At 72.3% G+C, this 115,343-nt stretch carries 88 protein-coding genes and 3 pseudogenes; 47 read left to right on the top strand and 44 right to left on the bottom strand.

Going from position 1 to position 115,343, the window contains the following annotated elements; all coding sequences use genetic code 11:
* Positions 1-113: 113 nt before the first annotated feature.
* Entirely contained in the window at positions 114-587 is a 474-nt protein-coding gene (locus ACIBSV_RS18125; RefSeq protein ID WP_395864048.1) for an SRPBCC family protein, read from the bottom strand.
* A gap of 143 nt (positions 588-730) precedes the next feature.
* On the opposite strand from ACIBSV_RS18125, the gene ACIBSV_RS18120 reads away from it, so the two are divergent.
* The gene (locus ACIBSV_RS18120) at positions 731-1,336 is read left to right on the top strand and encodes a TetR/AcrR family transcriptional regulator (RefSeq protein WP_395864046.1); all 606 of its coding nucleotides are present in this window, start codon (positions 731-733) and stop codon (positions 1,334-1,336) included.
* A gap of 219 nt (positions 1,337-1,555) precedes the next feature.
* Positions 1,556-2,380 carry a helix-turn-helix domain-containing protein gene (locus tag ACIBSV_RS18115; RefSeq protein WP_395864044.1) on the top strand — a complete coding sequence of 275 codons (825 nt, stop codon included), beginning with the start codon at positions 1,556-1,558 and terminating at the stop codon, positions 2,378-2,380.
* A gap of 189 nt (positions 2,381-2,569) precedes the next feature.
* On the opposite strand, the gene ACIBSV_RS18110 is transcribed toward ACIBSV_RS18115, so the two are convergent.
* Entirely contained in the window at positions 2,570-3,706 is a 1,137-nt protein-coding gene (locus ACIBSV_RS18110; RefSeq protein WP_395864042.1) for an FAD-dependent oxidoreductase, read from the bottom strand.
* 28 nt (positions 3,707-3,734) lie between these two features.
* Between ACIBSV_RS18110 and ACIBSV_RS18105 the strand changes: the two genes are divergently transcribed.
* Both ACIBSV_RS18105 and ACIBSV_RS18100 read left to right on the top strand, forming a co-directional pair.
* Positions 3,735-4,460 carry a TetR/AcrR family transcriptional regulator gene (locus tag ACIBSV_RS18105; RefSeq protein WP_395864040.1) on the top strand — a complete coding sequence of 242 codons (726 nt, stop codon included), beginning with the start codon at positions 3,735-3,737 and terminating at the stop codon, positions 4,458-4,460.
* A 340-nt stretch (positions 4,461-4,800) separates the two neighbouring features.
* Positions 4,801-5,493 (top strand): HNH endonuclease family protein, encoded by a 693-nt coding sequence (locus ACIBSV_RS18100; protein ID WP_395864039.1) that lies wholly within the window; start codon positions 4,801-4,803, stop codon positions 5,491-5,493.
* A 72-nt stretch (positions 5,494-5,565) separates the two neighbouring features.
* On the opposite strand, the gene ACIBSV_RS18095 is transcribed toward ACIBSV_RS18100, so the two are convergent.
* A complete protein-coding gene (locus ACIBSV_RS18095) occupies positions 5,566-5,958 on the bottom strand; it encodes a GbsR/MarR family transcriptional regulator (RefSeq protein WP_395864078.1) in 393 nt (130 codons plus the stop codon).
* Positions 5,959-6,095: 137 nt separating this feature from the next.
* On the opposite strand from ACIBSV_RS18095, the gene ACIBSV_RS18090 reads away from it, so the two are divergent.
* Entirely contained in the window at positions 6,096-6,890 is a 795-nt protein-coding gene (locus ACIBSV_RS18090; RefSeq protein ID WP_395864037.1) for a hypothetical protein, read from the top strand.
* Positions 6,891-6,970: 80 nt separating this feature from the next.
* Here ACIBSV_RS18090 and ACIBSV_RS18085 read toward each other — a convergent pair whose 3' ends face one another.
* On the bottom strand, positions 6,971-8,404 hold the full coding sequence (locus ACIBSV_RS18085; RefSeq protein ID WP_395864035.1) for a sugar porter family MFS transporter: 1,434 nt from the start codon (positions 8,402-8,404) through the stop codon (positions 6,971-6,973).
* 338 nt (positions 8,405-8,742) lie between these two features.
* Here ACIBSV_RS18085 and ACIBSV_RS18080 point away from each other — a divergent pair, with 338 nt between their 5' ends.
* From ACIBSV_RS18080 to ACIBSV_RS18050, 7 genes are all read left to right on the top strand, one after another.
* Positions 8,743-9,954 carry an ROK family protein gene (locus tag ACIBSV_RS18080; RefSeq protein ID WP_395864033.1) on the top strand — a complete coding sequence of 404 codons (1,212 nt, stop codon included), beginning with the start codon at positions 8,743-8,745 and terminating at the stop codon, positions 9,952-9,954.
* A 393-nt stretch (positions 9,955-10,347) separates the two neighbouring features.
* Entirely contained in the window at positions 10,348-11,631 is a 1,284-nt protein-coding gene (locus ACIBSV_RS18075; RefSeq protein WP_395864076.1) for an ABC transporter substrate-binding protein, read from the top strand.
* A 4-nt stretch (positions 11,632-11,635) separates the two neighbouring features.
* A complete protein-coding gene (locus tag ACIBSV_RS18070; RefSeq protein ID WP_395864031.1) occupies positions 11,636-12,601 on the top strand; it encodes a carbohydrate ABC transporter permease in 966 nt (321 codons plus the stop codon).
* 122 nt (positions 12,602-12,723) lie between these two features.
* Positions 12,724-13,629: a carbohydrate ABC transporter permease gene (locus tag ACIBSV_RS18065; protein WP_395864029.1), complete on the top strand. Its 906-nt coding sequence runs from the start codon at positions 12,724-12,726 to the stop codon at positions 13,627-13,629.
* A complete protein-coding gene (locus ACIBSV_RS18060) occupies positions 13,626-14,912 on the top strand; it encodes a 6-phospho-beta-glucosidase (RefSeq protein WP_395864027.1) in 1,287 nt (428 codons plus the stop codon). The genes ACIBSV_RS18065 and ACIBSV_RS18060 overlap by 4 nt, the downstream gene beginning before the upstream one ends.
* The gene (locus tag ACIBSV_RS18055) at positions 14,900-15,940 is read left to right on the top strand and encodes an N-acetylglucosamine kinase (protein WP_395864025.1); all 1,041 of its coding nucleotides are present in this window, start codon (positions 14,900-14,902) and stop codon (positions 15,938-15,940) included. Before ACIBSV_RS18060 ends, ACIBSV_RS18055 begins: the two co-directional genes overlap by 13 nt.
* A 215-nt stretch (positions 15,941-16,155) precedes the next feature.
* Positions 16,156-17,466, top strand: a complete 1,311-nt coding sequence (locus ACIBSV_RS18050) for an MFS transporter (protein WP_395864023.1) — start codon at positions 16,156-16,158, stop codon at positions 17,464-17,466.
* 848 nt (positions 17,467-18,314) lie between these two features.
* Here ACIBSV_RS18050 and ACIBSV_RS18045 read toward each other — a convergent pair.
* Complete coding sequence (locus ACIBSV_RS18045) at positions 18,315-19,220, bottom strand: Gfo/Idh/MocA family protein (RefSeq protein ID WP_395864021.1); 906 nt, start codon at positions 19,218-19,220, stop codon at positions 18,315-18,317.
* Positions 19,221-19,680: 460 nt separating this feature from the next.
* On the opposite strand from ACIBSV_RS18045, the gene ACIBSV_RS18040 reads away from it, so the two are divergent.
* The gene (locus tag ACIBSV_RS18040; protein WP_395864019.1) at positions 19,681-20,151 is read left to right on the top strand and encodes a hypothetical protein; all 471 of its coding nucleotides are present in this window, start codon (positions 19,681-19,683) and stop codon (positions 20,149-20,151) included.
* 69 nt (positions 20,152-20,220) lie between these two features.
* Here ACIBSV_RS18040 and ACIBSV_RS18035 read toward each other — a convergent pair whose 3' ends face one another.
* The 4 genes from ACIBSV_RS18035 to ACIBSV_RS18020 form a co-directional block, all read right to left on the bottom strand.
* Complete coding sequence (locus ACIBSV_RS18035) at positions 20,221-20,577, bottom strand: hypothetical protein (protein WP_395864018.1); 357 nt, start codon at positions 20,575-20,577, stop codon at positions 20,221-20,223.
* Between the two features lie 69 nt (positions 20,578-20,646).
* Positions 20,647-21,831 (bottom strand): N(5)-(carboxyethyl)ornithine synthase, encoded by a 1,185-nt coding sequence (locus tag ACIBSV_RS18030; protein ID WP_395864016.1) that lies wholly within the window; start codon positions 21,829-21,831, stop codon positions 20,647-20,649.
* A gap of 137 nt (positions 21,832-21,968) precedes the next feature.
* Entirely contained in the window at positions 21,969-22,490 is a 522-nt protein-coding gene (locus tag ACIBSV_RS18025) for a DUF4232 domain-containing protein (RefSeq protein ID WP_395864014.1), read from the bottom strand.
* A gap of 29 nt (positions 22,491-22,519) precedes the next feature.
* Positions 22,520-24,295: an alpha-glucosidase gene (locus ACIBSV_RS18020; protein ID WP_395864012.1), complete on the bottom strand. Its 1,776-nt coding sequence runs from the start codon at positions 24,293-24,295 to the stop codon at positions 22,520-22,522.
* A gap of 600 nt (positions 24,296-24,895) precedes the next feature.
* Here ACIBSV_RS18020 and ACIBSV_RS18015 point away from each other — a divergent pair.
* A pseudogene (locus tag ACIBSV_RS18015) lies at positions 24,896-25,345 on the top strand (C-terminal helicase domain-containing protein); the annotation flags it as partial.
* 214 nt (positions 25,346-25,559) lie between these two features.
* Positions 25,560-27,284, top strand: a complete 1,725-nt coding sequence (locus tag ACIBSV_RS18010; protein ID WP_395864011.1) for an ATP-binding protein — start codon at positions 25,560-25,562, stop codon at positions 27,282-27,284.
* A 33-nt stretch (positions 27,285-27,317) separates the two neighbouring features.
* On the opposite strand, the gene ACIBSV_RS18005 is transcribed toward ACIBSV_RS18010, so the two are convergent.
* The 11 genes and pseudogenes from ACIBSV_RS18005 to ACIBSV_RS17955 all read right to left on the bottom strand — a co-directional run.
* Positions 27,318-29,507, bottom strand: a complete 2,190-nt coding sequence (locus tag ACIBSV_RS18005) for a xanthine dehydrogenase family protein molybdopterin-binding subunit (protein ID WP_395864009.1) — start codon at positions 29,505-29,507, stop codon at positions 27,318-27,320.
* Positions 29,504-30,544 carry an FAD binding domain-containing protein gene (locus tag ACIBSV_RS18000; protein WP_395864008.1) on the bottom strand — a complete coding sequence of 347 codons (1,041 nt, stop codon included), beginning with the start codon at positions 30,542-30,544 and terminating at the stop codon, positions 29,504-29,506. Before ACIBSV_RS18000 ends, ACIBSV_RS18005 begins: the two co-directional genes overlap by 4 nt.
* 6 nt (positions 30,545-30,550) lie before the next feature.
* Complete coding sequence (locus tag ACIBSV_RS17995) at positions 30,551-31,033, bottom strand: (2Fe-2S)-binding protein (protein WP_395864006.1); 483 nt, start codon at positions 31,031-31,033, stop codon at positions 30,551-30,553.
* A gap of 244 nt (positions 31,034-31,277) precedes the next feature.
* On the bottom strand, positions 31,278-32,357 hold the full coding sequence (locus tag ACIBSV_RS17990) for an ABC transporter ATP-binding protein (protein ID WP_395864004.1): 1,080 nt from the start codon (positions 32,355-32,357) through the stop codon (positions 31,278-31,280).
* Positions 32,354-33,163 (bottom strand): ATP-binding cassette domain-containing protein, encoded by an 810-nt coding sequence (locus tag ACIBSV_RS17985; RefSeq protein WP_395864002.1) that lies wholly within the window; start codon positions 33,161-33,163, stop codon positions 32,354-32,356. The genes ACIBSV_RS17990 and ACIBSV_RS17985 overlap by 4 nt, the downstream gene beginning before the upstream one ends.
* The gene (locus ACIBSV_RS17980; protein WP_395864000.1) at positions 33,145-34,224 is read right to left on the bottom strand and encodes an ABC transporter permease; all 1,080 of its coding nucleotides are present in this window, start codon (positions 34,222-34,224) and stop codon (positions 33,145-33,147) included. Before ACIBSV_RS17980 ends, ACIBSV_RS17985 begins: the two co-directional genes overlap by 19 nt.
* Positions 34,221-35,189, bottom strand: a complete 969-nt coding sequence (locus ACIBSV_RS17975; RefSeq protein ID WP_395863998.1) for an ABC transporter permease — start codon at positions 35,187-35,189, stop codon at positions 34,221-34,223. Before ACIBSV_RS17975 ends, ACIBSV_RS17980 begins: the two co-directional genes overlap by 4 nt.
* 79 nt (positions 35,190-35,268) lie before the next feature.
* A complete protein-coding gene (locus tag ACIBSV_RS17970; protein WP_395863996.1) occupies positions 35,269-36,822 on the bottom strand; it encodes an ABC transporter substrate-binding protein in 1,554 nt (517 codons plus the stop codon).
* 155 nt (positions 36,823-36,977) lie between these two features.
* Positions 36,978-37,820 (bottom strand): alpha/beta fold hydrolase, encoded by an 843-nt coding sequence (locus tag ACIBSV_RS17965; RefSeq protein WP_395863994.1) that lies wholly within the window; start codon positions 37,818-37,820, stop codon positions 36,978-36,980.
* Entirely contained in the window at positions 37,817-39,361 is a 1,545-nt protein-coding gene (locus tag ACIBSV_RS17960) for an O-acetylhomoserine aminocarboxypropyltransferase/cysteine synthase family protein (RefSeq protein WP_395864074.1), read from the bottom strand. Before ACIBSV_RS17960 ends, ACIBSV_RS17965 begins: the two co-directional genes overlap by 4 nt.
* 156 nt (positions 39,362-39,517) lie before the next feature.
* Positions 39,518-40,342: pseudogene (locus ACIBSV_RS17955) on the bottom strand (isopenicillin N synthase family dioxygenase); the annotation flags it as partial.
* A 508-nt stretch (positions 40,343-40,850) separates the two neighbouring features.
* Between ACIBSV_RS17955 and ACIBSV_RS17950 the strand changes: the two are divergent.
* The 5 genes from ACIBSV_RS17950 to ACIBSV_RS17930 all read left to right on the top strand — a co-directional run bounded on the left by ACIBSV_RS17950 (position 40,851) and on the right by ACIBSV_RS17930 (position 45,626).
* Positions 40,851-40,931 carry a putative leader peptide gene (locus tag ACIBSV_RS17950; RefSeq protein ID WP_395864073.1) on the top strand — a complete coding sequence of 27 codons (81 nt, stop codon included), beginning with the start codon at positions 40,851-40,853 and terminating at the stop codon, positions 40,929-40,931.
* Positions 40,932-41,229: 298 nt separating this feature from the next.
* On the top strand, positions 41,230-42,615 hold the full coding sequence (locus tag ACIBSV_RS17945; protein WP_395863992.1) for a bifunctional o-acetylhomoserine/o-acetylserine sulfhydrylase: 1,386 nt from the start codon (positions 41,230-41,232) through the stop codon (positions 42,613-42,615).
* Positions 42,616-42,641: 26 nt separating this feature from the next.
* Positions 42,642-43,841, top strand: a complete 1,200-nt coding sequence (locus tag ACIBSV_RS17940) for a homoserine O-acetyltransferase (RefSeq protein ID WP_395863990.1) — start codon at positions 42,642-42,644, stop codon at positions 43,839-43,841.
* A gap of 117 nt (positions 43,842-43,958) precedes the next feature.
* A complete protein-coding gene (locus ACIBSV_RS17935) occupies positions 43,959-44,522 on the top strand; it encodes a rhodanese-like domain-containing protein (RefSeq protein ID WP_395863988.1) in 564 nt (187 codons plus the stop codon).
* 291 nt (positions 44,523-44,813) lie between these two features.
* Positions 44,814-45,626: a polysaccharide deacetylase family protein gene (locus ACIBSV_RS17930; RefSeq protein WP_395863986.1), complete on the top strand. Its 813-nt coding sequence runs from the start codon at positions 44,814-44,816 to the stop codon at positions 45,624-45,626.
* On the opposite strand, the gene ACIBSV_RS17925 is transcribed toward ACIBSV_RS17930, so the two are convergent.
* On the bottom strand, positions 45,602-46,171 hold the full coding sequence (locus ACIBSV_RS17925) for a pyridoxamine 5'-phosphate oxidase family protein (RefSeq protein ID WP_395863984.1): 570 nt from the start codon (positions 46,169-46,171) through the stop codon (positions 45,602-45,604). The genes ACIBSV_RS17930 and ACIBSV_RS17925 overlap by 25 nt on opposite strands.
* A gap of 129 nt (positions 46,172-46,300) precedes the next feature.
* Between ACIBSV_RS17925 and ACIBSV_RS17920 the strand changes: the two genes are divergently transcribed.
* Positions 46,301-46,885 (top strand): TetR family transcriptional regulator, encoded by a 585-nt coding sequence (locus ACIBSV_RS17920; RefSeq protein WP_395863982.1) that lies wholly within the window; start codon positions 46,301-46,303, stop codon positions 46,883-46,885.
* A 116-nt stretch (positions 46,886-47,001) separates the two neighbouring features.
* On the opposite strand, the gene ACIBSV_RS17915 is transcribed toward ACIBSV_RS17920, so the two are convergent.
* Complete coding sequence (locus ACIBSV_RS17915) at positions 47,002-47,913, bottom strand: acyl-CoA thioesterase domain-containing protein (protein WP_395863980.1); 912 nt, start codon at positions 47,911-47,913, stop codon at positions 47,002-47,004.
* A gap of 309 nt (positions 47,914-48,222) precedes the next feature.
* On the opposite strand from ACIBSV_RS17915, the gene ACIBSV_RS17910 reads away from it, so the two are divergent.
* A complete protein-coding gene (locus ACIBSV_RS17910) occupies positions 48,223-48,957 on the top strand; it encodes a hypothetical protein (protein ID WP_395863978.1) in 735 nt (244 codons plus the stop codon).
* A gap of 45 nt (positions 48,958-49,002) precedes the next feature.
* Here the strand turns inward: ACIBSV_RS17910 and ACIBSV_RS17905 are convergent, their stop codons facing one another.
* A complete protein-coding gene (locus ACIBSV_RS17905) occupies positions 49,003-49,872 on the bottom strand; it encodes an alpha/beta fold hydrolase (protein WP_395863976.1) in 870 nt (289 codons plus the stop codon).
* A gap of 8 nt (positions 49,873-49,880) precedes the next feature.
* Complete coding sequence (locus ACIBSV_RS17900; protein WP_395863974.1) at positions 49,881-50,513, bottom strand: TIGR03086 family metal-binding protein; 633 nt, start codon at positions 50,511-50,513, stop codon at positions 49,881-49,883.
* Between the two features lie 224 nt (positions 50,514-50,737).
* Here ACIBSV_RS17900 and ACIBSV_RS17895 point away from each other — a divergent pair, with 224 nt between their 5' ends.
* From ACIBSV_RS17895 to ACIBSV_RS17880, 4 genes are all read left to right on the top strand, one after another.
* Positions 50,738-51,388, top strand: coding sequence for a TetR/AcrR family transcriptional regulator (locus ACIBSV_RS17895; RefSeq protein WP_395863972.1), 651 nt, complete (start codon positions 50,738-50,740; stop codon positions 51,386-51,388).
* Positions 51,389-51,646: 258 nt separating this feature from the next.
* Entirely contained in the window at positions 51,647-52,228 is a 582-nt protein-coding gene (locus ACIBSV_RS17890) for a TetR/AcrR family transcriptional regulator (protein ID WP_395863970.1), read from the top strand.
* Between the two features lie 196 nt (positions 52,229-52,424).
* Positions 52,425-53,636, top strand: a complete 1,212-nt coding sequence (locus ACIBSV_RS17885; protein ID WP_395863968.1) for a Cmx/CmrA family chloramphenicol efflux MFS transporter — start codon at positions 52,425-52,427, stop codon at positions 53,634-53,636.
* Between the two features lie 350 nt (positions 53,637-53,986).
* Positions 53,987-55,615 carry an APC family permease gene (locus tag ACIBSV_RS17880; protein WP_395863966.1) on the top strand — a complete coding sequence of 543 codons (1,629 nt, stop codon included), beginning with the start codon at positions 53,987-53,989 and terminating at the stop codon, positions 55,613-55,615.
* A 43-nt stretch (positions 55,616-55,658) separates the two neighbouring features.
* On the opposite strand, the gene ACIBSV_RS17875 is transcribed toward ACIBSV_RS17880, so the two are convergent.
* The gene (locus ACIBSV_RS17875; protein ID WP_395863964.1) at positions 55,659-56,036 is read right to left on the bottom strand and encodes an RNA-binding S4 domain-containing protein; all 378 of its coding nucleotides are present in this window, start codon (positions 56,034-56,036) and stop codon (positions 55,659-55,661) included.
* Positions 56,037-56,307: 271 nt separating this feature from the next.
* Here ACIBSV_RS17875 and ACIBSV_RS17870 point away from each other — a divergent pair, with 271 nt between their 5' ends.
* Complete coding sequence (locus tag ACIBSV_RS17870) at positions 56,308-58,998, top strand: DUF6493 family protein (RefSeq protein WP_395863962.1); 2,691 nt, start codon at positions 56,308-56,310, stop codon at positions 58,996-58,998.
* 135 nt (positions 58,999-59,133) lie between these two features.
* Here ACIBSV_RS17870 and secA2 read toward each other — a convergent pair whose 3' ends face one another.
* Positions 59,134-61,473 carry an accessory Sec system translocase SecA2 gene (gene secA2 / locus ACIBSV_RS17865; RefSeq protein WP_395863961.1) on the bottom strand — a complete coding sequence of 780 codons (2,340 nt, stop codon included), beginning with the start codon at positions 61,471-61,473 and terminating at the stop codon, positions 59,134-59,136.
* Between the two features lie 316 nt (positions 61,474-61,789).
* On the opposite strand from secA2, the gene ACIBSV_RS17860 reads away from it, so the two are divergent.
* Entirely contained in the window at positions 61,790-62,206 is a 417-nt protein-coding gene (locus tag ACIBSV_RS17860; protein WP_395863959.1) for an SRPBCC family protein, read from the top strand.
* A 101-nt stretch (positions 62,207-62,307) separates the two neighbouring features.
* On the opposite strand, the gene ACIBSV_RS17855 is transcribed toward ACIBSV_RS17860, so the two are convergent.
* Both ACIBSV_RS17855 and fhuB read right to left on the bottom strand, forming a co-directional pair.
* A complete protein-coding gene (locus ACIBSV_RS17855) occupies positions 62,308-63,198 on the bottom strand; it encodes a SigB/SigF/SigG family RNA polymerase sigma factor (protein ID WP_395863957.1) in 891 nt (296 codons plus the stop codon).
* Between the two features lie 203 nt (positions 63,199-63,401).
* Complete coding sequence (fhuB, locus tag ACIBSV_RS17850; protein ID WP_395863956.1) at positions 63,402-65,657, bottom strand: Fe(3+)-hydroxamate ABC transporter permease FhuB; 2,256 nt, start codon at positions 65,655-65,657, stop codon at positions 63,402-63,404.
* Between the two features lie 284 nt (positions 65,658-65,941).
* Between fhuB and ACIBSV_RS17845 the strand changes: the two genes are divergently transcribed.
* The 5 genes from ACIBSV_RS17845 (at position 65,942) to ACIBSV_RS17825 (ending at position 70,617) form a co-directional block, all read left to right on the top strand.
* Entirely contained in the window at positions 65,942-66,721 is a 780-nt protein-coding gene (locus tag ACIBSV_RS17845) for a 2,3-dihydro-2,3-dihydroxybenzoate dehydrogenase (RefSeq protein WP_395863954.1), read from the top strand.
* A 150-nt stretch (positions 66,722-66,871) separates the two neighbouring features.
* Positions 66,872-68,059, top strand: a complete 1,188-nt coding sequence (gene dhbC / locus ACIBSV_RS17840; RefSeq protein ID WP_395863953.1) for an isochorismate synthase DhbC — start codon at positions 66,872-66,874, stop codon at positions 68,057-68,059.
* Positions 68,056-69,693, top strand: a complete 1,638-nt coding sequence (locus ACIBSV_RS17835; protein ID WP_395863951.1) for a (2,3-dihydroxybenzoyl)adenylate synthase — start codon at positions 68,056-68,058, stop codon at positions 69,691-69,693. The genes dhbC and ACIBSV_RS17835 overlap by 4 nt, the downstream gene beginning before the upstream one ends.
* A gap of 54 nt (positions 69,694-69,747) precedes the next feature.
* A complete protein-coding gene (locus ACIBSV_RS17830) occupies positions 69,748-70,380 on the top strand; it encodes an isochorismatase family protein (RefSeq protein WP_395863949.1) in 633 nt (210 codons plus the stop codon).
* 6 nt (positions 70,381-70,386) lie between these two features.
* On the top strand, positions 70,387-70,617 hold the full coding sequence (locus ACIBSV_RS17825; protein WP_395863947.1) for a phosphopantetheine-binding protein: 231 nt from the start codon (positions 70,387-70,389) through the stop codon (positions 70,615-70,617).
* Position 70,618: 1 nt separating this feature from the next.
* On the opposite strand, the gene ACIBSV_RS17820 is transcribed toward ACIBSV_RS17825, so the two are convergent.
* The 3 genes from ACIBSV_RS17820 to ACIBSV_RS17810 form a co-directional block, all read right to left on the bottom strand.
* Positions 70,619-71,836, bottom strand: a complete 1,218-nt coding sequence (locus ACIBSV_RS17820; RefSeq protein ID WP_395863945.1) for a serine hydrolase domain-containing protein — start codon at positions 71,834-71,836, stop codon at positions 70,619-70,621.
* Between the two features lie 71 nt (positions 71,837-71,907).
* Positions 71,908-73,137, bottom strand: coding sequence for a serine hydrolase domain-containing protein (locus tag ACIBSV_RS17815; protein ID WP_395863943.1), 1,230 nt, complete (start codon positions 73,135-73,137; stop codon positions 71,908-71,910).
* 276 nt (positions 73,138-73,413) lie between these two features.
* A complete protein-coding gene (locus ACIBSV_RS17810) occupies positions 73,414-74,595 on the bottom strand; it encodes an amidohydrolase (protein WP_395863941.1) in 1,182 nt (393 codons plus the stop codon).
* 143 nt (positions 74,596-74,738) lie between these two features.
* Here ACIBSV_RS17810 and ACIBSV_RS17805 point away from each other — a divergent pair, with 143 nt between their 5' ends.
* The 3 genes and pseudogenes from ACIBSV_RS17805 to ACIBSV_RS17795 form a co-directional block, all read left to right on the top strand.
* Positions 74,739-82,100, top strand: a complete 7,362-nt coding sequence (locus ACIBSV_RS17805) for an amino acid adenylation domain-containing protein (RefSeq protein ID WP_395863939.1) — start codon at positions 74,739-74,741, stop codon at positions 82,098-82,100.
* Positions 82,087-82,302, top strand: coding sequence for an MbtH family protein (locus ACIBSV_RS17800; RefSeq protein ID WP_395863937.1), 216 nt, complete (start codon positions 82,087-82,089; stop codon positions 82,300-82,302). Before ACIBSV_RS17805 ends, ACIBSV_RS17800 begins: the two co-directional genes overlap by 14 nt.
* 174 nt (positions 82,303-82,476) lie before the next feature.
* Positions 82,477-83,888 (top strand): annotated as a pseudogene (locus ACIBSV_RS17795) (DHA2 family efflux MFS transporter permease subunit); the annotation flags it as partial.
* A gap of 90 nt (positions 83,889-83,978) precedes the next feature.
* Here ACIBSV_RS17795 and fes read toward each other — a convergent pair.
* Together fes and ACIBSV_RS17785 are read right to left on the bottom strand one after the other, a co-directional pair.
* The gene (fes, locus tag ACIBSV_RS17790) at positions 83,979-85,202 is read right to left on the bottom strand and encodes an enterochelin esterase (protein WP_395863935.1); all 1,224 of its coding nucleotides are present in this window, start codon (positions 85,200-85,202) and stop codon (positions 83,979-83,981) included.
* Between the two features lie 200 nt (positions 85,203-85,402).
* Entirely contained in the window at positions 85,403-86,431 is a 1,029-nt protein-coding gene (locus ACIBSV_RS17785) for an ABC transporter substrate-binding protein (RefSeq protein WP_395863933.1), read from the bottom strand.
* A gap of 246 nt (positions 86,432-86,677) precedes the next feature.
* Here ACIBSV_RS17785 and ACIBSV_RS17780 point away from each other — a divergent pair, with 246 nt between their 5' ends.
* Positions 86,678-87,598, top strand: a complete 921-nt coding sequence (locus ACIBSV_RS17780; RefSeq protein ID WP_395863931.1) for a S1 family peptidase — start codon at positions 86,678-86,680, stop codon at positions 87,596-87,598.
* A 105-nt stretch (positions 87,599-87,703) separates the two neighbouring features.
* On the opposite strand, the gene ACIBSV_RS17775 is transcribed toward ACIBSV_RS17780, so the two are convergent.
* The 5 genes from ACIBSV_RS17775 to ACIBSV_RS17755 all read right to left on the bottom strand — a co-directional run bounded on the left by ACIBSV_RS17775 (position 87,704) and on the right by ACIBSV_RS17755 (position 91,385).
* Positions 87,704-88,186 (bottom strand): peroxiredoxin, encoded by a 483-nt coding sequence (locus ACIBSV_RS17775; protein ID WP_395863929.1) that lies wholly within the window; start codon positions 88,184-88,186, stop codon positions 87,704-87,706.
* 77 nt (positions 88,187-88,263) lie between these two features.
* Positions 88,264-88,704, bottom strand: coding sequence for a DUF5360 family protein (locus ACIBSV_RS17770; RefSeq protein WP_395863927.1), 441 nt, complete (start codon positions 88,702-88,704; stop codon positions 88,264-88,266).
* Positions 88,697-89,029, bottom strand: coding sequence for a DMT family transporter (locus tag ACIBSV_RS17765; RefSeq protein WP_395863926.1), 333 nt, complete (start codon positions 89,027-89,029; stop codon positions 88,697-88,699). The genes ACIBSV_RS17770 and ACIBSV_RS17765 overlap by 8 nt, the downstream gene beginning before the upstream one ends.
* Complete coding sequence (locus tag ACIBSV_RS17760) at positions 89,026-89,565, bottom strand: TetR/AcrR family transcriptional regulator (protein WP_395863924.1); 540 nt, start codon at positions 89,563-89,565, stop codon at positions 89,026-89,028. The genes ACIBSV_RS17765 and ACIBSV_RS17760 overlap by 4 nt, the downstream gene beginning before the upstream one ends.
* Before the next feature lie 323 nt (positions 89,566-89,888).
* Entirely contained in the window at positions 89,889-91,385 is a 1,497-nt protein-coding gene (locus ACIBSV_RS17755) for a serine/threonine-protein kinase (RefSeq protein ID WP_395863922.1), read from the bottom strand.
* A 186-nt stretch (positions 91,386-91,571) separates the two neighbouring features.
* Here ACIBSV_RS17755 and ACIBSV_RS17750 point away from each other — a divergent pair, with 186 nt between their 5' ends.
* Together ACIBSV_RS17750 and ACIBSV_RS17745 are read left to right on the top strand one after the other, a co-directional pair.
* Entirely contained in the window at positions 91,572-93,104 is a 1,533-nt protein-coding gene (locus ACIBSV_RS17750) for a glycosyltransferase family 39 protein (protein ID WP_395863920.1), read from the top strand.
* A 207-nt stretch (positions 93,105-93,311) separates the two neighbouring features.
* The gene (locus ACIBSV_RS17745; RefSeq protein WP_395863918.1) at positions 93,312-94,043 is read left to right on the top strand and encodes a GntR family transcriptional regulator; all 732 of its coding nucleotides are present in this window, start codon (positions 93,312-93,314) and stop codon (positions 94,041-94,043) included.
* 219 nt (positions 94,044-94,262) lie between these two features.
* On the opposite strand, the gene ACIBSV_RS17740 is transcribed toward ACIBSV_RS17745, so the two are convergent.
* Positions 94,263-95,075 carry a GntR family transcriptional regulator gene (locus tag ACIBSV_RS17740; protein WP_395863916.1) on the bottom strand — a complete coding sequence of 271 codons (813 nt, stop codon included), beginning with the start codon at positions 95,073-95,075 and terminating at the stop codon, positions 94,263-94,265.
* A 471-nt stretch (positions 95,076-95,546) separates the two neighbouring features.
* Here ACIBSV_RS17740 and ACIBSV_RS17735 point away from each other — a divergent pair, with 471 nt between their 5' ends.
* Both ACIBSV_RS17735 and ACIBSV_RS17730 read left to right on the top strand, forming a co-directional pair.
* The gene (locus ACIBSV_RS17735) at positions 95,547-97,568 is read left to right on the top strand and encodes a hypothetical protein (protein ID WP_395863914.1); all 2,022 of its coding nucleotides are present in this window, start codon (positions 95,547-95,549) and stop codon (positions 97,566-97,568) included.
* A 145-nt stretch (positions 97,569-97,713) separates the two neighbouring features.
* Positions 97,714-98,367 (top strand): TetR/AcrR family transcriptional regulator, encoded by a 654-nt coding sequence (locus ACIBSV_RS17730; RefSeq protein ID WP_395863912.1) that lies wholly within the window; start codon positions 97,714-97,716, stop codon positions 98,365-98,367.
* A 339-nt stretch (positions 98,368-98,706) separates the two neighbouring features.
* Here the strand turns inward: ACIBSV_RS17730 and ACIBSV_RS17725 are convergent, their stop codons facing one another.
* Together ACIBSV_RS17725 and ACIBSV_RS17720 are read right to left on the bottom strand one after the other, a co-directional pair.
* Positions 98,707-99,468, bottom strand: a complete 762-nt coding sequence (locus ACIBSV_RS17725) for a 3-hydroxyacyl-CoA dehydrogenase (protein WP_395863910.1) — start codon at positions 99,466-99,468, stop codon at positions 98,707-98,709.
* Between the two features lie 110 nt (positions 99,469-99,578).
* Entirely contained in the window at positions 99,579-100,757 is a 1,179-nt protein-coding gene (locus ACIBSV_RS17720) for a thiolase family protein (protein ID WP_395863908.1), read from the bottom strand.
* A 291-nt stretch (positions 100,758-101,048) separates the two neighbouring features.
* On the opposite strand from ACIBSV_RS17720, the gene ACIBSV_RS17715 reads away from it, so the two are divergent.
* Positions 101,049-101,669, top strand: a complete 621-nt coding sequence (locus ACIBSV_RS17715) for a TetR/AcrR family transcriptional regulator (RefSeq protein WP_395863906.1) — start codon at positions 101,049-101,051, stop codon at positions 101,667-101,669.
* 129 nt (positions 101,670-101,798) lie between these two features.
* Here the strand turns inward: ACIBSV_RS17715 and ACIBSV_RS17710 are convergent, their stop codons facing one another.
* Complete coding sequence (locus ACIBSV_RS17710; protein ID WP_395863904.1) at positions 101,799-102,728, bottom strand: NADP-dependent oxidoreductase; 930 nt, start codon at positions 102,726-102,728, stop codon at positions 101,799-101,801.
* Between the two features lie 128 nt (positions 102,729-102,856).
* Between ACIBSV_RS17710 and ACIBSV_RS17705 the strand changes: the two genes are divergently transcribed.
* From ACIBSV_RS17705 to ACIBSV_RS17690, 4 genes are all read left to right on the top strand, one after another.
* The gene (locus ACIBSV_RS17705; RefSeq protein ID WP_395863902.1) at positions 102,857-103,285 is read left to right on the top strand and encodes a winged helix-turn-helix transcriptional regulator; all 429 of its coding nucleotides are present in this window, start codon (positions 102,857-102,859) and stop codon (positions 103,283-103,285) included.
* A 312-nt stretch (positions 103,286-103,597) separates the two neighbouring features.
* On the top strand, positions 103,598-104,125 hold the full coding sequence (locus ACIBSV_RS17700) for a sigma-70 family RNA polymerase sigma factor (RefSeq protein WP_395863900.1): 528 nt from the start codon (positions 103,598-103,600) through the stop codon (positions 104,123-104,125).
* Positions 104,122-105,330, top strand: coding sequence for a hypothetical protein (locus tag ACIBSV_RS17695; protein WP_395863898.1), 1,209 nt, complete (start codon positions 104,122-104,124; stop codon positions 105,328-105,330). Before ACIBSV_RS17700 ends, ACIBSV_RS17695 begins: the two co-directional genes overlap by 4 nt.
* Before the next feature lie 218 nt (positions 105,331-105,548).
* Complete coding sequence (locus ACIBSV_RS17690) at positions 105,549-110,219, top strand: FtsK/SpoIIIE domain-containing protein (RefSeq protein ID WP_395863896.1); 4,671 nt, start codon at positions 105,549-105,551, stop codon at positions 110,217-110,219.
* Positions 110,220-110,304: 85 nt separating this feature from the next.
* On the opposite strand, the gene ACIBSV_RS17685 is transcribed toward ACIBSV_RS17690, so the two are convergent.
* Together ACIBSV_RS17685 and ACIBSV_RS17680 are read right to left on the bottom strand one after the other, a co-directional pair.
* Complete coding sequence (locus tag ACIBSV_RS17685; RefSeq protein ID WP_395863894.1) at positions 110,305-110,607, bottom strand: hypothetical protein; 303 nt, start codon at positions 110,605-110,607, stop codon at positions 110,305-110,307.
* Between the two features lie 116 nt (positions 110,608-110,723).
* Positions 110,724-111,563 carry a hypothetical protein gene (locus tag ACIBSV_RS17680; protein ID WP_395863892.1) on the bottom strand — a complete coding sequence of 280 codons (840 nt, stop codon included), beginning with the start codon at positions 111,561-111,563 and terminating at the stop codon, positions 110,724-110,726.
* Between the two features lie 237 nt (positions 111,564-111,800).
* Between ACIBSV_RS17680 and ACIBSV_RS17675 the strand changes: the two genes are divergently transcribed.
* Positions 111,801-115,343, top strand: a 3,543-nt coding sequence (locus tag ACIBSV_RS17675; protein WP_395863890.1) for a hypothetical protein, incomplete at its 3' end; no start/stop codon positions are given.

Raw genomic sequence — 115,343 nt, 5'->3', positions numbered from 1 at the left:
ACCGATCCCCGGGTGGCATCCGGCGGCCACAGCCTCGTCGCCACCCGCGCCCCTGCGCCTGCCGAACCGCACGGGGGCCGGGGACGCCCCGCGCGGGGCCGCGGGGTGCGGGGTCAGGGGGCTCCTCCACACGCGGCGCGGAGCCGTACCAGGGTCGTGCGCATGCCCGCGCGGTTGCGGGCGGCGCGTTGTGCGGGCGGCGTACCGGTGAAGACCAATCCGAGCAACTCGGCGACCCTGCGGCGCCATCCGGTGCGGCGATGGTCGCTCCAGTACTCGGTGATCAGCGTCCCGCCCTCCACCGCCGCGAACCGATAGCCCCAGCGCGCGATCGGCAGCCCGAACGAGGTGACGTCGAACGCGAATTCCCGGCCGGGATCGGCGATCACGACCCGACACGTGGTGAACCAGACCCACGGCCCCCTGCGGTTGACGCCGACGAAGCGGCGCCCCCTCGTCCAGACCCGGATCACCTCCGGGCTCCAGTCCTTCATCCGCCGGACGTCCGCGACGACGGCGTACGCGGCGTCCGGTGCGAGGGCGACGGCCAGGGCTTCCTCGACGTCCCAGGTGCGTTCCTCCGTCATCGGTTCACCCGCCCCGCGGCGGGTCCGTCGGGGTGGACGTCCGGGACGACAGCGGGCGGTGTGCGCTCGTGAGGCTTCATGTGGGCCACGCTAACACCAAGTGCAACGCACCGTCGCGTTGCATTCGCTGCTAGTCTCGTGCCATGAACGGCAACGAGCAGCGCACGACGGCGACCCGCGCCGCAGGTCCGCGCAGGTCCCCGGAGATCTTCGACGCCACACTGGACCTGCTCGCCACCAAGGGCTACGAGGGCTTGACCATCGAAGGCGTCGCCGACCGCTCCGGCGTCAACAAGACCACGATCTACCGCTGGTGGCCGTCCAAGGGCGCCCTCCTCGGCGCCGCACTCACCGGCGCGGGTCGGCTCGACTTCCCCCTACCCGACACCGGCAGCCTCCGAGGCGACCTGATCGGCCTGATGAACGGCATCGTCGCGCTGCTCACCACTCCACCGACGTCCGACATCGCCGTCGCAACCCTGGGCGCGGTGACCCAGAGCCCCGAACTGGCCGACCACACCCGCGAGTTCTTCGCCGACCGCCTGACCCGCGAACAACCCCTCTTCGAACGTGCCGTCGCCCGAGGCGAACTCGCCCCCGACACCGACCCGATACTCCTCATGGACCTCATCGCCGGCGCCGCCTGGCTACACCTCGTCTTCCGCCGCCTCCCCCTCGACGACCACTTCGTAACCACCACGATCGACGTCATCCTCAACGGCACCACGCCCCACGCGACCCCTCGATAGCCCCGCCGCCGCAAGGCTCCCGCGCTCCCGCCCAGCCACGGGACGGCCTCCTCTACCCGCTCGTGGGCGCGGTCGGGGCCTGCCGGCGGACCGCGGGAATGTTCCGCCTCCGGCTCTGCGTAGCATGTGACGATGCGGTCCTCCTCGGGTGTGCGTGCGGCGCCGGCCGCGTGGGACGTGGCACGTCCACGGCGGCCCAGCCGGATGGCTGGTGTCGACATGGCCGGGTTCAGCGTCCCCGGCCCGCTCGCGGGTGGACTGCGGGTGGTCCCGCACCCGGCCGTGATGCTGGTACTGGAGTTCGGAGCGGCACCGTCCGTCGTGGACGACGGCGCCGGGCGGCGGCATCTGGGAAGTGTCGTCGCCGGACCCGGGTTCGGTTGCGGAGGGATGGTCCGGGCCTGGGGCGCACACGTCGCGTGCGTGCAGGTCCGCCTGTCTCCGCTGATGGCCCGCACGGTTCTGGACGTCGGCCCCGCCGACCTGGACGGCACGCTGGTGACCTTGGCGGACCTGTGGGGCCGGGAAGCCTCACGGGTTCGCGAACAGTTGGCCGAAGTCCCCTCGTGGGAAGGCCGCTTCGCGTTGACGGAGGCGCTGATCGCCCGCCGATACGAGGCGCGGTCGCGGGTGGATCCGGAAGTGGCCCGGGCCTGGCACCGGATCGTGGCCTCCCGTGGCCGGGTGCGGATCGACGGACTGGCGGCTGAACTGGGCTGGAGCCGCAAGCGCCTGTGGACCCGATTCCGGTCGCAGGTCGGAATGCCGCCCAAGCGTGCCGCAACGCTGGTCCGCTTCGACCATGCCGTCCACCGCCTGGTGGCGGGCGACACCGCGGCCCGGGTCGCCGCCGACGGCGGCTACACCGATCAGTCCCACCTGCATCGCGATGTCGCGGCGTTCACCGGCCTGACCCCGACGACCGTGACCGCCGAGCCGTTTCTGACCGTCGACGACGTCGCCTGGCCGACCTCGCGCCCCGGGGCGCCATCCCCGGACACCGCATCGGGCGCCGACCGAAACGCCGACACCTCCACCGGGTGATGCGGGTCGAGACGACCACTGCCTGGTTCCCGCAACGCCGTTTCGCGTTCGAGCGGTTCGGGCCGTTGTCGATCCGCCCGCACCACGGCAGCGGATGGGCGGCACGGAACCATCCGACCGGCGGCCCGCCACATACCCGCGCACGCACGGGATCCGCTGCGTTCACGGCGGTTGGGGCTGCCCCGACGATCAGCCTCGGGGCGTGTGCGCGGGTGCCGGTTCGGCCGGCCGGGCCGTGAAGAAGCGGACGATGTCCTCCGCCGCGGTGGGGGACAACATCATCGCCTGGACTCGTGCGGACATTTCGGCGATCGGGTGAATCCGGGCGAACATCACCTCCTCGTACGTCCGGATCGCCGAGTCCGGGTCGGCGGGGTCGGCGGCGAGTCGGCCGGCGAGTTCGGCGCCGTCGAGCATGGCCTGATTGGCGCCCTCGCCGACCGGCGGCATGAGATGCGCGGCGTCGCCGATGAGGGTGACACCCTGCCGGCCGGCCCAGCGCGTACCGATGGGCATCGTTTCGATCAGGCGCGGCGTCGGCGCGCCGTCGCCGGCCTCGATGAGTGCGGTAAGGCGTGGGTCCCAATCACCGAAGATGTCCAGCAGAGCGCGCTTACTGCGGAATGTGTCGATGGGGAGATCGTCTGCGCGCAGCGAGATCCCGACCCGTATGCCGCCGTCACCGAGGCGTTGCGCTGCCAGGATCCGGTTCACGCCGACGCACCACAGGTTGCCGGGGCCGACCAGCTCGGCGAGATCGGGGTGACGCCGGTCGACGTCTTCGATGCTCAGCTCGACGAGGGTGGCCACGGAGGACAGTTGCGTGTCGGTCAGCAACGACCGGACGACCGAGCGCGCGCCGTCCGCGCCGATGAGGATGTCGCAGTCGGTGCGGTGGCCGTCTTGGAATGTCAGTTCCCAGCCTCCCTCGGGTCGGGGGGCGGCCGCGACCAGCCGACGCCGCCAGACAACCGTCTCGCCGGGAAGGGAGTCGAGCAGAAGATCACGCAGTGCCCTCCGGTCGATCTCGGGACGTCCGGAGAACGAGCCGGGTTGCGGCACATGGTGGATCAGGATCCGTCCACTCGGATCGAGGATGCGATGTTCCTCGCCCTCCGGCCGCGCCTGCGACCGGAACCGGCCGGCGAGACCCGCCTCGGCCAGGGCCTGTTGCCCGGATTCCGGGTGCAGGTCGAGCGAGCCGCCCTGCGGCCGCGCGGATCGGCTCGCCTCGCGCTCGTACACCACCGCGTCGATGCCGTGCCGATGCAGGATCCGCGCCAGCGTCAGGCCGCCAAGGCCGCCACCGGTGACAGCGATTCGCATTCCCATCCCCTTACCGTACACTGTATTCATGGATACACCGTACGGTAGTGAAGTGTTGTCCGTTTGGGAACGGCCCGAACCTCAGCCGCGAGCGGCGCCGGTGCCGTTGAGCCGCGAGAGGATCGCCACTACGGCGATCCGGCTTGCCGACGCGCAGGGGCTCGACGGCCTGTCGGTCCGCAAGATCGCCAAAGAGCTCGGTGTCGGTCCGATGCGGCTCTACGACTATGTGATCAACAGATCCGAACTACTCGATCTGATGGTCGACGTCGTCTATGCCCGGATCGCCGAGGTCGGCCCGCACTCCGCGTGGCGCGCCACGGTACTGGCCATCGCCCACGCGACCCGCGATGCCGCCCTTGACCATGAGTGGTTTTCCGACCTGCTCGGCGGAAGGCCACACTTGGGACCGCACGCGCTCGCCGTGGGCGAAGCGACCGCGGCGGCACTGAGCCAGGCCCCCGCCGTGCGCGACATCGACGATCTTCAGCGGGCTTTGGGCGCGCTCAACGGCTTCATCATCGGAGCGATCCGCAGAGAGGTCACCGAGCGACGCACCGCCCGTTCCACCGGCACCGACGAAGCCGCCTTTCAGGCCGGCCTCGGCCCCTACCTCACGCGCATGTTGAAAACGGGCCGGTACCCCACCGTCGCCCGACTCGTCATCGACGGCGCCCACCTCAGCCCCGAGGAAACCTTCAAACACAACCTGACCACCGTCTTGGACGGCATCACAGGCGGACCCCACCCGTGACCACTGCGGCCGGCGGCCGAGCCGCCGAGCGACGGCGCACACACTGCCACCGGCCAAGGCGTAGTCCACGTCCCCCGATTCGACCACGACGATCGAGCCGGGACTCCGACCGCCGGCCGCCCGCCCGCCCGCTCCGACGACGGCGAGGCCACCGAAGCCATTCCCCACCCATCACGATCAGCCACCGGCGAATGCCCCGCCCGGGACCACTCTTTCGAGTGGTGCAACCGCGCCGTTGCCGGCCGCGGGCCGCCCGATCGCTACAACAGGAATCGCTACAACACGAGCGGACCTGTCACGGCGACTCTGGGACGACGCGATGATGCACACGGGAATCACAATGGGACGACGGACGGCCGCACTCCTGGTGACGGCGACGAGCGTGGGCGCGCTGCTGTTCGCCCCCACGACGAGCGCGGCGGCATCGGTCGGGCCCGCGGAGAGCACCGGCACGAGCGAGGCCGCCGCGGGCATCCCGCTCCGGGACGCGATCGCGGACCTGCGGGTGGCCGACGAGGACCGTTCCGGCTACGACCGAGCCGCGTTCCGGCACTGGGTCGACGCGGACAAGGACGGATGTACGACACGCGCCGAAGTACTGCTCGAGGAAGCCGTCTCCCCGCCCGAGATCGGCGCCAAGTGTGCGCTCACGGGCGGCCGTTGGTACTCCTACTACGAGGACGCCTACGTCGACGGCGGGTCCGGCCTGGACATCGACCACATGGTGCCGCTCGCGGAGGCGTGGGACTCGGGCGCGTCCGCGTGGACGCCGCAGCTGCGCGAGCAATACGCGAACGACCTCGACCAGCCTCGGGCGTTGGTCGCGGTGACGGCCAAGTACAACCGTTCGAAGGCCGATCAGGACCCGGGTACGTGGCTGCCGCCGTACGAGGGCGCGCGGTGTACGTACCTGACCGACTGGGTGACCGTGAAGACCAAGTACGACCTGGCCGTCGACACCACCGAACTCGCGATGCTCCAGAAGCTGGGCGCGCAGTGTCCCAACGTGCCGATCACCCCCGGGACGCGGTGAGACGACCGGGCGGGCCGGCCCGCCGTCCGCTCGGCCTCGACCGCCGGCCGGGCCGGATTCGCTCCGCCCCGCCTACCGCTCCCGGTTGCGCCACCGTTCCATGACCCCCACGAACTCCGCTTGCAGGAAGGCGAAGAAGTCCGCTGATTCCTGGGCTCGAACGCCCGCAGGCGTATCCGGGCCCAGGGACTGCGCGCCCTCGCGCAGGACGATCTCGAAGCGGGACAACATCTTGTCCCGCTCGCCGTAGGTCTCGTACCAGAGTTCGTCGTGCAGCCGGTAGCGGTCCCGCCGGAAACCGGGCTCGCGCTCGCGGTGCACCATCCGGACCTGGGACAGGTAGGCGATCGCCGACGACACGGCGGCCGGACTGATCCGCAGCGCTTCGGCCAGCTCGGCCGACGTCATGCTCGCCGAGTCGGCCGCGAGCAGCGCGGCGAACACGCGCGCGGCCATCCGCTGCATGCCGGCGTCGGCCAATTCGCTCGCGAAGCGTTCGATGTACCGCGTCACCTCGGCTGGCCCTCCCGCTCGCCCTCACGCTCGGCTGCGTCGCGCTCGCCTACACCCTCGCCGGCCGACGCGACCTGGGCGCGGGCTTCGTGCCGCCGCGACCGGGCCCGGCGCACGCGCCCGCGTCGTTGTCCGGGGCGTACGGCCTGGCCTGGCGGCTGCAACGCGGCACCCTGCTCGCCTGGACGGTCGGCTTCGCCGTCGCCGGCGCGGTGTTCGGCGGCATCGCCGACGGCGCGCAGGACCTGGTCGGCGACAACGACGGGACCCGGGACCTGATCCAACGCATGGGCGGTCGCGTCGCGCTGACCGACGCGTTCCTGTCCACGCTGGTCGACATGCTCGGCCTGGTCTGCGTGGTGTTCACCGCCGGCGCGGTGCTGCGCCTGCGCGACGAGGAGACGAGCGGTCGGGCCGAACCACTGCCGGCGAGCGCGGTCGGCCGCGCGCGCTGGGCGGGCGGGCACCTGGCGATCGCGTACCTCGGCCCGGTTCTGGTACTGGCCGCGGGCGGTGTCGCGATGGGTCTGTCGTACGGGATCACCATCGGCGACGTATCCGGCCAGGTGCCCCGCCTCCTGCTCGCCGTGCTGGCTCAGGCGCCCGCCGTGTGGGCGCTGACCGGGCTCGCCGTACTGGTCGTCGGCGCACTGCCCAGGCTCGCCCCGGCGGTGTGGGGCGTGGTCGGCCTGGTGATCGCGCTCGGCTGGCTCGGCCCCGCGCTGAAACTGCCCCAGGCGGTGTTGGACGTGTCGCCTTTCGGCCACCTGCCCAAGCTGCCCGGCGCCGACGTCGCGGCCACGCCGTACCTGTGGCTGCTCGCCCTCGCGCTCGCGCTGCCGGCCGCGGGCCTGACCGCGCTGCGCCGCCGCGACCTGGGCTGAGACCCGCTCCGCCGGCCGGGACTCGACTCGCGGGTCCCGGCCGCCGGCGCGCTGTGCGGTCCCGGCCGCCGACGCCGGGCTCAGCCCATCTCCTCCAGCGTCTTGCCCTTCGTCTCCGGGACGAACTTGAGCACGAACGGGATGGACAGGACCGCGAAGCACGCGTACATCACGTAGGTCGCCGACAGGTTCCAGTCCGACAGCGTCGGGAACGACACGGTGATCACCCAGTTGGCGATCCACTGCGCGGAGGCGGCCACGCCCAGCGCCGCGGCGCGGATCCGGTTCGGGAACATCTCGCCCAGGAAGACCCACACCACCACGCCCCACGACAGCGCGAAGAACAGCACGAACGAGTGGGCCGCGATCAGCGCGACGGTGCCTTCGGTGTCCGGGAGCTTGATGTTCTTGCCTTCGCCGGTCCGCGCCGAGAACGCCCACGCGACCAGGCCGAGCGAGATCGCCATGCCGGTCGAGCCGACCAGCGCGAGCGGTTTGCGGCCCACCCGGTCGACCAGGGACATCGCGATCACAGTGCCGATGATGTTGATGATCGACGTGGTGAACGAGTACAGGAACGAGCTGTTCGGGTCGATCCCCACCGACTGCCACAACGACGCCGAGTAGTAGAAGATCACGTTGATGCCGACCAGTTGCTGGAACACCGAGAGCCCGATGCCGACCCACACGATCGGCAGGAACAGGAACCCGCCGCCGCCCAGCAGGTCCTTGAAGGTGGACTTGTGCTCGCGGCGCATCGCCTCGGTGATCTCCGCGACGCGCGCGTCCAGGTCGACGTCGTCGCTCTCCACCTCGGCCAGTACCTTCCTGGCCTGATCCACGCGTCCCACCGAGAGCAGGAAGCGCGGCGACTCGGGGATGGCGAAGGTGAACACGCCGTACAGCACGGCGGGCAGCACCATCACGCCCAGCATCACCTGCCACGCCTCCAGACCGAAGATCAACTCGCCGCGCTGATCGCCGTCGGCGAGGTTGAGGATGCCCCAGTTGACCAGTTGCGAGACCGCGATCCCGGTGACGATCGCGGCCTGCTGGAACGAACCCAGCCGACCGCGATAGGCGGGTGGCGCGACCTCGGCGATGTACGCCGGACCGATCACCGACGCCATCCCGATCGCCATCCCGCCGAGCACGCGCCACATCGCCAGGTCCCACAGCGCGAACGGCAGCGCGGAGCCCACCGCGCTGACCGCGAACAGCACGGCGGCGATCTGCATCACCCTGATCCGGCCGATCCGGTCGGCGATCCGCCCGGCGACCGCGGCCCCGATCGCACAGCCCACCAGCGCGGCGGCGACCACCTGGGCGAGCAGGCTGGATCCGGGCTCGAACTTGCCGCGGATGCCCTCGACCGCGCCGTTGATCACCGAGCTGTCGTAGCCGAAGAGGAACCCGCCCATCGCGGCGGCGGCGGTGATGAAGATGACGTGGCCGAGGTGCTCCGAGTAGGAGTCCCCGCTCGACTGCCCGGTCGTCGCTGTACTGCCGGCCAACGCCGCCTCCCGCGGTCTGTGCACCTCGTCCCGAACCCGGCGCGGTGTGTGCGGTGCGCTGCTTCGGAGAAGTCGCCGGACTCTGAGAGTTGCCCGAGATCACCCGACTAACCATGCGGTGCGCCCGGATGGCGTGCGCACGCGTGCCGGTGACGCGCCAATGGCGTCCACCCGCGCGCCCGCGCCTCCCGCCGTCCGCCCGCACGGTCCGCCGAACGGGTGGACGCGGTCCGGTAACGACCTTGTCGGACACCCTTGACAGTGCCGAGAGGGCGGGCCTAATTTCCTCTACAACTCTTAGGAAGGTTTCCTAACAGTGACGAGAGGGAGAACCGCTCATGGCCGGAAGCACCGAGCGCGGCGCGGGAGCGTCCGGGCGGGAGCAGGCCGGGCGGCCGAGCCTCTTGCGGGCCATCAACGACCGGGCCGCGCTCGAACTCCTCTTGCGGCACGGGCGGCTCTCCCGAGGCCAGATCGGCTCGATGACCGGCTTGTCGAAGCCGACCGCCTCACAGCTGCTCTCCCGCCTGGAGGCGGCCGGCCTGGTCGTCGGGGTCGGCACCACCGAGGGTGGCCGCGGACCGGGCGCCCAGTTGTACGAGATCAACCCCGCGGCGGGACACGTCGCGGGCCTGGATGTCACGCCCGCCCGGATCCGGGTGGCCATCGCCGACCTGGCCGGACGTGTGGTCGGTGAGCACGAAATGCCCACGCCGCGCCGCGAGGCGGCGGACACTCCCGGCCGGATTCGGGACGCGGTGCGCGCCGCGGCCAGGCCCGCCGGCCTGGACCTCGCCGATCTCGCCCACGTGGTGATCGGAATCCCCGGCGCGTTCGACCCGACCACCGAACAGTTCCGCTACGGCCGGCACCTCGCGGGCTGGCACACCCCGGGCGTACTGGACGCCATCCGCGAGGAACTCGGCCTGACGGTGGACGTGGAGAACGACGTCAACCTGGCCGCGCTCGCCGAGCAGCGGGACGGATCCGCGCGCGACGGCGGCGACTTCGTCCTGCTGTGGGTCGACGAGGGCATCGGGTGCGCGATCGTGCTCGGCGGTCGACTGCACCGGGGTTCCACCGGTGGCGCGGGCGAAGTCGGCTACATGCCGATGCCCGGCGCCCCGCTGCCGCACGACGTCAGCCGCCGCAATACCGGCGGCTTCCAGCAACTCGCGGGCGCGCCTGCCGTGTTGTCCCTGGCCCGCGCCTACGGGGTGGGCAGTCGTACCGCGCCGCAGGCGGTCGCCCGAGCGGTGCGCGCCACCGACTCGCGCGGTGAAGCCTTCCTCGACGAGCTGGCCAACCGGCTCGCGGTCGGCCTCGCGGTGATCGTCTCGGTGCTCGATCCCGGCCTCGTCGTGTTGTCGGGGGCCATCCCGATGGCCGGCGGCGAGGCGTTGCGCTCACGCGTGGTGGGCGAGTTGCACCGCCTCGCGATCCCGCGTCCGCGCGTCGTGCTCGGCGACGTACCCGCCAACCCCGTCCTCACCGGCGCCGTACACGCGGCGCTCGACGTCGCGCGTGACGTCGTCTTCACCACGACCTGACACACGCGCAGCACGCACAGCACACACACGCACACACCACCGGACCACCGCACGGCGCCACAAGACCGGACCCTCGCGGCCGCACCCGCGTGTGTACCGACCGATGCCCCGGCCCCGCCTCGGCTCTCGGTCCCCCACCCGTACCACCGGCACCGTCGGCACCTTCGACGTCGCCGACACCGCCGGCACCACCGGCATCCCGGCTCGACCGCAACACCCCTGCACCACAAGGCACTTCGCCAGCAGACCAGGCTCCGCCGTACCACCGCAAGGCCCCCGGCGCCGCTCGTCCCGGCCGCGCCGCAGCCATCTCCGGAGGAGGACCCAGTGCACAGACTCCCACGGCTCCGTCGTTCCATCACGACCCTCGCGTGTGCCGCCACGCTCGCCCTGATGGCCTCCGCGTGCGCCGGCGACGACGGCGGCTCGGGAACCGGTGCGAACGAGGCGCCCGACAAGAAGGTCACCATCACCTTCTGGCACGGCTGGAGCGCCGAGAGCGAGACCAAGGCGGTCGAGGACCTGGTCGCCAAGTTCAACGTGAAGCACCCCAACATCAAGGTCAAGATCGTCTCCAACGTCACCGACGACAAGATCACCCAGGGCATCCGCTCCGGCAAGGGCCCGGACGTGGTCTCCTCGTTCACCACCGACAACGTCGGCCAGTTCTGTACGTCGGGCTCGTGGACCGATCTGGCGCCGTGGCTGGCCAAGTCCGGCATCGATGTGGCCTCGACCTTCCCCAAGCCGGTGCTGGACTACACCCAATTCCAGGGCAAGCGCTGCGCGTTGCCGCTACTCGCCGACGCCTACGGCCTGTACTACAACAAGGACATGTTCGCCGCCGCGGGCATCACCCAGCCGCCGAAGACGTTCACCGAGCTGACCGAAACCGCCAAGAAGCTCAACCAGTTCAACGGAGACGGAACGTTCAAGGTGGCCGGCTTCGTGCCGACCTTCCACGCCTACGAGTTCTCCGCCGCGCACACGCTGGCCCAGTTCGGCCCGACGTACCAGACGCCCGACGGCAAGTCGAACCTGTCCAAGGACCCGGTCGTCCCGCAGTTCTTCAACTGGCAGAAGCAATTCGTGGAAAGCCAGGGCGGATTCGACAAGCTGGAGAAGTTCCGCACCACGTTCGGCGAGGAGTTCTCCGCGGAGAACCCGTTCATGAGCGGCAAGCTCGCGATGACCATGGACGGCGAGTGGCGCACCGCGATGATCGCCCAGGACGCGCCGAAGCTGAACTACGGCACCGCGCCGTTCCCCGTCCCGGACGACCAGGCCGACAAGTACGGCCGCAGCTACCTCACCGGGACCACCGTCGGCATCGCCAAGTCCAGCCACCACCAGGCCGCCGCCTGGGAGTTCGTCAAGTTCGTGACCACCGACACCGACGCGCTGAACGCCTTCTCGCAGGCGATCCACAACGTGCCCAGCACCAACGCCGCGCTGGCCGCGTCGCCGCTGGCCAACGACGAGCACTTCAAGCCGTTCATCGACGCCTTCAAGCACCCCGCCAGCAACACCACGCCGGCCAGCCCCAACGGCGGCAAGTACCAGGTCACCCTGTCCGAGTACGCCTACAAGTGGGAGGCCGGCCAGGGTGGTGACCTGACCAAGAGCCTGGCCGATCTGGACAAGCAGATCGACACCGACGTGGCCCAGGTCAAGTGATCCGATGACCACGACCGCCCCCGCGGCGGCGAAGGTCCCGGCGGCGCTGCGCAGGCAGCGCCGCCGGCGGAACCTGCGCACGCTCGCGTTCCTGTCCCCGTGGCTGATCGGCTTCTCGGTCTTCTTCGCGTATCCGCTCGGCGCGACCGTGTACTACTCGTTCACCCGCTACGACCTGATCAACGCGCCGGTCTGGGTGGGCATGCGCAACTGGAACTACGTGCTCAACGACTACCCGCCGCTGTGGCAGGCGTTGCGCAACACGCTGTGGCTGGTTGCGGTGATGGTCACCCTGCGGGTGATCTTCGGCCTGGGCCTGGGCATGTTGGCGATCCGGCTCAAGCGCGGCGGCGGGCTCTTCCGCACGTTGTCCTACCTGCCCTATCTGGCCCCGCCGGTGGCCGCCACTATCGGCTTCGCGTTCCTGCTCAACCCGGGCACCGGACCGGTCAACCACCTGCTCGGCAACATCGGTATGCCACAACCGGGTTGGTTCAACGACCCGGACTGGTCCAAGCCGGCGTTGACCCTGCTCGCCCTGTGGGGCATCGGCGACCTGCTGGTGATCTTCACCGCGTCGCTGCTGGACGTGCCGCGCGAGCAGTACGAGGCGGCCGAGTTGGACGGCGTCGGGCCGTGGCAGCGCTTCCGCTACGTGACCTGGCCGGCGATCACCCCGGTGGTGCTGTTCGCCGTGGTCACCGGCGTGATCCAGACGATGCAGTACTACACGCAGGCGATGGTGGCCGGGAAGGTCGCGAGCGGCATCATCGGCAACTCCGGCCAGTCCTTCGAACCGGGCTACCCGCAGGGCACCACCCTGACCCTGCCGCAACTGGTCTACGAGGAAGGGTTCTCCACCTTCAACACGGGCGCCGCGTGTGTGATCTCGCTGCTCCTGTTCGTGATCGCGATGGCGTTCACCTTCCTGCTGCTGCGCCGCCGCTCGGGCCTGCTCGACGACGACTGACGGGCTGTTCGACGACGACCGAGCGTGTGTGCGCACCGCGCCCACGCCCCTCGCCGGTCACGGAACCCCCGGGCCGGAAAACCGAGTTCGACGATCCACCGTGCCCAGAAGGGATCGGATCCATGGCCCAGACCGTCACGGCCGAGGCCGCCGGCATCAAGCCCGCGCTCGCGCCCGCCCGGACGCCGCCACGCCCACGACGGCGCAAGCGCGTACTGACCTGGATCGGCGTGCACACGCTCGCCGTCACCGCCGTACTGTTCTTCATCCTGCCGTTCGTGTTCCTGTTCCTGACCTCGGTGATGAGCAACAAGCAGGCGCTGACCAGCGACCTGTGGCCCACCTCGTGGGAGTGGGGCAACTACAAGAAGGTGATGGAGACCCCGGGCTTCGGCACGTGGTGGCGCAACACGCTGATGTACGCCGGACTCGGCACTCTGTTCACCGTGGTCTCCAGCCTGCCGGTGGCCTACGCGCTGGCCAAGTTCCGGTTCCGCTTCCGGGGCGTGGCGCTGATGCTGGTGATCTCCTCGATGATGTTGCCGCCGCAGGTGATCGTCATCCCGATGTACATCTTCTGGGCCAAGCAGATGCACCTGAGCGGGACCTTGTGGCCGCTGATCATCCCGATGGCCTTCGGCGACGCGTTCACCATCTTCCTGCTGCGCCAGTTCCTGCTCACCATCCCGTCCGAATACCTGGACGCGGCCCGGGTGGACGGGTGCGGCGAGCTGCGCATCCTGATCTCGATCGTGGTGCCGATGATCCGGCCGGCGATCGCGGCGGTCGCGTTGTTCCAGTTCTTCTACTGCTGGAACGACTACTTCGGTCCACAGGTGTACGCGTCCGAGAATCCGGGCGCGTGGACCCTGTCCTACGGCCTGGAGTCGTTCAAGGGCGCACATCAGGTCAATTGGAATCTCATGATGGCCGCCACACTCCTCGTGATGGCGCCGGTGATCCTCGTGTTCTTCTTCGCCCAGAAGGCGTTCATCGAGGGCGTGACTTTGACGGGAGTAAAGGGTTGAAGCTCGCGGTGGTGGGCGGTGGGTCCACTTACACGCCCGAACTGGCCGACGGATTGGGCCGGTTGCGCGAAACCTTGCCGGTCGACGAACTCGTGCTCGTGGACCCGGTGATCGAACGACTCGAGCCGGTCGGCGCGGTGGTGCGCCGCATTCTGGCCCGGTACGGCCACCCGGCCCGGGTGGTGCTGACCGACGACCTGGACGCGGGGGTCGAGGACTCCGACGCGGTGCTCTTCCAGCTCCGGGTGGGTGGTCAGGAGGCCCGCGGGCAGGACGAGGAGTGGCCGCTGGACTGCGGTTGCGTGGGACAGGAGACCACCGGCGCGGGCGGCCTGGCCAAGGCGCTGCGTACGGTCCCGGTGGTGCTGGACGCGGCCGAACGGGTGCGCCGCGCCGCGCCGAACGCGTGGATCGTGGACTTCACCAACCCGGTGGGCATCGTCACCCGTGCCCTGCTGGACGCGGGTCACCGCGCGGTGGGGTTGTGCAACGTCGCGATCGGCTTCCAGCGTCGCTTCGCCGCGATGCTCGACGTGACGCCGAACCGGGTGCGGCTGGACCACGTCGGGCTCAACCACCTGACCTGGGAACGCGGGCTGCACGTCCTGGACGAGTCGGGCGAGCCGGGCCCGGACCTGCTCCCGACGCTGCTCGCCGAGCACGGACCGGCGATCGCCGCGGACATCGAACTGCCGGTGGAGCTGCTGCGCGCGCAGAGCACCGTGCCGTCGTACTACCTGCGCTACTTCTACGCGCACGACGCGGTGGTCTCCCAGCAGCGGCACACCGAGTCGAGGGCGCGGCAAGTGGCGGCGATCGAGCGGGAGTTGCTGGAGCTGTACCAGGACCCAACGCTGGACACCAAGCCCGCGCTGCTGGAGAACCGGGGCGGGGCCTACTACTCGGAGGCGGCGGTGGCGCTGGTCGGCGCGCTGCTGGGCACGACCACCGACGAGGGCGACCGGATCCAGGTCGCCGACGTGCGCAACAACGGCACCTTGCCGTTCCTGCCGGATGACGCGGTGATCGAGGTACCGTCCCTGATCGACGCGAGCGGCGCGACGCCGCTCGCGGTGGCACCGCTGGGGCCGCTGCACTCCGGGCTGGTGGCACACGTGGCCGCGTACGAGGAGCTCGCGCTGGACGCGGCGCTGCGCGGTGGACGCGATCGGGTGGTCACCGCGCTGCTCGCCCACCCGCTGGTCGGGCAGTACGACATCGCCGAGGCGCTCACCGACCGGTTGTTGGCGGCGGGCAAGGAGCACCTGCCGTGGGCCCGGTGACGGAGGGCGGGGCCGATTCCTCCGAATCGGTGCCGGCCGTGCTCGCGATCGACGCGGGCAACTCCAAGACCGATGTCGCGGTCGTCGACGCGGACGGTCGGGTGTGGGGGCGCGGCCGGGGCGCGGGGTACGCGCCATACCAACTCGGCCAGGACGTGGCGGTCGAGCGCATCGCCGCGTTGGTCGAGGACGTGTTGGCGACGGCCGCGGGGGTCGGGCCGGTGGAGCACATCGCGGCGTATCTGGCCAACATCGACCTGCCGGTGGAGGAGCAGCGGCTGCGCAAGGAGTTCGAGGATCGCGGCTGGGCCCGTACGGTCACCGTCGGCAACGACACGTTCGCGGTGCTGCGTTCCGGTACCGACACCCCGCGCGGAGTCGCGGTGGTGTGCGGGGCCGGGATCAACTGCGTCGGTCTGTTGCCGGACGGCCGGACCGCGCGCTTCCCGTCGCTGGGGCGGATGACCGGCGACTGGGGTGGCGGGCTGGGCCTGATGGAGGAGGTGATGTGGTCGTCGGTGCGGGCCGAGGACGGGCGGGGTCCGGCGACCGCGTTGGCGGGCGCGACGGCCGACCACTTCGGTCTGGCGTCGGCGACCGCGGTGGCCGAGGCGGTGCACCTGGGTGAGCTGTCCGGCGAGCGGTTGCACGAACTGGTCCCGATGTTGTTCCGGATCGCCGAGGCCGGGGACGCGGTGGCGGGCGAGGTGGTGGAGCGCCAGGCCGGCGAGATCGCGATGATGGCGGTGATCGCGCTGCGGCGGCTGGATCTGCTCGCGGAGGAGACCGACGTCGTGCTGGGCGGCGGGGTCCTCGCGGCCCGGCCGCCGCTGCTGATGGCGGCGGTCGAGCGGCTGATCCTGGGTTCCGCGCCGCGGGCGGTGTTGCGGGTCGCGGTCGATCCGCCGGTGGTGGGGGCGGCGCTGTTGGGCCTGGATCGACTGCGCTCGGACGGCCGGGCGCCGGCCGATCCGGGGGGCGAGGCGGAGCGCCTGTTGCGCACGCGCTGGACGCGGACGTCGGCCTGAGCGGGGGCTGAGCCGGGGTCGGTTCCGGGTGGGCGGGGGGGCGGGTGCTCGTGCCCGGTCGCGCGGGCGGTCGCGGGCGGTCGACCCCCGCTCGACCGGGGGTAGCGGGCCGAATACCCCGCGTGTGCCCGTCGGTCGCATACGATCCCGGCGGGGCGGGATGATCCGCGACGGGGCCACATGAGGCGGACGAGGACGACAGTGGGCGATTTCGCGTGATCGACGGCTCGATATCGGGCTTCACCCGCGACCGCGCGACGTGGCTGCTGTACCTGCACATGGCCGCGTTCGGCTACTTCCTGTACTGCTTCGGCCCCTCGGTCACGCTGCTCGGCGACGACCTGGGCGTGAGCAACGCGGTGGCGGCGCTGCACAGTACGGCGTACGCGGCGGCGGGCGTGTTGATCGCACTGCTGGGCGATCGGCCGATGCGTCGGTTCGGGCGTGGGCGCACGTTGTGGGCGGGCTGTGTGCTGCTGAGCGCGGGTGTGCTGGCGTACTGCGCGGCGGGGACGCCGGCGGTGTCGCTGAGCGCGGCCCTGCTGTGCGGCTTCGGCGCGTTCCTGGTGGTCAACGTGGCCGGCACGGCACTCGCCGACCACCACGGTCCGATCGCCGGACCAAGCGCCCTGAGCGAGGCAAACGGCCTCGCGGCCGGCGTCGGAATGGCCGCGCCGCTCCTGATCGGCGTGCTGGACTCCTCCGGCGCCGGCTGGCGCTGGGCGATGATCCTGGTCCCGGCCCTCTTCGGCACCCTGGCCCTGGCCTTCGCCCGCACCCCGATCCCGGACCTGCCGCGAACGACGCCGGCCCCTCCGCCGGTCACCGGGGCGTCGGGGGGACCGTCCGGGTCGGGCGGGTCGCCTGGGCCGGGCTGGTCTCCTGGGTCGCCTGGGCCGGGCGAGTCGCTCGAATCCGGAGAGCCGCGCGGGTCCGGCGAGTCACCCGAGTCGGGCAAGTCGCGTGGGCCGCTGCCCACGGCCTACTGGTGGGCGTGGCTGTTGACGGTCTGCTCCGTGGCGGTCGAATTCTCCCTCTCCCTCTGGGCCTCCACGCTGCTGCGCGATCGCACCGGGATGTCCGAGAGCGCCGCCGCCACCGCGATGACCGCCGTGGTGGCCGGCCTGTTCCTGGGCCGCATGGCCGGCGGCCGGCTCGCGCTGCGGATCGCGCTGGATCGGCTGTACGGCGGCGCCGTCGCGGTGAACCTGGTCGGCTTCGCGCTGTTCTGGTCGGCCACGGTCCCCTGGCTCGCCTACGTCGGCCTGTTCGTCTCCGGCCTGGGCATGTCCGTGCAATTCCCGCTGGCCACCGCCGCCGCCATCCGCGCCGCCGCCGGCCGAACCGACCTCGCCGTCTCCCGCCTGGCCGTAGCCACCACCCTCGCCGCCGGCGGCGCCCCCTTCCTCCTCGGCCTCGCCACCGACCTCATGGCGGTCCGCACCGCCTTCCTCCTGCTCCCGATCCTCCTCATCGCCTCAATCCCCCTCCTCCACAAAACCACCCACCCCAAGCCCCAACCCTGACCACGCGATAAGCCCGCCCCCGACAACGGACACGGGCCGCGTCGTCCCGGGCGGCAGCAGCCACGGTGCCACGGAAGGCACAACCAGCACGCGGGGAAGCCGGGCGGGTGACCCGCGCGAACGCGGGCGGGTACCGGGCCCGGACGCGGGCCGGCGCCGGCGACAGGCGAGGACGCCGGGCACGAAGCGGATCGACCCGGGTGACCCGCGCGGGCCGGGCCGGCGCAGGTGGCCGGCGCGAATGGGCCCGGCCCCGGCGAACCGAAACCAGCGAGACCGGCGCGAGCCACGCGATAAGCCCGCCCCCGACAACAGACACGGGACGCGGCGTCCCGGGCGGCAGCAGCCACGGTGCCACGGAAGGCACAACCAGCACGCGGGGAAGCCGGGCGGGTGACCCGCGCGAACGCGGGCGGGTACCGGGCCCGGACGCGGGCCGGCGCCGGCGACAGGCGAGGACGCCGGGCACGAAGCGGATCGACCCGGGTGACCCGCGCGGGCCGGGCCGGCGTAGGTGGCCGGCGTGAATGGGCCCGGCCCCGGCGAACCGACACAAGCGGGACCGGCGCGAGCAAGCCGACATGGGCGGACTGTGCGTGAGCCGGCGCGAATGGGCCCGGCCCCGGCGAACCGGCCCCGGGCGAGGCCGGCGCGGGCGAACCGGCCCGGACGGGCCGCATCGGCGGGGCCGGCCCTGGCGAACGGCCTGCGCGACGCCGGCGCGGCGGGCTCCCGTGGGCGGGGGCGGCGTGGGCGAGGCCCGGTGGTGTCCTGCGGGTTTCGGGTTGGGCCCGCAGCGTGCCGACGGTGGGGCCGGCGGTCTCGGCCTCGTAGCCGGCGGGGGTGGGTCAGGGGCGGGCGAGGGTGGCGGCGGTTGTGGCGCAGGTGAGGACTGCTCGGGTGCGGTGCCAGGGGATGGGGGACGGGGCACCGGCGGCCATCGCGAGTACGGTGCGCATCGTGGCTCGGTAGCCGAGGGCTTCCTGCCAGTCGGTGCCGCCGAGGCGCGCGATTTCGACGCCGTCCTCGGTTTGTACGGCCACCTCGTACACCTCGTCGCCGCCCACACCGGCGACCTCGATCGTGCCCACGCGGCCGTCGGGCCAGCCGAGCAGGATCGCGCCGACGTCCTCCGAGCGGGTGGTCGAGTGTACCAGGACCGAGCGGGTCGCGGCGAGCACGCGCGCTCCCGGGCCGGCCGCGGCGTCCAGGAGTTCGGCGCCGTGCAGGCCGAGGGAGATGAGAGTGCCGCCGCCCTCGGCCGGGTCGTCCTGCCAGGCGCGCTCGGGCGTCAGGAAGCCCGCGATGTCGTGCCGGACCAGCGCGCGGGCGCTCAGGATCCGGCGGCCCGCCGTACGCTCGGCCAACTCGACCACAGCCGGCGCGAAGCGCAGCACGGACGTGGTCAGGAAGCGCTCCTCGTGGCCCGCCACGGCCCGATCCAACTCGACGAGCGCGGCGGCCGAGGACGCGGCCGGCTTGTTCACGAAGCACGGCACGCCGGCCCGCAGAATCCGGGCCACGGTGTCCGCGATCAACGCCGGCCGTACGGTCACCACGACGGCGTCCGGCCGGCGCGCGAGCAGTTCCGCGAGCGACCCGGCCGACTCGCACTCGTGCCGCTCCCGAAAGGCCGCGAACCGCTCCGGCTCGCCGGCGTCCCACCCGTCGATCAGCCGAACGCCCAACTCCCGGGCCACGCCCGCGTCCGTGAACGGATGGCTGTGCGCGAATCCGGCAAAGGCGAGGCGCATGACGCGGACATTCCCTTCAGGCAACAACCAGACCAACCGACCCTAGCCCCGCCCCCGAACACCCCCACCACCTCCCACCACCCACCCCTCCGCCCTCGCGCCTCACCCCGACGCCCTCACCCCAGCCCCCAGCCCACAACCCGCATCCCGCGCCCCGCGCCCCGCGCCCCGCGCCCCGCGCCAACTGAGTGTCCGGGCTCGGGACCGTCAGGGCACCGACCGCTCGCGCAAACCCTGGGGGCATCCACGCACCCCCGGTCCACCGCGCCACCGCTCGGCCGCGCCCCCACGCCACCACGCACCGCACGGCCATGTCCCCATCTCGCCGCTCCCCACACCCCGCGCCCCCGCGGCATCGCGCCCGCCCCCGTCCCCGTCCCCGTATTCGTGTGAGGTGGGGTCGAGCGGGTAGGCGTTTTCTGCGGGGGACGATCATCCGCCTCTGGACAAGGATGAAGCCATGTTCCTTCTGGGACTGCTGCTCGCCGCGTGCGCCGGAGCGTTCGCGGCTCTGCTGATCGCCTACAACACGTCGGGTGGGCCCGAGTACACGGTGAGTATCTTCGACACCGACATGGTCACGCTCAACTCGTTGGCGATCTTCTGCGCCGGCTTGGCGCTCGGCCTGATCTTTTGCGTCGGCCTGCTCATGATGGGCGGCAAGGCGCGAATGAGCCGGGCTCGCCGCAACCGCGAGCGGCGCGCCCTCGATCGCGCCACCCTCGAACGCCAATCCGCCGCCGCCCGCGAGGAAGCCGCCCAGGCCCGTGAGCGCGCCGCGCAGGCCGAAGCCCATGCCGAGCACACCGGCCACGAACCCCGGGCAGCCGACCAAACCACAGCCACCTGGTCCGCCGATCCCGCCGACCACCCCCGTAGCCGCACCGGCCCCGGCGGCTCCCACGGCCCCAACTGGAACGACAACAAGTAGACGAGCAGCAGCACGGCCCGGCGAAGGCCCTCGTACCCGAGCGGGTACGAGGGCCTTCGCCGAGTGTGCTCACAACACGTACGGCCAAAGTTCGAGCCAGGGCGTCTCGAAGCGGATCACGTCGCCCACCGACAGGTCCTCGACCCCTCGGGCCACGTCGATCGTGATGATCCCGAGGCCCAGCCGCATCACGACCTCGCGCGGATCAGACCCACCGACCCGCTCCAGCGCGCCGGAGACCGCCATCCCGTCCCGCACGGGCGAGAACCCGGTGGGCACCCCCACCGGCACGCGCGTCCAGTCCACGACGTCCTCCGGCGCATCGACCTCGACGTCGTACCACTCCCCCTGTATCGGGAGTTGCTGCGGAAAGCACGGCCCGACGTTCCAATAACCGATCCCGTCGCCGATCTCGGACGTGAACACGACCCGTCTCGGCTCGGCATCCGCACATCGCAGCACTCGAACCCGCATCCGCGCCCCTTACCCTCCCGACTACCCGTTCGCCGCCGCAGTCGCGCCCGTCCCCGTCCCCGCGAGGTGCGGGTACGAGGCGGAACGGCCCTGGAAGCTGAGGATCTTCGGGTTCCGGATCACGCCGTCGCGGATCTCGATCGCCTTCGCGATCGTCGGGTCCGCGTCCCACGCGGCCGGGCCGTCCATCACCGTGCCGAGATAGGGGACGAGTGCCTCACTGATCTCCCACGTCGCGGAGTCCCACAGGTAGGACGGGCTGTGGTCGACCGCGTAGTAGTGGCAGTTGTCCCCGACCGTGAACATCGGTTCCTCGAAGGTGGTCGGGCGGGCCCATTCGAAGCCCATCCCGTCGTCACACGAGACATCGATGAAGAACGAACCCGGCCGATACGCCGGCAGATCCCGGTTCAGTACGAACGTCAAGGGCGCGTCGGTGTCCTGCCGGATGCAGTTGACCACGATGTCGTAGCCGGCGAGGTGGGCACCCAGCGGCACCGGCCCGTCCTCGGTGAGCGCGTCCAACCGCGACGGGTCGTCCTCACCCGACTGGAAGTGGCCCATCACGACCGAGGGCATCGGCGACGCGACCGCCACCGCGTCCCGCGCCGTCAACACCGTCACGTCCGAAACACCCATCGCCTCCAGGGCTATCACCGCGCCACGCGCGGTCGCGCCGAAGCTGAGCACCGCCGCACGCATCCGGCGACCATAGCTGCCGGTCGCGCCACCAAGCGCAAGCGCATGCAACACCGAGCAGTAGCCCGCCAGTTCGTTGTTCTTATGAAACACATGAACGCTGAACGCGCCTGCCGCGGTCCAGTGATTCATCTCCTCCCACGCGATCATCGTCAGCCGGCGATCGATCCCCAACTGGGTGATCGTCGGATCCTGCACACAGTGCGGCCAACCCCACAGCACCTGGCCGTCGCGCAACGCGGCGACATCCTCGTGGGTCGGCTTCGGCAACAACACCACGTCGCTCTCCGCGAGCAGCCGCTTACGCGGCAGCAGACCGGCCACGTGCCGAACCAGTTCGCCGTCCGCGACGCCGAAGCGCTCGCCGTACCCCTCCTCCAGGAACAGGTTCTCGCGCACGTCCGGCGCGATCCGCTCGACGTGCAGCGGGTGAACCGGGAGCCGGTGCTCGTTCTCCTTGAGCGAGGAGCCGAGAATGCCGATGGTCATGCGGGTCCTGCGAATCATGAGATTCCTTAGGTAGACCCCAAGTATCCGCCCTGAAGCCGGCCCCCGGGCCCCAGCCGGGCCGCGCGCCCCGCCCCGCGCGGCCCGCCCCGCACCCCACGCCCGGGGCCCGGGACCCCGCACCCCGCTCCCCGCGTTCAGTTGGGCAGCGCGTTCACCGCCTCGTCCGCGCTGTCCTGCCACAGCGTGGTGATCGGGTCGGAGACCGCGATCCCGGGTGCGGGAGCGCCGATCTCGCTCGCGGTGAAGGTGCTGCCGACGTACGCAGGATCGGCCGAGACGGTCAGGCTCGGCACGTAGCGCGCCGAGCCGCCGCGGTCGTCGGTGCGCAGGGCCGCGTACAACCGCCCGTCGGCGTCGAGCCGCCGCTCCCCGCTCGACACCGGCGGAACCGGCCGCGCCGAGCCGTCCAGGCCGGCGAAGGTCACCGTCGGGAAGCGGTCGATCGTGCAGGCCGAGCCGCCGACGTTGGTGACCGTGACGAGTACGACACTGCTCGCGATCGGCGGCAGGGCACGCGCGTCGTAGACGAGCGAGTCCTCGGCGCACGCGCGCGCACGAGCGGCGGCGCTCCCCCCGGCGCCTGCGGTCGAGGCCGCGCCGGCGACCAGGACGGACGACGCCAGGGCAAGTGTGGTAACCGATGCAATAGTCTTCATGCACTCTCTGTATCCACCGCTGCGGTTGGCTACACGCGCCGATGTACGCGCGCCTCCCACGGTCGAAGCACCGTCGCGTCGATCGGCCCCGCGTTCCCGAGCACGAGCGGCACGTCCGCCCATTCCGCCGCCAGGTCGGCCGGCACCGGAACCGCCTCGCCGGTGAAATTGGCGAGCACCAGGAGCGTGGTGTCGCGATACCGGCGGGTGAACGCGTACAGCCGCTCGTCGTCGGCAAGCAGCATCGTGAAGTCGCCGTGTACGACCGCCGGTTCGCTGTGCCTGAGGGCGATCAACCGGCGGTAGTGGTGGTACACCGACTCCGGATCGGCGACCGCCGCCGCCGCGTTGATCGTGGTGTGGTTGGGGTTGACCGGCAACCACGGTATGCCGGTGGTGAATCCGGCGTGCTCGGACGCGTCCCACTGCATCGGCGTACGCGCGTTGTCCCGGCCCCGCGCGCGCAGCCCGTCCAGAACCCGCGCCGGGTCCTCGCCCGCCCGGACGGCCTGCGCGTAGTGGCCCCGCGCCTCGATGTCGTGCACGTCCTCGATCGAGGCGAACGGCGCGTTGGTCATGCCCAGTTCCTCGCCCTGGTAGACGTAGGGCGTGCCCCGGTGCAGGTGCAGCACGGTGCCCAGCATGGTCGCCGAGCGCACCCGATGCTCGGGCCCGTCGTCGCCGAATCGCGAGACGATCCGCGGCTGGTCGTGGTTGTTCCAGTACAGGCTGTTCCAGCCGACCTCGGCGAGGCCGCTCTGCCAGCGGCCGAGCGAGGCCTTGAGGTCGGTCAGTCGCAGCGGCCGCACGTCGAACTTGCTGCGGCCGAAGTCCAGCCCCACGTGTTCGAACTGGAAGACCATGTCCACCTCGCCGCGCGCCGGATCCGTGAACAGGCGGGCGTGCTCCAGCGTGACGCCGGGCATCTCGCCCACGGTGAGCAGCCGTTCGGGCCGCCCGGCGAAGACCTCGCGGTGCATCTCCTGGAGGTACTCGTGTACCCGAGGACCGCAGATGTAGTACGGCGAGCCGTCGCCGTAGAGGCCGTCGCCGTGCAGCGCGCCGTCCGGGAGGTCGGGGTCCTTCGAGATCAGGTTGATCACGTCCATCCGGAAACCGTCGACGCCGCGGTCCAACCACCACCGCATCAGCGCGTACACGGCCTGCCGGACCTGCGGGTTCTCCCAGTTGAGGTCGGGCTGCTTGGGGGAGAACAGGTGCAGGTAGTACTCGCCGCTCGCGACGTCGTGTTGCCAGGCCGACCCGGAGAAGAACGACCCCCAGTTGTTCGGCGCCGCCGACTCCGAACCCGCCGACTCCGAACCCGCCGACACCAAGCCCGCCGACTCCGAACCCGCCCCCTCCCCCGTCGCGTCCCCGCCTTTTCGCGCCGGCCGCCACCAATACCAGTCCCGCTTGGCGCTGTTCGGCCCCTCGCGCGACTCGCGGAACCACGGGTGCTCGTCGGAGGTGTGGTTGACCACGAGGTCCATCACCAACCGCATCCCGCGCTCGTGCACCGACGCGAGCAACCGGTCGAAGTCGGCCAGAGTGCCGAACAACGGTTCGATATCCCGGTAGTCGCTGATGTCGTAGCCGTTGTCGTCCTGCGGCGACGGGTAGACCGGCGACAACCACAACACGTCGACGCCCAGTTCCTTCAGATAGTCGAGCCGCGCGGTGATCCCGGCCAGGTCCCCGATGCCGTCGCCGTTGGAGTCGGCGAAGCTGCGCGGATAGATCTGGTACACCACCGCGGACTTCCACCAGGCGTCGTGCGCATCCCGCAAACCGTCGAGTGCCATCCCTCGAACCCGTCCCCTCCGCGTCGACCACACCCCGGCGGATCCCGCCGAAGCCACCGTGTCTGTCCTGCCCCACCGGGCCCCACTTCACCGGTCGGGCACGCGGCCACCGCCCGTCCCGCATACGCCCCGAACCCGTCCCTCACCCGACATTCCGCATGGGAGGATTCCCCGCATCGCACACAACGGCACGAGCGGGGGACGCGATGGCGGCGATCGGACCCGAGCCCGTCGATCCGGCCGTCGGCGGACGGGCGCTGCCCGTCCTCGCGGCGGCCGAGCAACTGCACACGGCCGCACGCGCGGTCGCCGCGGATCACGCCGGCGCGCTCGACGCGGTACGTGCCGCGCTGTGGCCGCTCCAGGCCGGACTGGTGGCCGAGGCCCTGCGCGAGATCCCGATCGCCCAGTTGCGCGAGGCGACCGGCGGGCGGTTGCGGCTCGGTGCGTTGGAGGAGGCCGGGTACACGTCGGTGGGCAGTGTGCACGACGCGCAGCCGTACGCCCTGCGCCGGGTGCCGGGGGTGGGCGAGCAGACCGTGGCGCAGGCGGTGGCCGCCGCGCGGCAGATCGCCCGCGCGGTCGAGGAGACTGCGTCGGTTCGGCCCGATCGACGGCGCGGTGCCGGCCGCCCGGCGGCAGGAGATGGTCGACGCCTTCTCGGCGGTGTCCGGGCACGCGGTGTTGCTCGCGCAGATCCAGGCCGGGCGGGACCGGGTTGACATGCAGGCGGCCTCGGTCGTGGTGATCTGCGAACCGCAGATCAAGCCCACCATGGAGCATCAGGCCGAGGCGCGGGTGAACCGAATGGGCCAGGTGCGCACCGTGCAGGTGCATCGCCTGCTGTCTCCGGACAGCGTCGATCAGCGGATGCTGAACATCCCGGCCGACAAGTCGCGGTTGTTCGACGCCTTCGCCCGGCGCAGCGACGTGGCAGAGTCCACCCCGGACGCGGTGGACGTGTCCGACGTGTCGATGGCCCGGCGGATCGTCGAGGACGAGCAGCGCCGCTGGGCCGCGTCGGCGGGGGCGGCCGGCTCCGCGGGCTGAGCGCGCGGTCGGGTCGGCCCGCCCCGGAAAACGATGGTGCCCGCCTCGGCCAGGACCTCCAGCCCCGCGGCGTGCGCAGCGTGAACGCGCGATCCACCGTTCCGATCGGGTGCAAAGATCATCGTTCCGGGCAGATACCGGTCCTCGTACCCGGTCCGGCCGCTCGCCGGCACCGGCGGCGGGTTCACGACGATCGAACAATGGGGACGGTGCGGTGGAGCGACACGACGAGGCCGGCCCACGATCGCGGCTGTCGACGACCCGCGCACGGCGGCACGACTGGGACACCCGGCGCTGGCTGCTCGTGGGCGTCTCCGCGACGCTGGTGGTGCTGACCCTGCTCGCGCTGCTCGGCGCCTGGGTGTTCGCACGTTCGACCTCGGTCAACGGGCATCTGGTCGACCACAGCTCACCGGCACTGATCGCGGCGGTGCGGCTGGAGACCGCCTACGCCGACCAGGACGCCTCGGTCCGGGACTACGTCCTGACCGGGAACGCGCCGCTCCTGGAGGTGTACTCGGCGAGCCACGAGGTCGAGCGCGAACAAGTGGCGGTACTACACGAGTTGTTGCGCGGCGACCCGGCCGCGACGAATCGCCTGCGACTGGTGCTGGAGCGCGCCCGGGCGTGGGAGGACCGGGTGATCCGCCCGGCCCTGAGCGTCGCCCCCGGGACCGCGCCGCCGGCGGAGGTACGCGCGGCCGTCGCCGACCCGGCGCCCTACCCGGCGCTGCGCGCGGCCACGCGCGAGCAGCGGGAGCGCCTCCAGCGGCAGCGCGACCTGGCCCGGGCCGACCTCCAGGACGTCCGCGACCTGCGTACGTGGGTGTTCAGCGCGATCGCGCTGGTGATCGCGGCGGGCGCGGTCATGGTGTTCGCGGGGCTGCGTCGCGGTGTCACGCTCCCGGTGGGCCGACTGGTGGCGGACGCGGACGCGGTGGCCCGGGGCGAGTTCGGGCACGAGATCACCCCCACCGGACCGGCCGATCTGCGTACCCTGGCCGACGCGATGGAGGCGATGCGCCGCCGGCTCGCCGACGAACTGGCCTTCTCCGACCACGCCCGCCGTCGCCTGGCCGAGCAGGCCACCGAGTTGCGCCGTTCGAACTCGGACCTGGAACAGTTCGCCTACGCCGCCTCGCACGACCTCCAGGAACCGCTGCGCAAGGTGGCGAGCTTCTGCCGACTCCTGGAAAAGCGGTACCAGGGTCGACTGGACGAGCGCGCCGACCGGTACATCGCCTTCGCGGTGGACGGCGCGGTCCGGATGCAGGCTCTGATCGACGACCTGCTCGCCTTCTCCCGGATCGGCCGCAGGCCCGCGAACGAGTCTTCGGTGGACCTGAACGCGGTGTTCGAGACGGTGGTCGGCGACCTCGACATCGCGATCCGCGAGGCGGACGCCGAGGTCGACCACGACCCGCTGCCCACCGTGCGTGGTGATCGCACCCAACTGTCCGTGGTGTTCCAGAACCTGATCGCCAACGCGGTGAAGTTCCGCGAACCGGACCGGCCGGTGCACGTCGCGGTACGCGCGGAGCCGATGGACGGAATGTGGCGGATCTCGGTGACCGACGACGGCATCGGCATCGATCCGGCCCAGGCCGACCGGATCTTCGTGATCTTCCAGCGCCTGAACACCCGTGAGGCGTATCCGGGCAACGGCATGGGCCTGGCCATGTGCAAGCGCATCGTCGAGTTCCACGGCGGCACGATCGCGCTGGACCCCGAACACACCACCGGAACCCGGATCACCTTCACCCTCCCCATGACGGAACCACCCGCAGCGACACCGCCCACGGGGTCGCCGACCGAAAAGACCCCGACTGCCAAGACCCCGACCGAGGAGACTCCGACCAAGGAGACTCCGGCCAAGGAGACTCCGGCCGAGAAGAATCCGGATGGGCAGGGTCCGAACGGGAGGGCGCGGAACGCATAGGCGGCGCCCGGCACGTCGCCGCCGGCTTGCCCGCTACCACCCGGCGCCCGAGCCCGCCACCACCCGATCCGGCGTGATCGGCAGCGTACGCACCCGCACGCCGGTCGCGTGGAACACCGCGTTCGCGATCGCCGCCGCTGCGCCGATCACGCCGATCTCGCCCGCGCCCCGCGCGCCGAGGTCGCTGAGGTGCGGGTCCGCGTCGCCGACGAAGAGCACGTCCAGCGTGCCGACATCGGCGTTGACCGGCAGGTGGTAGCCGGCCAGGTGCGGTTCGACCACCTGCCCCCGGCGCGGGTCGATCGTGGTCGCCTCCATCAGGGCCTGCGCCAGCCCGAAGGTCATCCCGCCCAGCAGTTGACTGCGCGCGGTACGCGGATTGACCACCCGGCCGATGTCGAACGCGCCGACCATCCGCCGGACCCGGACCGTACCGGTCAGCGAGTCCACCGCGACCTCGGCGAAGTGCGCGCCGAACGACTGCACCGCGTACGGCGAGTTCGCGTCGGGATGGTGGTGGCCGACCGCCGACAACGAGGGCACCCCGATCCGTGCCAACTCGCTCGCGAACACATCGGCACCGAACTCGATCGCGCCGATCTCCTTTTGGTACAGCGGCGATTCCGAATCGGCGACGGCCGCCGCGAGCAGATCGTCGCGGACCGCCTCGCACGCCCGCCGGATCGCCGGGCCCACGTAGGCGACGGTCTGCGAGCCGATCGACGGCGGCGCCTGAGGCAGGTCGGTGTCGCCGAGGCGGACGATGATCCGGTCCGGCGCGAGGCCGAGCACGTCTGCGGCGATCTGCCCGAACACCGTGTACGTCCCGGTGCCGATGTCGTGCGACGCGACACCGATCACCGCCGAACCGTCGACCCGCAGTTCGGCATGGGCGGCGGCCGCTCCCGGGTCCATCTCGTGGGCCGCGGTCGCCATCCCGGTGCCGATCAGCACGTCGCCCTCGCGGCGGGTGCCGGGTGTACGGTCGTCCGGATCCCAGCCGAACCGCTCGGCGCCCACGCGGTAGCACTCCCGAAGGTGCTTGCTCGACCACGGCCGACCCGACGACGGATCGATGTCGGCATGATTGCGCAACCGCAACTCCAGCGGGTCCATGCCCAGTTCGTGGGCCAACTCGTCGAGCGCGGATTCCAGCGCGAAGGATCCGGGGGCCCGCCCGGGACCACGTTGGAAGGTGGGCGGCTGCATGTCCAGCCGTACGATCCGCTGCCGGATGGCGACGTTCGGGCACGCGTACAGGGTCGAGGTGATCCCGCCGGTCGACTCGACCACGTTCTCGCCGGGCGAGGTGGCGGTGGTGCCGTCGTGTGCGATCGCGGTCAGTCGGCCGTCCCGGTGCGCGCCCAGCACGATCCGCTGCCGGGTCGCCGGCCGGGTGCCGCACGAGGTGAACATCTGCGGGCGGGTCAGCACGAGCCGGACCGGCCGGCCCACCCGGCGCGCCGCCGCCGCGGCCAGCAGCACGTGCGGCCAGACCGTGCCCTTGCTGCCGAAGCCGCCGCCGACGAAGCCGGACAACACCCGGACCTTGTCCACCGGCAGCCCGAACGCGGCAGCCAGCGCGACCCGCACCCCGCCCACATACTGCGTCGAGTCGTACACGGTGAGCCGATCGCCCGACCAGCGCGCGGTGGTCGCGCACGGCTCCATCGGGTTCATGTGCTGCGGCGGTGTCTCGTAGTACGCCTCCACCGTCACATCGGCCACCGCGAGACCGGTTGCCAGGTCGCCCCGGACGATGTCCTCGCGGCCCGGCGGGGTCTGCGCGATGGCATCCTCGATCCGCACCAGCGGCGATTCGTGGCGGTACCGCGTGCGGATCGACTCCGCGCCGGCCACCGCCTGTTCGAGGGTCTCCGCCACCACCATCGCGATGTGCTGCCCGTGGTGGTGGATCACCGGGTCGGACAGCGGTGTGCGGCCGTCGCCCATCGGGCCGTTGTCGGCCGAGTAGAACGACGCGACCGGGCCGATGCCCAACGACCCGTCGGAGATGTACACCGCCAGTACGCCGGGCGCGGTCTCGGCGGCGGCGATGTCGGTTCCGGTGATCCTTCCCTTGGCGATCGTGCTCTGCACCAGCACCGCGTGCGCGAGGTCGCGCAGTGCCACGTCGCCGGTGTAGATCGCGGTGCCGGTGACCTTGACCGGGCCGTCCACGCGCGGTTCGGCGGCGCCGATCCAGGGCGTTTCCGGGCTCATGCGGGATCCCCTTCCGGGCTGCTCGGGTCTTCCGGGCTGCTCGGGGCGGCCAGGATGCTCGGGGCGGCCAGGGTGCTCAGGGCGCGGGCGACCACCCGGCGGATCAGTTCGACCTTGTACGCGTTGTCCCGGCGCGGCACGGCCCCCTCGGCGGCGGCATCACCCGCGTGGGCGAACGCGGCGCTGCTCGGCGGTGCGCCGATCAGCGCGGCCTCGGCCGAACGTGCCCGCCACGGTGTGGTCGCCACGCCGCCGAGCGCGATCCGGGCGTCCCGGACGATCCCCTCGCGTACCTCCAGTGCGACCGCGGCCGAACACATCGCGAACGCGAACGAGGCCCGCTCACGCACCTTGAGGTAGTGCGAATGGGCGCCGAGCGCGGTCGTCGGCACCTCGACCCCGGTGATCAACTCGCCGTGGGTCAGCGTGGTCTCCCGGTGCGGGGTGTCCCCCGGCGGCAGATGGAACGTCTCGATCGGCTCGACGCGCGGGCCGTTCGGCCCGTCGATCGACACCCGGGCCTCCAGCGCCAGCAGCGCGACCGCGAGGTCGGAGGGATGCGTGGCGATGCAGTGCTCGCTGGTGCCCAGGACCGCGTGGCCCCGGTGGTCGCCGTCCAATGCGGCGCATCCGGAGCCGGGTTCGCGCCTGTTGCACGACATCGCCGGGTCGCGGAAGTATCCGCAGCGGGTGCGCTGGAGCAGATTGCCGCCGAGCGTCGCCAGGTTGCGCAGTTGTGGGGACGCGCCGGCCAGCAGGGCCTCGGACAACACCGGCAACCGCTCGCGCACCACCGGGTGGGCGGCGAGGTCGCTGTTCGGGACCAGGGCGCCGATCCGAATCGTCTCGCCGGCCGGGTCCGGCGTCAGATCGGTGAGCGGCAGCCGGCCGATGTCGACGAGGCGGGTGGGTGTGGCGACACCGCACTTCATCAGGTCGACGAGGTTGGTGCCGCCGGCGATGTACATCGCGTCCGGGCCGAGCTCGGTCCAGGCCCGCGCGGGTTCGGCCGGACGGGTGTAGGTGAAGGGGCGCATCGCGGCCTACCGCCCGGCCGAGGCGGCGATCGCCGCGACGATGTTGGGGTACGCGGCGCAGCGACACAGGTTGCCGCTCATCCATTCGCGGACCTGGTCGTCGTCGCCGGCGTGGCCCTCGGCGAGGAGGGCTACCGCCGACATGATCTGGCCGGGTGTACAGAAGCCGCACTGGAACGCGTCGTGGTCCACGAACGCCTGTTGCACCGGGTGCAACTCCCCTTCGGGGTCGCCGTCCAGGCCCTCGATCGTGGTCACCTCGCGGCCGTCGTGCATGAGGACGAAGGTCAGGCACGAGGTGACGCGGCGGCCGTCGAGGAGCACGGTGCAGGCGCCGCATTGGCCCAGATCGCAGCCTTTCTTGGGGCCGGTCAGCCCCAGCCCGTCGCGTAGCGCGTCCAAGAGCGTGACGCGGGGGTCGACGCGGAGCCGTCGGGCTTCGCCGTTGACGTGGAGCTCGACTTCGTCGGCGGGGGGCTCGAGTGGCATGGTCCCTCCGGAGGGCTCTCGGGCCGTGTTCGCCCGGCCCGGGATCTGGGCTGGTACCCCCCTTGGTGCGTGATACACGGGTCGGTTGGGGTGGCCTCATACGCCGGCCGGGCTGAGGTTGGCCTCGAACGCCGGCCCGGCTGAGGTTGGCCTCGAACGCCGGCCCGGCTGAGGTTGGCCTCGAACGCCGGCCCGGCTGGAGTTACCCGGCCTTCGGCCGAGGTGGCCTCAAGCGCCGGCCCGGCTACTTGGCCTCAAACGCCGGCCGGGCTGAGTGTGGTGCGGCGGGTTCACTCGGGACGCTGGGGTTGGTCAGGACGCCGGCATCGGTGGGGACGCCCTCGTCGGTGGGGACGCTCTTGTCCGATGGGACGTCCTTGTCGGTTGGCACGCAGGTGTCCGTGGGGACGACGGCGTTGGTGGGGGCGCCGGCGTTGGTGAGGACGTCCTCGTGGGTGGGGGCGCCGGCGTTGGTGAGGACGCCTTCGTGGGTGGGGGCGTCCTCGTGGGTGGGGGTTGGGGGTGGGGGCGGGAGGGTGGGGATCGCGGCCAGGAGGGATTGGGTGTAGGGGTGGGTCGGGTGGCCGAGGACTTGGGGGGTGGGGCCTGATTCGACGGGGTGGCCTGATTTGAGGACCAGGACGTGGTCGCACAGGTGTTGGACTACGCCGAGGTCGTGGGAGACCAGGATCAGGGACAATCCGAGTCGAGTGGTGAGGTCGCGCAGCAGGTCCAGGATCTGGGCGCGGACGGAGACGTCGAGTGCGCTCACCGGCTCGTCGGCGACCAGGACGCGGGGGTGCGGTGCGAGCGCGCGGGCGATCGCGATGCGTTGGCGCTGGCCGCCGGAGAATTCGTGGGGATGGCGGGTACGCATGGCCGGATCCAACCCGACGGACGTCAGGACCTCGTCCACCCGAGCGTCGTGGTCGCCCTCGACGCCCAGGCATTCCAGTGGCTCGGCCACGATGTCGCGCACCCGCGAGCGCGGGTCGAGCGAGCTCATCGGGTCCTGGAGGACGATCTGTACCTCGCGCCGGAACCAGGCCAGCGAGCGCGCCGGTCCGGGCCGTACCTCGCGGTCGCGATAGTGGATCGTTCCCCCGTCCGGGCGGTCGAGCCCGAGCAGCAGTCGGATCAGGGTGGACTTGCCCGCGCCGGATTCGCCGACCACGCCCAGCGAGCCGCCCTCGGCCAGTTCCAGGTCGACGCCGCGCAGCGCGTACCGCTGCCCGGCCGGGCCCCACAACGATCGGCGCGGCAGGCGATACGTCCGGGTCAGTCCCTCGGCGCGCAGCAGTACGGCGGGCGCGGTCGCGGTCACAGTGGTGCCTCCACGGGCTCGGTCGCGGTACGGACGCCCGCCTCGGGGTCCGCCGGCTCGGGGTCCGCCGCCTCGAACGCGCCGGCGTCGAACGCGGTCGCCCGCGCGGCGGCCAGCAGCCTGCGGGTGTAGGGCGCGTCGGGGTCGTACAGGATGCGCTCCAGGGGCCCGTGTTCGATCACCCGACCGGTCCGCAGCACCGCGATCCGGTCGCTGACCCGGGACACCACCGCGAGGTCGTGCGTGATGAACAGCAGCGCGGTGCCCTGCTCGCGGGCCAACGCGTCGAGTAGCGCGAGGATCTCCCGCTGCACGGTGACGTCCAGCGCGGTGGTCGGCTCGTCCGCGATCAGCAGCGCGGGTCGGCACGCGAGCGCGATCGCGATGCCCACTCGTTGACGCTGGCCACCGGAGAGTTGGTGCGGCCAGGCCCGGACCAACTCGGCCGGATCCGGCAGACCCACCCGCTCGGCCAGTTCGATCGCCGCGAGGTCGGCCTGACGGCGGTTCATGCCCCGGTGCAGGCGCAGTGGTTCGGCGATCTGTCGGCCGATCCGCATGGTCGGGTCGAGCGCGGTGAGCGGCTCCTGGAACACCATCGCGACCCGATCCCCGCGGATGCGCGCGAGTTCGCGCTCGCGTCTGCCGAGCAGTTCCACGCCGTCGAGGCGGATGCTGCCGGTGACCTCGGCACCTTCGGGCAGCAGGCCCAGCACGGCCAGCGCGGTGAGCGACTTGCCGGAGCCGGACTCACCGATCAGGCCCAGTCGTTCGCCGGGCGCCAGGGTCAGGTCGACGCCGTCCACCACACGGTACGACCGCCGATCCGGATGGTCAGGCCGGAGACCTCAAGCAGCGCGCCCTCGGTGGCCAACGGTGCGACCGGCACCCGGACTTCGGCCTCGGAGAGTGCGTCGGCCCCGACCTTCGGGGCACGGTGTCGCAGGCGTGGATCGCTCGCGTCGCGGATCGCGTCGCCGAGCAGGTTGAAGCCCAGGACGGACAGTGCGACGGCCAGCCCCGGCCAGATCACGAGCAGCGGTCGGGCGGAGATGTAGGGCTGCTGGTCGTGCAGGATCCGGCCCCAGGACACGGCGGGCGCGGGGCTGCCGTAGCCGAGGTAGGACAGCGCGGCCTCGGTCAGCGACGCCACGGCCATCACCAGGGAGAGCTGCACCAGCAGGGTGGGGGCGATGTTCGGCAGGATGTGTCGGCGGACGGTGCGCCATGTGCTCGATCCGCTCGCGGTGGCCGCGAGCACGTAGTCGGTGCCGTGTACCCGCTCGATCTCGGCACGCGCGATCCGGGCCAGGTGCACCCCGAACGCGACGCCGAGCGCACCGGACGCGGTCCACACCGAACCGCCGAACACCGCGGCCAGGATCATCGCGGTGAGCAACGCCGGGAACGCGATGGCGATGTCGATCAGTTGCACCACGCCGGCCGCGAACCTCCGTGGTCCGAGCGCCGCGGCCAACGCGAGCGGCACGCCGAGCGCGGCGGCGATGCCCGCCGAAGCGAGGGCGATCAGCAAAGTCTCCCGGGAGCCGACCAGGATCAGGCTGAACTGGTCGCGGCCGAGCATGTCGGTGCCGAGCACGTGGCCGTCCCGAAACGGCAGCAGCCAGGGCGCGTTCGGGTCGACGGCAGTGGGGTCGTACGGGGTCCAGATCAGCGACAACAACACCGAGGCGACCAGTATCGCGACCAGCGTGCCGCCGATCACGCCGTTGCGGTCGCGTAGCAGCGCACGCAGGACGGTACGGCCCGCCGGGACGTTCGCGGCGGTGGCCGCGCCCTTCTCGGCAAGCGCCGCGCCCTGGTCGGCCCCGACCGAAACGCTCTCGGGCGCGTTCGAGTTCCTCACGCGGACACCTCCCGGGTGCGAACGTCCGCCAGGCGCGGGTCGATCAGTCGTTGCGCGACGTCCACCAGGAAGCCCACGAACAGCACGATCGCGACCAGCAGCATCACCTCGCCCTGCACCTTGACCAGATCACGGTTGCCCACGTCGGCGACCAGCATCGAACCGACGCCGGGCAGGGTGAAGACCTTCTCCACCACGATGGCACCCACCAGGAGCGCGGCGACCTGCACACCGAGCATGGACAACACCGGGCCGGCCGCGTTGCGCACGCCGTGCCGCAGCAGTGCGCCGGTCCGGGTGCGGCCCGCCGCGCGCGCGGTTCGCAGGTAGTCGCGGTGCAGCACATCGAGGGTGGCCGAGCGGACGAACCGCAGCAGTACCGCGCCCTCGGACAGGGCCAGGGTCAGGGTGGGCAACACCAGGCTGCGACTCGCCTCGCCCGGGTCCGCCCAGCCGTCGACCGGGAAGCCCTGCGCGGGCAACAGCGGGGTCTGCACGGCGAACAGCAGGATCAGCACCAGGCCCACCCACAACGTCGGCAGCGCGATCCCCAGTTGGCTCACCACGCTGATGGCGGTGCCGTCGCGGCGTTCACGACGCACCGCCGCGAGCATCCCCAGCGGCACCGCGAAGACCAGCGCGAGCACCAGCGCGCCGATGACCAGCGGACCGGTCACCCGGAGCTTCTCGCCCAGTTCGGCGGTCACCGACGAACCGTTGAGCTGCGAGCGACCCAGGTCGCCGGTCGGCACGTCGATCAACCACGTCCAGTATTGGACGAGCAACGGCCGGTCCAGGCCCAGGTCGTGCCGGATCGCCCGCAGTTGGGCGGAGTCCGCGGTGATGCCGCCGACCGAGGTGGCGGCATCACCGGGCAGCAGCCGAAGCAGCGCGAAGGTCAGTACGCTCGCACCGAGCAGGGACAACACGAGCAGTCCCAGCCGGCGCACGACGAACACCGTCATGCCGGGCTCCGCGGGGGCCTCCGGTGCGGCCGAATCCGACCGGCCCGCTCCGGCTGCCGCAACGGCTTTCGGCGCGAGCTCACTTGGTGATCCCGATGGTGGCGAGGTTGAGTCGGCTGCTGGTGTGGTGCTGGGGGGCGCCGCTGACGCCCTTGCGCACGACGGTCAGCGTCTGCGCCTGGAACAGCCAGTCGGCGGCGGCGTCCTCGGTGACCTGGCGGCCGATCCGGGTGAGCAGGTCGGTTCGGGTGCGCTCGTCCGGCGCGGCCACCGCCTGCGCGTACCACTCGCGCACCTGCGCGTTGTCGTAGCCGAAGTAGTAGCCGGGGGTGGCGAAATTGGCGATGTCGTGCGGCTCGGCGTGGTTGACCAGGCTCAGGTCGTAATCCCTCGCGGTGTACACCTCGCTCAGCCAGGCGGTGAATTCCTGCTGCTTGACCGTGAGTTCGATGCCCGCTTCCTTGAGGTTGGCGACCAGCACGTCGCCGATCGCGGCGGGGTAGATGTTGGGGATCTTCAGGGTCAGCTTGAGGTTGTCCACGCCCGCCTCGGACAGCGCCTTGCGCGCCGCCGCGGCATCGTGCGGGTCGATCGTGCTCAGATCCTGGAAGCCCGGGTCGGAGGTGGGAATCGGTCCGCCGAGCCGAACGCCGGCCCCGCCGAGCGTCTTGATCAGCGCGTCCTTGTCGATCGCGCGCCGGATCGCGTGCCGCACGGCCGGGTTGTTCAGCGGCGCCTTGGCGTTGTTGATCGCCAGCGTGTACTTGTCCGTGGTGGTGCCGCGCAACACGGTGAATTTGTCGTTGCCGGTGAACGGCTGGAGCAGGGTGGCCTCGGCCGCCGTCTCGATGTCGGTCTGGCCGGTGGCCTGCGCGTTGTTGGCGGCGTTGCGGTCCGGGATGTAGCTGAGCACGACCTTGGCGACCTTGGCCTTGGCGCCCTTGTACGCGTCGTTGCGCACCAGGGTGATCGCCGAGCCGCGCTGCCAGCCGTCCAGCTTGAACGGGCCGGTGCCGTTCTCGGCGGCGTCCAACTTGCCGAAGTCGGTGCCCTTCTTGTAGACGACGCCGACCCGCTGGGTGAGTGCCCAGGTCAGGTTGCTGTCGCGCTGCTTGAGCGTGATCACCACGGTGGCCGGGTCGGGCGCGGCGACGTTCGCGATGGAGGCCAGGGTCTTGGCGTTCGGCTGCTTGGAGCCGGGAGCCAGCACCTGTTGCAGCGACCACGCGGCGTCCTCGGCGGTGACGGGCGAACCGTCGTGGAAGGTCGCGCCGGGGGTGAGGTGGAACGTGTAGGTGAGGCCGTCGGCGGAGGTCTCGAAGCCGGTCGCGAGCGCGGGCACGATCTTGTTGTCGGCGTTGGTGTCGACGCTGAGCAGCCCCTGGTAGACGTTGTCGAGCAGGACCTGCTCGACCGCGACGCCGGCAGTGGTGGTCAGGTTGAGGCTGGTCGGCTCCAGCACCAGGCGCACCTTGGCCGTCGCGTTCGGATCGAGCGCGCTGTCGGCCGGCGCCGGGGCCTGGGTGTTGGCGCCGGTCGCACCGGGGGTGGGGGTGCCGCCGGAGCCGCACGCGGCGAGGACCGGTCCGGCCAGGGCGAGGACGGCGGCTATGCGGAGCGCGGAGCGGCGCATGGTGGATCGATCTCCTTGCTGGAAAAGGGTGTCGCGGGGATGGCCGGGCGGGTCTTCACGCCCCGTCGGACCCGCACCGGTTCGACGCGGCGTGGAGGAGTCCGATGGGATTCGAGAACTCGCCGGGGCCGGTGGCGCCCGAATGGGGCGGGTGGTCAGTCGCGCGCGGCGGCCAGGACGAACTCGACGATCTCGTCGTGGACTTGGGCGCGGTCGTTCTCGGCGAGCACGTTGTGCAGATCGCCCGGGAAGATCCGGGCCCGGGCGTTGGGCAGCGTCTTCGCGGCGGCCGACACGGCGCTCGCTGGCGCGAGGTCGTCGGCTTCGCCGTGGACGAAGAGCACCGGCAGGGTGATCGCGCCGGAGGCGATCAGTTCGGCGATCCGCTCGCCGCCCGCCTCCAGCGCGTCCAGGGTCTCCGGGCGCAGGCCGCCGGACCACACGAGCGGGTCGTTGCGCAGCCGTTCGGCGTATTCGGCGTTTCCGCACAACTCGCCCGGGTCCTTGCGCAGCGACATCGGGTCGATGCCGTGCTCGGCCAACAACGCGCGCAGGCCGCTCTCCCCCGACGACAGGCCGGTTCCCGCGCCCGCAAGCACGAGGGCGCGGGCGGGCGCGGCGGCGGTACGCGTGCCCGCGAGGAGCAGGGTGACCGCCGAGCCCAGCGAGTGGCCGGCCAGGATCAGCGGCACGTCGGGGCGGCCGGCCGCGATGCGTTCGAGGATCAGTTCGGCGTCGTCGGCGAGTGCGTCCAGGCTCTCCACCAGGACGCGGGTGCCGTCACTGAAGCCGTGGCCGATCTGGTCCGGGGCCCACACCTCGATCCCGTCGGCGTTGAGGCGGTGTGCCAACGGCTCGTGCAGTGCGGCGTGTTCGCCCAGGCCGTGCAGGAACAGCACGACCGCGACGGGTTCGTCGGCGACGGGCCACACGCGCAGGTGGAACTCGCCGCGCGCGCCGCGGATCCGGCTTTCGTGTACCGCCTGACTCGTCGTCATCGGCCGACCTCGCCGTCCGCGAGTTCACCGGCGCCGGTCGCCGCGGCCAGGCCCCGGCGCAGGTCGGCGAGCAGGTCGTCGACACCTTCCAGGCCGATGGACAGCCGGACCAGCCCGGGGGTCACTCCGGCGTGGGCCTGCTGCTCCGGATCGAGTTGGGCGTGCGTGGTGGACGCGGGGTGGATGGCCAGGCTGCGCGCGTCGCCGATGTTGGCGAGGTGGCTGAACAACCGGAGTTCCTCGACGAATCGCCGACCCGCGGCCAGTCCGCCGGCCAGGTCCACCGAGAGTACGGCGCCCGCGCCGCGCGGCAGGTAGCGCTTCGCCGCGGTGTGCCACGGGCTGGTGGGCACGCTCGGGTGGTCCACGCGCAGCACCTCGGGCCGCGCGTCGAGCCAGGCCGCGACGCGTTCGGCGTTGGCGGTGTGCCGTTCGACGCGCAGGGACAACGTCTCGATGCCTTGGAGCAGCAGGAAGCTGTTCAGCGGCGACACCGCCGGGCCCAGGTCGCGCAGCAGTCGCACCCGCAGGCGCAGCGCGTAGGCGATCCGGTCGGCGCCGAACCGCTCCCAGAAGGACAGGCCGTGATAGGTCGGGTCGGGGGCGACCAGGCCGGGGTAGCGGTCCGGGTGGGCGCCGAAGTCGAAGGTGCCGCCGTCGACCACGATCCCGCCGATCGCGGTGCCGTGCCCGCCGAGGAACTTGGTGGTGGAGTGCACCACGATGTCCGCGCCGTGCTCGAACGGGCGGAGCAGGTACGGTGTGGGCACCGTGTTGTCCACCACGAACGGCACGCCGGCCTCGTGCGCGATCTCGGCGACGGCGGCCAGGTCGAGCACGTTGCCGCGCGGATTGCCGACGCTCTCGCCGAATAGCGCCTTGGTCCCCGGCCGGATCGCCGCGCGCCACGCGTCGAGGTCGTCCGGGTCGTCCACGAAGGTGACCTCGATGCCGAGATCGGCGAAGGTGTGTTCGAGCAGGGTGCGGGTGCCGCCGTACAGCGAGGCCGCCGCGACCAGGTGGTCGCCGGCCCGGGCCAGGTTCAGCAGCGCGAGCGTGGTGGCGGCCTGGCCGCTGCCCACGGCCACCGCCGCGGTACCGCCTTCCAGCTGGGCGATCCGCTCCTCCACCACGGCGGTGGTGGGGTTGGACAACCGGGTGTAGGCGTGCGTCTCCAGGTCGGTGAGCGCGAACGTGTCGGCCGCGTGCGCCGCGTCCCGGAACACGTAGCTGCTGGTCTGGTAGATCGGCACGGCCCGGGCGCCGGTGCTCGGATCGGGTCGGGCGCCGGCGTGTACCTGAAGGGTCTCGAAGGCCGGTTCGGTGGGCGGTACTTCGCTCTCCCGCTCGGCATCGGCCGACTCGTCGGGCGCGTCGGGCGCGCCGGGCGACTCGGGCGACTCGGGCGACTCGGGCGACTCGGGCGACTCGAGCGACTCGAGCGACTCGGCGGCGGATATCGCACCCGAAGACCCGGCACCGCGGTCGCCGTCGCCTGCCGGTTCGGCCGGCACCAGGTCCGACCACCACCGCTCGACCACGCGCGGGTGCGAGCGCAGCCAGCCGATCAGCGCGTTCTCGCCGTAGGCGGGCTTGAGCGGATTGCTCGGGTCCTCGGTGACGCCGTCGGCCACCTCGGCCAACTCGGCGGGCAGGGTGAGCGGTTCGACCACCGCGTCCAGGCGCGGGCCGAGGAAGAACGGCAGCGAGTAGCGGTCGACGCCGGGCTGCGGGGCGATCACCCGGTGTTTCGTGGCACGCAGGTAGCCGCGGGTGGCGATCTCCAGCATCTCGCCGATGTTGAACACGAACGCGTCCGGCAGGGGCGTCGCGTCGATCCAGGAGCCGTCCCGGGCCTGCACCTGGAGGCCGCCGATGTCGTCCTGTTGCAGCAGCGCGAGGTAGCCGTAGTCCTTGTGCGCGCCCACTCCCTGGTCGACGTCGGCACTCGGCCGGCCCGGGTAGTGCACGACCTTGACGTGGACCGCGGCCTCCTCGTCGAACCACTCGTCGAAGTAGCCGGTGTCCTGACCCAGTGCGGCGGCCAGCGCGCGCAGCACCTCGCGGCTGACCCGCAGCGCCTCCTCCTGCCACGCGAGCACCGTCTCGCGCAGTTCGGGCAGCGCGGCCGGCCACTGGTTGGGGCCGATCAGGCGCAGATAGGCGGGGTCGTCCGGGCCGAGCGTGAGCGCGGCGCGCTCCGGGCCGATGTCGAGTTGCTCGCGCCAGTCGGGTCCGCCCTGGGTGTACTCGGTGCCGGTGCGCGTATAGCCCCGGAACTGCGGCGAGTTGACGTTCTCGACCGCGAGCCGGTCCGCCTCGGGCAGCGCGAAGAAGCGCTTGGAGACGTCCAGGGCGCGGGCGCGCAGGTCCGGGTCGACGCCGTGGCCGACCACGTAGAAGAAGCCGATCTCGCGGGCCGCATAACGCAGTTCGGCCAGGAAGCCGGCCACGTCCGCGGCGGGGTCGCGGAATCGGGAGATGTCGATCACGGGGAGGGTGGGCGGTGCGGTGGTTGCCATGGCTGGGTCCTCGGTACAGCCTCGGTCCACCCGCGCCGGGCGGCGGCCCGAAAAGGGCCGAGCGGGGCGGGGCGAACGTGCGGCGAATGGGGCTGGATCGTGTACGCGGACGTCGCGGGACGAACGGCGGCGACGCGGGAGAGCCGGGCCCGGGCGCGGCGGACCGACGGGGGTCACGCGGGGCGGGGCACGCTCTGCTCATTCGGCGGCGAAAGGCCGCACGAACGCAGGGTTCAGCGACAGGTCTGGTCGAAGTGGTCGGCTCGTCGACCCACCCAGAAGGGGTCGAGCAGCGTGGAAGCGACCTGACGCGAAGTCATGGCGGTGATGAAAGCACGAGGAAGGCGGGTTGGTCCAGCCGGCTTTCCCGGGGCCGGGTGTGCGGGATACCCGGGGGCGAGCCGAGTCCGCCCGCCGGGCCCATCTCCTGCACCGCCGGCCGCTGTCGCGCGGATCCTCCGGGTTACCCCGTGGCGCGAAGGCGATCGGGCCGCCTAGACTCACCGCCATGTCCAGCCCCATGCTCGTCAGTCGCCGCCACGTGGATCTCGTGCGCGTGACCAGCATGGCCTGTCGAATGTCCCACTGAACCCCGGTGACCGTTTCGGTCCCGGTGGTTCGCGCGGTGTGTGAGTCCGGGCGCTGACCCGCCGACTCCCCGCGTCCCGCTCCGCCCTTCCCGCTCTCCTCCCGCTCGGGCCCGTGTCGGCTCGGTCCTCGGTCGCGAACACCACGCGTCGGGGCCGGTTCGCCGCGCCCGCGGTCGGCTCCGCGTACCCGACCGCGGGATCCGCGCATGCCCTTCGCCGGCTTGCCCCGGCCTGTCCCGGCTCTTCCCGACGGCCCGACCTCACCGCCGACTCCCCTACCCCGCAAGGAGTTTCCCGATGACCATCGAAGCAACCGACGCGCCGAGCACGACCGACGTGCCGTCCACGATCGACGCACCGCCCACGGTCGAGGCCGTGCCCGCCGACGACATCGCGTCGTGGTCCTTCGAGACCCGGCAGGTGCACGCCGGCGCCTCGCCCGATCCGACCACCGGGGCTCGCGCGGTGCCGATCTACCAGACCACGTCGTTCGTCTTCCAGGACACCGAGCACGCCGCCGGGCTGTTCGACCTGTCCCAGGAGGGCCACATCTACACCCGGATCCACAACCCCACGACCGACGCGCTGGAGCAGCGCGTGGCCGCCCTCGAAGGCGGTGTCGCGGCGGTGGCGACCGCGTCCGGGCAGGCGGCGACCACGCTGGCGGTGCTCAACCTCGCGGAGGCCGGCGACCACATCGTGTCGAGCTCTTCGCTGTACGGCGGCACCTACAACCTCTTCCACTGGACGCTGCCCAAGCTCGGCATCGAGGTCACCTTCGTGGACGACCCGGACGACCTGGACGCGTGGCGCGCGGCGATCCGGCCGCAGACCAAGCTGCTGTTCGCCGAGACGCTGGGCAACCCGCGTGGCAACGTGCTCGACGTGTCCGCGGTCGCCGACCTCGCGCACACCGCCGGCGTACCGCTGGTGGTGGACAACACGGTGCCCACGCCCTATCTGCTCCGGCCGCTCGAACACGGCGCGGACATCGTGGTGCACTCGGCGACCAAGTTCCTCGGTGGTCACGGCACCGCGATCGGCGGCGTCGTGGTCGACGGCGGCACCTTCGACTTCGGCGCGCACCCGGACCGTTTCCCCGGCTTCAGCGAGCCGGACGCCAGTTACAACGGACTGCGCTACTGGCCGGACCTGGGCCCGGGCGCGTACGCGGCAAAGCTGCGCGTGCAGTTGCTGCGCGACGTCGGCGCCTCGATCGCGCCGCTGACCAGTTTCCTGCTGCTCCAGGGATTGGAGACGTTGTCGCTGCGGATCGAGCGGCACGTGGCGAACGCGAGCGCGCTGGCCGCGTGGTTGCAGGCCCGGGAGGAGGTGGAGACCGTGCACTACGCGGGTCTGCCGAGCAGCCGGTGGTACGACGCGGGCAAGCGCTATCTGCCGCGCGGCGCCGGCGCGATCGTCGCGTTCGAGCTCAAGGGCGGGATCGAGGCGGGCCGGCGGTTCGTGGACGGGCTGTCCCTGTTCAGCCACCTGGCCAACATCGGCGACGTGCGCAGCCTGGTCATCCACCCGGCGAGCACCACACATGCCCAGCTCACCGAAGCGGAGCGGCTGGCCACCGGGGTCACCCCGGGGCTGGTCCGGCTCTCGGTCGGCATCGAGGGCCTGGCCGACCTGCGCGCCGACCTGGTGGCCGGTTTCCGCGCCGCGCAGGCGGACTAGCCGGGAATTCGGACGGACCACGCACCATGACGCACGACACGCCCACCGTTCCCGTCCCGGCGGGGCCTCGTTCGCTGATCCTGCCCCGGCCGCTGTGGACCGAGTCCGGGGAACTGCTGCCCGAGGTCCGCGTCGGCTACGAGACGTGGGGTCGACTCGCTCCGGACCGCTCCAACGCGGTCCTGGTCCTGCACGCGCTGACCGGCGACAGCCATGTCGCCGGTCCGGCCGGGCCGGGCTTTCCCACCCCGGGCTGGTGGGACGGCCTGATCGGGCCGGGCCGCACCCTGGACACCGACCGGTACTTCGTGGTCGCCCCGAACGCGCTCGGCGGTTGCCGGGGCACCACCGGTCCCGCCTCGCCCGGGCCCGGCGGTCGGGTGTGGGGAAGTCGTTTCCCCCGGTTGACCGTTCGCGATCAAGTGGCGGCCGAGGTGGCCGCCGCCGACCTGCTCGGGATCCGGCGCTGGGCGGCGGTGGTGGGCGGGTCGATGGGCGGCATGCGGGCCGTCGAGTGGGCGGTGACACATCCGGACCGGGTCGGCGCGCTGTTCCTGATCGCCACCACGGCGGCGGCGAGCGCGGAGCAGATCGCGTGGTGCTCGACCCAGCTCCACGCGATCCGGGCCGATCCGGACTGGGCCGGCGGCGACTATCACGACCGGCCGGCCGAGTCCGGGCCCTGGCGCGGGCTCGGCCTGGCCCGGCGGATCGCACACGTCACCTATCGCAGCGAGGCCGAATTGGCGGTCCGCTTCGGCCGCACCCGGCAGCCGGACGAGGGCCCGCACGGGCGGTTCGCGGTCGAGTCCTATCTCGACCACCACGCCGCCAAGCTGACCGCGCGCTTCGACGCGGGCAGCTACGTGGTCCTGACCGAGGCGATGAACAGTCACGACGTGGGCCGGGGTCGGGGCGGCGTGGCCGCGGCCCTGGCACGGGTCACCGCGCCGACCGTGGTCGCGGCCGTGGACAGCGACCGGCTCTATCCGCCGAGCCAGCAGCGGACCCTGGCCGAGGGCATACCGGGCGCGGGTCCGCTGCGGGTGGTCGAGTCGCCGCACGGCCACGACGGCTTCCTGATCGAACTCGACCAGGTGGCACCCCTGCTCGCCGAATTGTTGGAGCGGACCGGCGACGCGAATCCCGCCGAAAACGTGGATCGCGTCACAAACCCGGCCCCGCCTCGGAACACGGTGCTCGGTCCCACCGTTAGGCGGAGGTAGTGACAACCGGTAGGTAGCCCTCCACATCGCCCGCCCGGTGCCCGGCCGTGGGGATCCACCGCACCTGGTGCGCCCCTCGCGGACCGGCGCCGGGCCCCGTCGAAAGGCCCATTCACCATGACCGCCCTGGCTCCCGCGCAGGTCCGCGCCCGGCTGACCGAGTTCACCGTGCTGGACGTGCGCACCCCCGGCGAGTACGCGACCGGCCACATCCCCGGCGCGCACAACGTCCCGCTCGACCGGCTGCGCGAGGCGGTGCCGGTGCTCCAGCGGGCCGGGCACCCCGAGCTGCTGATCGTCTGCGCGTCCGGGGCTCGCTCCGAGCGGGCCCGCGCCGAGCTGACCGCCGCCGGGATCGAGGCCGCGCACCTGACCGGCGGCACCTCGGCCTGGGTCTCCGAGGGCCACGCCCTGGACGGCCCGAGCGGCGCGCGCAACGTGTGGCCGATGGAACGCCAGGTCCGCCTGGCCGCCGGCGCGCTGGTCGTGCTGGGCCTGGCGGCCGGTCGCCGTACGCCCAAGGCCCGCCTGCTGGCCGGCGCGATCGGCTCCGGCCTGGTTTTCTCCGCCGTCACCAACACGTGCGGCATGGCCGCGGTCCTGGGCAAGCTCCCGCACAACCGCCCCGCGCCCGAGACCCCGGACCTGGCCACGACGCTGACGGCCCTCGACCGGGTCTGAGCGAAGCGAGGATCGAGCAAAGCCGGGCCTGCGCGCAGGCGGGCTTCGCCGATGCCGGCCTACTGAGGTGCCGGCCAAGGCGAGCGCCCGCGCGGTCGCTCGGTGCGGGCGGTCGGCTCGGCGCGCTCGCGTGATTCGCGTTGCGTCGGCGGGTTCACAGGGTTCGTGTCTGCGATGGGTCGACAACGATCAAAGTCGGCGCAAAGTGGGCTCCGGGGCGGAACCCGTCCGTTGGGTGTGGGCGTGTTCGCAAGTGTGTTCCCGCTTCCGAACAGCCCTTGGAGTCAACCGGTGTCGAGCCCTTCCGCCCGTCGTGCCCTGCGCAGCCTGACCGTTCTCGCCGTGGCCGGCGCACTCGCGGTGGGTACCGCCGCGTGTTCGTCGGACTCGGGGGACGAAACGGCGAAACCCGGTGGCCGCGAGGGTGCCGCGGAGGCCGGGCAGACCCCGTCCGACGCGCCGACGGCGGCCGATCCGAACACCTCGGTGCCGCCCCCGCTGGTGCCGGACGCGCTGGTGCGCAAGTCGGCGAACGGTGGGCGTACCGTCGCGTTGACCTTCGACGACGGGCCGAGTCCACAATGGACGCCGCAGGTGCTCGCGTTGTTGAAGGAGTATCGGGCCAAGGCGACGTTCTGCATGCTCGGCCCGAACGCGAAGGCCAATCCCAAGCTGGTCAAGCAGGTCGTCGCGGACGGCAACCGGCTGTGCGACCACTCGGTCACCCACGACGAGGGCATCGCCAAGCGCCCGCTGTCCCGGATCAAGTACGAGATCACCACCGCGCACGACCAGATAGTCGCGGCGGGCGGTCCGGGCACCAGGGTGGACTGGTTCCGCGCGCCCGGCGGCGACTGGTCCCCGCAGGTGCGCGCGATGGCGGCCGGTTATGGCATGCGCTCGCTGGACTGGTCCGACGACACCCGCGACTGGCAGCGGCCGGGCGCGGACAAGATCCTGGCCACCGCCGAGAAGGAACTGGGACCCGGTGGGATCATCCTGATGCACGACGCCGGCGGCGACCGCGCGCAAACCCTGGCCGCGCTCGAGCAGTTGCTGCCCTGGCTGGTGCAACAGGGCTACACGTTCGACTTCCCGGCCTGACCCTCGGCCCGCGGCACGGGCGAGAGCACCGAGATCGCCGGGACCAGGCCGTACGGATCCGGATGCACACCGGCGGAGAAGTCGAGCAGTTCCACCCGGTGCGGTACCAGGCGGACGAGCGCGAAATCGTCCCCGGTGGGCCCGGCCGGAAAGAACGGCCGCAGGGTCTCATCCCACAGTTTGACCAACTCCGGCCCGTCGCACAGGAGTTCCGCGCGGGCGTAGAGCGTCGCATAGGCCACTGTCGCGCGATCTTCGACCGAGTAGGACACCTCCGGTCGGGCGATCAGGTCGAGCGCCTTGCGGGAGCGCGGGCTCGTACTGATCCAGATCGTCGCGTCGTCCTCGACCGCGAGATGTTGCACCAGGCGCACGCGCGGCGCACCGGCGTCGTCGGTGGTGGCCAGGAAGCCCAGCGGGTACGAGCGCAGGATGCGCAGCGCCGCGTCGCGCAGGTTCGAATCGGGCTGGGTCGAATCGGGCTGGGTCGAATCGGGCTGGGTCGGGTCGGGCTGGGTCGGGGTGTCGACCGGGGAGGTCGGCATGATCCACCGCCAATCATTCGCCGTATCGGTGGCCGTCTCGGTCGCGTTCCGATGGCCGTATTGGTTGAACCATACTAGAATACGGATTCCAGAAAACTTCAAGGTACGAACAGGTCAGGACGGGTGCTCGTGGGCCGCAAACCGAGATTCGGCGACGACGACTTCCTCGATGCCGTGCTGCGGGTCACCGCGCGTACCGGCGCCGGCGCCGTGACCGTCGCGGCGGTGGCCGCCGAGGCGGGCGCGCCGGTCGGATCGGTCTATCACCGCTTCGCGTCGCGCGACCTGCTGCTCGCCCGGCTGTGGTTGCGTACGGTGCAACGCTTCCAGCAACCGTTCCTGGCCGCACTGGCCGACCCCGATCCGGCCCGGGGCGCCACCCGCGCGATCCGGGCGGTGTTCGCGTGGGTGCGCGAAAGCCCGGACGAGGCGGCGGTGCTCCTGCTGCATCGCCGCGAAGACCTGATCGCGCGGTGGCCCGAGGAACTGGGTCCGGAAGCGACCATGCTCAACGACGCCGTGGCGAACGCCCTGCGGGCCTACACCCGGGCACGTTTCGGCCGGGTCTCCCCGGCCGCCCTGGAGCGGGTCACCTTCGCGCTGGTGGACATCCCGTACGCGGCGGTGCGTCGGCACCTGGCGGCAGGCCGCACGCCGCCGGCGTCGATCGAGGCCGCCACCCTGCTCGCATCGCGCGCGGCGATGGGTGAGTGATCGCGCCGCGCCCGAACGGTCACTCGAGGAGCACCCGGGTCGGCCGCGACACGGCTCGCGTCCGCGGTGACCGGCGCCCGTGCCGGACGCCCGCGACCTGCGCCCGCGCTCGGCGTTCAGCCCTTGGGCGGATAGACCCGACACTGGCTGGTCGCCGTCGCGCGTACCGTGCCGCCTGGGTCGGCCAGTGTCGCGGACGTGTTCGCCACCAGCCCGTCCAACTCCGCCCGCGCCCGGAACAGCGTCGGCCCGCCCGCGCCCGCCTCCGCGTGCCACGTCACGTCCAGGTCCAGCGAGGTCATCACCGTCCCCCGCGCGGCCCCGCGATACGCCGCGTCCATCAGGTGCGCGTCGAACAACATCACATCGACCAGACGCTCCGCGATCGCGGCCGAGACCGTGTCCTCGCCCTCGCCCTCGTCCCGGTCACCACCACCGCCGTCGCGCGGTGCGGGCCATTGCGGGACCGCCCACAGCGCGATCGAGTCACCGTCGTCCCCGCGGAAGTCCCCGTCGAACTCCTCCGCCGACAACGGGTAGTCCACCGCCCGCTCGTCGAACCCGCCCAGGAACGGCACGATCTTCGCCAGCCACGGCAGCCGAGGGCAGCCCTCCGGCCCGGGCACCCCCGCCACCGCGCGCCGACCGGCGCCCTCGGCAGGAAGCAGCCCGGGAGCGGCGAACCAGGTCAACGCCGCGACCACCGGTTCCCCGCCTTGACGCACCATCACCTGCACCGAGGTCGCGGTCCGTCCACGTACCAACGGCAGGACCTCCAGCTCCAGTTCGCCCGCGACCGCAGTTTTCGTGAACACCGCCCGCAGGCTGCGCAGTTGCTTGCCCGGGGCGTACCGCGTCGCGCCCAGCGCGGCGATCGCGGCCGTGTACCCGCCGAACCCGCGACCGTCGATACAGAAGAATTCCGGCAGCTCGGCCACCGGCCCGACACCGCCGCGCCCGCCGTCCCGGACTCGCAACTCCCCCAGTGGCGTGTCCACCGCGCAATCCCCGACCTCGCCAATGTCCATCGTCGGATGTTGACACGCGACCCCGCGCCATGCCAGAGCCGCCCCCACCCGGCAGCCACCCGCCGCAGTGCCCGTTCACCGAAGCGGTGCATCGATGAAAGCATCAGCGCGCGGTCGTCGTCCCCGCGCGGCCCAGCATCGCCGCCCACACCGACGTACCGGCACCGGAACCGGCACCCGTCTCGGCCGGGCCCGAACGATCCGGGCGGCCCGACCGGGCCGGGCGAGTTCGCCGGTCACCTTGCGGCCGACACGCCTGATGGCCCGCCGGTCCGCAAGGAGCGCATGATGATGGATGAATCTGGTGAAATGCGTCGATTCATGTTATTCGCCGGAATTCTTCACCCGCGCCTCCTGATCGGGCTCTCCGTGCTCTGCTCCGTCGTGCTCGGCGGATCGGCGGCGGCGCCTCGGGCCGAAGCCGCGGTGCCGACGGTCTCCGGGGGCGTCTCGGGAGCCGTGTCCGAGGTCGCGTCCGAGCCGGGTGGGGACATCACCCGCTCCGAGGTACTGGAGCGCGCCGAGGACTGGTACGACCGCGATGTCCAGTACGACCAAGCCGCCGAGGCCCCGGACCCGGAAGGTGCCCACGACTACCGCACGGACTGTTCCGGGATGGTCGCGATGGCGTGGCACCTCCCGAACACCGACGTCAACACCGATTCGCTCGACCGGCGTTCGGTCACCGTCCGGGTCGATCCGAACGACCTGCTCCCCGGTGACGCCCTCGACGACACCGACGACGGCCACGTGGTGATCTTCACCGGATGGGTGAGCCGCAGCGCGCGTACGTTCACCTACATCCAGTTGGCCAACGCGCACACCGACATGGCCAAGGGCACCGGCAGCTTCGACGGTCCGCTGCTCGCGGGCCTGCCGACGGCGAACTACTTCGGGCTCCGGTACAACCGGATCGTCGACGACCCGACGTCGGGTGTCGTACCGCCGGTGCGCGTCCTGGATCGGTATCCGTGGAAGGCGCCGTGGAATTCGACTCGGCGCGTCGACCCGACCTCGGGCCGGCGAGCGGGATCCGGCGGGTGACGCGGCGGTCGGCGCCCGCCCACCCGCCGGCGCCGACCGCCTTCGCTACGCCGCGCACTCCTCGGCAGGCTCCCGCCGGGGCGCCGCGTCGAGGAAGCGCAGTACCTCGGCGACCACGGTCGGATCGCCGAGCACTCGGCTGTGGCCCAGGCCCCGGGTGACGAACAACCGAGCCTGGTCGGGGTAGGCCGCCGCCAGCCGATGCCCCTGGTCGGCCAGGGCCATGTGGTCGTCCTCGTCGTGCACGACCAGGATCGGGACCCGCACCGACTCGGGACCGTACGACGCGGAGAAGCGCTGCCAGATGTCCGATTCCGGAGCCAACAGCCGGGCGTCCGCCCGCGCCCGCAGTTCGGCCTTGACCCGTGCGGCGAGACCCAGTTCGGAGCTGAACCGGTCCAGCAGGTACTCCATGTCGCACACCGCGCCGACGGCCACCACGCGCTCGGCCCGCACCCCCGAGCGCAGGGCCTGGAACGCGCCCAGCACGCCGAGGGAATGGGCGAGCACGGCACGGAAGTCGCCGTACCGATCCTGGAGTCGCCGGGCGATCTCGGCGTATTCGAGGACATTGGTGCAGGTTCCGCCCGAATCCCCGTGCCCGGGCGCGTCGAAGGTGATCGGGGTCAACCCGCGGGCCCGCAACTCCTCGACGAACGCCGCGAATCGCGAACCGCGCGACTGCCAGCCGTGCAGCATCAATACCGGCTCGGCGCCGTCTCCCCACCGGTAGGTGACCACCCGCTTGCCGCCGACGTCCAGCGTCTCGGTGGTCGCGAACATGTGCGCCGAGCGCTCGGCGGGTCGCACCCGACCACGCATGACCGGGCGATGGAAGAAGCGGTACGCAAGCGCGCCGGCCGCCTGCGGGGACACCACGCCCGTGGCCCGGAGCGCGACTCGCACGGATGTCATGACGGCGCTCATCCGGCCCGCCGATCCGGCATCCGACCGAGCAGCGCTACGAGACGCTCACCCGGCGTCGCGTCCGCCGGGGCCTCGACCGCGCCGCCGAACGCGCCGCCGGGCTTGCCCAGCTTCCAGCGCTCGGCGAAGTCCAGTGCGATCAGGGCGAGTTCGGGATCGATGGTGTCGGGCGCGCCGATCGTGCGGGCGACGTCCCAGGCGTGCACGAGATTGTCGACGAAGTGCATGGCGATCGCGACCGAGCCAGGGAACGACCCGAACTCCCGGATCAGCAAACTGCGTTCCGACACCTCGTCACCGGCCAGCGCCGCCACGACGTCGACCGCCGTGGTGGCGAAGTCGACCCATGGGTCCCCCCCGAGCGCGTCGTCACGCCAGGCGTCCGGTTCGGTACTGCCGCCGGCCGCGGCGATGAAGCCTCGATTCTCCGCGACCATGTGGCCGATCAGATCGCGGAGATCCCACCCGGCACACGGCGTGGGCAGGTCCATCTGCCCGCTCCGGACCGATCGGAGCGTGTCCAGCGCGAACATGATCGCGCGGCGATGCAACGCCCGCACGTCGAGAGCGTCGATCTCGGACCCGACAACGGCGAGCGTGCCGCCGCCGGGTGCCTTGGTATCCGTCATGAATGTGCCCCTTGAGTCGCTCGATGGGTCGATGGCACGTGTGGTCGGTCGCGGGAACGGCCGGGAACGGCCGGCGAGCCGGTCGCGCCGCAGCAGTCTGGCAAAACTGCACGACCGGTCGTACTATTTATCGAACACCAAGAGACTGTCAAGACGGACCGGGAGATAATCGACGCCGATCGGCCGACCGGCCGACGTGCCGGCCGGCGGAGCTAGGAGTGGTCGTGAGCGCGTCTCCGACGGATGGGCGGGTCCGCAAGGGCGACCGGACCCGACAGGCGATCGTCCGGCGTGCCGCCGACATCGCGTCCGTGGAGGGACTCGAAGGTCTCTCCATCGGTCGGCTCGCGGGCGACCTGGAGATCAGCAAGAGCGGGGTGTTCGCGCACTTCGGATCGAAGGAGGAACTCCAGCTCGCGGCGATCGGCGCGGCCACCGACATCTACATCGAGCACGTCGTGACACCCGCACGGACCGAGCCGGCCGGCCTGCTCCGGCTCTGGCGGCTGACCGAGGGCTGGATCGCCTACTCCCGCGACCGGGTCTTCCCCGGCGGCTGCTTCTTCTTCAACACCTCGGCCGAGTTCGACGCACGACCGGGCCGGGTCCGCGATGCGCTCGCGCGATCGTGGCGAGGATGGCGCGAACTCCTGATCACCGAGGCCGAAGCCGCGAAGACCACCGGCGAGGCCCCAGCCGACCTCGACGCGGCCCAACTCGTCTTCGAACTGATCGCGTTCCTGGAAACCGCAAACGGCATCAGCATGCTCCACGACGACAAAAGCGCCTACACCCGAGCCACAACCGCAATCCGCACCCGCCTCCTCACCACCGCCACCACCCCAACCACCCTCGCCCCCCACCTCCACCCATAGGCCGCCACCACCACACGCCGGGGTACACGCGAAACGCGGGACGCGACGACGGATTGGGGTGCGGCGCACGATGGGCACGACGCGCGGGGCCGGGGGAAGGCGCCACACGCGCGGTGCGGCGGGGCGGAAGCGGGGCGGTTGGCGAGGCACGGTCCGGTGCGACGCGGTGCGGTGCGGTGCGGTGCGACGCATGAGCACGAGGCGCGCACGGGACGAGAGTATTGGACTGGTGGTTACAGAATCTGTTAGCGTTCTTGCATGGCTCGACCACGGCAGTTCGATGAGGAGCAGGCGGTGCAGGCGGCGCTCGAGGCGTTTTGGGCGACCGGCTACGAGGCGACGTCGACGCAGGATCTCTGTGACGCGACCGGGTTGGGCCGCAGCAGCATCTACAACACGTTCAGCAGCAAGCACGATCTGTTCCTGCGGGCGCTGCGTCGCTACATCGAGCACATGACGACCATTCAGGTCGCGAACCTGGAGAGCGATCGGCCCGTCCACGACAAGATCCGCGAACTGTTGGCCGCGATCGTGATCGACGAGGACGAGGAGACCGGCGACCGCCGGGGCTGCCTGGTCGTGAACACCGCGATCGAACTCGCGGGCCGCGACCCGGAGGTGGCCTCGCTGCTCAAGCGCGACTACGAGCGCCGGCATGCCGCGATCAAGGCGGCCATCGACGTCGGCCGGCTCGACGGCGACGTGGATCCGGCCAAGGACACCGACGCCCTCGCGCACACCGTGATCGGCACGGTCTCGGCCATCCGCCTGGCCTCACGCAGCGGCGTGAACCGCGCCGGCCTGGATGCGATCGCGAACACGACGCTCGGCCTGCTGTAGGACATCGCCACCACACAAAGGACACGACCGGCCCGACGGCTCGACGGCCGACGCCGCGCACCCTCGCTCCCGCACGCCCGCGCCATCGCCATCACTGCGGATCAAGCGGGATCACGCATGCCCAGATTTTGAACCGTTCATTACAAAACGAGATTCGCCACCCTCCCCCCGCACACCCACCGACTCGGGAGTCCCCATGCCCCTAGCCGTCTACATCCTCGGCCTAGGCATATTCGCGCAAGGCACCTCGGAGTTCATGCTCTCCGGGCTGCTCGAAACGATGGCCGACGACCTCGGCGTGTCCATCCCCGACGCCGGCCTGCTGATCTCGGCCTTCGCCGTCGGCATGGTCGTCGGCGCGCCGTTGCTCGCGGTCGCCACGCTGCAATGGCCGCGCCGTACCGCGCTGATCGCGTTCCAGGTCGTCTTCATCCTCGGCCACGTGGTCGGCGCGCTCGCGCCCGGCTACTGGCTCGTGCTGGCCACCCGCTTCGTGAGCGCCGTCGCGTACGCCGGCTTCTGGGCCGTCGCCGCCGTCACCGCACTCGGCCTGGTCGCGTCGAACGCGAAGGCCAAGGCGATGGCCGTGGTCGCGGGCGGCCTGTCGCTGGCCACCGTCGTCGGCCTTCCGCTCGGCACCATGATCGGCAACTGGGCCGGCTGGCGCGCGGCGTTCTGGGCGGTCGCCGCCCTCACCGCGCTGAGCACCGTGGCGGTGTATGTGGTCCTGCCGCCCGGGCGCCCCACCCACGAGGCGCCGCGCTCGGTACGTACCGAACTGCGCTCGATGCGCCGGCCACAGCTATGGGTCGCCTACGCGACCACCGCGTTCAGCTTCGGCGCCGTCGTCGCCGTCTTCAGCTACCTGGGCACGATGCTGACCAACACCACCGGCATCGGCGAGGCGTGGGTACCGCTCGTGCTGTCCTGGTACGGCGTGGGCGCGGTGGTCGGCATCACCATGGGCGGCCGAGTGGCTGACGAGCACCCGTTCGGCACGCTGTACGCGAGCATCGGCACCATCGTGGCCGTGTCGATCCTGCTTGCGCTCACCGCCGAGAACGTCCCGATCACCCTCGCTCTGGTCTTCCTCCTCGGACTCGCCGGCTTCGCGGCCAACCCGGCTGTCAACGCCCGGGTGTTCGCCATCGCGGCCGACGCACCCACGCTGGCCGGCGCGGCCAACACGGCGTCGTTCAACGTCGGGATCACCATCGGCCCGCTCCTGGGCGGTCGGGTGATCGCGGCGGGCTTCGACTACGCCGCCGTCGCCTGGGTCGGCGCGGGTCTGGGCCTGGCCGGACTGGCCGCCGCCCGGATCGACTCGCGCATGCGTACCCGAGCCGGCGCGACCGAGCCAGAGACGCCGACCGTCACGACACCGGAGCCGGCCGGGCTCACGGCGTAGCGGCACGCGGACTCGGACGCGGTGGGCGAACGCGACGTACACCCACCCAACGCGCGAGCGCGACATGGGAACGAGCACGACACCCAACCGCGACACCCAACGCCCACCACGACGAACACCCGACAACCCGCTACCCGCCCGCCTCGAATCCGCGCCACGACGTGACCGTCCCGTCGCATCCCGCGACGGGCCGGTCCGATGCGCCTGACGTGGCATCAGGTCCCTTGATTTCCCTGGGCTTCGGGGCTGCCGGTCGGGTTGTCGGCGGGTCTAATCTGATGGCCTGCTTCCGATGGTCCGTTTTCGGTCAAACGGGTGGATAGCACCCGTCTAGGACAGGACGGTTCGCCATGGTCACCAGCGACCCCGCAAGACCAGCCTCGTCCGAACCGCCGCTGCGTCGCGCAGCCGGCGAGAAGGGCCTCAAGACCGGCGCGCTGAGCCTCGCCTCCAGTGTCGTGATCGGACTCGCCTCCACCGCACCGGCCTACAGCATCGCCGCGACGCTCGGCATCATCGTGGCAGGCGTCGGTCTCCAGTCGCCGATCGTCATGGTCCTGTCCTTCATCCCGATGTTCCTGATCGCCTACGGCTACAAGGAACTCAACGAGGACACCCCCGACTGCGGCACCACGTTCACGTGGGGATCGCGTACGTTCGGCCCGATGACCGGCTGGATGGGCGGCTGGGCGATCATCGTCGCGGACGTCATCGTGATGGCCAACCTCGCGCAGATCGCGGGCGAGTACGGCTTCCGACTGATCGGCGCCCACAGCCTGGCCGAGGACACCTTCTGGACGACGTTCGCCGGTGTCGTGTGGATCGTCCTGATGACCTGGATCTGCTACGTCGGCATCGAGTTGTCCGCGAACCTCCAGAAGGTGTTGCTGACCATCGAGGTCGTGGTCCTGATCGCGCTCGGCCTGACCGCGCTGTGGAAGGTCTACCTCGGCAACGCGCCGGACGGCTCGGTGCACATCGGTTGGTCGTGGTTCAACCCGTTCGAGATCGACTCGATCGACGCGCTGACCAAGGGCGTGTTGGCCGCGGTGTTCATCTATTGGGGTTGGGACACGGCCGTCGCGATCAACGAGGAGACCGCCGACACCAAGCACACGCCCGGTCGGGCCGCGGTCATCTCGACCGTGCTGCTGCTCCTGATCTACGTACTGATCAGCACTTCGGCGCTGTCCTTCGCGGGCGCCGGCGACACCGGCGGCGGCCTGGCCAATCCGGACAACTCCGGGGACGTGCTGTCCGGGCTCGGATCGAGCGTGTTCGGCACCGAGGGGTTCGGCTGGTTCATGGCCAAGCTGCTCGTGTTCATGGTGCTGACCTCCTCGGCCGCGTCCACCCAGACCACGATCCTGCCGACCGCGCGCACCGCGCTGTCGATGGCCGCGCACCGGGCCATCCCGGAGAAGTTCGCCCGCGTGCACAGCAGGAACCTGGTGCCGACCTGGTCCACAGTCGGGATGGGTATCGCGTCGGTGGCCTTCTACGTGGCGATCACCCGGGTCAGTACCAACGTGCTGACCGACTCGATCGGCTCGATCGGGCTGGCCATCGCGTTCTACTACGGCATCACGGGGTTCGCGTGCGTGTGGTTCTACCGACGTGTACTCACCCGTAGCCGGCGCGATCTGATCACCAAGGGCATCATGCCGGGCCTGGGCGGCGCGTTGTTGGCGTACTTCTTCGTCGACGCGTGCCTCGTGTACGCCGACAAGGACTACGGCACGACCTACTGGACCCTGCCGTTCCCGCCGCACTGGCAACTGGGCGGGGTGTTCCTGACCGGGATCGGCGCGTTGCTCCTGGGTGCCGTGTTGATGCTCGGGTACCGGTTCGCGCATCCGGCGTTCTTCCGCGGCGAGACACTGCCGCGCGCGGTGGCCGAGCCGGAGCCGCCGCCCGCGCCGGTCGCGCCCGCGGGGTCGAGCGGATCCACCGGACCGAGCGGTCCGGCGGAGCGCTGACCCGGGTCGGTGGGCCCGCTCGGGGAGTCGGGCCCACCACCCGTCAATGCTCGCGGAACTGTTCCAACACCCGCCGGTCCCGCTTCGTCGGGCGGCCCGCGCCACGATCGCGTCGGGCGACCACGACCACCTCTTCGCGGGGCGGCGGCGGGGGGCTGTTGTCGATCAGACACTCGGCGGCCACGGGCGGCCCGACTCGCTTGCGGACGATGCGCTTGACCACCACGATCCGCTCGTGGCCGTTCTGCCGCACCCGCACCTCGTCGCCGATCCTGATCGACTGGGCGGGCTTCACCTTGTCGCCGTTGACCCGCACGTGCCCGGCCTTGCAGGCCGCGGCGGCGAGCGAGCGGGTCTTGGTCAGGCGCACGGACCAGATCCAACTGTCGACCCGTACGGTCCCCTCGTCTGTCGTTGCCATGACCCGACTCTAGAACGAGAACCTCCGTCGTGGCCCGCAGCGCCCTCGTTCCGGGCCGCCGCCCGCTTGGACCCGCCCGCCGCACCGCCCGTCCTCGTTCCGTCCCACTCGCGTTTCGAGCCGCCCGCCGCACCGCCCGTCCGCCCCCGGTCGCGCGATGTCGGCCGACGCCGGCACCGTATGCGGCGACGTCGCGCGACGACGCGTCGTCGGGAGCGGTCGGATCCGTCGAGAAGATCGGCATGGGAGGCGCGAGAGCGGTGGGGATCGAATGACCGAGTGGGCGACGCTGCACAAGCTGATCGAGGCCGAGGACCCGCGCGCGGTCGGCGCGGCCCTGCACGGCCTCGATGCCGCCGGGCGCAAGGCGCTGGTCGCGCCGCTCGTCGCCTATGAACGTGCCGAACGGCGCGGCGGCGCCCGGGCCTGGCGCCGCCGACCCGCGTTGGCCGTGGCGGGCGCGGCGGTACTGCCCGGAGCCGTCCCCCTGGCCGCGTGGCTGGGCCGGAACCCGCTGCGCATGTGGTCGGACGACGTCACCGACGAGGTCGGCGTGGAGCTGGTGATGGCCGCGCTGTCGGATCGGGCGCCGAATTGGCTGACGGTACTGATGACCCACCTGGCCGAGCGGCTGCCCGTGCGACAGGAAGAGCGGCAGCGCTACCTCCTGGTCGAGGCGCTGGCGGCGGCGACCGGGACGCCTCCGCCGCTGAGCGACGGCTACCTGCTGGCCTGGCTCCGCGAGCCGTGGAACAGCACCCTCCTGTCGCCTCGCCTCTCGTCGATCCCCGCCTCGTCGACCCTTGCCTCGCTGGGGAGTTCCCGGCTGCCCGTCGACCGCGACCGGAGCGCGGCGCTGCTGCTGCGGTTGTTCGAGGTCGACGGGGTGGGCGCGCTCTTCGACCGGTGGCCGACCTGGCCTGCCTCGTTCCCGGACCTGATAGCGCAGGGCCGGGTCGGCCGCGCGGACGTGATCGCCGCGTGTGTCGCCCGACTCGGTCGGCCCGGCCGGCCCACCGAACTTGCGGGCCATCTCCGGGTGTTCGACGCACTGGCCGCCACCCCCGAGGAGATCACCGCACACGCCCGGGAGTTGGTGGGCCTGCTGACGATGGCGCCCGGCTCGGTGGCGAACCTCGCGCTGGCCGCGCTGATCCGGGCCGATGGCGCCGGGGTGCTGCCGGCCGAGCTTGCCCTGGACGCCGTGGGCGCCGCGTGCACCCGGACCGAGAAGAAGATCGTCCGCACCGCGTTGGGGTGGCTGGACACGGTGACCGGGCGCGACCCGGCGGCGCGCGCCGGCGCCGCGCTGTCGGTGCTCGCCGTCACGTTCGCACAGCAGCCGGCGGATCTCCAGCACCGGGCCGTCTCCTCGGCGCTGCGCTGGATCGATCACGCGAACCGTCGGGATCGGGACGAACTGCTGGCCGCTGCCGCCGGATTGCCTCCGGACCAGCGGGACAGGCTGGGCGCCGGGCGCGGTCGGGCCGCGCCGGAGCCGCTGCCACTGCCCGAGTTCGTTCCCGAGGAGATGCCCCCCCCGATCGTGGACCCGATGGAATTGGCGGTCGAGATCGCGGCGCTGTGGCGGCAGTCCCGCGGCGGGCCCGACCCGGTCGCGATCGAGCGGGTACTCGCCGCCCTGGTCGCCTTCTCCGCCGCCGATCGAGCGGGATTGCGGACCGCGCTGGAACCGGTCCGCGCGCAATTCCCGTACCTGTCGGGCGAGCTTCCCGAGGTATCCGCCGACGACCCCTACCAACCGCCGCCGTACGCCGACCCGTTGACGCACATGGTCGTCGCGGCCATGGCACCCGCCCGGGGCGGGCCCGCCGACCCCTATCCCGGCGTCGACCCGACACCCGGCGAGCAGCACTGGCGCGCCTTGCTGCACCGACCGAAGTCGACCCCGCTGCACGAGGTGTACGCCCGCCGGCTGCGCGCGATCGCGGTCGGCGTGGCCTATGCGCCCCGGCCGATCCTGCTCTCCGCGCCCACCGCGGTGAACGGCCTGATCGACCCGGGCGCGCTCGTCGATCGGCTGAGCCGCGCGGCGGCCGAGGGATGGCGACCCTGGCCGTTCGACCTGGAGCACGCGCTGCGCCGGCTGCCGATCGATCCGGAGCCCGAACTCGCCTTGCGGGCAGCGGCGTTGGGCACACCCGAGGGCGACCGGGCGGCGCTGCGGCTGGCCGCCGGACACGTGCCCTCGGCCGGGCCGGCGGAGGCCGTGCGGCGCTCCACCGACCGTGGTCGGTACGGGTACCGGAACGCCGAGCCGGTGACCGCGACCCTCGCCACGGTGCCGACCGGGACCCGACTCGGGCTCGGCACACCCGAGCAGTGGCTCCTGGACGGCTACGACTATGAGTCCGTCGCGCGTTGGTCGTCCTGCCTGCCGTCCTTCCTGCCCGTCGATCGGGACCTGATCGCCGCGCACCTGGTACCGCAGTTCGCCCACCGCACCCGGTCCGGACGCGGCGACGGGCACCTGCTCCCGATGCTCGCCGGCGCGGACGGCCCGGTCGGCGTCGGGCTCGCCCTGGCCCTGGCCCACGGCCTCAACGCCCGCGACCGCACCGACCGTACGCACGCCACGGACGCACTGACCATCCTCGCCGCGCGCGGCCTCCCGGACGGCGCCCACCTCGGCGAGCTGCTGGGCCGGATGACCACCGACGGCGAACTCACCCTGACCCGCGTCGTCCCGGCCCTGCGCGACCTCGCCGACGCGGGCGCCGCCGAAACCGTATGGGACCTCCTCCGCGCCGCCCTCCCGCACACCCTGGCCGCCACACCACCACCCACCCGCCACGCCGACCTCCTCGAACTGGCCGTCCACGTGGCCGCCACCACCGGCGCCCGAGACCCCATCCCCGGCCTCCCCGAAGCCGCCGCCCCCGGCCCCTCCCGAACCCGAACCGAAGCCCGCCGCCTCCTCACCACCCTGACCGGCCCCTGAGCCCGACGGCCCCGCGCCGGTCCCCTCGCCGGCTCCGGTCGGCGGGCCGGCCCGCCGGAAGGCCGCGGCCGGGCACCACGAGCCTCGGTCGCGCGGCCACGGCCGATCCTCGATCTCGGCCGGGCCCTCGCCCGCTCAGTCCTCCCCGGCGCCGGAGCGCACGCGTTTGGCGATGGTGGTCAGGAAGGGGTCCTCCATCGACGCGAAGGGTTGGTCGTGGATCATGTAGGTCCAGGTGGAGCTGGGGCGTTGGATGTCGGAGCGTTCGGTGTCCAGGCCGGATTCGGTGATGTGGGCGGTGGCCAGGCGGTCGGCCGCAGCGGTTCGGGCGCGGGAGATCAGCGGGACGAAGGCGCGTTGCGTTTCGGCGTGAAACGCGTCGATCGGGTTCTGTCGGCCGAGCGCGCGCAGGTGGATGCCCTCGCGGAGATCGGCGGTGCGGGCCAGGTGCTCGCTCCAGGCCTCGTCCAGTTCGTACAGGAAGAGTTGTCGGGCGGCCTCGGCCAGGACCGATTCGCCCACCGCGTCCAGGAGTTCGGCCCAGCGCTCGGGGCGCAGGTCGGCCAGGACGCGCGCCGCCTCGTCGCCGTGCAGGACGCGGTGGCGCAGTTCGAGCACCTCCTCGCGCTGGAGCCGGAGTTGCCGGTTGTAGCGCCACGTGGTGCGGTGGCCTTCGAGGAGCGCGCCCTCGGCCACCCGGTGGGCCTGCTCGACCCAGCGGCGCACCGAGGCGTCCCGGATGCGGCCGTCGGCCTCCACCCGGGTGGGCCGGGGCGGCGGGTCGAAGGCGTGTCGGGTGATGGATTCGTCGTCCAGGCTGGTCAGGAAGACCGACGTGCCCGGGTCGCCCTGTCGGCCGGCCCGGCCGCGCAACTGGTCGTCCAGTCGGCGGGTGGGGTACCGGCCGACGCCGACGACGAGCAACCCGCCCAGTTCGGCGACCCGTTCATGGTCCGCGCCGTCGATCCCGCCGAGCCGGATGTCCGTGCCTCGCCCGGCCATCTGGGTGGACACGGTGATCGCCCCGATCCCTCCCGCGTCCGCGATGATCGCCGCCTCGCGGCTGTCGTCCCGGGCGTTGAGCACCGCGCAGCGCAGCCCCGACTCCCGCAGCGCGGCGCCGATCTGCTCGGACTTGGCCACGTCCCGGGTGCCGACCAGGATCGGCCGACCGGTGGCGTGGGTGCGCTCGATCAGGTCGATCAGCGCGGCGTCGCGCGACTGTTCGCCGTCGTACAGCCGGTCCGGCTCGTCGATCCGCACGCACGGCAGGTTCGTGGGCAGGTCGCCGGTCTCCAGGCGGTAGAACTCGCGGAGTTGCTCGGCCACGATCACCGCGGTGCCGGTCATCCCGGCCACCGTGGGATAGCCGCCGATCAGGTCCTGCACGATCATCTGGTCCAGCACCTCGCCGCGCGGACCGGCCACCAGGCCCTCCTTGGCCTCCACCGCCGCGTGCAGGCCGTCGGGCCAGCGTTGCCGCTGCGCCACCCGCCCGCGGTTGGCGTCCACCAGGCTGATCCGGCCCTCGCGGACCAGGTAGTCGACGTCGCGACGCAGCAGCACGCTCGCGTACAGCGCGACGTTGACCTGGGACAAGCGCGTGTCCATGCCGAGCGCGAACAGGTTGTCCACCCCGAGCGCGCGTTCCACCGCGCTCACGCCCGCGTCGGTGAGGTGCACGGTCATGCCGTCCGTCTCGGCCTCGTAGTGCCGTCCCTCGACCAGGTCCGCGACCACCCGGGCGGCCTCGGCCTCGTCCGGGCCCGAGGCGACGCCGCCGGCCAGGACGAGCGGGATCCGGGCCTCGTCGATCAGCACCGCGTCGGCCTCGTCGACGATCGCCACGTCGGGTTCGGGCAGCACCAACTCCGAGGCATCGGTGCGCAATCGGTCGCGCAACGTGTCGAAGCCGACCTCACCGACCGCGACGTGCACGACGTCTTGGGCGTAGGCCGTCCGCCGCTGCGCGTGGGTGGCGTCCTGGGTCACATGGGCGACGCGTACGCCCAGGAGTTCGTAGATTGGCCGCATCCATTCCGCGTCGCGGCGGGCCAGGTAGTCGTTGACGGAGAGCACGTGCACCCGCCGGCCCTGCATCGCGAACCCGGCCGCGGCCAACGCGCCCACCAGGGTCTTGCCCTCGCCGGTGGCCATCTCCACCACCGTGCCGCGAAGCAGGCTCAACACACCCAGGAGCTGTACGTCGAAGGCTCGTTCCCCCAACGTGCGATACCCGGCCTCGCGGCCCAGCGCGCACAGCTCGACCAGCGCGTCGTCGTCCCATGCGCCCGCCGCGGCCCGCGTCCGCAGCGCGTCCGCCGCCGCCCGCAACCGCGCGTCGGAGAGTTCGCGCAGCGCCGACTCGCGCTCTGCCGCGCGCCGCACCAGCGGGCGCAGGCTCGTCGGGGCCACCGTTCCGGGTCTGCCCAGGAGGCGACGTACGGACCGGGTGAGAGCACCGGACGATCCCACTGGGCCTCCACTTCCGCGGGCGCGTGCGCACCCGTGTCGTCTTGGGTACGCCGGCCGCCGTGCGATGGGCGTCCACGCCCCACGCCCCGCACCGCGTCCCACGCACCGCGTCCCATGTACCGCGTCCCGCACGCCGACACCATCGCGTCGGCCCACGCCCGGCCCGACGGCTCGGCCCGGTGCAGCCGACCGAACAACGAAGCGAGCCATGCGCCTGTTCCCTCTCGGCGGATCAGGGGCCGACTGGGCTTCGATCGCTGCAAAGATAATCTTTGCGTAGATTAAATGGGCGTACGGGAGACGGAGCGAGTACGTCATGTGGATTCAGGAACACACGGTCGACACCGGGATCGGCGCCGACGCGATCTGGAGGGTCCTGGCCGACGTCGACAGCTGGGCGCGCTGGGACACCTCGATGGAAGCGGTCTCCTTGGAGGGCCCGTTCGAGGTCGGCGGTCATGTGTCGATGACCCCGACCGGACAACAGCCCATCCGCCCGCTGATCGTGGCGATCGAGGAGAACGCGCGCTACGCGGACGAGACCGGGACCGACGGCCTGCGGCTCCGGTTCGGCCATACCCTGACCCGGCTGCCGACCGGCGGCACCCGAGTCGTGCATCGACGGGAGATCACCGATCCGGACGCCGACCGGGTGGGCCCGGAACCGGGCGCGGCCATCACCGCGGACTTCCCGAAGGCGATGGCCGCGCTGCTGAACCACGCGCGGGCCTGAACTCCCGGGCGCGCGCGCCGGTCCGACCCCGCGTCGGCGAGGTCGCCGCGCGGGTACCCGCCGCTGCGGATACCGGACCCGGGCGCCCGCGCGCCCGTCGCTCAGTCGGCCAGGATGTCCGCCCGCAGTCGGGTCAGGATGCGATTGAGCAATCGGGACACGTGCATCTGCGAGATCCCGAGGCGTTCGCCGATCTGGGCCTGGGTCAGCTCCTCACCGAACCGCATCGACACGATGGCCCGGTCGCGTTCCGGCAGCGCGGCCAGCAACGGCTTGAGCACGTGCAGGTTCTCCGCGATCTCGAAGCCGGGGTCGACGAACGAGGACCGGGTGGCGTAACTCTCCGTCGGACCGTCGTCGCCGGCCGGCGCGTCCAGCGACGCGGCCGAGTAGCCGGCGGCGGCGGTCAGCCCCTCGGTGACCTCCTCGACGCTGAGGCCGAGTCGCTCGGCCAACTCGCCGGGCGTCGGCTCCCGGTCGAACTCGCACGTGAACGCGTCCCGGGCGCGGGCCAGTTCAAGCCGCAGCTCCTGAAGTCGGCGCGGCACGTGCACGGCCCAACTGGTGTCCCGGAAGAAGCGCTTGATCTCACCCGAGATGGTGGGGATCGCGAAGGTCGGGAACTCGGTCCCGAACGACGCGTCGAAGCGGTCGATCGCCTTGATCAGCCCGATCGTGCCGACCTGGACCATCTCTTCGGTCGTCTCGTGCCGTGAGCGATAGCGGGCGGCCACGAACCGGACCAGGGGGATGTTGAGCTCGATCAGGGTGTTACGCACGTACTGGTACTCGTGCGTGCCCTCCTCCAACACCCGCAGTCGATCGAAGAGCACCTTGGACATCGCGCGCGCGTCGCTCGCGGTGACCTCCGCCATGTCTTCGACGGCCGGCAGCTCGACAGTCGGCACCTCGACTGTCTCCTCCGCACCGGGAAACGGGAAGCGAGTGGCCTCCACGGCGGCTATGGACGCGGTGTCGGTGCCCGGGTTCATGGTCGACCTCCCCCTCTGTGTCGTGCTTGTCTGTGGCGTACTTGTCTGTGACATACCGGTTTGTGACGTACTGATCCGTAGCCTACTCGTCCGTGTACTGCCCGTCCGCGCCCCACATGGTGCGTGATGAGCGGTGCCCGGCCATAATTGCCCCGCCACTTTGGACGTACACGTGTTCGGCCCGGAAATATCTCAGAACACGTCTACGCGCGGGTCGCGCCGGATCGGCCCAGCAGGACCCAGAGCAGGAACGGTCCCCCGAGCACCGTACTGACCACGCCGACCGGAATCTCCGCGCCGTCCAACAGGACTCGGCCGAGCATGTCGGCCAGCACGATCAGGATGGCGCCGACCAGCATCGATCCGAGGATCGGCACCCGCAGCGGCCCGGCCAGTCGGCCGGCGATCACCGGCGCGGCCAGCGCGATGAAGCCCACCGGTCCGCAGATCCCGACCGCCAGTCCGGCCAGGCACACCGCCGCGATCAGGCAGATCATCCGGATCCGGGCCGGGTCCACACCCAGCGAGGCGGCGGTGGAGTCGTCGAAGCGCAGCACGTCCAGCTTGCGGCCGAGCACGAGCGCGAGTGGGACCAGCACGGCCAGGCCGATCAGTACCGGCCCGGCCACGTCGTAGCCGCGCCCGTTCAGGCTGCCCGAACTCCACACGTACAGCGCACTGGCCGAGTTGAGCGAGCGTCGGGACAGCACCACCTGGGTGATCGCCGAGGCCAGCGCGGACAACGCGAGGCCCACCACCAGGACCCGATACCCGCGTTGGCCCAGGCCGCCGGCGACCGCGGTGACCACCACGACGGCGACCATCGCGCCGATCGGTCCGGCCCACCACGCGCCGAAGGTGCCGCTCGCACTGAACGTGACGGAGATCAGCACGGCCGCGGTCGCGCCGTCGTTGACACCGAGCAACTCCGGGGTGGCCAGCCGGTTTCGGGCCAGGGTCTGGGTCAGACAGCCCGCGACGCCCAGCGCCGCGCCCGCCGCGACCCCGGCGATGATCCGGCCGAGCCGGAACTCCCGGACGAGCAGCACGTCGAAGTGGTCGCCGCGGCCGAAGACCGCGTTGAAGGTGCGAACCAGGCCCAGTTCGCGCTGTCCGGAGTAGACGGACAGTACGACCGCGCCGACCAGGGCGACGGCGAGCACGGTCGTGGTCAGCACGGCCCGGCCGGGCAGCAGCAGCGACAGGCCGCCCCGGCGCAGCACCAGGTGTTCGGGCACCGCGCGCAGCCTGCGCGGCAGTCGGGCGAGCAGCGGCCGGAGCGGCGAGCGACGGGTGTTGCGGGTCACCGGCTCGGCGGTGGCCGGGTCGGTCAGGCCCAGCGCGCCCAGCCGCCGCGAGCGGACCACGCCGATCAGCAGGGGTGCGCCGATCAGCGCGACGATCATCGAGACCGGGGCCTCGAACGGCCGGGACACCACGCGGGCCACCACGTCGGCGGCGGTCAGGACGCTCGCGCCGATCAGCGCCGCGAAGCACAGTTGCGCCGGGATCCGGGGGCCGACCATGGTGCGGGCGAGGAAGCCCGCGAGCAGGCCGAGGAAGGAGATCGGGCCGACCAGGGCCACCGAGGAAGCCGTGAGCAGGGTCACCGCCAACGCGACCAGGACCCGGGTCCACGCGGGGTGGTGCCCCAGGCTGCGGGCCAGGTCGTCGCCCAGGACCAGGGCGGACAACGATCGGGAGGTCAGCAGCGCGATGGCGAACCCGACCGCGAGCACCGGGGACAGAGTGCCGAGCGACTCGAAGCCCTGGATGCCGGCCAGCGAGCCGAGCACCCAGAAGCGGAACGTGTCGTACGTCTCGGCCGAGTTGACGATCAGCACGTTGGTGATGCCGCCGAAGGTCGCGCTCAGCGCCGCGCCGGCGAGCACCAGGCGCATCGGCGAACCGCCGCCGCGCTGACCGGAGATCAGCAGCACGAGCAGTCCGGCCACGGCCGAGCCGGCGAACGCCCAGAGCAGGTAGCCGTATCCGGTCTGCACGCCGACCAGGGTGATGCCGAGTACGACGCCGAGCGAGGCGCCGGCGTTGACGCCGAGCAGGCCGGTCTCGGCGAGCGGGTTGCGGGTGACCGTCTGGAGCAGGCAGCCGGCCGTACCCAGCGCGGCGCCCGCGAGCAGCGCGGTCAGCGTGCGCGGAAGCCGCAGATCGCGGATGACCAGGGTCAGATGGCTGTCCGAGCGCGCGCCGCCCCGGTCGAAGAGGTAGTCGAACGCGCCGCGCGCGCCGACCTCGCCGGCCCCCACCGAGAGCGAGAGCCCGGCCAACACCAGCACGCCGGCCACCAGCACGATCGCCGAGAGCAGCACCGTGCGCCGGCCGTGCGGGTTCCTCGACGGGGCGTCGGGGCGATCGTCCGAGGCGGGCTCGGGCGTCGCGTCGGCGGGGTCGCTCGGGAAACCCGCCGACTTTCCCGGAATCGGCTGATGCACAGTCATAAGGTGAGGCTAACCTAAGAACACAAGGCCCTTCGAGGGGCTCCCGAGCACCCCCGGGCACCCTCCCGGACCCCATCGAGTACCCGTGAACGCGACGCCGAGGCGCCGTCGTCGCAGGCCCCCGAGGGGCGTTTCGAAGGGGTGGGCGCCGGGGGTGGGGCGCCGGTCGGCCACGCGGGGTCGGGTGGCTCGAGGGCGCCCCACCACCATCGACCGTACGTGCGAAGTTAGGTTAGGCTCACCTAAGCCTCGACTCGGGGGCTGTGTTTGCCGAGGGGAATTTCGTGCACCCATCAGACCTCGCCGGCCGCGTCGCGGTGGTCACCGGCGCCGCGCAGGGCATCGGGGCCGCCGTCGTCCGGGCCCTCGTCGACCACGGTGCCACCGTCGCCGCCACCGACCGCGATCCGGTCGGTGTCAAGGCCCTGATGGCCGACGACGACACCGGCGCGGTGGTCGCCTATCCGCTCGACGTCACCGATGGCCCGGCGGTCTCCGCCACCGTGGCCGCGATCGAGCGGCACCTGGGCCCGATCGCCATCCTGGTCAACGTCGCCGGCGTGCTGCACACCTCGCCGGTGACCGAACTCACCGACCGGGCCTGGTCGGACACGTTCGCGGTCAACAGCACCGGGGTCTTCCACACCAGCCGCGCGGTGGCCGGTCCGATGGCCGAGCGCGGAACGGGCAGCATCGTCACGGTCGGCTCCAACGCGGCCGGCATCCCCCGCGCCGGGATGGCCGCGTACGCCGCGTCCAAGGCCGCCGCGACCATGTTCACGATGTGTCTGGGCCTGGAACTCGCGCGCAGCGGCGTGCGCTGCAACGTGGTCTCACCCGGCTCCACCGACACCCCCATGCAACGCGCCCTGTGGACCGACGCGGACGCGCCGCGACGGGTGATCGAGGGCGACCTCGCCGGCTTCCGCACCGGGATCCCGCTGGGCCGGATCGCCGACCCCGCCGACATCGCCGAGGCGGTCGTCTTCCTCGCCTCGGACCGGGCCAAACAGATCACCATGCACAACATGTACGTCGACGGCGGCGCGACGCTGCACGTGTGACGGACCCTCAGCACCCGCGCCGGGCCACGACCCACACCCGTCCCGCCCGGCTCGGCGGGCACCACCCGCACCCCGCACCGCTTCGGCTCGGCGTCCGATCGAGCCGCTCGGACTCCGCGGCATCCCGCCGGAGAATCAAAGGAGCCTCAGGTGACCACCCCAGAAGCCACCGGTCTCGCCACAGTCGGCGCGGCGACCGCGCTGCTCGACGCGTATCGCCCCGGCAGCGCGCGCTTCTTCGCCTCCCCCACCCGCACCCTGCTCACCCACGGCACGCAGACCGAAGTCGAGGACGACGAGCGGCCGTTGGCCACTCGGGTGGCACAGACGCTGGCGGCCGCGAGCCCGGTCGGCGGGCGGAGTGCGATCGTGCTCGGCGCCGTGCCGTTCGACCAGGGCGAGCGCGCCGCGCTGGTGGTCCCGGAGGCGGCGACCTGGGGACCGCCGCTGTCCGCCGACCCGCTGATCGCGCTCGCCGCGCCCGAACCGACCGGCACCGCCTGGGACATCCGCCCGGTGCCCGCACCCGAGGTGTACGAGGCGGGCGTGGCCGAGGCCGTGCGGCGCATGCGCGCGGGCGCGCTCGACAAGGTGGTGCTGGCCCGCACGCTGGAACTGCGCTCGTCCGAACCCCTGGACATACCCGTGCTGTTGCAACGGCTGGCCCGTCGCGACCCGCAGGGCTACACGTTCGCGGTGCCGGGCGTACGGCCCGGCAGCACGCTGATCGGCGCCAGCCCGGAGTTGCTCGTCTCGCGCACCGGCCGGAACGTGCTGGCCAACCCCCTGGCGGGCTCCGCCAAACGCAGCGCCGATCTGGCCGAGGATGTGCGCCGCGCGACCGGCCTGCTCGAATCCGAGAAGGACCTGCACGAACACGCCGTGGTCGTGGCCGCGGTGCGCGCCGCGCTCGCGCCGTACTGCGAGACGCTGGAGGTGCCCGAGCGGCCGACCCTGGTCTGCACTGCCGCGATGTGGCACCTGTCCACCACCGTCACCGGCACCCTTCCGGCGCAGGACCCGGCCTCCGCGCTGGAGTTGGCCTGCGCGCTGCACCCGACCCCGGCCGTGTGCGGCACCCCGACCACGACCGCGCGCCGCGCCATCGCCGACCTGGAGCCGTTCGACCGGGGCCTGTACACCGGCATGGTCGGCTGGGGCGACGCGGACGGCGACGGCGAATGGGTGGTCACCATCCGCTGTGCCGAGGCGGACGCGGACACGCTGCGCCTGTACGCCGGGGCGGGCATCGTCTCGGCGTCCTCGCCGGCGGCGGAGACCGCCGAGACCGAGGCCAAGTTCGGCACCTTCCTGCACGCCGTGGCGGGTCGGCGATGAGCGCCCCGAACTTCGTGCCCGCGCCCACCTGGCCCGCCGAGTTCGCCGAGCGCTACCGGGCCGCCGGGTGGTGGCGCGGCGAAACGTTCGGCGGCATGCTGCGCGAGCGCGCCGCCGCACACCCGGACCGGATCGCGATCGTGGACGGCGACCGCCGCTGGACCTACGCGGACCTGGACGAGCGGGCCGACCGGATCGCCGCCGGGCTGCTCGCCCGCGGGATCGGCCGGGGCGACCGGGTGGTCCTGCAACTCCCCAATGTGGCCGAGTTTTTCGGCGTGGTCTTCGCGCTGTTCCGGATCGGTGCGCTGCCGGTGTTCGCGCTGCCCGCGCACCGCGAGACCGAAATCGCCTATTTCTGCGCGTTCACCGAGGCGGTCGCCTATGTGATCCCGGACGTCTGCGAGGGCTACGACCACCGGGCGCTGGCGAGCAGGGTGCGCGCCGACCTGCCCTCGCTCAAGCACGTCCTGGTGGTCGGCGACCCCGGCGAGCACACCGCGCTGGCCGACGTGGACGGCGACCCGGTGGAGATCACCGACCCGCCCGGCCCGGGCGAACTCGCCTTCCTGCAATTGTCCGGTGGCAGCACCGGCGTGCCCAAGCTGATCCCGCGCACGCACGACGACTACATCTACTCGCTGCGCGGCTCCAACGAGATCTGCGCCGTGGACGCGGACAGCGTGTACCTGTGCGCGCTGCCCGCCGCGCACAACTTCCCGCTCAGCTCGCCCGGCACGCTCGGCGCGCTGTACGCCGGAGCGCGCGTCGTGTTGTGCCCCAGGCCCACTCCCGACGTGGCGTTCGCGCTGATCGAGCGCGAACGGGTGACCATCACGGGCGTGGTGCCGCCGCTGGCGCTGGCCTGGACCGAGGCGGCCCAGCGCGGCGGTTTCGACCTGAGCAGCCTGCGTGTTCTGCTGGTCGGCGGCGCGAAGTTCAGTGCGGAGGCGGCCCGCCGGGTCGCCCCCGCCATCGGTTGCACGCTCCAGCAGGTGTTCGGGATGGCCGAGGGCCTGGTCAACTACACCCGACTCGACGACCCGGAAGAGGTGATCGTCACCTCGCAGGGGCGGCCGATCTCGCCGGACGACGAGATCCGGATCGTCGACGACGCCGACGTGGATCTGCCCGAAGGCGAGACCGGACACCTGCTCACCCGGGGTCCGTACACCATTCGCGGCTACTGGAACGCGCCCGAGCACAACGCGAGATCGTTCACCGAGGACGGCTTCTACCGCACCGGGGACGTGGTCCGCCGGCTCCCCTCCGGCCATCTCGTGGTCGAGGGCCGGGCCAAGGACCAGATCAACCGGGGCGGTGAGAAGGTCGCGGCCGAGGAGGTGGAGAACCACATCCTCGCCCACCCGTCCGTGCACGACGTGGCCGTGGTCGCGGTGCCGGACGCCTACCTGGGTGAGCGCACCTGCGCGTACGTGATCCTGCGCGCCGGCGCCGAACCGCTCAAGCCGGTCGCGATCCGCCGCTTCGTCCGCGAGCGCGGCCTGGCCGGGTACAAGGTGCCCGACCACGTCGAGTTCGTCGAGACGTTCCCCTACACCGGCGTCGGCAAGGTCAGCAAGAAGGACCTGCGTACGGCGATCGCCGCCGGACTGGCCGAACACCGCGACTGAACAACGAACTCCCCCGCCCCCCGTCGATTCCCGCCCCGAAAGGCCGCACCCGCCATGGCATTGCCGAAGATCGCCCCCTATCCGATGCCGGACGCGGCCGATCTGCCGACGAATCGGGTGGACTGGACCGTGGACCCGGCCCGTGCCGTGCTGCTCGTGCACGATCTGCAGAACTACTTCCTGTCCGCGTTCGAACCCGACGCCTCCCCGGTCACCGAGTTGCTCGCCAATGTCGCCCGCCTCAAGGACGACTGCGCGCGGCTCGGAGTGCCGGTGGTCTACTCCGCGCAGCCCGGCGGCCAGAGTGCCGAACAGCGGGGTCTCCAACAGGACTTCTGGGGTCCGGGGTTGCCGGACGACCCGCACGCGGCGGCGATCGTGCCCGCCGTGGCACCCGGGCCCGCCGACACCGTGCTGACCAAGTGGAAGTACAGCGCCTTCGTACGCACCGAGTTGCGCGCGTGGATGCGCGACCTCGGCCGCGATCAGTTGGTGATCGTCGGTGTGTACGCGCACATCGGGGTGATGACCACCGCGTGCGACGCGTGGATGCAGGACATCCGGGCGTTCGTGGTGGCGGACGCGGTGGCCGACTTCACCTCGGACAACCACCGGATGGCCCTGCACTGGGCCGCGGCGAACTGTGCGGTGGTCACCGACACCGCGTCGCTGTTCGCGGGGAAGTAGACGGACATGGCGCTTACTCTCGAACTGATCCGCACCGACGTCGCCGACATCCTCGGCGAGGACCCGACGGACATCCCCGACGACGAGAACCTGGTCGACTACGGCCTCGACTCGGTGCGGGTGATGGCCCTGGTGGAACGCTGGACCCGCGAATACGGAGTCGTGGTGGACTTCGCCGACCTCGCGGAGCGGCCCACCCTGGAGGGGTGGGCCGAATTGCTCTCATCCAAGCCATAGTTCACCGACGAGACGGGTCGGGCGCGCACAGCGCGTGGTCGATCAGCGCCCTGGTCGCCGCGTCCTGGCGCGCGCCGCCCGCCTCGTCGTTCTCGTCGACACCGTTGCGTACCACCAGCACGGCCCGTCGACCGTCGGCGGTGACGCCGTTCTCACTGGAGAAGCCGAGATCGTTGCCGCCGTGGTGCCAGTACTCCCCGCCGCAACCGAGCTCGGTGCTCTCCAGACCCAGGCCGTAGCCGCGCCCGGGCTCGTCCGGGATCGGCTCCGTGCGGCGCATCTCGGCGAGTTCGCCGGGCCCGAGCAGCCGACCGGAGAGCAGCGCGGCGAAGAAGCGGTCGATATCGCTCGGCGTGCCGTACATCGCCCCGGCCGCGTCGGCGACGGTGTGGTTGAGCACGGTGGTGTCGGTGGGGCGGCTGTCGCCCGCGAAGGTGTGCCCGCCCTGCGCGTGCGGCTGCGGCAGATACGGGTCGTCGCCCGGGACCCGGGTGTCGTGCAGGCCGAGGGGGCGCAGGATCCGGTCGCGTACCTCCTCGCCCCACGAGCGGCCGGTGACCCGGTCGATGATCATGCCCACGAGCAGGTAGTTGGTGTTCGAGTAGGCCCACGCGGTACCCGGTTCGAACCGGCCGGGCAGGGTGAGCGCGGCGGCGACCAAGTCTTGGGGCCGGTAGTGCCGAAAGCGGTTCTCCCGGTAGCCGCGTGCCGAGTACAGCGCCGGGACGGCGGAGGGCAGCGCGGTGTAGCCGGGGATCCCGCTGGTGTGTTGGAGCAGGTGCCGCAGGGTGATCCGGCGGCCGTCGTTGCCGTTGCCGCGCACCACACCCGGGAGCCAGGTCTCGATCGGCTCGTCCAGCCGCAACCGGCCCTCCGCCACCAGTTGCAGGGTGACGGTGGCCACGAAGGTCTTGGTCGTGCTGCCGATCCGGTAGTGGCCGTCCCGGGGCACCGGTCGGCCGGTGTGCGCTTCGGCCTCGCCGCTTCGAGTGGTGCGTACCGTGCCGGGCGCGGTGTAGCGCACGGTGACGCCGATCGCGCCGGCGTCGTGGATCGCGTCGGTGTCGCGCTGGAGGCGGGAGGCGGCCGGGTCGTGTGCGGCGGCCGGCTCGCTCGCCGTCGCCGTGGCGGTGCTCGTGGTGGCGAGCACGAGGCCGACGGCGAGCAGGCAGGCGGCCCGGTACGGCCTCGAACGTACCCGTGTGGTAATCGAGTTCATCGCGTGTTCCTCCGTGGAGGTGTCCGGGAGCGGCGACCGATGTGGGCGCCGCTTCGGGGGCCGACGTGCGCTCATGCCTCGGGGGCGAGCAGTCGGTCGGTCAGTCGTTGTACGGCCACCTCGGCGCGCAGCCCGATTTCGTCGCCGTCGTCGGTGCCGTTGACCACGATCACGACGCTGCGTCGGCCGTCCTCGGTGACGCCCATCCGGATCTTGCTGCCCTCGATGTCGCCGCCGTGTCCCCAGCGGTATCCGCCGCCCGGCAGCGGTTGGCGCATCAGCCCCAGGCCGTAGCGCACCCCCGGCATGACCTGCTCGAAGTCGGCCGGCATCGGCACGGTCGTGCGCATCAGCGCGAGTTGCGCGGGCGGCAGCAGTCGGCCGCCGAGCAGCGCGGTGAAGAAGCGGTCCAGATCGGCGTGGGTGCTGATCATCTCGCCGGCCGCGTCGCCCCAGGACATGTTGCGGATGGTGGTGTCCACCCAGGCGTCCCGGTCCGGGAAGCGGTGGTAGGAGTGGGCGTACGGCGCGGGCAGGGTCGGATCGCCGCCGGGTGCGTAGCTGTCGTCGAGGCGAAGCGGGCGCAGCACCCGGGTGCGCACCTGGTCCGCCCAGGAACGGCCGGTGACCCGTTCGATGATCATCCCGGCCAGGACGTAACCGGTGTTCGAGTACTCCCAGTTCGGCGTCGGGTCCTCGGGGGTGGCGGGCGGGAAGCTCGGGGCGAAGCGCATCGCCGCGTCCACCAACTCCCGGGCGTTCGTGTCACGGAACCGCACCTGTTCGAAACCCGCCGCGGTATCCGGGAGTTCGATCGAGTAGTTGTGCAGGCCGCCGGTGTGCTGGAGCAGGTGGCGCACGGTCACCCGGCATCCGTCGTTGCCGTTGCCGGTGACCACCCCGGGCAACCACCGCTCCACCGAGTCGGCGAGCGAGAGCCGTCCCTCGGCCACCAGTTGCAGTACGACGGTGGCCACGAACGCCTTGGTCGCGCTGCCGATCCGCAGCCGCGCGTCGTGCGGTACGGGCCGCCCGGTGCGCAGGTCGGCCGGCCCCGCGTACGCCTGACTGCGCTCGCGCCCGTCGCGCACCACGATCGCGGCGTTCACGTAGCCGCCGTCCCGCAGCAGTTGCTCCGCCTCGTGGCGCAATCGGTCCCGGATGGGCGGCCGGCGCTCGGCGGCGGTGGCCGGTGGGGCCAACGCGATCGTCGACCCGGTCAGGGCCACCGCCAGCGCACAGCAGCGACGGCGGCTCAGGAGGGCGGGGCTGCCGGGGACACGGACCATGGGTGCGGACACGACGACTCCTCAGGGGTTCACCGATACCGCTCCACCATCGCGCGCCCTTGTGCCCGCCCACGACCGTGCGGCCACCCGGACGCGAGGTGGTGGAACCCGGTGCGGCCTGGGTGGGGCAGACCGAACCGGTGGGCGCGAACGCGGCGGTCGTCCCTGCGTGCACGGGCGTTGGCGCGACCGTCGGACCGCGGCCGAAGGTTGGCGCAACCACCCCACCATGTGCGGGCGTTCGCAGCGCCGGCGGGCGTTCGCGGCGCTCCCCAGGCGTTCGCGCCGCTATCCCGCCGTGCCGGGTGCTCCCCCTCCGCGGCGCAGCAGGGCGTAGTCCATCGCGGTCCAGGCCATCGCCGTGGCGCCGTCGAGGATGGCTCGGTCGGCCGCCGGGGAGATCGCCGCGTCCGCGAAGGCCGCCTCGTGCGGGCCGCAGGTGCCACCCGTGATGTCCAGGACCGGATGAATGGTCGGGATCACGTGCGAGACGTTGCCCATGTCGGTGCACGCGAAGGGGGGTCGCTCGATCGGGTCCGGGCGGCCCAGTTCCCGGGCGTTGGCCCGCCATAGCGCGATCAGGGTCGGGTCGGTGCGGAAGTCCAGATAGTCCGGTTCGGGGCGGGTCAGCCGGACCTCGCAGCCGATCGCCAGCGCGCCGGCCCGGAAGCATGCCTCGACCCGGTCGCGCAGTTCGGCCAGGTCGGCCGCGTCCGTGGTGCGCAGTTCGTACTCGGCGGTGGCCCGCTCCGGGACCGCGTTGGGCGAGGTGCCCGCCGCCGTGGTGATGCCGTGCACCCGCCAGTCCGTAGGCAACTGCCGTCCCAGCAGACCCAGGGCGACCTGAGCCACCGTCAGCGCGTCGGCGGCGCTGCGTCCTTCGTGCGGGTTCAGGCTCGGATGCGCGGCAGTGCCGAGGTATTCCACGGACAGCGTGCCGAGTGCGAAGGAGCGGAACTCGGCCACCTCGAACGGGCATGGGTGCACCATCATCGCCGCGTCCACGCCGTCGAAGGCACCCGCGTCCAGGAGCAGCGCCTTGCCCGCGCCGCGCTCCTCGGCCGGGGTGCCGACCACGCGCACGGTCAGGCCCAGCCGATCGGCGACCGGGCCGAGCGCGAGGGCGGCGCCGACACCCGCCGCCGCGATCAGGTTGTGTCCGCACGCGTGGCCGAGACCCGGCAGCGCGTCGTACTCGCACGCGATCGCGACCGTGATCGGGCCGGACCCGATGCTCGCCACGAATGCGGTGTCCAGGCCGAACACGGGCGCGGTGACCGCGTAGCCGTGGGCGCGCAACACGTCCGCACACCAGGCCGAGGCCCGGTGTTCGGCGAAGGCCGGCTCCGGGTGGGCGTGGATGCGTCGGCTGAGCGCGAGCAATTCGTCCCGATCCGCCAGCACCCGATCGCGGATCGCGGCCCGGTCGGCATCCGAGGCCGGTCGGTCCGCCACGTCGGCCACGCTCATGTTCCGCTCCGCTTCATCGAGATTTCTTCGTCCCGGGGGCACCCTGACGGACCCTCGGAAGATAGCTTAGGCTTACCTAACTTCGCGTGCCGGGGATCGGTACGTGCCGCCTGCCGTCGTCGCGCCCCGGGAGTCTCCACACCATGCCTCACCACCAGGCCGAGACCACCGTTCCGGATCCCGCCGTCCCGGACCTCGCCGAGGCCGACGTGCCCGAGCCGGCGGCCGGCCCCGACGCCGCCCGGCTGCCGCTGCTCGCCGCCCAGGCCGGCATCGTCTACGCCCAGGCGCTGGCCCCGGGGGATCCGGTCTACAACACCGGTGACCGGGTCGAGATCCGCGGCCCGCTGGACGCCGACCTGTTCACCCGCGCACTGCACCGGGTCGCTGTCGAGGCCGAGACGCTGCGCCTGCTGGTGGTGGCGGACGCCGACGGCACCTCGACCCAACGCGTCATCGACCACGAGCACCCGGTGCGCCGCGTCGACCTGAGCACCGCCGAGGACCCGAAGGCCGTGGCCCGGGCCTGGATGCGCGCCGATCTGGACCGGGCGGTCGACCCGAGCGCCGGACCCCTGGTCACCCACGCGCTGTTCCGCTTCGCCGACGACCACCACTGGTGGTACCGGCGGGTCCACCACGTCGCCGTGGACGCGTACGCGCTCACCCTGATCGGCCGCCGGGTCGCCGAGTTGTACACCGCCTTCGCCCGCCGAGACCAGCCCACCCCCAACCCCTTCGGCAGCCTGCGCGCCCTGGTCGCGGAGGAGGTCGACTACCGAGCGAGCGAAGCGTACGACACCGATCGCGCGTTCTGGCTCGATCACCTCGCCGACCGTCCGCGACCGGTCACCCTGTCCTCGGAGCCCGCGGCTCCCCTGCCCGCGGCCCCGATCCTGCGCCGCGCCGTCGAACTTCCGCCCGACCGTGCCGCCCGGCTCACCGAGGCCGCCTCGATCGCCCGGGCCACCTGGGCCGAACTGCTGATCGCCGCCACCGCGGGCTACCTGCACCGCACCACCGGTGCCCGGGAGATCATCCTCGGCCTCCCGCTGCTCAACCGGCGCAGCCCCACGGCGCTGCGCACCCCGGCGATGGCGGTCAACATTCTGCCGCTGCGGGTCGCGGTCCATCCCCGGGACACCGCGCCCGAGTTGCTGCGCAGGGTGGTGCTCGAACTGCGCGCCGTCCGCCGACACCAGCGCTTCCGCCAGGAGGACCTGCTCCGCGAACTCGGCGCCGTCGCAAGCGAACAACCGCTGTACGGGCCGATGATCAACATCAAGGCCTTCGAGGGCGACCTGGATCTGGACGGCTCGGTCGCCCGGGTGCACAACCTGGCCGCCGGCCCGGTGGACGACCTGGCCGTCGGCGTCGTGCCGACCGCCGGCGGCGGCCTGCGGATCGAACTGGACGCCCATCCCGCCCGCTACCGCGCGTCCGCTCTGGCCGATCACGAACTCGGCCTGCTGCGCTACCTGGACGCGCTCGTCGAGTTGCTGCACAACGAACCCCGGCAGGCGATCGGCCGGATCGACCTGCTCACCCCCGACGAGGTCGTGCGGGCCACCGCCGGTCGCGCCGAACCACCGGTCACCACGACCCTGCCCGAGCTGTACTCGCACCAGGTCGCCCGCACGCCCGACGCGATCGCGGTCCGCGCCGGCACGGACGCGCGCACCTTCGCCGAGGTCGATTCGGCCGCCAATCGACTCGCCCACGAGCTGATCGCGGCCGGCGTCACCGCCGAGGTCCCGGTCGCCGTCGCGCTGCACCGCGGCGCGGACACCGTGGTCGCCCTGCTCGCCGTGCTCAAGGCGGGCGGCGTCTGCCAGTTCCTCGACCTCGGCCACCCGGCCCGGCGGATCGCCGACGTGTTGGCCGACACCCGACCCGGCTGCCTGATCGGCACCGCCGAGGCGGTCGCGGGCCTGCCCGCGCACGACATCCACACCGTGCTCCTGGACGACCCGAACACCCGTGCCCGACTGGCCGCGCACCCGGACCGCACCCCGCGACCGCCGCGCCCCGAGCACAGCGCGTACGTGATCCACACCTCCGGCTCCACCGGTAGGCCCAAGGGTGTCGCGGTCTCGCACGCCTCGCTGGCCAATCTGTACGCGAGCCACGGAACCGACCACATCGCGCCCGCCGTCGAGCGCACCGGGCGCACCCGGCTGCGGATCGGACACAGCGCCTCGTTCGCGTTCGACGCCTCGTGGGACCCGATCCTGTGGATGGCGCACGGTCACGAACTGCACCTGCTCGACGACGCCGGCTACCGCGACCCCACCACGCTGCTCGACTACCTGCACGAGCACCGGGTCGACTATCTGGACGTGACGCCCACCTACGCCGAGGCGCTGCTCGCCGAGGGCCTCGACGCCCCCGGCCGGCACCACCCCGCCGTCGTGGTGGTCGGCGGCGAGAGCGTGCCCGAGCCGCTGTGGCAACGACTCTCCGCGATCCCGGGCAGCCGGCCGATCAACCTGTACGGACCCACCGAGACCACCGTCGATGCCTACTTCTGGGGCCCGGACGGCGCCGGCGCCCCGGTCCGCGCCTCGCGCGCCTACGTCCTGGACAACTCGCTGCGGCCGACCCCGGTCGGCGTCACCGGCGAACTGCACATCGCCGGCGCGTGCCTGGCCCGGGGCTACCTGAACCGGCCCGACCTGACCGCAGAGCGCTTCGTCGCCGACCCGTTCGGCGCCGCGCACGGCGATCCGGGCGGCCGGATGTACCGCACCGGCGACCTCGCCCGGCGTCGCGCGGACGGCACCCTCGAACTCCTCGGCCGGGCCGACGAACAGGTCAAGATTCGCGGCTTCCGGATCGAACCGGGCGAGATCCAGGCGGTGTTGGCCACCCACCCGGACGTCGCACAGGCCGCGGTGATCGCCCGGGACGCGGCGCACGGAAAACGACTGCTCGGCTACGTGGTCCCGGTCGCCGGTCAAACCCCGGACCCCGAGGCGCTGCGCGCGTACCTCGCCGACCTGCTGCCCGAACACCTGGTCCCGGCCGCGGTGCTCGTCCTGCCCGCGCTGCCGCGCACCGCCAACGACAAGATCGACCACCGCGCGCTGCCGGACCCGACGCCCGTGGCGCCCGGTCTGCGGGAGGGTCCGCGCGGTCTGCACGAGGAGATCATCTGCGATCTGTACGCCGCCGTCCTGGAATTGCCCGAACAACCCTCCCGGGACGCCGACTTCTTCGAACTCGGCGGCCACTCGCTGCTCGCCGCCCGGTTCGCCGCACGGGCCCGGGAGAGCTTCGAGGCACCGATCGGTCTGGCCGACGTCTTCCGCCGGCCGACCCCCGCCGGCCTGGCCGAACTGGTCCGGGCGGGCACGGATCCCGAGTCGCGCCCGGTACTGGAACCGGTGCCGCGCACCGGCGACCGACTGCCGCTGTCGCCCGCGCAGCAGCGACTGTGGTTCATGTACCGGCTCGAAGGACCCAGCCCCACCTACAACATCCCGCTCGTGCTGACCCTGACCGGCTCGCCGGACCACTCCGCGCTCGAGCGCGCGCTGGCCGACCTGGTGGCCCGGCACGAAACGCTGCGCACGGTCTACCCGGTGCTCGGCGAGGACGGGGACGAGCCCTACCAGCGGATCCTGACGCCCGATCAGGCCCGCCCCGAGCTGCGCCTCGCGGCGTCCGGGGAGACGATCGCCGACGCCGTGCGCCACCGCTTCGACCTCGCCGCGGAACCACCTTTGCGCTGCACGCTGTTCCGCACCGACGGACACACCCACACGCTGGTCCTGCTCCTGCACCACATCGCCGGCGACGGCGCCTCCACCACACCGCTCGCCCGCGATCTGGCCACCGCCTACGCGGCCCGGGTCACCGATCGCGAACCGCTGTTCCCGCCGCTCGCGGTGCGCTACCCGGACCATGTCGCCTGGCAGGCCCGCCTGCTCGGCACCGCCACCGCACCCACCGCGTCCGCCACCCGGCAGCTGGACTTCTGGAAGCGCACCCTCGCCGGCCTGCCGGACGAACTCGCGCTGCCCACCGACCGACCGCGCCCCCAGATCGCCTCGTACGCGGGCGACACGGTCCCGTTCCACCTCGACGCCACCGCGCACGCGGGCCTGGCGGAGTTGGCCCGAGCGACCGGCACCAGCGTGTTCATGACCGTTCAGGCCGCGCTGGCCGCGCTGCTCACCCGGCACGGCTGCGGCACCGACATCCCACTCGGCACGCCGGTCGCCGGGCGCGACGACGACGCCACCGCCGACCTGGTCGGATTCTTCGTGAACACCCTGGTGCTGCGCGCCGACACGTCCGGATCGCCGAGCTTCCGCACCCTGCTCGATCGGGTGCGCGGCGCCACACTGGCCGCGTACGACCACGCCGACCTGCCGTTCGACCGGGTCGTGGACGAGCTCAACCCGCCGCGCTCGCTCGGCCGACACCCGCTGTTCCAGGTGTTGATCGCGTGGCAGTCGTTGCCCGACACCGAGTTCGCGCTCGGCCCGTTGACCGCGCGGATGACCGCCGTGCCGTCCGGAACGGCCAAGTTCGATCTCACCCTGAACGTCGGCGAGCAACCCGGCCGGGGCGTCGGCGGGTTCGTCGAGTACCGCACCGACCTGTTCGACCGGGCCACCGTACTCGGGCTCTCCCGCCGGCTCGCCGCACTGCTCACCGCCGCCGTCGCCGACCCGGACGCGCCGATCGACACCCTGCCTCTGCTCGACGAGCCCGAGCGGCACCGCGCGCTCGTCGAGTGGAACGCCGGGCCCACCGCGACCGCGACCGCCTCGGCCACCCTGGTCGCCCGCTACGAGCAGGCCGCCCGCGCGCACCCCGCGCGGATCGCGGTGAGTTGCGCGGGCCTGTCGCTGAGCTACGCCGAACTGTCCGCCCGGGCCAACCGTCTGGCCCGGCTGCTGGTCGCCCGCGACATCGGGCCCGGCGACATCGTCGCGCTCGCGCTGCCGCGCTCCCCCGAGTTGGTGGTCGCGCTGCTCGCGGTCGCCAAGGCGGGCGCCGCCTACCTGCCGCTCGACCCGGACTACCCGGCCGACCGGCTCGCCTACATGCTGGACGACGCCGCGCCCGCCGTGCTGCTCACCGACTCGGCGACCGCACGTCGACTGCCCGCGCACGACCTGCCCCGAATCCCGGTGGACGGCAAGGACGCCGACACCTACCCGGGTTCCGACCTGCGTCAGGAGCAGCGCAAGCGCCCGCTGCGCGCGAGCGATCCGGCCTATGTGATCTACACCTCCGGCTCCACCGGCCGGCCCAAGGGCGTGCCGGTCACCCACCACAACGTGGCCCGCCTGTTCACCGCGACGGACCACTGGTTCGGCTTCGGCCCGGACGACGTGTGGACCCTGTTCCACTCCTACGCGTTCGACTTCTCGGTCTGGGAGTTGTGGGGCGCGCTGCTGTTCGGCGGTCGCCTGGTCGTGGTGCCGCACCTGGTCAGCCGCGACCCGGCCGAGTTCCTCGACCTGCTCGCCCACGAACGGGTCACCGTGCTCAACCAGACGCCGTCCGCGTTCCACCAGTTGGTGGCCGCCGACCGGGAACGGCCCGGACGCGACCTCGCGCTGCGCTACGTGGTGTTCGGCGGCGAGGCGCTGGAGCCCGCCCGACTCGCCGACTGGTACGAGCGGCACCCCGACGACGCACCGCGACTGGTGAACATGTACGGGATCACCGAGACCACGGTGCACGTCTCCTACCATCCGCTCTCTCGCGCGTCGGCAGCCGCCGGGAGCGCGAGCACGATCGGGGTGAACATCCCCGACCTGCGCGTCTACGTCCTGGACCACCGGCTCCAACCGGTCCCGCCCGGGGTGACCGGCGAGATGTACGTCGCCGGCGAGGGCCTCGCGCGCGGCTACCTGGGTCGGCACGCGTTGACCGCGACCCGCTTCGTGGCCGACCCGCACGCGGCCCGGTTCGGCGAGCGGGGGGCCCGGATGTATCGCTCCGGCGACCTGGCGCGCCGCCGCGCGGACGGCGGCCTGGACTATCTCGGGCGGGCCGACCAGCAGGTCAAGATTCGCGGCTTCCGGGTCGAACTCGGGGAGATCGAGTCGGTGTTGGCCGGGCATCCGGCGGTCGCCGACGCCGCCGTGGTGCTGCGCGAGGACACCCCCGGGGACAAGCGGCTGGTCGGCTACGTGGTCGCCGGTCCCGATGTCGCCGGTCCCGATGTCGGCGGTCCCGATGTCGCCGGGCCCTGTGTCGCCGGGCCCGATGCCGAAAAGGTCGATGTCGAAGCGGTCGATGTCCGGAGGGCCGGCGTCCAAGGGCCCGCGCTGCGCGAATACGCCGCCGCGACCCTGCCGGTCCACATGGTCCCCTCCGCCGTGGTCGTGGTCGACCGGCTGCCGCTGACCGCGAACGGCAAGCTGGACCGCAAGGCACTGCCGCGCCCGGACCACACCGCATCGGCCGGCGCCGGACGGGCTCCGCGTGGACCGCGCGAGGAGCGGCTGTGCGCGCTGATCGCCGACGTGCTCGGTGTGCCCGCGGTCGGCGTGCACGACAACTTCTTCGACCTCGGCGGCCACTCGCTGCTCGCGGTCCGCCTGGCCGGCCGGATCAAGTCCGCGCTGGGCGCGGACGTCGGCATCGGCACCATCTTCCAGGCGCCCACGGCCGCCGGCCTGGACGCCGCGCTGGAGGCGGCCGAGCACACCGACGCGCTGGACGTACTGCTGCCGCTGCGCCCGGCCGGCTCGACCGATCGGGCTCCGCTGTTCTGCGTGCATCCGGCCGGTGGCCTGTCCTGGTGCTACGCGGGCCTGATCCGGCACCTGCCGGCGGATCTGCCCATCCACGGCCTCCAGGCCCAGGGTGTCGGCCCGGCGACCGCCGGTGAACCACTGCCCCGGACGCTGGAGGAGTTGGCCGCGCACTACGTCGACCGGCTGCGCGAGGTCCGGGCGGACGGCCCGTATCGGCTGCTCGGCTGGTCGACCGGCGGGATCATCGCGCACGCGATGGCGACCCGGCTGCAGGACCTGGGCCACGAGGTCGAGTTGCTCGCGATCCTGGACGCGTATCCGGCCGAGGGCTTTCGCGAGTTGCCGGTGCCCGATCGCGCGGAGGCGCTGGAGGCGCTGCTCACCATGGGCGGCTACGGACCGGAGAGTCTGGGCGGCGCGCCGCTCGAACTCGGGTCGGTGATCGCGGTGTTGCGCCGCGAGGGCAGTCCGCTGGCCGGGCTGGACGAGGCCACGATCGAGGCGCTCAACGACATCTACCTCAACACCAACCACCTCGTGCGGGCCTTCGACCACCGGGTCTTCCGCGGCGACGTGCTGTTCTTCCGGGCCACCGTCGACACCATCGACGACACGCTCACCCCCGACACCTGGGCCCCGTACGTAAGCGGTCGGATCGACAACACGAACGTGGCCTGCTCGCACAAGGACATGACCCTGCCCGGCCCGATCGCGCAGATCGCGCGTGTGGTCCTGGACCGCCTCACCGAGTTGGAGAACGACTCCCATGACCTCTCGTGACCACGACACCCCGACGAACCCGTTCGACGACGAGGACGGCGAGTTCCGGGTCCTGGTGAACGACCTCGGGCAACACTCCCTGTGGCCCGAATTCGCCGCAGTGCCGGACGGCTGGACACTTGCGCACGGGCCGTGCGCGCGCTCGGTCGCGCTGGACTGGATCGGCACGCACTGGACCGACCTCGGCCCGGCCGCGCGGTGACCGGGGAGCACATCGAACCGGCCCCCGAGGCGAGCGGGGAGCACAGCGAGCCGGCTTTCGGGGTGACCGATGAGCGCGGTGGACCGGCTTCCGCCGCGACCGAAGAGCGCGACGAACCCGGTCCCGCGGCGGCCGGCGAGCGCGCCCGACCCGCTCCGCCGGCGACCGCGAAGGGTGCGTCCGCGTGGATCGTGGTGGCCGTCTACACCGCCGCGATGTGCATGAACGGCCTGGATTCGACCATCGTCAATCCGGCCCTGCTGACCATCGCGAAGGACTTCGACCGGCCCGCGGTGGCCGCGAACACGGTCGAGATCGCCTTTCTGGTCGCCCTGGTGGCCGCGCTCCCGGTCGCCGGCCGGCTCGGCGACCGCTTGGGCACGAAACGCGTCTTCCTGGGATCGCTGGCCGTGTTCACCGCGGCCTCGGCCGCGTGCGGCCTGTCCCAGAACCTGGTATCCCTGGTCCTGGCACGCGTCGTACAGGGCCTGGCCGGCGGCCTGTTGACTCCGGTCGGGATGACCATCCTGTTCACCGCGTTCGCGCCGCACGAGCGCATGCGGCTGGCCAAGTGGCTGATCGTGCCGACCGCGCTGATGCCCGCGCTGGGTCCGCCGCTCGGCGGATTCCTCACCGAACACCTTTCCTGGCACTGGCTGTTCCTGGTGAACGTGCCGATCGGCACGGCCGCCGTACTGCTCGGCCTGTTCGGGCTGCGTGAGCACCGCGCCGGTGTGGTCGGGCCGTTCGACCGCACCGGGTTCTGGCTCACCGCGCCGACCCTGGGGCTGCTCACCTACGCGCTCGGCTTCGGGCCCTCGCAGGGGTGGACCACGCCCGCCATCGCGATCGCCGGCATCCTCGGCCTGGTCCTGTCGGTGGTCGCGATCTCGCACCAACTGCGGGCCGAGGAGCCGTTGTTGCGGCTCCGGCTGCTCGCCGATCGGGCCTTCGGCTCGGCGACCGCGCTGGCCCTGGTCACCTCGGCCGGGCTGATGGGCGTGCTGTTCGTCTTCCCGCTGCTGTACCAGGCGGCGTTGGGCGCTTCGGCGCTGGACGCGGGGCTCGGGGTGTTTCCCGAGGCGGTCGGCCTGATGTTCGCGTCACAGGTGGTGGACCGGCTGTTGCCCCGACTCGGCCCGCGCCGGCTCACCACACCGGCCCTGGTCCTGGCCGCGCTGGTGTTCGGCGCGCTCGCGCTGCCGGGCGTCGCGGACAACGCGTGGGCGGTACGGGTGTTGATGTTCTGCGTCGGACTGGTTCTGGGTACGGCGGTGTTGACCGTACAGATCGCCGGGTTCGGCGAGATCGAGCCCGCCGACATGGGTCACGCGATGGCGCTGTTCACCATCGTCCGCACGCTCGGCGGCTCGCTCGGGATCGCGGCCGGCGCCGCGGTGATCGAGGCGGGCGGCGGTTCGGGCCACGACGCCGGTGCGCCGGGGCCGTATCGCGCGGCGATCTGGGTCACCGCCGGACTGGTCGCGCTCGGCGCGCTGTTCGCGCTGCGCCTGCCACACCAGGCACCGGCACCGCCACCGTTCGAGGACGACGACGAGCCGGGTCCCGGGACGGGACCCGGCGCCGCACCCGGGACGGGTCACGAAGCCGAAGCGGGAGCGGATCCGGGGACTGCTCCCGAGCCCGAGTCAGCCCGCACCGATTCGGCCGGAGCCTCAGCGCCCGTCCGGGGCTGACAGCAGGTCGACGAGTCCGACGGCGAGCCCGCCCCGCCAACAGGCGTAGTCGTGGCCGCCGTCGAACTCGGTGTAGGTAAGTGGATATCCGCGTTCCAGCAGGACATCGCGCAACCGGCGGTTCTCCGCGAGGAGCATCCACTCCAGCAGTCCCACCTCCAGGTGGAACCGGATCGGCAGGCGCTCGCTCGTGGCGAACCGTCGGGTCAGCCACTCCGGTCCGTCGTTGCTCTCGTCCGGGTCGGGCCACCAGAAAGACCCCGACTGGGACAGCGCGTTGCCGAATCGGTCCGGTCGACGAAACGCCCCGAACGCCGCGGTCAGCCCACCCGCGCTCTGCCCCACGAGCACGGTGTGCGCGGGATCCCCGCTCACCCCGTGACGCCGGCCGGCCCACGGCAGCAGCACGTCCGCGAGCCAGTCCACGAACGATTCGCTACAGGTGAGATCGGCCATCCGCCGTTCCCGACCCATCGTGTCCACCAGCAGCGCCACGGTGGGCGGGATCCGGCCGTCGGCGTGCAGGTTGTCCAACGTGTCACCGATCTCCAGCACCGAGCCCCAGACCTCGCCGTCCAGCAACACCGCCACCCGGTAGGGCTCGTGCCGAACGCCCGCGGGCACCAGCACGCTCACCCGGCGTCCGTCCACCGTGGTGTCCAGCCGCGTCCCGCGCGGTACGCCCGGCCGGCGCCGTGCCCACGGCTGCCCGGGCGCGTCCGGCAGCGCCAGCACCGAGGACGGATTGCGCCCGTCCCGCGCGGCCAGCGTGGGCGCGTGGTTGTACGGGTCGGGCACCGCCGCGTCCAACACGCCCAGCCAGGCGGCGCGATCGGTGCGCAACGTCCGACCGCGCGCACCGGTGCCGACGAAGAACTGGTACGACGCGCGCAGGTCGGCGGGCAGCCGATGGGTGATCGCCCACACGTCGGTGCCGGCGACCCGACGCATCAGATGCGGCGTCAGATCGCCCGCGTGCCGGTCCCGGTCGGTGAACGTGTGCAGCAGCGCGAGTACGTCGTTCGCGGGCGCCGCCGGGTCGTCCCGCCACACGAAGGTGACCAGCCGCTGCCCGGGATCGCCCGGATCCGGCTCGATCAGCGGGGCGCCGACCTGCTCGACCCGGGCCCAGAACTCGGGCCCGGCGTCGACTCGTCCGGCGGCGACCGCCTCGGTCAGCGCGTGCAGGATGGGTGTGTCCATGATGCTGGTCGCTTTCTGCGCGAAGACGAAACGGGCGGTCGGGACCCCGCGGGCGGCACCGTGGCCCGGTCCCACGGGCCGCCGTCCGGCGCGGGCCGGGCCATGGCACGGGGCTCGGTCCGCCCCGGGCCCGGCCCCGATACGGGCTCGGCCCCGGGCGCGTGACGCTCCCGGGGCCGAGCACTGCCGATGACGGCACGTCAGGAGGTGGCGGACAGCGCCTTGCTCAGGTCGTCGAGCACCACGCCGGCGGCCAACGGGCCGCCTCGGGTGGACCACACCGAACCGTCCACGGCGACCACGTGGTTCTTCTTGACCGCGTTCAACTCCTTGTACGCCGGCTTGTCCTGAACCTCCTTGAGGGCACTCGCGCCGTCCGAGGTGAGCGTGCCCAGGAACAGCCAGTCGCCGTCGATCTCGGAGATCTTCTCCAGGCTCAACGCGGGGGTGTGCGCGTTGCCGTCCTTGTCCTGCGCCTTGGGCCGGGTCAGCCCCATGTCGAGCGCGACGCCACTGGCGAACTGGCGCTTCTCCATCCAGCTCGGGCCGTTCGGGTTCCAGCGCACGATGCTCACTGCGGCGCCCTTGTTCGCGGTCAGGTCCTCGCCGGTCTTCTTGGCCTTGGCCTCGTAGTCGGTGATCACCTTGTTCGCCTGGTCCAGCTTGTTGACCGCGTTGCCGATGCCCCGGAAGGACAACTTCCAGTCGTCGGTGGGCGCCATCGTGACCAGCGTCGCCGGGGTGATCTTGCGAAGCTGCTTGAGCACCTGCTCGTCCTGCATGTCGCCGGCCAGGATCAGGTCCGGCTTGGCCGCGATCACCTTGTCCATCACCGGCTGCAGCAGGTTCCCGACCACCTCTATGCCCTTGACCTTGTCGGCCAGGTAGGCCGGCGGCTTGTCCAGGCCCTGGCCGTTGGTGATGCCGACCGGCTTGACGCCGAGGGCGAGTACCGCGTCCAGATCCTCCTGGGTGAGCACCACGATCCGCTGGGGAGCGGCCGGTACCTGGACGGCGGTGCCGGTCGCGTCCTTGACCGTGCGCGTGCCGCCGGCCGAGTCGCCGCCCGCCGGCGCGCCGCTGCCCTGGCTCGCGGCGGGCTTGTCGTCGGACTTCGAGTCGGAGTCGGAACCGCACCCGGTGAGCAGCAGGCCGGCCGCCCCCGCCACGGCGAACAGCCGAACCACGCGCCGCCGGGCGGTCGCGAGCGAGCGATGAGAAGAGGACATCTGGGACTCCGGGCGCGAGGAAGGGCGGGAGGCCGGGGCACGGCACGACCCGCGAGGTCGCACTTAGGTTAGCCTTACCTTGCATGCGTTCCGCAAGGTGGTACGGGTTCCCATCGATCCGGGTGGCCCATGTCACGCCCGAGCGGCACACGTTCGATGCCCCTGCGGGGGATCTCGGCCGCCCGTACGGGTGACCGTGGCGTGATCGGTGCCTGTGGCCGGGCGCCGGTCCGTACGGTTTCCCGCATGAAGCGGACCACCGTGACGCGTTCGATGGTGTCGATGGCCGCAGCGGCCGTGCTCGTGCTCGCCGGTCTGGCCGCCCCGGCCACGGCCGACCCGCCCAGCGGCGGTTGCCTCGCCGACCGGTTGACGCGACTGAGCACACTCCGGCATCGCCTGGACGAGCTCGCCCTGAGCGGTCTGGCCGGCAACAACCAGTACTGGTACGTCGATCACCGGCGCTGCACGCTCGCGATCGCGACGCTGCGCGGCGCCGCCGACCCGGTCACGTCGGCCTTCCTGCACACCGCCCGGATGTTGCCCGCGCTGGTCGAGATCACCGAACTCGGCGCGCCGGTCACCACCCGCGTGGCCAGGCGGCCCGCCACAGGCCCCCACACCCGGGCCGCCACCACCGGCTTCCACGGCGGCAGCCCGCTCTACAGCGGGCTCACCGGCACGGTCTTCATCTGCACCGCCGGCTTCAACGGATACCGCGCGAACACGACCGGCACGGCGGGCCATTGCGCCCGCGACGCACCCACCTGGTACGACGGCACCGGCACCCTGATCGGCACCGTCGACGAGTCCCGCTTCCCCGGGGCCGACTGGGCCGTCATCCCGGCGGCCGAGGGCCTGGCCCTGGCCTCCGACATCCTCGACGGCGACTCCACCACCACGATCACCGGCTTCGCCCGGCCCCGACTCGACGACCGGGTCTGCGGCACCGGCGCCACCAGCGGCACCCGCTGCGGCACCATCGACGCCACCGACGTCACGGTCAACTACCCCGAGGGCCCGGTCACCGGCCTGGCCCGCAGCACCCAATCCGGCGCCGCCGGCGACTCCGGCGGCCCGGTCCACACCGGCCCCACCGGAGTCGCCCTGATCAGCGGCGGCCCACCCGAAGGCGCCCCCACCTTCATCCAACCCCTGAACTTCTGAGCCCCGTCCCCGGGGCGCGGAGTCGCTCGGCGACCCACCCGAAACCGCCCCACCTGCCTCCCACCCCCGAACTTCCCGGCTCGCCCTCCGGGAGCACCGACACGCTCAGCGGCGGAGGAGTGCGAGTTGGGCGGTGAGGGTGTCGATGCCGCGGTAGGTGAGGCCGACGAGGGCCACGTGTTTCCAGCGCAGGATGCCCTCGGCGTCGATGATGAAGACGGCTCGGCGCAGGGCGTTGCTGCCCAGGCCGATGCCGTAGGCCTCGACCACCTTGTGCTCGGTGTCGGCGAGCAGCGGCATCCGCAGGTCGTATTTGCGGGCGAAACGCTCGTGGCTGTCCAGGCCCTGCGGGCTGATCCCCCAGACGGTGGCGTCGAGATCGGTGAATTGTTCGAAGCCGGAGGAGTATGAGCACAGTTGCTTCGTACAGACCGCCGTGTCGTCGCCGGGATAGAAGGCCAACACGACCGGGCGGCCCCGCTGGGCGGACAGGGTCAGCGGAGCACGCTCGGCCTCACCGCCGGTCAGGTGCACCGCGTCGAGGGTGAAGTCCGGCGCCGGGGCGCCGATCTCGGGGGTTTTGGACACGTCGTGGTCTCCTCGGGCGGGATGGGCGGCGGCGTGCGGCCGGCGCGCTTGGGCACCGAGACGCTACCCGGCGTCGCTCACGGCCGCACGAGCGCCATCCGCCGGACCAGTAGCACGATCGCGGGAAGCGGGAAGAGCAGCAGGAACAGGTTGGGCAGCCACCATTCGGGCGCGAAGTCGCCGCGCAGTACCCAGAACGCGATGGCCTGGAGGCCGGCGGTGCTGGTCAGCACGAGCGAGATCAGCATCAGCGGGTGGGCGTTCCCCGTCGCGGTACGCCGGCCCAGGCGTAGCGCCGCCACACCGGTCACCGCGGCCGCGAGGTCGAGCGGCACGAACGAGTGGTTCCAGTCGCCCATCACCGGATCGGCGTAGTCCTTGTACGCGTACTCGGCCGGGATCAGCGCGAACAGCGTGACGGTCCAGTACACCAGGAAGCCCACGTCGGCGACGGTCATCGAGACCCGGGTGAAGCACATCAGGTCGGCGCCGCGCGAGCGCACGGCCGCGCTACTCATGGGTCGTCCCGCCGTACAGGTAGAGCACCGCCAGGCCGACGACCACCAGCGTCATGCCGAGCACCGTGCCCGGCCGGAGCGGCTCGTCGTACAGCAGTACGCCGCCGGCCAGTGCGCCGACGGTGCCCAGGCCGGACCAGATCGCGTACACCGGACCCACGTTCAACGTCTTCAGCGCCTGCGCGAGCAGCACGAACGCGAGCAGGTAGCCGACCGCGACGACCGCGCTCGGGACGAGCCTGGTCAGTCCGTGCGAGGCGCGCAGCGACAGGGTCGCGGTGACCTCGGCCAGGATCGCCCCGCCGACCAGCAGTCCCGCGATCACGCGGCGCCGCCTCGGGTGCGGACCAGATCGGTCAGCAGCGCGCGCAGGTCGGTGTGCGCGGCGTCGTGCGGAACGCCCAGGTCCAACAACCGGGCCGCCCACCAGCCGTCCACCGCCATCCGGATCAGGTCGGCGACCGCCGGGTCCAGGCCGTCCGAGGCCAGTCGGCGCTGCCAGTGCGCGTAGCGCTCGCGCAGGCAGGCCAGCACCTCGGGGCCGCCGGCCGCGGCGAGCAGCGCGAGTGGGACCTGGTCGACGCCGCTGCGGTCGCCGGTCGGGGACTCGGCGGGGATGCTCGCGTCCAGCCACGCCAGCGCGAACGCCCCGGGCGGGCAACCCGGTTCGGGCAGCGCGGCCTCGAATCGGTCGGCCAGCCGCTCGACCACGCCCTCTACCAGCGCCTGCTTGCTCGGGAAGTGGTGCAGCAGTCCGCCCTTGCTGACGCCGGCCTCGCGGGCCACCGCGTCCAGCCGGACCGCCTCCACACCGTCCCGGACCAGTATTCGTTCCACCGCGTCCAGCAGTCGATCGCGCATCGGCGCACTCCTGTCCCGCTCCGCATCCCTCCGGACCGTCCGGACGGTCGGGAGCAACGGTAGCAGCGAATCACCTCGGCGCACGTGTCCTTGTTCGGGTGATCCACCTTGCAGCGCACAGGAGTTGCCGGATGGCGAGAGGTCGGCAGGGGGTCGGGAGGGGTCCGGTGGGACGCGGCGGGTCGCCGCTCGGCGGCCTGGGATGCCGGGGCGGAGGTGGGCAGGGGCGCGCCCGGGTCACTCGGTGGGCTCGTCGACGGAGCGGTGGCCGACGGACTCCCGAGCCCGGGCGGCGGCTGCGCCGGCGTCGACCGGGGCGGCGGTCAGCCGGCCGGCGCGCCCGAGGCCGACCCGGCGCCGGCCGGGTTCTCGTCGGTGGACCCGCCGGACGGGACGGCCTGCTCGGCTTCGGACGAGGAGTCCGTCGAGGCCCCGTCGCTCGACCCGGAAGCGTCGGTCGCCGCCTCGGGCGCCGCCTCGGAGGAGGCATCCGTCGGCGTCTCGGAAGCCGACTCCGAACTCTGCACCCCCGGGCTGTCCCCGTCGTTGTCGTCGTTCCCGTCTCCGGAACCGTTCACCAGCAGGCTCACCACCACGATCAGCGCGACCACCGCGACGATCGCGACGACCGCACCGATGATGTAGGCGAGTCGCCGGCGCCGAGGCGGCGCAGCCGCCGGATCCTCGGGCAGCGGCACGGTGGGCGACTGAGCCCGAAGCGGCGGCGAAGCGGGTCGGGTCGGCTGCTGCTGCGGCGGCTCCACGACAGGCGGAGTGGCGGCGGGTGAGGCCGCAGGTGTCGGGGCGGCGGGTATACCGGCCGGATGTACGGGTACCGGCACGGTCGTTCCCTCCGCGCCCGCCGGCCCCAGCGCTCCCGCGGACCCCTCCGCGTCCGCGGAACCTTCCGGCCCCGCCGACCCCGGCTCCCCGGCCGCCGCGGGCCGCGCGAGCTCCGTCGGCGCGGCCAGTTGCCGCGCGATGTTCCGCGCACCGCTGTCGGTCACGTTCGCCGCGAGCAGCAGCCGGACCCGGTCCGCGTCCGGCCGCCCCGCCGGATCCTTGTCCAACAGGCCAAGGATCACCTCGGTCAACGGCCCCGCCCGGCGCGGCCTCGGCGGCGGCTCACCCAGCACCGCGGCCATGCTCGCGTACGCCTGCTCGCGCCGGAACGGCGAAGTGCCCTCCACCGCCTGGAAGAGCGTGCAGCCCAGCGAGAACAGATCGGCGGCCGGCGTCGCGGCGTCCCCGCGCAGCCGTTCGGGCGCGATGTACTCCAACGTCCCGATCACCCCGGACGCGGTCAGCCCCGCGTCGTCCTCGTGCACCGCGATGCCGAAGTCGACCAGCGCGATCCGCCCGGTCGGCGCGAACAGCACGTTCGCGGGCTTGACGTCGCGGTGCACGATGCCCAGCGCGTGCGCCGCGGCCAGCGCGTCCACCAGCGCGGTCCCGACCACCCGGACCTGCTCCACCGTCAGCGGGCCGTCCTCGGCAACCACCTCGGCCAGCGTGCGGGACGGCACGTACTCCATCACGATCCACGGCACGCCGTCCTCGACCACCACGTCGTGCACGCTGACGATGTGCGGATGCCCGCGCAGCCGCGCCGCGTTCCGCGCCTCGCGCATCGCCCGGGCGACGCGCTGCTCGCGTTCCGCGTCCGGGAGCCAATCGCCGATGCTCACCTGTTTGATCGCGACCTCGACGTGCAACAGCTCGTCGGTCGCGCGCCACACCACACCCATGCCCCCGAAACCCAACTGCTCGAGCAGCCGGTATCGGGCGGCGACAAGACGACCCGAACCTCGCGTGTCCATGGCAGGCCCACCCCCGAATGACAGTGTGGGCCGGATTCGGTCACCGCGCCGGCAAACGGACATCCCGGATCGCGCCGATTTCGCGCCGATCCGGAGGAAGAGGTGCCGGAATTCGTTCCCGACTCGTTGTCCGGACCCGCGTGCGAGTCTCTGCCGTGGGGATGCCCGATCCGGCACCATGACGTAATGAGCCGTGTGGAGAAACGCACGTCGACCGAACCGCTGTTGCCCGCTCCGGCGCCGCGAGCCCTGCCGCCCCTGGCCACCCTGCCCGTCTCGCTGATCATGTTCGCGGTCTTCGCGGTGCAGACGGCGGTGTCCTCGCGCTACGGCTTCCATCGCGACGAGCTGTACTTCGTCGTGGCCGGCCGGCACCTCGCCTGGGGTTACGTCGATCAGCCTCCGCTCACCCCGCTACTCGCCCGCGTGTCGGGTGAGTTGTTCGGGGACGACCCGCAGGATCTGCGGATATTCGCCGCGCTCGCGTGCGCGGCCACCATACTGGTCGTCGCGCTGATAGCACGCGAGTTCGGATCCGGCCGGCCCGGCCAACTACTCGCGGCGGCTTGCACGGCCACGTCCGGCATCGTGCTCGGCGTCGGTCACCTGTGGTCCACCGCGACGCTCGACATCCTCGCGTGGCTCCTGGTGGCGTGGTTCACGCTGCGCCTGTTGCGCACCGGCGACGGACGCTGGTGGCTCGCGGTCGGGGCCGCCGTCGGCGGTGCGATGCTCAACAAGTACCTGGTCGGCTATCTCGTGGTCGCGCTGCTCGTCGGCCTGTTCGCGGTCGGGCCCCGGGACGTGTTGCGCAGCCGTTGGCTGGGCGGGGGCATCGCGATCGCGGTAGTGCTCGCTACGCCCGGTCTGATCTGGCAGGCCGGCCACGACTGGCCGCAGTTCACCGTCGCGGCCGGCATCGGCTCGGACGACGGAACGACCAACCGGATCATGTTCGTTCCGCTGCAAATCGCTTACCTGTCACCGCTGTTCGTGCCGATCTGGGTGGCCGGCGGGATCTGCCTGTGGCGCTCGGAACAACTGCGCTGGGCCCGCTCGATACTGCTCGGCTATCTGGTCCTGTGCGTCCTGGTGATCGGCTCGGGCGGCAAGTCGTACTACGCGCTGCCGCTGCTGCTGGTCCTGGTCGCGGCGGGCTGCGAGCCGACCGTGCGGTGGGTCGCAGCCCGGCCCGCCAGGCGGGTACCGGTCGGCTCGATGCTGCTGATCGCCACCGTCACCAGCGCGGTGATCTCGCTGCCACTGCTGCCGGCCGCCAAGGTGAACGCGGTGAACGGGATCAACCCCGAGCAGGGCGAACAGATCGGCTGGCCGGAACTGGCCGACGCCGCGGCGGTGGCCTGGACCCGGATTCCGCCCGAACAACGCGACCGGGCGGTGCTGTTCGCGGGCAACTACGGCGAGGCGGGCGCGCTCGACCGGTACGGTCCCGCCCGCGGACTGCCCAAGCCGTATTCGGGCCACATGTCCTTCGCCGACTGGGGACCGCCGCCGGATCGCGCCGACGGCCCGGTGGTGATCGTGCGCGAGGGCGAGGCCACGCAACGCTTCCGGGACTTCGTCGACTGTCGCCTCGTCACCCGGGTGGACAACGGCAAGGGCGTCGACAACGAGGAGCAGCACGCGGTGGTCGAACTGTGCGCGGGCACGGCGCGGCCCTGGTCGAGTCTGTGGCCCGACCTGCGGCACTTCTACTGATCGACGGGCGCCGACGGGCGCCGACCGGAGCCGGTCCGAGCCGAACGCGACCGACCCGGACCGACCGGACCGGTCCGCGCCCACCCGGGTCGGACCCGCCCTCGCACCGGCCCGGATCGGCGGTCGGCGACCGGCCCGACCGCCCGGGCACACCCCGGATCGGCCCGTGCCGCGCCCGTAGGATGCGGCCACGCAGGGAGGAGCGTCATGGCGAATGCGAGTCCGCCCGGCTATCGCACCGGCGGCGAGGGGCGGCCCGGATCGTTGACCGGCTCGGCCTACCGGGAGATCCGGCGCCGGGTGCTGCACCTGGAACTCGCGCCCGGCGCGCGGTTCACCGAGAAGGCGGTGGCCGGCGAGTTGGGCATGAGCAAGACACCCGTGCACGAGGCGCTCGCGCTGCTCGCCGAGGACGGCTTCGTCGAGGTCATCCCCCGCAGCGGCTACCGGGTCTCCCGGGTCACCGTACGCTCCGCGCGCGAGCTGTTCGACCTGCATCGTGCGCTGGAACAGGACGCGGCGGCGTCGGTGGCGTGCCGGCCGACCGAGGTCACCGCGCTGGTGGCCCGCGAGGACGCCTGGGTACGGACCCGGCGACCGGTCGAGGGTCCGGACGCGTGGCTGGACCGCTACACCCGGCTGCATCTGCTGCTCGCCGAGCCGGTCGGGAATCGGCATCTGCGCCGCGCGCTGGGCGGCACCCTGCACGCGCACCACCGGCTGCTCCGGCTGTGCGTCGCCGCCGACGGTCCGCATCCCCGCACCATCGCGGGCGACGACGCGCCGCTGCTGGAGGCACTCGCGGCGGGCGACCCGGGCGCGGCACGGCGCGCGGTGCACACCCGGCTGACCGGATGTCGGGAGCGGGTGCTGGACACGTTGCTCTCCAGCGACGCGCTGCTGGACGTGAACATCGCCGGGCCCGCGTCCCGACCGTGATCACCGAGCCCGTGTCCCGACCGTGTCCCGGGCCCGCGTTGCGACCGCAATCCGGGCCCGCGCGCGGACCGTGATCACCCGGAACCTCGACCCGACCGTGATCCCCTGGCCCCGCATCCCAACCGCGATCGCCCGGGCTCGCGCGCCGAACGCCGCCGCCCGGCCCGCGTCCCGACCCTGGTGGTGGCCGATGCGGCGTACGGGCCCGACCGCCCGGCGTCACCCGTCGCGCAACAGCGTGCCCAGGTCCAGGTCGAGCAGTTCCGCCGGCGGCTCGGTGCCGAATCCGTCGTCGTCCGCACGGCCCAGCCGCGCGGCGACCGGCGGCACCAGCGCGGCGACCACCGCCGCGCCCAGGGCCCGGACGCCGGCCTCGACGGCGCTCGCCGCGGCCTCCGGATCACCCGCCGAGAGCGCGGCCCGCAATGCCCCGTGATCGGGCGCCGGCCAGCGCGGATCGCCGAGAGCGGCGGCCAGACACACATGCCGGAGGTGGTGGCGCAGCACGTAGTGCTCGACCTCGGCGGCCCGCCCGTTCCCGGCCCGCTCGGCAAGCGCGGCGCCCAGCCCGAGCCACCCCAGCGGCTCCGGCCCGACACCCGCCCCGGCGCGAGAGCCGGACCGGTGACACGTGCCCGGTACGCCCGTCGCGACCACGGCCGCCGCCGCCCGCCGCCACGCGTCCGCCGTGTCCTCCAGCCCGCGCGGCCCCGCCGCCTCCTGCCGTCTCGCGGCCAGCCGGGCCAGCAACGTCTCGATCGTCAGGCGCAGTTCGAGCAGTTCGCGGATGTCGCGCAGGGTGACCGGCATGACCAGGTAGCCCGAATGCGGCGCGACCGCGACCAGGCTCTCGTGGGTGAGCAGATTGAGCGCCTCGCGCACCGGCGTCTTGCCCATCCCCAGGACCGCCGCCAGTTCCCCCTCACTGAACACCGTGCCGGGCACCATCTCCAAGCGCAGGATCCGACCGCGGATCGCCTCCCGGGCGAGGGCGGTCCGGCTTTTCCTGCGCGCTGTCGGGCTCGGCGTCATATCCGGATTCTCCTCGGCTCCCGGCCGCGTTTCGGGTCGGCGGCGGGGATCGGCGAGGATCGGCAAACCGGCGGGTCGACCGGATCGAGGAACGCGCCCGGCCCGCACACCACCCTCGACGCGGCCGACTTCACGCTTGTCCGAGGGGACTAATATCTCAGGAAGCCGAGTCGGCGATAAGGACACGGGGGTGCTCCGGCCCCGGATGGTGCCCACGACGTGGGGCCTTTGCCATCGCCGCCGCCGACTCCTGCGATGATCCTCGCGACGAGGAAGGTGGTTTCGGATGACCCGCGCGGCCCGCACGCCGACCGGCGCTGTTCCGGGGCGCGCCCGTTCGGTTGCCGGTCCTCCGCCGACGACGCGCGACCGGGCCTACCATCGGAATCGTGTCGAAGGCTCCACCGACCGCATCCGCGAGCCGCACCCGCACGCCATCCCCTCGGGACGAACGACCTTGGACATCGACATATGACCGCGTCGCAGCACACCCGATCCGCATCCCCCGTCACGCTCCTGCGGGAATGGCACGAGCGCGCCGACGGCGCCGCCCTGCACGAGGCCCTGTTCATCGGCCTGGGCATCGACCTGCCGTACCTGGAGCGCGTGGCCGTACCGCTCGCCCGCGACCTCTCCGCGCGCGTCGCGATCCTGGGGGACGCCGCGCAGGAGACACACGACCCGGTCGAGGTGCGCGGCGCCGGCCGTGACTACCTCTACGCGCCCACCGTCTGTCCCGGTGGCCTGCGCGCCAAGCTGGTGGTGCTGCTCGGCGAGCACGCGTGCCGGATCGCGATCGGCGGCGGCACCCCCGCGCTGCCCGGCTGGGCCGACGACCGGTTGTGGACGGTGGTCGAGACCGAGCAGGACGCGTCCAACGCGCTGCTCGCCGACGTGGCCGACTGGCTGGACAAGCTGCCCGACCTGGACGGCGTCACGATGGCCCCGTGGGCCGGCGAGTACCTGCGCGAGATCGCCGGGTTGCTGACCGAGCGACACATCATGGCGGACGAGACGCCCGGTCCCGAGGCCCGGCTGCTGGACAACCTGGACCGTTCACTGCTGGCCCAGGTGCCGGCCGGTCCGGTCGAGGAGCTGCACGTGTACGCGCCGGCCGTCGACACGACGGGCGACACGCTGCGCGAGCTGATCGCGCGGCTGTCCCCGGCGCGGGTGCGGGTGGGTGTGCACGAGAACTGGTCCGGCTACACCGGCACGCTGCTGCGCTCCGCGCTCGCCGGCCGCCCGGCCGATGTGCTCGTACTGCCCGAACAGCGGCCGGCGCACGGCCGGTTCGCGCAGTGGCGGATCGGCGAGCACTGGTTCGCGCTGACCGGCAACGCCGACCTGACCCGGACCGCGTTCGCGGACACCGCGGCCGGCGGCGGCGGTCTCGACCTCGCGGTACGCACGGTCGGCACCGACCTGCTGCCGCTCGGCGGTGGGCGCGCCACCTCGCCCGCCGGCCTGGACGCGCTGCGCGGCGTCGCGGCCGGTGCCGAACTCGTCCTGCTCGGGGCCCAAGCGGACGGCGCGGGACTGCGGGTGGTGCTGTCCGAGGCCGCCCGCGAGCCGGTCACGGTGAGCACCTCCGCCGACGGATCGCCGGGCTCCTGGCGGGAGTTGGGCACCATCGCGAGCGGTGCGACGAGCGCCGGCTTCCCGCCCGCGGCCGGTCTGGGTCCGGCGGTACGGGGCAGTGTCACGCGCGCCGACGGCAGCGTGCTGCACTCCGCGGTGGTGTTCGCGTACAGCCCGGCCGCCGCCGCGCGACCGAGCGAGACACGGCTCACCCCGCGCCCGGAGCCCACGCCGATCACGCCGTCGACGCCGCGGCCCGCCGCGTCGACCGCCGTGGTCGCGCCGCGCCCGGTCGAGGCCACGGCCGCACCACAGGCCACGCCCACACCGACTCCGGCTGCGGCTGCGGCTGCGGCTCCGTCGCCCGGGCCGGCTCCCTCACCCGTCGCCCCCGCCGCGTCCGCTGTGACGTCCGCCCCGCACGTCCCCACACGCACCGACCTCGAACCGATCCCGGCCCTCCCGGTCGAGGACAGTCCGTACGCCGACGCGATCGAGGAGTTCGCCGCCCACGGCTGGGTCGCCGGCATCGAGGATGGGATCTGGCGGATCACCGGCTCGTTCGGCAACCCGGTCCCGATCGCGGCGGTGGCCGCGACGCGTCTGGCGCAGTACGGCGAGGCGGTGCTGATCCAGGCCGGGAACGAACGCCGCTGGGCCTTCATGGCCTGGGACGCGCCCGACCTGACGCTGCTCAACTGGCCCGCGCGGAACTGGCGCAGCTATCAGATACGTCCCCCGGCCGACCCCGAGTCGCGCTTCCGGGGCGGCGACCTGGCGAGCGTCCCGGGCCGGGTCGGCCCGCTCAACCGCCAGATCGGCGACCCGCCGCCGGCCCTCCTGCGCGTCCTCGACGAGGTCGGCATCGGCTTCGCCGAACTGGTCAAAACGCTCCAGCAGATCGGCGGCTGACCACTCCCGACCCACGCGACCGCCGGGCCCGCGTTCGCGCGGCCGGCCCGTGGATACCTAGCGAGCGATCGCTAGAATGTCCACAACCAAGACGATGCGCCCCGGAATGGCCGGAGCCCGTGCGCGGAATCAGGAGCCGGACCCCATGGCGGAGCCACTCGCGGCCGATCTGCGCGCCGACGGCCACACCGACTGGCGCGCGTACGATCCGCTGCTGCTGCCGCCGATCCTGGCCGCTTCGCTGGCCGCGTTCGACGAGCACGGGTATCACGGCACGACGGTGCGCGACATCGCGCGCCGCGTCGGTGTGACGGTGCCGGCGCTGTATTACCACTACCAGAACAAACAGGCGTTGCTGGTCGAGCTGCTGATCGGCTCGATGAACGCCGCGCTCGGCCGCTGCCGGGGCGCACTCGCCGAGGCGGACGACGCGCCCACCGCGCGGTTCGCCGCACTGGTCGAGTGCATCGTGCTGTACATGGCCAACCGCGCGCCGCTGGCCTTCCTGGACACCGAGATGCGCAGCCTCGAACCCGACAACCGCGCCCGCTACGTCGCGATGCGCGACGAACTCGAGGCCCTGATGCACGACGCGGTCCGCGACGGCGTCGCACTGGGCGAGTTCAGCACGCCGTACCCCGTCGACGCCGGCCGCGCCGTCCTCACCTGCTGCCAGGCCGTCGCCGACTGGTACCGCTCCACGGGCCCCTTGACCCCATCCCAGATCGCCGACCGCTACGTGCAAATCTCCTTGGCCACAGTCGGCCACACCCCAAAACCCAGCCCACCCGGCACTTGAGGCCACCCCAACCAACACCAACGCCCAGCACCGCCCGAGCCAATCTCACCCCGTCCGGCGCTTGAGGCCACCCAACCCACACCCGACACCAAGCGCCACCCGAACCAAAACCCAGCCCGGCCGGCGCTTGAGGCCACCCCAACCCACACCCCACACCAAACGCCGACCAAACCGAAAACCCAGCCCGGCCGGCGCTTGAGGCCACCCCGACCCACACCCCACACCAAACGCCGACCAAACCGAAAACCCAGCCCGGCCGGCGCTTGAGGCCACCTCGGCCGGAGGCCGGGTAACCCAGCCCGGCCGGCGCTTGAGGCCAAAAGGCCCAGCGCCCAGCGCCTACTTCGGCGCCATCCTGATCGCCCCGTCCAACCGAATCACCTCGCCGTTGAGCATCTGGTTCTCCACGATGTGCGCGACCAGCGACGCGTACTCCGCCGGCCGCCCCAACCGGCTCGGATGCGGCACCTGCGCCCCGAGGGACGCCCGCGCGGCCTCCGGCAACGACCCGAGCAGCGGCGTCTCGAACAGGCCGGGCGCGATCGTCATCACCCGCACCGCCAACCCCGCCAGGTCCCGCGCGATCGGCAGCGTCATCGCCGCGATCCCGCCCTTGGACGCGCTGTACGCGGCCTGCCCGATCTGCCCGTCGAACGCCGCGACCGACGCGGTGTTCACGATCACGCCGCGCTCGCCGTCCACCGGATCGTGCCCGACCATCCGCTCCGCGGCCAACCGCAGCACGTTGAAGGTGCCGATCAGGTTGACGTTGACCACCCGCGCGAACACGTCCAGCGGGAAGGCGCCCTTGCGGCCCACCGTCCGCGCCGCGTCGGCCACGCCCGCGCAGTTGACCGTGATGGCCAACCTGCCGTCCGCGTCGGCCACCTCCACCGCGGCCCGTACGTCGTCCTCTCGAGTCACGTCGCCGGGCACGAACACGGCTCGCTCGCCCAGCAGTTCGGCAACTCCCTTGCCCTGCGAGGAGGGCAGGTCGAAGAGTACGACCGAGGCGCCCTTCGCGACGAGCAGTTCGGCGGTGGCCAGGCCCAGGCCCGAGGCGCCGCCGGTAACCAGGGCGGTGGTGCCTTCGATGCGCATGTATGTGTCTCCGTAACAGTCAAGTGCGGGGTCGAGCAACAACGGGAAGACGGACGGGAAATCGGGTGCGAACCGCGATCACGCGGCCCGGGTGCGGTGGATCCGCGAGCTCACAGGCGTTCGATGATCATCGCGTTGGCCATCCCGCCGCCCTCGCACATCGTCTGGAGGCCGTACCGGCCACCCGTGGACTCCAGCACGCCCAGCAGCGTGCTCAGCAACCGCCCGCCGGACGCGCCGAGCGGGTGGCCGATCGCGATCGCGCCGCCGCGCACGTTCACCTTCTCCAGGTCGGCGCCCACGTCCGCCGCCCACGCCAACGGCACCGGCGCGAACGCCTCGTTGACCTCGAACGCGTCGATGTCGTCGATGCCCAGCCCGGCCCGTTCGAGCACCTTGCGGGTGGCCGGGATGACCCCGGTGAGCATCAACAGCGGGTCGTCGCCGGTCACCGCGAACGCGTGGAAGCGGGCCCGCGGGGTCAGGCCGAGCGCGGTCGCCCGTTCCTCGCTCATGATCAGCGCGGCGGAGGCGCCGTCGGTGAGCGGCGACGAGTTGCCCGGGGTGATCCGCCAGTCGATCTCCGGGAAGCGCGCGCCCATGCCCTCGTCCACGAACGCGGGCTTGAGTCCGGCCAGCCCCTCCTCGGTGGTCGCGGGACGCACCGTCTCGTCCACCCGGTGCTCACCGCCGTCGAGGGTGATCGGCACGATCTCCCGGTCGAACGCGCCCTCCGCGCCGGCCCGTGCGGCGAGCCGGTGCGAGCGTGCGGAGAACCGGTCCAGCGTCTCGCGGTCCAGGTTCCATCGGGCCGCGATGAGTTCGGCCGAATAGCCCTGCGGGATCAACCCCTGCGGGTAGCGCTTGCCGAGCAGTTCGCCGAACGGGTCGCCCCCGCGCGCGGCGAAGCCCATCGGCACCCGGCTCATCGATTCGACGCCGCCCGCGATCACGATGTCGTACGCGCCGGCGATCACGCCCTGCGCGGCGAAGTGCGCGGCCTGTTGGCTGGATCCGCACTGCCGGTCCACGGTCGTCGCGGGCACGCTCTCCGGGAATCCGGCGGCGAGCACCGCGTTGCGGGCGATGTTCAGCGACTGGTCGCCGGCCTGGGACACACAGCCCGCGATCACGTCCTCGACCGACGCGGGGTCGAGCCCGTTGCGCTCGACCAGCGCGCGCAGCGTGTGTGCGAGCAGGTCGACCGGGTGGGTGCCGGACAGCGCGCCGCCGGGCTTGCCCTTGCCGGACGCGGTGCGTACGGCGTCGACGATGACGGCTGTGGTCATGGGGTTTCGTCTCCTTCAGGACTGGCGGAACCGACGGACCGGCGGGCCCGGCCGGGCCACACCCGGCGGCCGACCGGCGCCGCCCCACGCGGTTCCGCCACCGCCGCCGGTGAGGTGTACCGGACTCCAAGGTTACTGAACGTTCGCTAAAGACATTCGACCCGCCGGCGCAACCCCTGTCAAGCATCGACCCGGGCGCCGCCATCGTTCCCGGCCGCGGCGCCGGTGCGTCGCACCGCACCGGCGCCGCGGCCGGCATACGTCGCCGGGCGCGGCACTAGGCTGACGACCGTGACCAGCAGCGCACCCGTACGCGAGCCACGCCAGCACCGCAGCCGCGTCACCCGAGCCAGGCTCCTGGACACCGCCGTCGAGGTCCTCGCCGAGTTGGGCTGGCTCGGCGGCACCGTCACCGTGGTCGCCGAGCGCGCGGGCGTCTCCCGGGGCGCCGTGCAGCACCACTTCCCCACCCGCGAGGACCTGTTCACCGCCGCGATCGACCACATGGTGACCGACCTGTTCGCCCGGATCCGGCTGGACGGCGCCCGGATCCCGCCCGGCCCCGAGCACACCGAGGCGGTGGTCGAGGCACTCGTGTCGATGTTCCGCGGCACGCTCTACCGCGCCGCGCTCAACCTGTGGGCCGCCGCCGTGCAGGACGAGGCGCTGCGGGTCAAGGTGTTGCCGCTGGATCGGCGACTGTGCGCCGCGATGTACGACATGGCGGTCGACCTGCTCGCCGCGGACGTGTCCCGCCCCGGGGTGCCCGCCGCCGTGGAGGCGACCCTGTCCCTCGCTCGCGGCCTGGGTGTGCGGGACATGCTCGTCGAGGACGAGGCGACCCGACGGGCGATCGTACGACAGTGGGCCGGGTACCTGGGGTCTGTGCTAGCCGGTCCCGACGCGACCTGATCCGCCTCCGTGCCGCCTTCGACGAGGCGATCCACCCCGGGCCGCCCCGGCAACCGTGGGAGGCGCACGTGCCCGCCGGCCAGGACGCCGCACGCCCTGAGTCGAGCGCCTCGCCCCTCCCCCGCCCGGCTACGGCACCAGCACCAACCGTCCGCGCAGGCCGCCCGCCTCCAGTCGGGCGAACGCCTCGGCCGCGTCCGCCAGCGGGAAGGTCCGGGCCACCCGCAGGGTCAGCCCGCCCTTGTCGGCCAGCGCCGCGAGTTCGGCCATCCGCGCGCCGTCCGCGCGGATCCAGACCTGGTGCACCCGGGTCCCGCGCAGTGCCGGCGGCGCCGCGCCCGCGTTGACCGCGACGAACGCCCCGCCGCCGCGTACCGCGTCCAGCGCGTCCGGCCCGAGCATCGCCGCGTCCAGCGCCGCGTCCGCGCCCCCGGGCAACAACGCCCGGATGCGGTCCGCGAGTTCGGAACCGCGCTCGACGAACCACTCGGCCCCGACGCCGCGGAGGAAGTCCTCGTCCGCGGCACCCGCGACCGCCACCACGCGCACCCCGCGCGCCGCCGCGAGTTCGACCGCGAAGGCGCCGACCGCGCCCGCCGCACCGGTCACCACCAGCGTGTCCCCGGCGGACAGGTCGAGCAGGTCCAGCCCCTGCCACGCGGTCAGCCCGTTCAGCGGGATGGTCGCCGCCGCCACCGGATCCAGGCCGGCCGGCAGCGGCCCGACCGCCTCCGCGTCCAGCACCACGAACTCGGCCTGCGCGCCCGTCCGTACATCCAGCCGGTCGCGCAGCCCGAGCACCGCGTCGCCGATCGCGAACCCGGTGACCCCCGGGCCGACCTCGGTCACCTCGCCCGCGACGTCCCAGCCCAGCCCGAACACCTCGCGAGCACCCACCAGGCCGAACCGCACCGGCGCGCCGTCCACCACCAGCAGATCCACCGGGTTCACCGTCGCCGCCGCGACCCGGATCCGCACCTGTCCCGGTCCCGGTTCGCGGTCGGGTGTGTCCACGACCTCGACGACGGGCGATCCGGCTCGGGCGATCACCGCACGCATGACACCACTCCCACGTTCCATGTGGCTGCGGGCCGGCCCTCCCGGCCCCTCGGTCGAAAACCTACGAAGAGCTACTCTCCAATGGAAAGCACATACCTCGAAGTGCGTATGCCACCCGAAGGAGAGCCATGGCGACCCGTACCGCGGCCCAGCGCCGCACCGAGGCCCGCACCGCGTTCGACGCCTACATGGCGGACTGCCCGGCCCGCCGGCTCCTGGACGGGATCAGCGACAAATGGGTGAGCCTGCTGGTCAACGCGCTGGCGGACGGCCCGCTGCGGTACAGCGACCTGTCCCGCCGGGTGGCCGGGGTCAGCCAGAAGATGCTCACCCAGACGTTGCGCAACCTCGAACGCGACGGCCTGGTCACCCGCACGGTCACCCCGTCGGTCCCGGTCCGGGTCGACTACGCGCTCACCCCGCTGGGCGAGAGCCTGCTGCCGCTGATGCTGGCCATCAAGACCTGGGCCGAGGAGCACATCCCCGAGGTGGATCGGGCACGCGAGCGCTACGACGCGGAACACCTCGCACCGAGCGGGACCCCGGGCGCGATCTGACAGCCCCTCACCGGCCCCGCCCGCATCGGGCACGATCCGACGCGCCCTCACCGGCCCCGCCCGCGACGGCCGTTCGCGCCGCGCGGCCCGGGCCCGCGTCCTCGTCCCCCACCGCACGGGGGTGACCTGCCACTTCGCCGACGTCCGAGGCACAGCGCGCTTGTGTTCGGGTCGCACGACGGCGGGTCACCAGCGGTCCGCCAGAACATCGCCGACTGTTCATTTTCCGTCCCGCCGAGGGTGTTTCCGGCTCCATATCGTGATCTTGACCGGCGGAACGGACGCCGGCCGAACCCCTCGAGGAGCCCTGTCGTGTCGCCTGGCCGTGAGACCCACGAGCGCGAACGGCGGATCGAAATGCTGATGGCGGAGAGCACGCCGCTGCGCAGGTACGTGAGCGGCATCCTGGGCACGGACCTGCACACGGTCGAAGACGTGGTCCAGGAAACGCTGTTACGGGCCTGGGAGGCGGCGGACCGCCTGGACTGGGACGGCAGACCGATCCGGATGTGGCTCTTCCGGGTCGCCCGCAACCTGGCCGTGGACGCCCGACGGCGCAACCGGTCGCTGCCGGTGGGCATCGATCCCAGCGAGTTCGTCGGATTGCCCACGGTGCCCGATCCGGCCGCGACAGTGGTGGATCGTTGCGTACTGGTGGGGGCGTTGCGCGCGCTCGCGCCCTCGCACCGCGAGGCGGTCGCCCAGGTGCATCTGCTCGACCGCAGCGGCGCGGACGTCGCGCGTGCCCTGGGGATACCGCGCGGGACGGTCAAGTCCCGTACCTACCACGGGATCGCGGCCATCCGTCGGGAGCCGGCCGCGATCGAGGAGAGCGGATGACAGGCTCCGAGGACCTCGCCATGCGGGTCGCCGGATACGACATGACGACCCTGCTCGGCTACACCGGGATCGCCGTCCTCGTGTTCGCGCTCGCCCACTGGGCCGCCATGCGGCGCGGCGGCTGGCGCTTCGTCCGCCGCCGGTTGCGCCGCGAGATCGCGTTGACCGTGGCCGCGTTCGCCGAGCCGGTCACCGCTTTCACCCGCTATCGGCGGCGGCGCCGGCTGCTGGTGCGGGCGCTGCGCGGGCCGAGCACCTGGACCGACGCCGAGCACGCGCTACAGCTCGCGGCGACCGTGTCGGCGAGCGCGCGCCCATACGCGGCCCTGGTGGAGCGCGACGTGGTGGGCGTGCTGGTCGCCTGCGGGCCGGACCTGCCCGAGCCCGCCGAGCCGTGGGCCGCGGACGAACTGGACCCCCGGCTGTGGTGGATCGCTCGGGCCGACCTGGAGGCCGGCCCGGGTCCGGCGCCGCTCCTGGTCGCGGTCGGCATCCGCCGGGACGCGGTGGTCTTCCTCGACCTGCTGACCGGCCCGCGGGTGCTCGCGGTGTCCGGTGAACGGCGCGGCACGCGGGCCACGTTGCAGGCCCTCGCCGCCCAGCTCGACGCCCGGCTGCCGGCCGGCGCGGTCACCGTCGCGGAAGGGGTGCACGCCCGACACGCGGGACCGACCCCCGCCGAGGCGTTCGCCCGCGCGACCACCGCCGCCGCGACCCGCCGGCATCCGCAGGTCGTGGTGTGCGCGGACACGCCGGACGTGCCGAGCGCCTCCCCGGTGTCGGTGCTGACCCTGGGTCGACCGCGGGGCCACGCCCGGCTGTTGGCCGTGTCGCCGACCGGTGCGCTGCTCGTGCACGGCACCCCGCTGCGGGTCGACGCGCGGCCGTTGCCGCGGGCCGTGGCCGCGGCGGTGTGGCAACTGCCGCCGTGGCCCACCGAGGACGCGGCACGCCGGGCGCCGATCGCCGCGGACCCGGACCTGGGGCTGGATCCGGACCCGGACCTGGACTCGGCCCTGGACCCGGTGAGGAACCCGGCGCCTGCCCCGACGGCCCCGGTCTCGGCCCCGGGCGCGACAGCCGAGCCGGCCTCGCCGATCCCGGCCTCGTCTACGGCCCCGCCCTCGACCCCGTCGGTCCCGCACGACGACCTCGACGAGCCCGCCGACACCGACAAGCCGAGCGGCGTCTCCGTCGACGCGTAGGGACGCGCACGACGCGCACTGCGCGCAGGACCCGCACGACGCGCGGACACGTAAAGAACGCGTAGAAACTCGTGGCGACGCGCACCGACGCGTCACCCCGCCTTCACCGCGCCGGACGGCCCGACCCTCGTGGGTCGGCCCGTCCGGCGTTCGCTCGCTTCCCGCCCCAGGCCGTACTTCGGCCCGAACCCGCCGCCCACCCCCAGGAGCACGCCAACGTGAGACTCACCGTCACCACCGTGGACGCCGAGGACGGCCTGCGCCGCGACCACCTCGTGGACCTCCCACCCGGGAGCATCGTGGCGGACCTCGCGATCGCGGTGCGCCGCCAGGCCGCTCCCTCCGCGACTCCCACGACTGACCGCGCCGCGCCGGCCGCCGACCTGGGCGCGTTCCTGGACGGCGCCGCGCCGACGGCCGGGCAGACCCTCTACCTCGGCACCGACCCGATCGACCCGCAGGCACCGCTCACCGTCTCCGGAATCCGCGAGGCCACCGTGCTGGGCCTGGGCGCGCCGGCCGCCGAGCCCGACCTCGTGCACGCCCCCCGCCATCCCCGGGACCCGCAGACCCTGGTCGAGGTACACGCGGTATCCGGGCCGTTCACCGGCCGGGTCTGGCCGCTGGGTCCGGGCAGCCACGAGATCGGCGCGGACGAGGGATGCGCGATCCGGCTGCCGGTGGCAGGCGTACCGCCTCGCGGTTTGTGGGTCACGGTCTGTCCGGACGGCAGCGCGTACTGGCACCGCACCGTCCCCGACGACGGCACCGTGCACGGCCGCGAGGTCGCGCCACCGCCCACGGACGCGATCACCGCCGCCGCGGCGCTGCCTCGCAAGCACGAGGAACGCATCCTCGAGGACGAGCGCGAGGCGGACCTCAAGGTCGAGCGGGAGAGCGCCAGGATCGCCCCGCCCGAGGGACCGGTGCTTCGGGCCCCCGCGCCGCCGGGCACCGACTGGACACCCAACGCCGATCTGGTCGTGGGCCCGTCGCTGCTCCGGTTGTCCCGGCCGGTCGAACCGGACGCCGACGTCACTCCCTCCGAGGACGGCATCGGGCTGGACTACAACCGGCCGCCCCGGATCGCCCCGCACCTGGACGCGGAGAAGATGCGGCTGCCCACGCCGCCGGTGGAGCCGAACCGGCTGCCGTTCCCGCTGCTGGTGATGATCGCCCCGCTGGTGATGGGCCTGGCGATGGTCTGGTTCTTCCATTCGTACTTCTATCTCATCTTCTGCATCATGAGCCCGTTCATGGCGATCGCGAACTGGATCTCCGGTCGCCGCGGCAACCGGGTCAAGCACCAGCTCGACGGGGTCCACTACCGGCGCCGGTTGCGCGTGCTGCACGACGACATCCGGACCGCCGTACGGCGCGAGCGCATCGTGCGCGGCGAGGTGGGTCCGGACCCGGCCGCGGTCGCGCTGATCGCGACCGGCCCGGGCGCCCGGTTGTGGGAACGGCGCCGGCGCGATCCCGACCACCTGGTGCTGCGCATCGGCACGGTCGACCAGCCCTCGGTCAAGGAGGTCGAGGACCCGGCCCGGGACGAACACCACCGCGTCGCCCGGTGGACCCTGCCCGACACCCCGATCGGCATCGAGATCGCCGACCACGGCGTGCTCGGCGTGGCCGGCCCGACCGAGCCGGTCCAGGCGTTGGCCCGTTGGCTGGTGGTCCAGGCCGCCGTCCTGCACAGCCCGCGCGACCTGCGCGTCGTAGTGCTCACCGCCCCGGACCGGATCGCCGACTGGGCCTGGGTGCGCTGGTTGCCGCATCTGCGCCCGCAGTCCCGCTCGGCCGCGCCCGTGGTACTGCTCGGCACCGACCCGGAATCCACCGCGAACCGGATCTCCGAACTGGTCGCACAGATCCAGAGCCGCCGGCGCAGCCTGGGCTCGTCGATGGGCCAGGCCATGTTCAGCGGCCCCGACATCCTGGTGATCGCCGACGGCGCCCGGCAGTTGCGCGAGGTGCCGGGCATGGTCCAGGTGCTCACCGAAGGTCCCGCCGCCCGCGTGTTCAGCGTGTGTCTGGACGAACGCGAGCGGCTGCTGCCCGAGGAGTGCACGGCCGTCGTACTGGCCGCGGGCCGACACCTGACGGTCCGCCAGACCGGACTGCCGGATGTCGCGGACGTGCGGGCCGATCACGTGGACGCGCCGTGGTGCGAACAGGTGGCCCGCTCGCTCGCGCCGCTGCGCGACGTCAGCCCCGAGCACGACAGCGGCCTGCCGCAGACCGTCAAGCTGCTCGACCTGCTCGACGTGGAACCGCCGAAGGCCGAACAGTTCCTGGCCCGTTGGGCCCATCGTCCGGCCTCGACCACCTTCGTCCTGGGCGCCGGGTACGACGGCCCGCTGCGGATCGATCTGGTCCGCGACGGTCCGCACGGCCTGATCGCCGGCACCACCGGCTCGGGCAAGTCCGAGTTGTTGCAGAGCTTCGTCGCGGCACTCGCGGTGGCCAACCGCCCGGACGAGCTGACCTTCGTCCTGGTCGACTACAAGGGCGGCAGCGCGTTCAGCGAGTGTGCCGAACTCCCGCACACCCTGGGCATGGTCACCGACCTGGACGAGCACCTGGCCGCCCGGGCGCTCGACTCGCTCGGCGCGGAACTGCGGCGTCGCGAACACCTGCTGGCGAACGTCGGCGCCAAGGACCATCCCGAGTACCGGGGCAAGCGGGCCGCCGATCCCGGCCTGGCGCCGCTGCCCCGACTGATCCTGGTGATCGACGAGTTCGCCACCCTGGTGCGCGAAGTACCGGACTTCGTCGCCGGTTTGATCAACATCGCCCAGCGCGGTCGCTCGCTGGGCATCCACCTGGTACTGGCCACCCAGCGGCCGGCCGGCGTGGTCACCGGCGACATCCGGGCGAACACCAACCTGCGGATCGCCCTGCGGGTGACCGACGGCGGCGAGAGCCAGGACATCATCGACACCGCCGAGGCCGTGCACATCTCCGCCTCGACCCCGGGGCGGGCACTGATTCGCACCGGCCCGAACGCGGCCGTCCCGTTCCAGGCCGCGTGGGTGGGCGCGGAACGACCGGTACCCGGTGTCGCCCGCAAGGAGGGCGCGACCCGCTCGGTCCGGGCCACCGAACTGACTCTGACCGGCCTGGGCCGCCCCGCGTCGCTGCCCACGCCCGACGAGGGCCCGGACACCGTGGACGCGCCCAACCCCACCGACCTCAACGCACTGGTCCTGGCGCTGCGCGAGGCGGCCGAGGCGCTGCCGGACTACACCCGCCAGCCCAGCCCGTGGTTGCCCGCGCTCGCCGAACGGGTGTTGCTGGGCGACCTGCCCGACGTGGAGCGGGCCGACGCCGACGCGCACGCCTCATCCCCGCCGCCCATCCCCTACGCGCTGGAGGACGTCCCGCAACTCCAGGAGCAGCGGGTCACCACCGTCGACCTGTCCACGTTCGGCCACTTGTACGTGATCGGCTCGCCGCGCTCGGGCCGCACGCAGGTGCTGCGCACGATCGCCGGTGCCGCGGCGGCCGGCACGAGTTGCGCCGACGTGCACCTGTACGGCATCGACGCGGGCGGCGGCGGACTGGCCGCGCTGGAGGCCCTGCCGCACTGCGGCGCGGTGGTGTCGCGGCACGACATGGAACGGCTGGGCCGGCTGCTGAACCGGCTGGTCCGCGACCTGACCGAGCGCCAGGAGTTGTGCAGTTCGCACAACGCGGCCGGCCTGGTGGAGCTGCGCCGACTGCTCCCGGCGGCCGAGCGTCCCGCGCACATCCTGGTATTGCTGGACGGGTGGGACGCGCTGGTCGGGCTGCTCGACGACCACGACGGCGGCCGGCTCGTGGACGACGTGATGCGTCTGCTGCGCGAGGGCGCCGCGGCCGGGATCCACATCGTGGCGACCTCCGAACGCGGGCTGCTCAGCGGCCGGTTGGCCGCGCACAACGACCACAAGTTGTTGTTGCGCCAGGTCGACCGCACCGACTACCAGATGGTCGGCATGCCGGTGCGCAAGGTGCCCGCGGTGATCCCGCCCGGTCGGGGCTGGCACGCGTTGTCGCAGACGGAGTCGCAGATCGCGCTGCTCGCGGCCGATCCGAGCGGGCAGGAACAGGCCGAGGCGCTGCGCCGGATCGGCGCCGAGGCGACCGCCCGCGACGCCGGTGTGCCGCGGGTGCGGATGCCGGTGCGGATCCCGACGCTGCCGCGCGTGGTCGAGTTCGCCACCGCGTACGAGCAGGTGCCGGCCGAGTGCCGGCGCCCGATGTGGGGCCTGCTGGGCATCGGCGGCGACAGTGCCGAGCCGATCGGGGTGGACTTCACGACCAAGTCCGTGTTCTGCGTGATCGGGCCCTCCGGCACCGGGCGCAGCACGGCCCTGGCCTCGCTCGCGGTGTCGTTGCTCGCGGGCGGTACGTCCCTGGTCGTGCTCACCCCGCGCGAGTCGCCGCTGCGCGCGCTGGGGCAACACCCGCAGGTACGGCTGCTGACCGACGAGGATCCGCCCGCCGAGGACGTCGAGCGCGCCCTGGCGGAGTTGTCCGGCCCGCGCGTGGTCGTCGTCGACGACGCCGACCTGCTCGGGATGCCCGCCGCCGACCGGGTCCTGCGCGACCTGGCGATCGCCGGTCGCGACCGCGGCCAGGGTCTGCTGTACGCGGGCTCCTACGACGCCTTGCAGGTGGCGATGGGCAGTTGGCTCAGCGCGGCCCGCCGCGGCAGCCGCAACGGGGTCCTGCTCGCACCGAAGAACCTCCAGGAAGGCGACATGGTCGGCATCCGGCTGCCCACGAACGTGGTGCGCGCGGCGCCGTCCGGCCCCGGCCGGGCATGGACCGCGGGCCCGGGCAACGCACCGATGGCGGTACAGGTGCCGCTGACGGTACTGCGGCCCGCGGCCGGTTAGCGCGCGGCGAGGAAGTCCACCGGGCGAACGAGTTCGGGCCGCGTCCCCCACCGGGGAACGCGGCCCGAGTCTTGTCGCGGCAGGCTCAGTTCTTCTTCAGGTTCTTCGCCATCTCCACGTCCATCTCGTGCATCTGCGTCCTGATCTTGGCGAACATGTCGGAGAAGATCTGGATGCCGTCGATGGCCGCGGTCAGGCTCGTGTCGAACTTCGCGTACGCGTCGCGCATGGCCGGGCTCGACTCCTTGAAGACCATGCCGTTGTCGAGCAGGCCGTTCACGTCGGTGAGCAGGGTCTTGATCATCGGGGTGATGTTCTCGCGCGCCGTCTTGAGCTTTCCGGCGACCTCGTCGATCCGAGCGAAATCGAGCGCGATATCGGCGGCCATGGGTTCCTCCAGGGGAGATCGGGCTCACCGCGGGGGTGCGGCGAACCGGGTGATACGGGGGTAGGGCAGGCGGTCGGGCAGGCGGGGGCTCTCGGGGAAGCCGGGGTCGGGTGGACTCAGTCGCGTCGGGGACCGCGACCACCACCGCCGGCGCCACCGCCGGGTACGGGCTTCTCCGGCGGCGCGGGAGTGACGTCCTTCCACTCGTGCTTGCCGTCGACCCGCGTGTAGATGTGCGTCTTGCCCTCGGAGTCGACCACCTTCTGGGTGCCGCCGCCGTCCTTGTTCAGGTGCGTCTCGGTGGTGGTCACGCCGCCGTCGGGCGCGGTGGACACGGTCGTGTAGTTCAGCCGGTCCGCGTCGTACGTGGTGACCGACGTGTAGGTCTGGCCGTTCGAGGTGACCTTGGTCTCCTCCTTGATCACGTTCCCGTTCGCGTCCAGGGTCAGGTGGGTCTCGATCCGTCCGCCGTTCGGCGTGGTGATCACCTGGTCCAGAGGCGGCTTGTCACCGGGGTCGGTGGCCTTGCAGAACTCGGGAAACGTGCCGTCGGGGCCGGGCTTGGCGCACTCCGCGAGGTGCTCCTGCTTGTATTTCCAGGCGCTGACCTTGTTCCGCCACTCCTCCAGGCCCATCGTCGCGCCCATCACGCCCAGGCCCTCGGTGATCTGCGCGTCGGCGGTGAAGAACGCGTCGCCGACCTTGCCGAAGCAGTCGCCGAGCTTCTTCAGCAGGTCCTCGGCGCGGGTCATCGGGCCCTTGGACAACCGGTACAGCGAGCGGAACGACGCGGCCAGCGTCGGGTCGCCGAACACCGCCTGGGCCTCGGTGTATCCACCGTTGCCCAGGGTTGCGAAGTCGCTGGACTTGAGCGTGGGCGAGATCCGGTCGGCGAGCTCGTACAGGTCCTTCTTGGCCTCGCTCAGCGTGCTGTAATCCAGCGCGAAGTCGACCACGTCCGCTCCCGTCGGGCATCGCGGATCCACCGACCGGATCCGTCGCCGTGACCACGCCCGGGTCGGGTGCGCGGTTCATCGCCCGGTCGGGAAAGTGCGCGCGAACCGATCGAAGCCGGTCGCTCGCGGGCGGGTGAGCGCGCCCGCGCGGTCGATCCCGTTGGCCGATGAACCAACCGACCGGCTCGGGCGTGGTCCGGGCGAGGTCCGGCGAGCACGGCGAGGAGACGACGGGTCATGGGCAATCGCCCCACCGACTGGAACGCGATCGGATTGAGTACCGATCCGACCCCGGGTGACCCCGTCCGACTGCGCGCGCTGGTCGACTCGATGGACAGCCTGGGACGCGTCGCCCGCGAGATCGACTCGGGCCTGAACTCGGTCCTGGACAAGACCGGGAAGGGCGCCTTCGTCGGGCAGACGGCGGACGCCCTGCGGGACCGGATCAGCGGCCCGTTGCGTGAGTTCGTGCAGAGCATCGCCGACGCGTTCGAGAACTCGGCCAAGTCGATGCGCACCTACGTCGACGTGATGGAGACCCAGCAGCGGATCGCCGACACCGCGCTGGCCAACGGCCGCGGCCTGACCGCCGAGGATCCCAACCGCGCCCAGTACGGTACGACCGCGCGCGACGCGGGCACGGCCCAGCGCACCCAGGCCCAGACCACCGCGAAGGTGGTCAACACCGCGGCGGCCGGCATCAAGCAGCCGGTGACCGACTGCGAGTTGTTCTGGGAGGCCTTCAACTGGCTGGCGATCCTGCTGATCCTGCCCGCGCTGCTGCTCGGCGGACCGCTCGCGCTGCTGGCGATCGGGGTGAACCTGGTCCTGTTCGTCAAGACCGCGGTGGACTTCTCGCAGGGCAAGGCCGGCCTGCTGGACCTGTTCCTGTCCGGTCTGGGGATGATCGCGCCGACCACCAAGGGCATCAACCTGCTCAAGCTGTTCAAGGACGGCGCGAAGTTCGTCTGGAACGGCTTCGCCAAATTCGGCCAGTCCGCGTGGAAGTTCGTCAAGGGCACCTTCAACGCGGGCGCGTTCCGCTCGTTCGCGTTCATCCCGGCGATCAAGGACTTCGCCCGACTCGCGGGCAACTGGATCAAGGTCGGCGGCCTGTGGGTCGGCGCGGCGGCGCTGAAGATGCCCTCCTGGATCCGCTCCACGCTCGGCAAGGGCGGCCTGGCCGTGGTCAACGGCTTCAAGGCGATCCCGGCCCTGTTCCGCGGCATCCCCGGCGCGCTCAAGGGATTCGCGGGCAGCACCTGGACGTTCGCCAAGAACCAGTTGGGCGGCACCAAGTGGCTGCGACTGATCCTGCCGGTGGACGCGGCCGAGATCAGCAGGTTCGGGCTCAAGCGCGCGCTGCAGATCGGCTTCTACGAGCGCGGTGTGCTCGGCAAGTTCCGCTACGGCGCGCCACTGCTGAGCGCGGGCGGGCGTGGCCTGAGCCAGATCCCGACGCCGCCGCTGCACGGCGTGAACGCCTTGACCGATATGCCGGTGGCCGATCTGGCCCGGATCCGGATCGGCGACTGGGCAGGTCCCGGCCCGGGCGGGATCAACCTGAAGAGCCTGGCACCGCCGACGAACCTGACCGTGACCTCCCCGGGCGGGTTGCACATCCCCACCTCGTTCGGCGAGGTGATGCAGTTCGCGCCGGACGCGGTGCGCAGGATGGACGCGCTCCTGGACATCGGGGCGCGCGACCTGCGGATGGTGCAGATCGGCGACTGGGCCAAGCTGCCGACGCCGGCGGGAAGCGGCCGGATGGAGCTGACCGGGGTCGGCTCGATCGGCCAACTCGCCCCGACCAACGCCGCCGCCGGCGCCGTACACACGCTGCCCACCCCGGGCGCGCTGCCCGCCGTCACGCACACCCCGTCGCTCACCTCGCTGTCCGCGCTCGACCTGGTCCAGAACGGCGCCACCCACCGCCCGAACACGCCGTCCCTGCTCACCGGCGGCGGTCCGGGCGGCACCACCACCGGCGTCGGGCACCTGGCCAACCCGAACCTGACCACCCCGACCCTGAACGGACCGGCGCTGACCAACCCGGGCCTGACCGGAGGCCACGGCCTGACCGCACCCGGGGTACACCCGCAGGTACAGCTCAAGCCGGTCGAGTTCGGCGCGACGAGCGGAGTGTCCACGCCGTCCCCGGCCACGCTCGCGGGCGGCCCGCAGCCGACCGCGCCGATGCCGGACCACGTCGGGAGTGCGCTGAACCTGCTGGACCACGGTCCGAGCACGCCGATCCGCGTCCTGGACTCCCCCGCCAACGCCGGCGCGCCGCCGCCACCGCACGCCCCGGGCTCGGCCGGCCGGCCGGTCTCCGGGCCGCCGACGTCGAGCCCACTCGCGGTCGCGCCGACTCCGCCGCCGCCCGGCGCGGGCCTGGTCGGCCCGGGCAACCGGCTCGCCCCGGGCCGGTTGGAGCAGTTGTGGCAGCGGGACGCGGATCGCATCGGCGCGCTGTTCGGCGCCGCCGACGACCCGCTGCGCACGAGCCGCGTCGAGGCCTGGCGCGACCTGGCCTCGGCGCGCAACGAACTGGGCCGGGCCCAGCAGGTGTTGCACGATCTGGAGATCCGCCCCGGCGGCGGATCCAAACCGTCCGCGTTCGAGCGGGACGCGCGGCTCGCGGTGGATCACGCCTCGACCAAGGTGGAGACCGCGCTCACCCGCCTGGACCGACTCGGCGTGGATCCGGCCCGGATCGACAAGGGCATCGCCCAGGTCCAGGCGCAGAGCCTGCTGGAGCGCCCGAGGCTGGTCGGCGGCAACCCGTACGGCCCGCACAACGGCATGGGCGACCTGCCGACGACCTCGACCACCGGCGTCTCGCACACCCCGACCACGCCGGTCGCGGGCGGCCTCGCGCAGCCGACCCCGGACATCCCGCTGCACGTCGGCCCAGGTACGAACGGCCTGGACGGCCTGTCCATTCGCACCGGGTTCGACGAGGCCGGCAACCCACGGCACTCCCTGGTGGGCGCGGACGGTGGTCCACCCGGCACCGGGCCGGTCCTGGAGGTGCGCGGGAGTTCGGGCTTCGCCGTCCGCCACCCGGACGGCACCGTGCACGGGTTCGGACCGGCGGGTGAACCGCTCACCACGCATGTGCCGTTGCGTGGTCAACCCTCGGGTCTGACGCTGCTCACGGAGTATCACGGCTCGGGACCGACAACCCACACGCTCGTCGACGCCCGTGGCACGCGCGTCACCGAGTCACTGGTCACCTCCGACGCACACGGCTTCCGGGTCACCGATCCGACCACCGGCTCCAGTACCCGCTACCGGGTGGACGGCAGCGTCCTGGATCGGGGCACGGCACTGGCCGGTCCCGGCAACCCGCGCTTCGTGGTCACCGACGGCACCACCCACAGGCTCACCGACGTCCTCGGCAGGCCCTTCCCGGACCACGCCGTCACCGGCGTCGACGGCCACGGCTTCCGGGTCACCGACACGACGACCGGTGGGACCGCCCGTTACAACGCCCGCGGGGTCCTGGTCGAGAGCGGAACGGCGCTCGACGGCCCGCGCGGAGCACACTTCCTGGTCGAGAACGGCACCGAGAACCTCCGCCTGACCGACGTCCACGGCCGGCCGATCCCCGACCACACCCTCACCTCGGTCGACCACGGCAACGGCCTGCGCGTCACCGACACGAGCGGCAACACCTCGACCCGCTACAGCCGTGACGGCTCCATCGAGCACAGCACCCGACTCGGCGGCAACGACACCCACTTCGTCGTCGACGCGGGCAACGGCCGACTCACC

It is taken from the genome of Embleya sp. NPDC050154, from assembly GCF_044460165.1.
Lineage (GTDB): Bacteria > Actinomycetota > Actinomycetes > Streptomycetales > Streptomycetaceae > Embleya.
The sequence above is the reverse complement of the archived record's forward strand: the minus strand, read 5'-3'. Positions and strand labels throughout refer to the sequence as shown.

Bases quoted from the DNA above. Each gene is read 5' to 3' on its own strand.
- ACIBSV_RS17720 (WP_395863908.1), bottom strand. From the start codon at position 100,757: ATGACCACAGCCGTCATCGTCGACGCCGTACGCACCGCGTCCGGCAAG.
- ACIBSV_RS18070 (WP_395864031.1), top strand. From the start codon at position 11,636: ATGACCACGACCGCCCCCGCGGCGGCGAAGGTCCCGGCGGCGCTGCGC.
- ACIBSV_RS17685 (WP_395863894.1), bottom strand. From the start codon at position 110,607: ATGGCCGCCGATATCGCGCTCGATTTCGCTCGGATCGACGAGGTCGCC.
- ACIBSV_RS17760 (WP_395863924.1), bottom strand. From the start codon at position 89,565: ATGCGCGATCGACTGCTGGACGCGGTGGAACGAATACTGGTCCGGGAC.
- ACIBSV_RS17825 (WP_395863947.1), top strand. From the start codon at position 70,387: ATGGCGCTTACTCTCGAACTGATCCGCACCGACGTCGCCGACATCCTC.
- ACIBSV_RS18030 (WP_395864016.1), bottom strand. From the start codon at position 21,831: ATGATTCGCAGGACCCGCATGACCATCGGCATTCTCGGCTCCTCGCTC.
- ACIBSV_RS17885 (WP_395863968.1), top strand. From the start codon at position 52,425: ATGCCCCTAGCCGTCTACATCCTCGGCCTAGGCATATTCGCGCAAGGC.
- ACIBSV_RS18110 (WP_395864042.1), bottom strand. From the start codon at position 3,706: ATGCGAATCGCTGTCACCGGTGGCGGCCTTGGCGGCCTGACGCTGGCG.
- ACIBSV_RS17965 (WP_395863994.1), bottom strand. From the start codon at position 37,820: ATGACGACGAGTCAGGCGGTACACGAAAGCCGGATCCGCGGCGCGCGC.
- ACIBSV_RS18000 (WP_395864008.1), bottom strand. From the start codon at position 30,544: ATGCGCCCCTTCACCTACACCCGTCCGGCCGAACCCGCGCGGGCCTGG.
- ACIBSV_RS17710 (WP_395863904.1), bottom strand. From the start codon at position 102,728: ATGCGTGCGGTGATCGCCCGAGCCGGATCGCCCGTCGTCGAGGTCGTG.
- ACIBSV_RS17905 (WP_395863976.1), bottom strand. From the start codon at position 49,872: ATGACATCCGTGCGAGTCGCGCTCCGGGCCACGGGCGTGGTGTCCCCG.
- ACIBSV_RS18005 (WP_395864009.1), bottom strand. From the start codon at position 29,507: ATGAGCCCGGAAACGCCCTGGATCGGCGCCGCCGAACCGCGCGTGGAC.
- ACIBSV_RS18065 (WP_395864029.1), top strand. From the start codon at position 12,724: ATGGCCCAGACCGTCACGGCCGAGGCCGCCGGCATCAAGCCCGCGCTC.
- ACIBSV_RS17970 (WP_395863996.1), bottom strand. From the start codon at position 36,822: ATGCGCCGCTCCGCGCTCCGCATAGCCGCCGTCCTCGCCCTGGCCGGA.
- ACIBSV_RS17770 (WP_395863927.1), bottom strand. From the start codon at position 88,704: ATGAGTAGCGCGGCCGTGCGCTCGCGCGGCGCCGACCTGATGTGCTTC.
- ACIBSV_RS17910 (WP_395863978.1), top strand. From the start codon at position 48,223: ATGCGTCGATTCATGTTATTCGCCGGAATTCTTCACCCGCGCCTCCTG.
- ACIBSV_RS18120 (WP_395864046.1), top strand. From the start codon at position 731: ATGAACGGCAACGAGCAGCGCACGACGGCGACCCGCGCCGCAGGTCCG.
- ACIBSV_RS17925 (WP_395863984.1), bottom strand. From the start codon at position 46,171: ATGCCGACCTCCCCGGTCGACACCCCGACCCAGCCCGACCCGACCCAG.
- ACIBSV_RS17915 (WP_395863980.1), bottom strand. From the start codon at position 47,913: ATGGACATTGGCGAGGTCGGGGATTGCGCGGTGGACACGCCACTGGGG.
- ACIBSV_RS17935 (WP_395863988.1), top strand. From the start codon at position 43,959: ATGACCGCCCTGGCTCCCGCGCAGGTCCGCGCCCGGCTGACCGAGTTC.
- ACIBSV_RS17800 (WP_395863937.1), top strand. From the start codon at position 82,087: ATGACCTCTCGTGACCACGACACCCCGACGAACCCGTTCGACGACGAG.
- ACIBSV_RS17750 (WP_395863920.1), top strand. From the start codon at position 91,572: ATGAGCCGTGTGGAGAAACGCACGTCGACCGAACCGCTGTTGCCCGCT.
- ACIBSV_RS18025 (WP_395864014.1), bottom strand. From the start codon at position 22,490: ATGAAGACTATTGCATCGGTTACCACACTTGCCCTGGCGTCGTCCGTC.
- fhuB (WP_395863956.1), bottom strand. From the start codon at position 65,657: ATGACTGTGCATCAGCCGATTCCGGGAAAGTCGGCGGGTTTCCCGAGC.
- ACIBSV_RS17950 (WP_395864073.1), top strand. From the start codon at position 40,851: ATGTCCAGCCCCATGCTCGTCAGTCGCCGCCACGTGGATCTCGTGCGC.
- ACIBSV_RS17725 (WP_395863910.1), bottom strand. From the start codon at position 99,468: ATGCGCATCGAAGGCACCACCGCCCTGGTTACCGGCGGCGCCTCGGGC.
- ACIBSV_RS17870 (WP_395863962.1), top strand. From the start codon at position 56,308: ATGACCGAGTGGGCGACGCTGCACAAGCTGATCGAGGCCGAGGACCCG.
- ACIBSV_RS17940 (WP_395863990.1), top strand. From the start codon at position 42,642: ATGACGCACGACACGCCCACCGTTCCCGTCCCGGCGGGGCCTCGTTCG.
- ACIBSV_RS17695 (WP_395863898.1), top strand. From the start codon at position 104,122: ATGACAGGCTCCGAGGACCTCGCCATGCGGGTCGCCGGATACGACATG.
- ACIBSV_RS17740 (WP_395863916.1), bottom strand. From the start codon at position 95,075: ATGACGCCGAGCCCGACAGCGCGCAGGAAAAGCCGGACCGCCCTCGCC.
- ACIBSV_RS18020 (WP_395864012.1), bottom strand. From the start codon at position 24,295: ATGGCACTCGACGGTTTGCGGGATGCGCACGACGCCTGGTGGAAGTCC.
- ACIBSV_RS18075 (WP_395864076.1), top strand. From the start codon at position 10,348: ATGGCCTCCGCGTGCGCCGGCGACGACGGCGGCTCGGGAACCGGTGCG.
- ACIBSV_RS17835 (WP_395863951.1), top strand. From the start codon at position 68,056: ATGAGCGCCCCGAACTTCGTGCCCGCGCCCACCTGGCCCGCCGAGTTC.
- ACIBSV_RS17875 (WP_395863964.1), bottom strand. From the start codon at position 56,036: ATGGCAACGACAGACGAGGGGACCGTACGGGTCGACAGTTGGATCTGG.
- ACIBSV_RS17705 (WP_395863902.1), top strand. From the start codon at position 102,857: ATGGCGACCCGTACCGCGGCCCAGCGCCGCACCGAGGCCCGCACCGCG.
- ACIBSV_RS17995 (WP_395864006.1), bottom strand. From the start codon at position 31,033: ATGCCACTCGAGCCCCCCGCCGACGAAGTCGAGCTCCACGTCAACGGC.
- ACIBSV_RS17880 (WP_395863966.1), top strand. From the start codon at position 53,987: ATGGTCACCAGCGACCCCGCAAGACCAGCCTCGTCCGAACCGCCGCTG.
- ACIBSV_RS18105 (WP_395864040.1), top strand. From the start codon at position 3,735: ATGGATACACCGTACGGTAGTGAAGTGTTGTCCGTTTGGGAACGGCCC.
- ACIBSV_RS17810 (WP_395863941.1), bottom strand. From the start codon at position 74,595: ATGAGCGTGGCCGACGTGGCGGACCGACCGGCCTCGGATGCCGACCGG.
- ACIBSV_RS17945 (WP_395863992.1), top strand. From the start codon at position 41,230: ATGACCATCGAAGCAACCGACGCGCCGAGCACGACCGACGTGCCGTCC.
- ACIBSV_RS17785 (WP_395863933.1), bottom strand. From the start codon at position 86,431: ATGTCCTCTTCTCATCGCTCGCTCGCGACCGCCCGGCGGCGCGTGGTT.
- ACIBSV_RS17735 (WP_395863914.1), top strand. From the start codon at position 95,547: ATGACCGCGTCGCAGCACACCCGATCCGCATCCCCCGTCACGCTCCTG.
- ACIBSV_RS17890 (WP_395863970.1), top strand. From the start codon at position 51,647: ATGGCTCGACCACGGCAGTTCGATGAGGAGCAGGCGGTGCAGGCGGCG.
- ACIBSV_RS17900 (WP_395863974.1), bottom strand. From the start codon at position 50,513: ATGACGGATACCAAGGCACCCGGCGGCGGCACGCTCGCCGTTGTCGGG.
- ACIBSV_RS17860 (WP_395863959.1), top strand. From the start codon at position 61,790: ATGTGGATTCAGGAACACACGGTCGACACCGGGATCGGCGCCGACGCG.
- ACIBSV_RS17975 (WP_395863998.1), bottom strand. From the start codon at position 35,189: ATGACGGTGTTCGTCGTGCGCCGGCTGGGACTGCTCGTGTTGTCCCTG.
- ACIBSV_RS17755 (WP_395863922.1), bottom strand. From the start codon at position 91,385: ATGGACACGCGAGGTTCGGGTCGTCTTGTCGCCGCCCGATACCGGCTG.
- ACIBSV_RS17780 (WP_395863931.1), top strand. From the start codon at position 86,678: ATGAAGCGGACCACCGTGACGCGTTCGATGGTGTCGATGGCCGCAGCG.
- ACIBSV_RS18040 (WP_395864019.1), top strand. From the start codon at position 19,681: ATGTTCCTTCTGGGACTGCTGCTCGCCGCGTGCGCCGGAGCGTTCGCG.
- ACIBSV_RS17730 (WP_395863912.1), top strand. From the start codon at position 97,714: ATGGCGGAGCCACTCGCGGCCGATCTGCGCGCCGACGGCCACACCGAC.
- ACIBSV_RS17830 (WP_395863949.1), top strand. From the start codon at position 69,748: ATGGCATTGCCGAAGATCGCCCCCTATCCGATGCCGGACGCGGCCGAT.
- ACIBSV_RS17805 (WP_395863939.1), top strand. From the start codon at position 74,739: ATGCCTCACCACCAGGCCGAGACCACCGTTCCGGATCCCGCCGTCCCG.
- ACIBSV_RS18125 (WP_395864048.1), bottom strand. From the start codon at position 587: ATGACGGAGGAACGCACCTGGGACGTCGAGGAAGCCCTGGCCGTCGCC.
- ACIBSV_RS17820 (WP_395863945.1), bottom strand. From the start codon at position 71,836: ATGAACTCGATTACCACACGGGTACGTTCGAGGCCGTACCGGGCCGCC.
- ACIBSV_RS18100 (WP_395864039.1), top strand. From the start codon at position 4,801: ATGGGACGACGGACGGCCGCACTCCTGGTGACGGCGACGAGCGTGGGC.
- ACIBSV_RS17855 (WP_395863957.1), bottom strand. From the start codon at position 63,198: ATGAACCCGGGCACCGACACCGCGTCCATAGCCGCCGTGGAGGCCACT.
- ACIBSV_RS18115 (WP_395864044.1), top strand. From the start codon at position 1,556: ATGGCCGGGTTCAGCGTCCCCGGCCCGCTCGCGGGTGGACTGCGGGTG.
- ACIBSV_RS18045 (WP_395864021.1), bottom strand. From the start codon at position 19,220: ATGCGCCTCGCCTTTGCCGGATTCGCGCACAGCCATCCGTTCACGGAC.
- fes (WP_395863935.1), bottom strand. From the start codon at position 85,202: ATGGACACACCCATCCTGCACGCGCTGACCGAGGCGGTCGCCGCCGGA.
- ACIBSV_RS18095 (WP_395864078.1), bottom strand. From the start codon at position 5,958: ATGCAGCGGATGGCCGCGCGCGTGTTCGCCGCGCTGCTCGCGGCCGAC.
- ACIBSV_RS17745 (WP_395863918.1), top strand. From the start codon at position 93,312: ATGGCGAATGCGAGTCCGCCCGGCTATCGCACCGGCGGCGAGGGGCGG.
- ACIBSV_RS18080 (WP_395864033.1), top strand. From the start codon at position 8,743: ATGGCCGGAAGCACCGAGCGCGGCGCGGGAGCGTCCGGGCGGGAGCAG.